Origin of the sequence: Pseudomonas fluorescens NCIMB 11764 (assembly GCF_000293885.2) — a bacterium.
Classification (GTDB): domain Bacteria; phylum Pseudomonadota; class Gammaproteobacteria; order Pseudomonadales; family Pseudomonadaceae; genus Aquipseudomonas; species Aquipseudomonas fluorescens_B.
In genome coordinates, this window is the sequence record NZ_CP010945.1 from 4987353 (window position 1) to 5102695 (window position 115343).

Annotated in this window: 102 protein-coding genes and 1 pseudogene (2 of these 103 cut by a window edge); 53 read left to right on the forward strand and 50 right to left on the reverse strand. The window is 60.1% G+C overall.

The window, feature by feature from the left end:
• The 3 genes from B723_RS22665 to tpx form a co-directional block, all read right to left on the reverse strand.
• Positions 1 to 722, reverse strand: the start of a protein-coding gene (locus B723_RS22665; protein WP_017338484.1) for an MdtB/MuxB family multidrug efflux RND transporter permease subunit. The gene continues 2383 nt to the left of window position 1, outside the view; only the first 722 of its 3105 coding nucleotides appear in the window; the start codon lies at positions 720 to 722; the stop codon falls past the left edge of the window.
• The gene (locus B723_RS22670; RefSeq protein ID WP_017338483.1) at positions 719 to 2035 is read right to left on the reverse strand and encodes an MdtA/MuxA family multidrug efflux RND transporter periplasmic adaptor subunit; all 1317 of its coding nucleotides are present in this window, start codon (positions 2033 to 2035) and stop codon (positions 719 to 721) included. The genes B723_RS22665 and B723_RS22670 overlap by 4 nt, the downstream gene beginning before the upstream one ends.
• 178 nt (positions 2036 to 2213) lie before the next feature.
• A complete protein-coding gene (gene tpx, locus B723_RS22675; protein WP_008030203.1) occupies positions 2214 to 2714 on the reverse strand; it encodes a thiol peroxidase in 501 nt (166 codons plus the stop codon).
• Positions 2715 to 3168: 454 nt separating this feature from the next.
• Between tpx and B723_RS22680 the strand changes: the two genes are divergently transcribed.
• Complete coding sequence (locus B723_RS22680) at positions 3169 to 3594, forward strand: YciI family protein (RefSeq protein ID WP_017338482.1); 426 nt, start codon at positions 3169 to 3171, stop codon at positions 3592 to 3594.
• A 71-nt stretch (positions 3595 to 3665) separates the two neighbouring features.
• Here the strand turns inward: B723_RS22680 and B723_RS22685 are convergent, their stop codons facing one another.
• Positions 3666 to 4631, reverse strand: a complete 966-nt coding sequence (locus B723_RS22685) for a hypothetical protein (RefSeq protein ID WP_144425264.1) — start codon at positions 4629 to 4631, stop codon at positions 3666 to 3668.
• A 314-nt stretch (positions 4632 to 4945) separates the two neighbouring features.
• Between B723_RS22685 and B723_RS22690 the strand changes: the two genes are divergently transcribed.
• Positions 4946 to 5737 carry a hypothetical protein gene (locus tag B723_RS22690; RefSeq protein ID WP_017338480.1) on the forward strand — a complete coding sequence of 264 codons (792 nt, stop codon included), beginning with the start codon at positions 4946 to 4948 and terminating at the stop codon, positions 5735 to 5737.
• Between the two features lie 390 nt (positions 5738 to 6127).
• Here the strand turns inward: B723_RS22690 and B723_RS22700 are convergent, their stop codons facing one another.
• The 4 genes from B723_RS22700 to B723_RS22715 all read right to left on the reverse strand — a co-directional run bounded on the left by B723_RS22700 (position 6128) and on the right by B723_RS22715 (position 10234).
• A complete protein-coding gene (locus B723_RS22700) occupies positions 6128 to 6799 on the reverse strand; it encodes a DUF3313 domain-containing protein (protein ID WP_017338478.1) in 672 nt (223 codons plus the stop codon).
• Positions 6800 to 6958: 159 nt separating this feature from the next.
• Positions 6959 to 7927, reverse strand: coding sequence for a hypothetical protein (locus B723_RS22705; RefSeq protein ID WP_017338477.1), 969 nt, complete (start codon positions 7925 to 7927; stop codon positions 6959 to 6961).
• 157 nt (positions 7928 to 8084) lie between these two features.
• A complete protein-coding gene (locus B723_RS22710; RefSeq protein ID WP_017338476.1) occupies positions 8085 to 8564 on the reverse strand; it encodes a DUF934 domain-containing protein in 480 nt (159 codons plus the stop codon).
• Positions 8561 to 10234 (reverse strand): nitrite/sulfite reductase, encoded by a 1674-nt coding sequence (locus B723_RS22715; RefSeq protein ID WP_017338475.1) that lies wholly within the window; start codon positions 10232 to 10234, stop codon positions 8561 to 8563. The genes B723_RS22710 and B723_RS22715 overlap by 4 nt, the downstream gene beginning before the upstream one ends.
• A 363-nt stretch (positions 10235 to 10597) precedes the next feature.
• Between B723_RS22715 and ccoN the strand changes: the two genes are divergently transcribed.
• On the forward strand, positions 10598 to 12025 hold the full coding sequence (gene ccoN, locus B723_RS22720) for a cytochrome-c oxidase, cbb3-type subunit I (RefSeq protein WP_017338474.1): 1428 nt from the start codon (positions 10598 to 10600) through the stop codon (positions 12023 to 12025).
• Positions 12026 to 12040: 15 nt separating this feature from the next.
• Positions 12041 to 12262, forward strand: coding sequence for a hypothetical protein (locus tag B723_RS22725; RefSeq protein WP_017338473.1), 222 nt, complete (start codon positions 12041 to 12043; stop codon positions 12260 to 12262).
• A gap of 137 nt (positions 12263 to 12399) precedes the next feature.
• On the opposite strand, the gene B723_RS22730 is transcribed toward B723_RS22725, so the two are convergent.
• The 4 genes from B723_RS22730 to B723_RS22745 form a co-directional block, all read right to left on the reverse strand.
• Positions 12400 to 12894 carry a hypothetical protein gene (locus tag B723_RS22730; protein ID WP_017338472.1) on the reverse strand — a complete coding sequence of 165 codons (495 nt, stop codon included), beginning with the start codon at positions 12892 to 12894 and terminating at the stop codon, positions 12400 to 12402.
• Between the two features lie 128 nt (positions 12895 to 13022).
• A complete protein-coding gene (locus B723_RS22735; RefSeq protein WP_017338471.1) occupies positions 13023 to 13544 on the reverse strand; it encodes a GNAT family N-acetyltransferase in 522 nt (173 codons plus the stop codon).
• A gap of 76 nt (positions 13545 to 13620) precedes the next feature.
• Entirely contained in the window at positions 13621 to 14601 is a 981-nt protein-coding gene (locus B723_RS22740) for a LysR family transcriptional regulator (RefSeq protein WP_017338470.1), read from the reverse strand.
• A gap of 75 nt (positions 14602 to 14676) precedes the next feature.
• Positions 14677 to 15117 (reverse strand): carboxymuconolactone decarboxylase family protein, encoded by a 441-nt coding sequence (locus B723_RS22745; RefSeq protein WP_017338469.1) that lies wholly within the window; start codon positions 15115 to 15117, stop codon positions 14677 to 14679.
• Between the two features lie 205 nt (positions 15118 to 15322).
• On the opposite strand from B723_RS22745, the gene B723_RS22750 reads away from it, so the two are divergent.
• From B723_RS22750 to B723_RS22765, 4 genes are all read left to right on the forward strand, one after another.
• Positions 15323 to 16756, forward strand: a complete 1434-nt coding sequence (locus B723_RS22750; protein WP_017338468.1) for a PLP-dependent aminotransferase family protein — start codon at positions 15323 to 15325, stop codon at positions 16754 to 16756.
• A gap of 123 nt (positions 16757 to 16879) precedes the next feature.
• Positions 16880 to 17173, forward strand: a complete 294-nt coding sequence (locus B723_RS22755; protein ID WP_017338467.1) for an antibiotic biosynthesis monooxygenase family protein — start codon at positions 16880 to 16882, stop codon at positions 17171 to 17173.
• A 191-nt stretch (positions 17174 to 17364) separates the two neighbouring features.
• Positions 17365 to 17775: a cupin domain-containing protein gene (locus B723_RS22760; protein WP_017338466.1), complete on the forward strand. Its 411-nt coding sequence runs from the start codon at positions 17365 to 17367 to the stop codon at positions 17773 to 17775.
• Positions 17776 to 18005: 230 nt separating this feature from the next.
• Positions 18006 to 18716 (forward strand): hypothetical protein, encoded by a 711-nt coding sequence (locus tag B723_RS22765; RefSeq protein WP_017338465.1) that lies wholly within the window; start codon positions 18006 to 18008, stop codon positions 18714 to 18716.
• Between the two features lie 163 nt (positions 18717 to 18879).
• On the opposite strand, the gene B723_RS22770 is transcribed toward B723_RS22765, so the two are convergent.
• Positions 18880 to 23781 carry an NAD-glutamate dehydrogenase gene (locus tag B723_RS22770; RefSeq protein ID WP_017338464.1) on the reverse strand — a complete coding sequence of 1634 codons (4902 nt, stop codon included), beginning with the start codon at positions 23779 to 23781 and terminating at the stop codon, positions 18880 to 18882.
• Positions 23782 to 24284: 503 nt separating this feature from the next.
• Here B723_RS22770 and B723_RS22775 point away from each other — a divergent pair.
• The 10 genes from B723_RS22775 to B723_RS22820 all read left to right on the forward strand — a co-directional run bounded on the left by B723_RS22775 (position 24285) and on the right by B723_RS22820 (position 37507).
• Positions 24285 to 24638: a hypothetical protein gene (locus tag B723_RS22775; RefSeq protein WP_017338463.1), complete on the forward strand. Its 354-nt coding sequence runs from the start codon at positions 24285 to 24287 to the stop codon at positions 24636 to 24638.
• A 285-nt stretch (positions 24639 to 24923) separates the two neighbouring features.
• Complete coding sequence (locus B723_RS22780; protein ID WP_008150800.1) at positions 24924 to 25883, forward strand: AAA family ATPase; 960 nt, start codon at positions 24924 to 24926, stop codon at positions 25881 to 25883.
• A 5-nt stretch (positions 25884 to 25888) separates the two neighbouring features.
• Positions 25889 to 26833: a DUF58 domain-containing protein gene (locus B723_RS22785; RefSeq protein ID WP_017338462.1), complete on the forward strand. Its 945-nt coding sequence runs from the start codon at positions 25889 to 25891 to the stop codon at positions 26831 to 26833.
• On the forward strand, positions 26830 to 27324 hold the full coding sequence (locus B723_RS22790) for a DUF4381 domain-containing protein (protein WP_017338461.1): 495 nt from the start codon (positions 26830 to 26832) through the stop codon (positions 27322 to 27324). Before B723_RS22785 ends, B723_RS22790 begins: the two co-directional genes overlap by 4 nt.
• Positions 27317 to 28396: a vWA domain-containing protein gene (locus tag B723_RS22795; protein ID WP_017338460.1), complete on the forward strand. Its 1080-nt coding sequence runs from the start codon at positions 27317 to 27319 to the stop codon at positions 28394 to 28396. The genes B723_RS22790 and B723_RS22795 overlap by 8 nt, the downstream gene beginning before the upstream one ends.
• Positions 28393 to 30129, forward strand: a complete 1737-nt coding sequence (locus B723_RS22800) for a tetratricopeptide repeat protein (protein WP_017338459.1) — start codon at positions 28393 to 28395, stop codon at positions 30127 to 30129. The genes B723_RS22795 and B723_RS22800 overlap by 4 nt, the downstream gene beginning before the upstream one ends.
• Positions 30126 to 31766: a BatD family protein gene (locus B723_RS22805; protein ID WP_017338458.1), complete on the forward strand. Its 1641-nt coding sequence runs from the start codon at positions 30126 to 30128 to the stop codon at positions 31764 to 31766. The genes B723_RS22800 and B723_RS22805 overlap by 4 nt, the downstream gene beginning before the upstream one ends.
• A gap of 265 nt (positions 31767 to 32031) precedes the next feature.
• Positions 32032 to 33276, forward strand: a complete 1245-nt coding sequence (locus tag B723_RS22810) for an exonuclease SbcCD subunit D C-terminal domain-containing protein (protein WP_017338457.1) — start codon at positions 32032 to 32034, stop codon at positions 33274 to 33276.
• Complete coding sequence (locus tag B723_RS22815; protein ID WP_017338456.1) at positions 33273 to 36914, forward strand: AAA family ATPase; 3642 nt, start codon at positions 33273 to 33275, stop codon at positions 36912 to 36914. The genes B723_RS22810 and B723_RS22815 overlap by 4 nt, the downstream gene beginning before the upstream one ends.
• Positions 36911 to 37507: a glutathione S-transferase gene (locus tag B723_RS22820; protein ID WP_017338455.1), complete on the forward strand. Its 597-nt coding sequence runs from the start codon at positions 36911 to 36913 to the stop codon at positions 37505 to 37507. The genes B723_RS22815 and B723_RS22820 overlap by 4 nt, the downstream gene beginning before the upstream one ends.
• Before the next feature lie 148 nt (positions 37508 to 37655).
• Here B723_RS22820 and B723_RS22825 read toward each other — a convergent pair whose 3' ends face one another.
• From B723_RS22825 to B723_RS22860, 9 genes are all read right to left on the reverse strand, one after another.
• The gene (locus B723_RS22825; protein ID WP_017338454.1) at positions 37656 to 37913 is read right to left on the reverse strand and encodes a hypothetical protein; all 258 of its coding nucleotides are present in this window, start codon (positions 37911 to 37913) and stop codon (positions 37656 to 37658) included.
• Positions 37910 to 38122 carry a hypothetical protein gene (locus B723_RS22830; protein ID WP_017338453.1) on the reverse strand — a complete coding sequence of 71 codons (213 nt, stop codon included), beginning with the start codon at positions 38120 to 38122 and terminating at the stop codon, positions 37910 to 37912. The genes B723_RS22825 and B723_RS22830 overlap by 4 nt, the downstream gene beginning before the upstream one ends.
• Positions 38123 to 38237: 115 nt before the next feature.
• A complete protein-coding gene (locus B723_RS33940) occupies positions 38238 to 38363 on the reverse strand; it encodes a hypothetical protein (protein WP_017338452.1) in 126 nt (41 codons plus the stop codon).
• A 211-nt stretch (positions 38364 to 38574) separates the two neighbouring features.
• Positions 38575 to 38754, reverse strand: a complete 180-nt coding sequence (locus tag B723_RS22835) for a hypothetical protein (protein WP_031318838.1) — start codon at positions 38752 to 38754, stop codon at positions 38575 to 38577.
• A 155-nt stretch (positions 38755 to 38909) separates the two neighbouring features.
• Complete coding sequence (locus tag B723_RS22840) at positions 38910 to 40079, reverse strand: lactonase family protein (RefSeq protein WP_017338450.1); 1170 nt, start codon at positions 40077 to 40079, stop codon at positions 38910 to 38912.
• Positions 40072 to 40368, reverse strand: coding sequence for a DUF5629 family protein (locus tag B723_RS22845; protein ID WP_031318834.1), 297 nt, complete (start codon positions 40366 to 40368; stop codon positions 40072 to 40074). The genes B723_RS22840 and B723_RS22845 overlap by 8 nt, the downstream gene beginning before the upstream one ends.
• A 137-nt stretch (positions 40369 to 40505) precedes the next feature.
• Entirely contained in the window at positions 40506 to 42086 is a 1581-nt protein-coding gene (locus tag B723_RS22850) for an aldehyde dehydrogenase (NADP(+)) (RefSeq protein ID WP_017338448.1), read from the reverse strand.
• Between the two features lie 10 nt (positions 42087 to 42096).
• Positions 42097 to 43089, reverse strand: coding sequence for an AraD1 family protein (gene araD1 / locus B723_RS22855; protein ID WP_017338447.1), 993 nt, complete (start codon positions 43087 to 43089; stop codon positions 42097 to 42099).
• A gap of 65 nt (positions 43090 to 43154) precedes the next feature.
• Positions 43155 to 44477, reverse strand: a complete 1323-nt coding sequence (locus B723_RS22860) for an MFS transporter (RefSeq protein ID WP_017338446.1) — start codon at positions 44475 to 44477, stop codon at positions 43155 to 43157.
• Between the two features lie 194 nt (positions 44478 to 44671).
• On the opposite strand from B723_RS22860, the gene B723_RS22865 reads away from it, so the two are divergent.
• From B723_RS22865 to B723_RS22875, 3 genes are all read left to right on the forward strand, one after another.
• On the forward strand, positions 44672 to 46408 hold the full coding sequence (locus B723_RS22865; protein ID WP_017338445.1) for an IlvD/Edd family dehydratase: 1737 nt from the start codon (positions 44672 to 44674) through the stop codon (positions 46406 to 46408).
• Between the two features lie 207 nt (positions 46409 to 46615).
• Complete coding sequence (locus B723_RS22870) at positions 46616 to 47335, forward strand: FadR/GntR family transcriptional regulator (RefSeq protein ID WP_017338444.1); 720 nt, start codon at positions 46616 to 46618, stop codon at positions 47333 to 47335.
• A 183-nt stretch (positions 47336 to 47518) separates the two neighbouring features.
• Complete coding sequence (locus B723_RS22875; protein ID WP_017338443.1) at positions 47519 to 52216, forward strand: dermonecrotic toxin domain-containing protein; 4698 nt, start codon at positions 47519 to 47521, stop codon at positions 52214 to 52216.
• A gap of 62 nt (positions 52217 to 52278) precedes the next feature.
• On the opposite strand, the gene B723_RS22880 is transcribed toward B723_RS22875, so the two are convergent.
• The 8 genes from B723_RS22880 to B723_RS22915 form a co-directional block, all read right to left on the reverse strand.
• Positions 52279 to 54663 (reverse strand): efflux RND transporter permease subunit, encoded by a 2385-nt coding sequence (locus B723_RS22880; protein WP_017338442.1) that lies wholly within the window; start codon positions 54661 to 54663, stop codon positions 52279 to 52281.
• A 28-nt stretch (positions 54664 to 54691) separates the two neighbouring features.
• A complete protein-coding gene (locus B723_RS22885) occupies positions 54692 to 55765 on the reverse strand; it encodes a WD40/YVTN/BNR-like repeat-containing protein (protein ID WP_031318832.1) in 1074 nt (357 codons plus the stop codon).
• Positions 55766 to 56885: 1120 nt separating this feature from the next.
• Positions 56886 to 59543: an aminopeptidase N gene (pepN, locus tag B723_RS22890; protein WP_017338280.1), complete on the reverse strand. Its 2658-nt coding sequence runs from the start codon at positions 59541 to 59543 to the stop codon at positions 56886 to 56888.
• A gap of 10 nt (positions 59544 to 59553) precedes the next feature.
• Positions 59554 to 60384 carry a DUF2797 domain-containing protein gene (locus B723_RS22895; RefSeq protein WP_017338279.1) on the reverse strand — a complete coding sequence of 277 codons (831 nt, stop codon included), beginning with the start codon at positions 60382 to 60384 and terminating at the stop codon, positions 59554 to 59556.
• On the reverse strand, positions 60381 to 60641 hold the full coding sequence (locus tag B723_RS22900) for a YeaC family protein (protein ID WP_017338278.1): 261 nt from the start codon (positions 60639 to 60641) through the stop codon (positions 60381 to 60383). The genes B723_RS22895 and B723_RS22900 overlap by 4 nt, the downstream gene beginning before the upstream one ends.
• Before the next feature lie 22 nt (positions 60642 to 60663).
• The gene (locus B723_RS22905; protein ID WP_017338277.1) at positions 60664 to 61545 is read right to left on the reverse strand and encodes a rhomboid family intramembrane serine protease; all 882 of its coding nucleotides are present in this window, start codon (positions 61543 to 61545) and stop codon (positions 60664 to 60666) included.
• Positions 61542 to 62516 carry a metallophosphoesterase gene (locus tag B723_RS22910; protein ID WP_193393031.1) on the reverse strand — a complete coding sequence of 325 codons (975 nt, stop codon included), beginning with the start codon at positions 62514 to 62516 and terminating at the stop codon, positions 61542 to 61544. Before B723_RS22910 ends, B723_RS22905 begins: the two co-directional genes overlap by 4 nt.
• Entirely contained in the window at positions 62513 to 63403 is an 891-nt protein-coding gene (locus tag B723_RS22915; RefSeq protein ID WP_007906781.1) for an NAD(+) kinase, read from the reverse strand. The genes B723_RS22910 and B723_RS22915 overlap by 4 nt, the downstream gene beginning before the upstream one ends.
• A 123-nt stretch (positions 63404 to 63526) precedes the next feature.
• On the opposite strand from B723_RS22915, the gene B723_RS22920 reads away from it, so the two are divergent.
• Positions 63527 to 64477 (forward strand): DUF1853 family protein, encoded by a 951-nt coding sequence (locus B723_RS22920; RefSeq protein WP_017338275.1) that lies wholly within the window; start codon positions 63527 to 63529, stop codon positions 64475 to 64477.
• Between the two features lie 59 nt (positions 64478 to 64536).
• Here the strand turns inward: B723_RS22920 and B723_RS22925 are convergent, their stop codons facing one another.
• The 3 genes from B723_RS22925 to B723_RS22935 all read right to left on the reverse strand — a co-directional run bounded on the left by B723_RS22925 (position 64537) and on the right by B723_RS22935 (position 66958).
• Positions 64537 to 65820 carry an arsenic transporter gene (locus tag B723_RS22925; protein ID WP_017338274.1) on the reverse strand — a complete coding sequence of 428 codons (1284 nt, stop codon included), beginning with the start codon at positions 65818 to 65820 and terminating at the stop codon, positions 64537 to 64539.
• Between the two features lie 28 nt (positions 65821 to 65848).
• Complete coding sequence (locus tag B723_RS22930; RefSeq protein WP_017338273.1) at positions 65849 to 66196, reverse strand: metalloregulator ArsR/SmtB family transcription factor; 348 nt, start codon at positions 66194 to 66196, stop codon at positions 65849 to 65851.
• A gap of 201 nt (positions 66197 to 66397) precedes the next feature.
• The gene (locus B723_RS22935; RefSeq protein WP_017338272.1) at positions 66398 to 66958 is read right to left on the reverse strand and encodes an NADPH-dependent FMN reductase; all 561 of its coding nucleotides are present in this window, start codon (positions 66956 to 66958) and stop codon (positions 66398 to 66400) included.
• A 174-nt stretch (positions 66959 to 67132) separates the two neighbouring features.
• Between B723_RS22935 and B723_RS22940 the strand changes: the two genes are divergently transcribed.
• Together B723_RS22940 and B723_RS22945 are read left to right on the forward strand one after the other, a co-directional pair.
• Positions 67133 to 67393: a hypothetical protein gene (locus tag B723_RS22940; RefSeq protein WP_017338271.1), complete on the forward strand. Its 261-nt coding sequence runs from the start codon at positions 67133 to 67135 to the stop codon at positions 67391 to 67393.
• Between the two features lie 88 nt (positions 67394 to 67481).
• Complete coding sequence (locus B723_RS22945; protein ID WP_017338270.1) at positions 67482 to 68375, forward strand: LysR family transcriptional regulator; 894 nt, start codon at positions 67482 to 67484, stop codon at positions 68373 to 68375.
• Here B723_RS22945 and B723_RS22950 read toward each other — a convergent pair.
• The 5 genes from B723_RS22950 to B723_RS22970 all read right to left on the reverse strand — a co-directional run bounded on the left by B723_RS22950 (position 68341) and on the right by B723_RS22970 (position 73502).
• Entirely contained in the window at positions 68341 to 68955 is a 615-nt protein-coding gene (locus B723_RS22950) for a GNAT family N-acetyltransferase (RefSeq protein ID WP_017338269.1), read from the reverse strand. The two genes, B723_RS22945 and B723_RS22950, sit on opposite strands and share 35 nt — an antisense overlap.
• A gap of 14 nt (positions 68956 to 68969) precedes the next feature.
• Positions 68970 to 71225 carry an Orn/Lys/Arg decarboxylase N-terminal domain-containing protein gene (locus B723_RS22955; protein WP_017338268.1) on the reverse strand — a complete coding sequence of 752 codons (2256 nt, stop codon included), beginning with the start codon at positions 71223 to 71225 and terminating at the stop codon, positions 68970 to 68972.
• A gap of 138 nt (positions 71226 to 71363) precedes the next feature.
• The gene (gene dnaQ / locus B723_RS22960) at positions 71364 to 72128 is read right to left on the reverse strand and encodes a DNA polymerase III subunit epsilon (RefSeq protein WP_017338267.1); all 765 of its coding nucleotides are present in this window, start codon (positions 72126 to 72128) and stop codon (positions 71364 to 71366) included.
• Between the two features lie 71 nt (positions 72129 to 72199).
• The gene (gene rnhA, locus B723_RS22965; RefSeq protein WP_003180633.1) at positions 72200 to 72652 is read right to left on the reverse strand and encodes a ribonuclease HI; all 453 of its coding nucleotides are present in this window, start codon (positions 72650 to 72652) and stop codon (positions 72200 to 72202) included.
• A gap of 91 nt (positions 72653 to 72743) precedes the next feature.
• A complete protein-coding gene (locus B723_RS22970) occupies positions 72744 to 73502 on the reverse strand; it encodes a methyltransferase domain-containing protein (protein WP_017338266.1) in 759 nt (252 codons plus the stop codon).
• 65 nt (positions 73503 to 73567) lie between these two features.
• Here B723_RS22970 and gloB point away from each other — a divergent pair, with 65 nt between their 5' ends.
• The 8 genes from gloB to fabI all read left to right on the forward strand — a co-directional run bounded on the left by gloB (position 73568) and on the right by fabI (position 84382).
• Positions 73568 to 74335: a hydroxyacylglutathione hydrolase gene (gloB, locus tag B723_RS22975; RefSeq protein WP_017338265.1), complete on the forward strand. Its 768-nt coding sequence runs from the start codon at positions 73568 to 73570 to the stop codon at positions 74333 to 74335.
• Between the two features lie 99 nt (positions 74336 to 74434).
• The gene (locus B723_RS22980; protein WP_017338264.1) at positions 74435 to 75877 is read left to right on the forward strand and encodes a transglycosylase SLT domain-containing protein; all 1443 of its coding nucleotides are present in this window, start codon (positions 74435 to 74437) and stop codon (positions 75875 to 75877) included.
• 332 nt (positions 75878 to 76209) lie between these two features.
• Positions 76210 to 78018, forward strand: a complete 1809-nt coding sequence (locus tag B723_RS22985) for an extracellular solute-binding protein (protein ID WP_416740849.1) — start codon at positions 76210 to 76212, stop codon at positions 78016 to 78018.
• Positions 78015 to 79856, forward strand: a complete 1842-nt coding sequence (locus B723_RS22990; protein ID WP_017338262.1) for an extracellular solute-binding protein — start codon at positions 78015 to 78017, stop codon at positions 79854 to 79856. Before B723_RS22985 ends, B723_RS22990 begins: the two co-directional genes overlap by 4 nt.
• A 3-nt stretch (positions 79857 to 79859) precedes the next feature.
• Positions 79860 to 80933, forward strand: a complete 1074-nt coding sequence (locus tag B723_RS22995) for a microcin C ABC transporter permease YejB (protein WP_017338261.1) — start codon at positions 79860 to 79862, stop codon at positions 80931 to 80933.
• A gap of 1 nt (position 80934) precedes the next feature.
• A complete protein-coding gene (locus tag B723_RS23000) occupies positions 80935 to 81954 on the forward strand; it encodes an ABC transporter permease (RefSeq protein ID WP_017338260.1) in 1020 nt (339 codons plus the stop codon).
• A gap of 1 nt (position 81955) precedes the next feature.
• Positions 81956 to 83566 carry an ABC transporter ATP-binding protein gene (locus B723_RS23005; protein ID WP_017338259.1) on the forward strand — a complete coding sequence of 537 codons (1611 nt, stop codon included), beginning with the start codon at positions 81956 to 81958 and terminating at the stop codon, positions 83564 to 83566.
• 21 nt (positions 83567 to 83587) lie between these two features.
• Positions 83588 to 84382, forward strand: a complete 795-nt coding sequence (gene fabI / locus B723_RS23010; protein WP_017338258.1) for an enoyl-ACP reductase FabI — start codon at positions 83588 to 83590, stop codon at positions 84380 to 84382.
• 67 nt (positions 84383 to 84449) lie between these two features.
• Here fabI and B723_RS23015 read toward each other — a convergent pair whose 3' ends face one another.
• Positions 84450 to 85337 carry a LysR substrate-binding domain-containing protein gene (locus tag B723_RS23015; RefSeq protein WP_017338257.1) on the reverse strand — a complete coding sequence of 296 codons (888 nt, stop codon included), beginning with the start codon at positions 85335 to 85337 and terminating at the stop codon, positions 84450 to 84452.
• A 114-nt stretch (positions 85338 to 85451) separates the two neighbouring features.
• Between B723_RS23015 and B723_RS23020 the strand changes: the two genes are divergently transcribed.
• Positions 85452 to 85877: a VOC family protein gene (locus B723_RS23020; protein ID WP_017338256.1), complete on the forward strand. Its 426-nt coding sequence runs from the start codon at positions 85452 to 85454 to the stop codon at positions 85875 to 85877.
• Between the two features lie 41 nt (positions 85878 to 85918).
• Here B723_RS23020 and B723_RS23025 read toward each other — a convergent pair whose 3' ends face one another.
• The 5 genes from B723_RS23025 to B723_RS23045 all read right to left on the reverse strand — a co-directional run bounded on the left by B723_RS23025 (position 85919) and on the right by B723_RS23045 (position 90932).
• Positions 85919 to 86500: a GGDEF domain-containing protein gene (locus tag B723_RS23025; RefSeq protein ID WP_017338255.1), complete on the reverse strand. Its 582-nt coding sequence runs from the start codon at positions 86498 to 86500 to the stop codon at positions 85919 to 85921.
• Positions 86501 to 86574: 74 nt separating this feature from the next.
• Positions 86575 to 87153: a hypothetical protein gene (locus B723_RS23030; RefSeq protein ID WP_017338254.1), complete on the reverse strand. Its 579-nt coding sequence runs from the start codon at positions 87151 to 87153 to the stop codon at positions 86575 to 86577.
• Between the two features lies 1 nt (position 87154).
• Positions 87155 to 89323, reverse strand: a complete 2169-nt coding sequence (locus B723_RS23035) for a xanthine dehydrogenase family protein molybdopterin-binding subunit (RefSeq protein ID WP_017338253.1) — start codon at positions 89321 to 89323, stop codon at positions 87155 to 87157.
• A gap of 10 nt (positions 89324 to 89333) precedes the next feature.
• Positions 89334 to 89789 (reverse strand): (2Fe-2S)-binding protein, encoded by a 456-nt coding sequence (locus B723_RS23040; RefSeq protein WP_010459764.1) that lies wholly within the window; start codon positions 89787 to 89789, stop codon positions 89334 to 89336.
• A 297-nt stretch (positions 89790 to 90086) separates the two neighbouring features.
• Positions 90087 to 90932, reverse strand: a complete 846-nt coding sequence (locus B723_RS23045) for an oxidoreductase (RefSeq protein ID WP_017338252.1) — start codon at positions 90930 to 90932, stop codon at positions 90087 to 90089.
• Positions 90933 to 91047: 115 nt separating this feature from the next.
• Between B723_RS23045 and B723_RS23050 the strand changes: the two genes are divergently transcribed.
• Positions 91048 to 91971, forward strand: coding sequence for a LysR family transcriptional regulator (locus B723_RS23050; RefSeq protein WP_017338251.1), 924 nt, complete (start codon positions 91048 to 91050; stop codon positions 91969 to 91971).
• A gap of 102 nt (positions 91972 to 92073) precedes the next feature.
• Here the strand turns inward: B723_RS23050 and B723_RS23055 are convergent, their stop codons facing one another.
• Entirely contained in the window at positions 92074 to 92322 is a 249-nt protein-coding gene (locus B723_RS23055) for a hypothetical protein (protein ID WP_017338250.1), read from the reverse strand.
• A 280-nt stretch (positions 92323 to 92602) separates the two neighbouring features.
• On the opposite strand from B723_RS23055, the gene B723_RS23060 reads away from it, so the two are divergent.
• The 4 genes from B723_RS23060 (at position 92603) to B723_RS23075 (ending at position 97640) form a co-directional block, all read left to right on the forward strand.
• Positions 92603 to 93127 (forward strand): sigma-70 family RNA polymerase sigma factor, encoded by a 525-nt coding sequence (locus tag B723_RS23060; RefSeq protein ID WP_017338249.1) that lies wholly within the window; start codon positions 92603 to 92605, stop codon positions 93125 to 93127.
• A gap of 4 nt (positions 93128 to 93131) precedes the next feature.
• The gene (locus B723_RS23065; protein WP_017338248.1) at positions 93132 to 94115 is read left to right on the forward strand and encodes a FecR domain-containing protein; all 984 of its coding nucleotides are present in this window, start codon (positions 93132 to 93134) and stop codon (positions 94113 to 94115) included.
• Between the two features lie 102 nt (positions 94116 to 94217).
• Positions 94218 to 96698 carry a TonB-dependent siderophore receptor gene (locus B723_RS23070; protein WP_017338247.1) on the forward strand — a complete coding sequence of 827 codons (2481 nt, stop codon included), beginning with the start codon at positions 94218 to 94220 and terminating at the stop codon, positions 96696 to 96698.
• Positions 96699 to 96806: 108 nt separating this feature from the next.
• Entirely contained in the window at positions 96807 to 97640 is an 834-nt protein-coding gene (locus tag B723_RS23075) for an AraC family transcriptional regulator (RefSeq protein WP_017338246.1), read from the forward strand.
• Between the two features lie 166 nt (positions 97641 to 97806).
• On the opposite strand, the gene B723_RS23080 is transcribed toward B723_RS23075, so the two are convergent.
• Together B723_RS23080 and B723_RS23085 are read right to left on the reverse strand one after the other, a co-directional pair.
• Positions 97807 to 98394: a LysE family translocator gene (locus B723_RS23080; protein ID WP_017338245.1), complete on the reverse strand. Its 588-nt coding sequence runs from the start codon at positions 98392 to 98394 to the stop codon at positions 97807 to 97809.
• An 85-nt stretch (positions 98395 to 98479) separates the two neighbouring features.
• On the reverse strand, positions 98480 to 99811 hold the full coding sequence (locus B723_RS23085; protein ID WP_017338244.1) for a PLP-dependent aminotransferase family protein: 1332 nt from the start codon (positions 99809 to 99811) through the stop codon (positions 98480 to 98482).
• A gap of 103 nt (positions 99812 to 99914) precedes the next feature.
• On the opposite strand from B723_RS23085, the gene B723_RS23090 reads away from it, so the two are divergent.
• From B723_RS23090 to B723_RS23100, 3 genes are all read left to right on the forward strand, one after another.
• Entirely contained in the window at positions 99915 to 100811 is an 897-nt protein-coding gene (locus B723_RS23090; protein ID WP_017338243.1) for a DMT family transporter, read from the forward strand.
• A gap of 382 nt (positions 100812 to 101193) precedes the next feature.
• Positions 101194 to 101553, forward strand: a complete 360-nt coding sequence (locus tag B723_RS23095) for a DUF6124 family protein (protein ID WP_017338242.1) — start codon at positions 101194 to 101196, stop codon at positions 101551 to 101553.
• Between the two features lie 234 nt (positions 101554 to 101787).
• A complete protein-coding gene (locus tag B723_RS23100) occupies positions 101788 to 102618 on the forward strand; it encodes a type 1 glutamine amidotransferase domain-containing protein (protein ID WP_017338241.1) in 831 nt (276 codons plus the stop codon).
• A gap of 153 nt (positions 102619 to 102771) precedes the next feature.
• Here B723_RS23100 and B723_RS23105 read toward each other — a convergent pair whose 3' ends face one another.
• The gene (locus B723_RS23105; protein WP_017338240.1) at positions 102772 to 103296 is read right to left on the reverse strand and encodes a DUF3833 domain-containing protein; all 525 of its coding nucleotides are present in this window, start codon (positions 103294 to 103296) and stop codon (positions 102772 to 102774) included.
• A 19-nt stretch (positions 103297 to 103315) separates the two neighbouring features.
• Positions 103316 to 103867, reverse strand: coding sequence for a chalcone isomerase family protein (locus tag B723_RS23110; protein WP_017338239.1), 552 nt, complete (start codon positions 103865 to 103867; stop codon positions 103316 to 103318).
• Between the two features lie 328 nt (positions 103868 to 104195).
• Between B723_RS23110 and B723_RS33780 the strand changes: the two are divergent.
• Positions 104196 to 104282 (forward strand): annotated as a pseudogene (locus B723_RS33780) (DUF393 domain-containing protein); the annotation flags it as partial.
• 150 nt (positions 104283 to 104432) lie between these two features.
• Here B723_RS33780 and B723_RS23115 read toward each other — a convergent pair.
• Complete coding sequence (locus tag B723_RS23115) at positions 104433 to 104987, reverse strand: GNAT family N-acetyltransferase (RefSeq protein WP_017338238.1); 555 nt, start codon at positions 104985 to 104987, stop codon at positions 104433 to 104435.
• A 599-nt stretch (positions 104988 to 105586) separates the two neighbouring features.
• Between B723_RS23115 and B723_RS23120 the strand changes: the two genes are divergently transcribed.
• The 11 genes from B723_RS23120 to B723_RS23170 form a co-directional block, all read left to right on the forward strand.
• A complete protein-coding gene (locus B723_RS23120; RefSeq protein WP_017339085.1) occupies positions 105587 to 106072 on the forward strand; it encodes a hypothetical protein in 486 nt (161 codons plus the stop codon).
• Positions 106073 to 106570: 498 nt separating this feature from the next.
• Positions 106571 to 107704 carry an aminotransferase class V-fold PLP-dependent enzyme gene (locus B723_RS23125; RefSeq protein ID WP_017338237.1) on the forward strand — a complete coding sequence of 378 codons (1134 nt, stop codon included), beginning with the start codon at positions 106571 to 106573 and terminating at the stop codon, positions 107702 to 107704.
• A gap of 242 nt (positions 107705 to 107946) precedes the next feature.
• Positions 107947 to 109029: a bifunctional transcriptional activator/DNA repair enzyme AdaA gene (locus B723_RS23130; protein ID WP_017338236.1), complete on the forward strand. Its 1083-nt coding sequence runs from the start codon at positions 107947 to 107949 to the stop codon at positions 109027 to 109029.
• An 84-nt stretch (positions 109030 to 109113) separates the two neighbouring features.
• Positions 109114 to 109731 (forward strand): DNA-3-methyladenine glycosylase family protein, encoded by a 618-nt coding sequence (locus B723_RS23135; RefSeq protein WP_017338235.1) that lies wholly within the window; start codon positions 109114 to 109116, stop codon positions 109729 to 109731.
• 88 nt (positions 109732 to 109819) lie between these two features.
• On the forward strand, positions 109820 to 110056 hold the full coding sequence (locus B723_RS23140) for a hypothetical protein (RefSeq protein WP_031318785.1): 237 nt from the start codon (positions 109820 to 109822) through the stop codon (positions 110054 to 110056).
• A gap of 233 nt (positions 110057 to 110289) precedes the next feature.
• Positions 110290 to 110895, forward strand: a complete 606-nt coding sequence (locus B723_RS23145; RefSeq protein WP_017338234.1) for an SCO family protein — start codon at positions 110290 to 110292, stop codon at positions 110893 to 110895.
• The gene (locus B723_RS23150) at positions 110895 to 111383 is read left to right on the forward strand and encodes a copper chaperone PCu(A)C (protein WP_017338233.1); all 489 of its coding nucleotides are present in this window, start codon (positions 110895 to 110897) and stop codon (positions 111381 to 111383) included. The genes B723_RS23145 and B723_RS23150 overlap by 1 nt, the downstream gene beginning before the upstream one ends.
• 236 nt (positions 111384 to 111619) lie before the next feature.
• The gene (locus B723_RS23155; protein WP_017338232.1) at positions 111620 to 112021 is read left to right on the forward strand and encodes a PaaI family thioesterase; all 402 of its coding nucleotides are present in this window, start codon (positions 111620 to 111622) and stop codon (positions 112019 to 112021) included.
• Between the two features lie 57 nt (positions 112022 to 112078).
• Entirely contained in the window at positions 112079 to 112567 is a 489-nt protein-coding gene (locus B723_RS23160) for a GFA family protein (protein ID WP_017338231.1), read from the forward strand.
• A 100-nt stretch (positions 112568 to 112667) separates the two neighbouring features.
• Positions 112668 to 114917 (forward strand): TonB-dependent siderophore receptor, encoded by a 2250-nt coding sequence (locus tag B723_RS23165; RefSeq protein ID WP_017338230.1) that lies wholly within the window; start codon positions 112668 to 112670, stop codon positions 114915 to 114917.
• Between the two features lie 302 nt (positions 114918 to 115219).
• Positions 115220 to 115343: the 5' portion of a MipA/OmpV family protein gene (locus B723_RS23170; protein WP_017338229.1), read on the forward strand. The gene runs 665 nt beyond the window's last position; only the first 124 of its 789 coding nucleotides appear in the window; its start codon is at positions 115220 to 115222; its stop codon lies off the right edge, out of view.

A 115343-nucleotide genomic window follows, 5' to 3' on the forward strand; every position in this document is an offset into this window, starting at 1 on the left:
TAATCCTTGGGCGAGGTCAGTTGATCGTTTGCATCGAGCATCGAGACCCGGGTCGGACCGTCGAAGTTGCCCTTGGGCTGGTTGACGTTGGAGGCACCGATCAAGGTGCGCACGTCCGACAGGTTCAAACCGTTGGCCGCCAGGGCTTCGGGGTTGACCTTGATCCGCACCGCCTGACGCTGACCGCCGGCAATGCTGACCATGCCGACGCCACTGATCTGGGCGATTTTCTGTGCCATGCGCGTATCGACCAGGTCATTGAGCTTGGGCAGCAACATGGTCTTGGACGTGATCGCCAGGGTCAGCACCGGGGTGTCCGCCGGGTTGACCTTGTTGTACACCGGCGGCGCGGGCAGGTCCTTGGGTAGCAGATTGGTGGCGGCGTTGATCGCGGCCTGCACCTGCTGCTCGGCGACGTCCATGTTGATGTCGAGGCTGAACCGCAGGGTCAGCACCGAGGCGCCACCGGAACTGGTCGAGGCCATCTGGGTCAGGCCGGGCATCTGCCCGAACTGACGCTCGAGCGGCGCGGTCACGGCGCTGGTCATGACGTCCGGGCTGGCGCCGGGATAAAGGGTCATGACGCGAATGGTCGGGTAATCGACCTGGGGCAAGGCCGACACCGGCAACAGCCGATAGGCAATGACGCCGGCCAGAATAATGGCCAGCATGCTCAGGGTCGTGGCGACCGGGCGAAGGATGAACAGCCGCGAGATGTTCATGCGCCGCCCTTTTTCGCCTTGTCGGTGGTCGCCGGATCAGTCGCGCTGGCCGCCGGTTTGCCCTGCAGGTGCCCGGTCGGAGAGGTCGGCACGTCCTTGGTGTCATTGACCACTTCTACTTCACTGCCTTCCTTCAGGCGGTCGGTGCCTTCGAGGACTACGCGATCGCCGGCGGTCAGGCCTTCGGTGACTACGGTGTTTTCACCGTCGCTGGCGCCGACTTTCAACTGACGGATCGTGACCTTCTTGTCGCCATCCATTGCATAGACGAACGTGCCATTGGTGCCAAACTGGATGGCTGCCGAAGGCGCGAGTACCACGTCTTTGAGCGTGTCGGCGAGCAGGTGGACGTTGACGAACTGATTGGGGAACAACGCTTGATCGCGGTTTTCGTAGCGAGCCTTGAATTTCAGGGTGCCGGTAGTGACGTCGATCTGGTTGTCGAGGCTCTGCAACACACCGGTGGCTTGCATTTTGGTGTCGCCACGGTCCCAGGCTTCGGCGGGCAGTTTGGCGCCACTGCGATAGCGGGCCAGCACCACGTCGAGGCTGTTTTCCGGCAAGGTGAAGGCAACGTTGATCGGTTGGGTCTGGGTGATGATCGCCAGCGCCGTGGTGTCATTGACGGCCACCAGGTTGCCGACGTCGAGCTGACGCAGGCCCACACGACCGGTAATCGGCGCGCGGATCCTGGTGAATTCGAGATTGAGCTTGGCGTCATTGACCGCCGCCTGATTGGTCTTGACCGTGCCCTGATACTGGCCGACCAGCGCTTCGGCGGTGTCCAGGGTTTGCTTGGCGATGCTGTCTTCACGGTACAGGCCGCGATAACGTTCGACATCGACTTGAGCGTTCTTCAGTTGCGCCTGGTTTTGCAGCAAGGTGCCTTCGGCCTGCAGCAAGGCGTTCTGGTAAGGACGCGGGTCGATTTCAGCCAGCAGATCGCCGGCCTTGACCATCTGCCCTTCTTCGAATGACACCTTGATCAGCTCGCCGCCCACCCGGCTGCGCACATTGATGGTGTTCAGCGCCGTCACGGTGCCCAGCGCCTTGTAGTACAGCGGGAAGTCGCCTTTGACCGCTGGCGCCACACGCACCGGAACCGGCCCCGTCGCGCCCCCGAAACCCGGACGCATGCCGCCCGAACGACCGGTATGCCCCGCCACGGCTTTTTGTCCTGCACCTTCTTTTGGCGCAGCACTGCCGGGCCAGAATTTCCAGCACAGGCCAGCGATGACCAACAGGACAAGCAGGCCGAACAGCCAGCGACGAGGACTACGGGAAGCGGAGGATTGCATTGAATGATCAACCATTGGGCGCGTGGGCTTCTTCTACGGGAGGCTGAACGATAAGCACTGTCGGGTATTTAGCAAAGCGCCTTTACCGGCAATTTACCTTCGGCTTACGTAACAGGAGATTTATCTAAGACACTGAAGCACAAATGAAAACGGCCTGGACAGGGCCAGGCCGTTAACAATTGTAATGAACTGCTTATTTCAGAACGGCAAGTGCGGCTTCGTAGTTTGGCTCTTCAGCGATTTCCTTGACCAGCTCGCTGTGCAGCACGTTGTCGTTCTCGTCCAGTACCACAACGGCACGGGCGGTCAGGCCTTTGAGTGGGCCGTCGGCAATGGCAACGCCGTAGTTCTCGATGAATTCGGCACCGCGCAGGGTCGACAGGTTCTGCACGTTTTCCAGGCCTTCGGCGCCGCAGAAACGGGCCTGGGCGAACGGCAGGTCAGCGGAGATGCACAGCACCACGGTGTTGGCGACATCGTTGGCCTGGGCGTTGAACTTGCGCACCGACGTGGCGCAGGTCGGGGTGTCGACGCTTGGGAAGATGTTCAGCACTTTGCGCTTGCCGGCGAAGCTCGCCAGGGTCACGTCGGACAGATTGCCGGCAACCAGGGAAAAGGCTGGCGCCTTGGAACCGGCTTGTGGCAGTTGGCCGTTGACTTGAACCGGGTTGCCTTTAAGAGTGACTTGAGCCATGAAAGGAGTCCTTCTGAACGTTGGTGTGGAGAATTTTGAAGAGGCCGAAGTTAACCACGAAACGGGCTGACGACCTATGGGCGGATACAAATTGTGAAGGGTCGTCGCAGAGACTGGATACAACCCTTGCAGAGAAAAAAGCCTGTGGGGATCCGGTAGGTGCGGTATTGCGGCGCACAAATCAGGAACGTGCAGAGGCTGATCACCTCGCCCCTAATGGCCTCAATTGCGCCGGGTACATATTTGCCGATGAGGAAGGCAGCCACTGCCCCCTGAGCATTTCGCCGATGGAACGCCGGTCGCCGACTTCTCGGGACATATTAATGACGGAATGAATGTCGAAAATTAATCGACCGAATCCCGTTAAAACGACGTTTTTTTTGAAACGTTGTCGATTTGGCAAATCACCAATCGACCATACAGTGAATCATTCAAATCCAGAGGACACACCACCATGCGATTCATGATCATTGTCAAAGCCAGCCCGGATTCCGAGGCTGGCGTGATGCCCAGTAAAGAACTGCTGACCGCGATGGGCAATTACAACGAGGAACTGGTCAAGGCCGGGATCATGTTGGCAGGCGAAGGTTTGCACCCGAGTAGCCAGGGCGCCCGCGTACGTTTTTCGGGCGACAGACGCACAGTGATTGACGGCCCGTTTGTCGAAACAAAAGAGCTGATCGCCGGTTACTGGCTGTGGCAGGTGAAGTCGAAGGACGAAGCAATCGAGTGGGTCAAACGCTGCCCCAACCCGATGCCGGGTACCGAAGCCGAAATCGAGATTCGCCAGGTGTTTGAGGCCGAGGATTTCGGTGCCGAATTCACGCCGGAGCTGCGGGAGCAGGAGGAGCGGCAGCGTGAGCAGATGAACAAGCGCTGAGTGCCTGTAACGGTTTTCGGGGTCCGGCGCTCCGAAAACCGTCAATCATCCTGCTATGGACAAACCAAGGTTCAAATTACAACGGTTTTTGCTGAATGAGGCTGGCCAAGCACATAGGTTTCCACTGAAACCGGCCCGTTCACTTCCCTCGCATCAAACTCCACGGAGCTGGCGCCCAGGTTGCTGGTGACGCCAGTCAAGAGCGCTCCACCTCGCCAACTCCACTGGATAGCCACGCCGGGTACACGTCGGAACGGCGGAACCTGGGAAAAAGTCGTCAGTGTTATTCGATTGCCAGCGGTCCCCTTGAGAATCGTCGTCAGATACAAAACAAGATCGTGATTTCCCAGTTCCAACGCTATTTCAAGACGGATTTCGGGGTCGTCCTCCAGATACACGATCATCGAAAACTTGCCATCCCGGGTGTTGCCACACACCAGATCCCAGGAAGCGCCTTGCGCTTCCAGGACTTTGGATTCGCCGGGCGATGGTTCGAGGGTCACGTCCAGTCCTGTGGGGGGTATTCCCCAAACCACGACCGCGTTGAGGTTGATGGATGGACTACCGGCCAGTGGCTGTATTTGGACGGGGTAACGGTTTCCTCGCACTGGATAAGCGCTTCCGGCCGGATCATATTCGGCTCCGTTGAACAAGACCTTCACCTCATCCCACAGGGTCAGTGACATAACCCGACACGGGAGTGGCCAGGGCTCGGTTACTTCCCTGCTCAAAAACACCAAGGTGACATGAGCACTGCTGCCTTCGCTCGGTGTGAGTGCCCAGTTAAACCGGCCACGAACCGGGTCCACCCAGTGTTTAAAAGCAGGCGACGCCACGATGTTCAGGCCTCCATCTTCAGCCAGGCCCAAACAGAGCTGCCTCGCGATGGACGGTGGAACTTCCACGCTCACGGTGTTTTCCTGGTCGCGGCGCAGGACGATAGCGCCATTCCATTGCACCTCCTTGCCATTGATGATCAGTCGGGCCTGTTTCCAGGGGCTTTCAACAGCGGATACGGATTTGAATGCAACAGTCATGGCCTTGGTCTCGATAATCGACGGTGGGTTGAAATCCGCCACTGCAACTATCAGTAAAAAGCACCTCGCGCGGAACTGTCATAAATGACAGATCGTTAAGGCTAATCCGAACTAAAAGAGATGCCTTTTATTCGGATTCACCCAAGGGTGAGCTGTGCACAGATACCCACCAATTAATCCTGTCGACTGGATAACCCGTCGGCAGCTGCTAACGTCCATCAGACATGTCCTACAGGCTTGATAGGAAAGAGATTACGCAGTAACGGCCGCCAAGTGCCGAGTAGACCAATGAGACACCAAGGAACCGGCGAATCATGTCGAAGCATCCAGGAGCGCGCACCTTTTTTTTGGCGATCTCTTTAACATCTGTGGTTTGTGTCCAGGCGGACGATTCCGACATGGTCAGCAAAAGCAACAATCCATTGAACCCCGAGCCGGGGATGAACCTGCTGGATTACTACACCCCGAAATACTACGACTCCAACATCCACACCAACGACCTGCTGGTGCGCGGTACGCTGCCGCTTGCGCCCAACGATTTCATTGGCGTCCCGCAATTGCTGCGCGCCACTGCGCCGATCAGCATTCGCCCTGATTCGGGTGGGAGTTACAGCATCGGTGAAGGTGATCTGAATCTGCTCGATATCTTCCTGCTCAAGACCGAGGGCGTGCAGCTGGGCATCGGTCCGCAGATCACTGCGCCGTATGCCGATAAGGACGAGTTCGGCACCGGCAAATGGCAAGCGGGACTGGCGGCCATTGCGATCGAGTCATCGCCCCGTGGCTTGCTCGGCGCGTTGGTGCAATACCAGAGTTCCTTCGCAGGCGACAACGACCGCCCGCATGTCGAATCAGCCACCTTGCAACCGTTTGTCATTCACAACCTGGAGAGAGGTTGGTACCTGCGCTCAACCGCGACCTGGACCTTCGACCTGAAGAATGACACCCATTACATCCCCCTTGGTCTGGGTGCCGGCAAGGTCTGGAAATCAAGGGACAATATCCTCAATGTATTCATCGAGCCGCAGTGGACCGTCGAACACAAGGGTGAAGGCTTGCCGCAATTCACGCTGTTCGCCGGCCTTAATGTCACTTTCGGTCAATAAGGATTTCGCCATGCACATTGCACTTCGCGCAGCCGGTTACAGCCTGATGTCCATGTTCGTCAGTTGTGGGGTTGGCGCCCGGGATTTCAGCGTCGCCCCATCAAGCTTCACCGCCATGGGGGAGGAATCTCGAGGTATTACCAGTGGGGCTTGCTGCCCCCGGACGGTGGATCAGGAGAGTGCAGAGCTCAGAACCGTCGCCAGGTGATACGTGGGGATAGTGGGAATCGGTTTTTTCCGGTGGTTTGTCGGAGAACGATTTTGCGACTGGACCACCGTCTCCGCGAGCAGGCTCGCTCCCACAATTGATCTCCAGTGAGCACAAATTATGTGTGCGACAGAGATCTACTGTAGGAGCGAACTCGCGAAAAGGCCCTTAGCCCCACCGCATCATTTGGATTTCAATTTCAGAAACGACTGATGCAAATCCGAAGCCCAGCCATCGATCACGATTTTCACGTCATCGGCCTTCATCACCTGAGCCTCGTTTTCCAGCGGTTTGCCAGTGCCCTTGCGCACCACCTGGGCCAGCACCTTATTGTTCCCGCCATCCAGGAACACCGCTTCAGTGGCCAGATCGGTCTGCTGATCACGAATCCCGCTCGCGGTGCTGACCGCCGCCGCGACGAGGGCAATCGGAATCACTTCATAAGGCTTCAGCCCTTCGGTCTTGCTGCTGACGGCGGTAATGGCCGCACGCACCACCATCACACCAGGGCCAGGGCCTGCCGCCAAAGGCAGGGATTTGCCAATCTCGCGTTTGAGCGCCTGATCGTAATAACTGGTAATCCCGTTCAAGGTGGTCTGAGGGATTTTCACGGTCGGCTGGGGCTTGGGATACATCTGGGTCGGTTCGACATACACGCTTTTGTATTTGTTGATGTCGAACTTCGGATCCACCCAGCGCATCACTACCGCCCCCGAGGGGGATTTGGCTTCCTTGAGCTGACTGTAATCTTTGAGGAACCCTGAATACTGGTCCGGCTCGACCTTGGAACTGGTGCAGCCCACCACGCCGATCGAGGCAATGCACAGTGTGCTCATCATTAACGCTAGCTTCATGCTGTAACTCCTGTAGGGCGGTGGACAACAGTTTGGGGAACAGGTGTTACAGGTATAGCCAATGCCGTACTTTTTGTTCTGATAAATATCAATATTCATTCGTTACTGCACCCTACGAGGCCGTGTCAGCGATAGCGCCGACACGGCCTCCCCTATCAATCACCAGGACGAACCACTCTTCGCCGCCAACTCCCGCCGATTGTTGGCCCGCATCGCCTTGATCAACGACACCGTGCCCACCAGCAAAATCGCGGCGCCGAACAGGAAGTCGATGTTGTACAGCTGAAAGTCATTCAACGGCCCCACCAACAGCACCCGGATCGCACCGATACTCACCAGCGTCGCCAGAAAATCGATACCCGGCTCGTCGCGATAGAACACGTGCATCAGCGGCAGGCAGATCACCAGCAACAACAGCAGCACGATCACCTTGAACGAGCCTTTGCGCTCGACGCTGAAGGCGCACTCATAGGCCGCGTAAGGTTTGTAATCCTCCTCGCGGACCAGTGAATTTTTCTCATTGATGTACTCGGCGCGGTTGTACTTCTGAATCGGCGTGAAGGTGTTGGACATCTCCATGTGGGTGGTGATGCGCTTGAATTTCAGGTCAATCCGTTCATTGCCCTTGAGGATGTACAGCACCGGCTTGTAGCCGTAGCGATAGCTATCGAACGGAAATGCTGCTGCCCTCCCCTGGACGCCGATGGGCCGGGTTTCAAGCTCGGCGTAGGCGCTCTTGTCGAGTGAGGAGAGATTGCGACTCAGGGGCTTGACCCTGACCTGCTCGAGGAAAATCGGCGTGACGCCGTAAGACCATTGCAGCGGTTCCAGGCGCAGGCGCAATTCGTTGCGGCCCAGGTCATAACGATCGAAGGTACGCTCGGACACGATGACCGCCCCCGAGAGCATGAATTCGCCGCGCACATTGCTGGTGATGCGCAGTGTCAGCCAATCCTTGCCCAGGGCCGCCACGTCGCTGGCCGGTGGCGTTCCGCACCAGGCAGCACTGTCGAATGACTCCCCGAGTTGCCCGTTGCGGTTTTCCTGAAACAGATAGACGTAACTGCCCCACAGGGCCGCCATCAGCACCAGTGCGATCAGCCCCAGAATTTTCTTGCCCGCGCTCAAACCAGACTCCTTTCTTCGCTGACTTCCTTGTGAGGCGCGGACTCTATCAAAACGGGATCACCGTCCAAAGCAAAAAGATCGCAGCCTTCGGCAACTCCTACACAGTGCTGTGTCCACCTGCAGGAGCTGCCGAAGGCTGCGATCTTTTGATCTTCTCTTATCGCCGTCGAAATAGCGGGCGCGGCTCAATCACCGAGCGCCCATACAGCACGCTCATGCCCGCCAACCCCTTGAGCGCATCTTCGGCGGACTTGTCTTCGCGTACGGCAAAGCTGTCAAAACCGCATTGACGCATGTGGCTGAGCTGATCACGCAACACATCGCCGATCGCGCGCAATTCGCCGGTCCAGCCCAGTCGGGTGCGCAGCAGGTACGCCTGACTGTAGGCGCGTCCGTCGCGGAAACTCGGGAAATCCAGGGCAATCAGCGGCAGTTGCGCAAACCATGGCTTGAGGCACTCCACCTCATCGTCCGGGCCCAACCAGACCCCGCGCTGTTGCGGATCTTCCAGCCAGCGGGACAGCGGCAGAATCAGCGGACCTGTGGGCCATCCCGCATCGGGGTCCCTGAGCAACGTCCACGGGTCGTCAGGGACAATCCGCGCCTTACCCACCTCCAGCCGCAGCAGATTGTTCATGCCGACACCTCCAGCAGCTTCGGATAAACCGCTTCCTTGAACGGCTCCAGACCGATGCGCTGCAAGGTGTCGACGAACAGTTCTTCGCTCTCGCGGTAACGCACGAAGGTGGCGATGATTCGTTCGATGACGTCGGGCACTTCGGCGGAGCTGAAGGACGGGCCGATGACTTTGCCCAACGCGCTGTTCTTGCCCTGGGCGCCGCCGAGGGTGATCTGGTACCACTCGCTGCCGTTCTTGTCGACGCCGAGAATGCCGATGTTGCCAATGTGGTGATGGCCGCAGGCGTTCATGCATCCGGAAATGTTGAGGCTGATGTCGCCCAGGTCATGCAGGTAGTCCAGGTCTTCGAAGCGCGCCTGGATGCCCTGCGCAATCGGGATCGACTTGGCGTTGGCCAGGGCGCAGAAGTCGCCGCCGGGACAGGCGATGATGTCAGTCAGCAATCCGACATTGGCGCTGCCGAGGCCATGCTCGCAAGCCAGGCGCCACAGAGCGAACAGGTCCGACTTCGGCACGTCGGGCAGGACGATGTTCTGCTCATGGGCGATGCGGATTTCGCCGAAACCGAACTGCTCGGACCACCCGGCAACGGCGTCCATTTGCTCGCCGGTGACGTCGCCCGGCGGTGCCGCGATGCCCGGCTTGGTCGACAGCACCACACTGGCGTAGCCCGGCACCTTGTGCGGTTGGACGTTGCGCGACACCCAGCGGGCGAAGGTCGGGTTCTCGGCCAGGCATGTGCCGAACTCCAGATCGGTGTTGGACAACGAACGGTAATCCGGTGGTACGAAGGCACTGGCGACACGCTCGTATTCAACGCCGGTCAACTGTGCCGGGCCATCCTTCAAGTGCTGCCACTCCTCCTCCACTTCCCTGGCAAAGGCTTCGATGCCCAGCGCCTTGACCAGAATCTTGATCCGCGCCTTGTACTTGTTGTCGCGCCGGCCGTGGCGGTTGTAAACCCGCAGCACCGCCTCGACGTAGGACAGCAAGTGCTGCCACGGCAAGCCTTCGCGAATCTGCAAACCAAGAATGGGCGTGCGCCCCAAACCACCGCCAACGATGACTCGCAGGAGCATTTGTCCGTCGGTGCCGGGGTAAAGATAGAGGCCGATGTCATGCATCATGATTGCCGCGCGGTCCTGCTCGGCCGAGCAGATGGCGATCTTGAACTTGCGCGGCAGGAACAGGAATTCCGGGTTGATGGTCGACCACTGGCGCAGGATTTCCGCCAGGGGGCGCGGGTCGATCAGTTCGTCGGCGGCCACCCCGGCGAAGGCTTCGGTGGTGATGTTGCGCACACAGTTGCCAGAGGTCTGGATGGCATGCATTTCCACCTCGGCCAGGCGCTCGAGAATCTCCGGTACCTGGGCCAGTTCGATCCAGTTGAACTGCATGTTCTGCCGCGTGGTGAAGTGGCCATAGCCGCGATCGTAATCCCGGGCGATGCTCGCCAGTGTGCGCATCTGCCGGGCGCTGAGCGTGCCGTAGGGAATGGCCACGCGCAGCATGTAGGCGTGTTTTTGCATGTACAGGCCGTTCTGCAAGCGCAGCGGCAGGAACTCCTCTTCGCTCAACTCGCCCGCCGTGAAGCGTTCGACCTGATCGCGAAACTGCGCAACCCGCTCGAAGACCAGCGCCCGGTCATAGTCGTCGTACTGATACATGTGGCTACCTCATCAGGATTGATCGGGCTCTGCGGCTCGTTCTCGATGAGGCGACTATGAGGGGCGCCGGGAAAACATTACAGATTCAGAAAGCGGCGAAAAAACCATATCAGCCTTCACATTACAGGGGTCGTTTCAGCATTTCCCCAACGATGTCCAATCGTACGAATCCCCGACCGGGTTTATTAAACTCCTGGATTCCATCCACCGATACTGTCCACTCTGCCAAGTGCAGGCTCTCGCAACTGATCCGTATAAATTACGCTTTCCTGAATCTGTTTTGTTTTCGATCAGGTTTCTACAGTTCACGGCATGCCAGTCCGGGTGGCCTGGCAAGACTTTGCAACCGTGGAAGCATTGACCATGAGCACAGCGACAATCGGACAGGCCTATAACTACAAGGTCGTCCGCCAATTCATCGTGGCGACCATTGTCTGGGGCGTCGTGGGGATGGCGATGGGGGTGTGGATCGCCTCGCAACTGGTGTGGCCCGAGATGAACCTCGACCTGCCGTGGACCACCTTCGGCCGCTTGCGTCCGCTGCACACCAGCCTGGTGATTTTCGGCTTTGCCGGCAGCGCGCAGTTCGCTGCCAGTTACTACGCGGTGCAGCGTACCTGCCAAGTGCGGCTGTACTCGGACACCCTCGCCGCGTTCACTTTCTGGGGCTGGCAATCGGTGATCGTGGTCATGCTGATCACCCTGCCGCTGGGCTATACCACCACCAAGGAATACGCCGAGATCGAGTTCTCCGGCGCGGTGTGGATGACCGTGGTCTGGGTGGCCTACGCCATCGTGTTTTTCACCACCGTGGTGCAACGCAAGACCCGACACATCTACGTCGGCAACTGGTTCTTTGGCGCGTTCATCGTGGTGATTGCCATGCTGCACGTGGTCAATCACCTGTCGATTCCCGTGGACTGGTTCAAGTCCTATCCGGTGTATTCCGGGGCGACCGATGCGATGGTGCAGTGGTGGTACGGGCACAACGCGGTGGGCTTCTTCCTGACCACCGGGTTCCTCGGAATGATGTATTACTTTGTGCCCAAGCAGGTCGGGCGGCCGGTGTATTCGTATCGTTTGTCCATCGTGCATTTCTGGGCGCTGATCACGCTGTACATCTGGGCCGGCCCGCACCATTTGCACTACACGGCGCTGCCCGACTGGGCGCAGTCGCTCGGCATGGCAATGTCATTGATCCTGCTGGCGCCGAGCTGGGGCGGGATGATCAACGGCATGATGACGCTGTCGGGCGCCTGGCATAAGTTGCGCAGCGACCCGATCCTGCGTTTCCTGGTGCTGTCGCTGGCCTTCTACGGCATGTCCACCTTCGAAGGGCCGATGATGGCGATCAAGACCGTCAACGCCCTCTCCCACTACACCGACTGGACGATCGGCCACGTGCACGCCGGCGCCCTCGGTTGGGTGGCGATGATCACCTTCGGTGCGGTCTACCACATGATTCCGAAAGTCTTCGGCCGCGAGCAGATGTACAGCACGCCGCTGATCAATCTGCATTTCTGGCTGGCGACCATTGGCACCGTGTTGTACATCGCGTCGATGTGGGTCAACGGCATTACCCAGGGGCTGATGTGGCGCGCGATCAACGACGACGGCACGCTGACCTACTCCTTCGTCGAAGCGTTGCAGGCCAGCCATCCAGGATTTGTGGTGCGTTTTGCCGGCGGCGTGTTCTTCCTCAGCGGCATGCTGCTGATGGCGTACAACGCCTGGCGCACCGTGCGGGTTTCTGACGCGGCGATGGCAGAACGTGAAGCGCAGATTGCCTGAGGCGAGGAGCTGGAAATGATCGAGATGATACTCAATGGTTTAGGCGTGGCGGGGCTTTGGCTGGCGGTCGAGTACTGCCTGAAGCAGCAGACGGCGCAGAGCCTGGAAGAGGCAAGCCTGATGCCGTTTGCCGATGACCCGGAGGTGGCACGGCGGGTGGAACTGGCGACGGGGAAAGTCGTGAAAGCGGTGGCGCCGGAAGAGCCGAAACCGGGATGGTTAAACCTCGAAATCTGAATCACCACCAGCCAATGTGGGAGCGGGTTTGTGTGGCGAGGGCGCTTGCTCCCGCTCGGCTGCGAAGCAGTCGCAAAGCATTTGGGGCCGCTTCGCGACCCAGCGGGAGCAAGCGCCCTTGCCACAGGGGATCGGGTTTAGCCGCGATCGCGTGGAATCAGGCTCTGCAACTGTTGCGCCAGGAAATTCGCATCGAAAGCAAAGGTGTCCGGGTCTTTCAAGCCATTGGTCTTGCGCCACTGCCAGTTGCTCGAAGGCGGCAGGCACACAAGAGAAATGCTGCCATAGCGCGCGGCGGTCAGGCCCATCACGGCCAGGGAAATCTGCCCGCCCGCGCCCATCACATCCGGTACGAACTCCACCGGTTTGCCGGCGATCACGATGCCGAGTTTCTCGGTCTTGAACGTTGACGTCTCGACCGGAACGCTGGGCCCCGAGGCCACGTAGGCCTCACGGCTCACTTCCAGCAGGTTGGGCGCCTGGACCGGTTCCAGCCATTGCTGGATCTGATCGAACAGCTCGCCAATGCGCGTCGCCCATACGGCTGACTGCGACTCGAACAGTTGTTTTTTGTGCGCTTCGCTGTCTGCGTAGTGGCGAAGCATCTCACCCAGTTGCTGTACATCGTCCATTACGGTGTTCCTTTGGTTGAAGCCGTGCTGCGGACTTTGAGCATGGCAGATGCCGGCGCCGGGCGTACAAGTCAATTGCACAGACGGTCACATCACAGGACACTCGCGGCTCGCATTGGCGCAGTCACTCAACCGTCCTTGGGCGTGCGACGCAGGCGCGCCATGCTCAAGGTGTCCACCAGCCTTCCGTCACGCACCGCGTAGTCACGAAACAGGCCTTCGGTTTCAAAGCCGAACTTGCGATACAAACCGATGGCCGCTTCGTTGTCGGCGTACACCGCAAGCTCGACCCGTTGCAGGTTCATCCAGTTGTCGGCGATGTCCAGCGCGGTGGCCAGCAGCTTCGAGCCAACGCCCTTGCTCTGCCACCCTGGCAAAACGCCCATGCCGAAGCTGCCGGCGTGACTGCGACGGATCCGCGAAAACTGCTCCAGGCCAATGCTGCCGATCACCAGGCCCTGATGCAGCGCCACCAGTTTGATTTCGCGTTCGTTGTCCGACGCCAGGCGTTTGCGCCAGAGCTCGGTGGATTGAAACGGCATTTGCAGCACTTGCCGGGTAACGGCCGGCTCGTTGTAAAGCGCGGTGATGCCTTCGATGTGGCTTTCGTTGAAGCGTTCGAGGGTGACGACAGCGTCAGTGACGGGCATGGGTGATTCATCCTTGAGACAGACATGGCCGCTCACTCTACAACGCATACTTCAAACATGGCGAGTACCCGATGTGTCAGCCTTCAAACCATTCCCGGCGCTCTTCGAAGGTGTTCTGGATCAGCTCGACGATCATCTGCACCTGCGCTTCGCCCTCGGACTGCGCATTCACCGCCATCCACACCGCACGCTGCATCGGCTGGACGAACAGCCCCGGCAACGCAATAAGACCGCGGTCAAAGCGGCTGATGTAGCCGGGCAGCAAACCGATGCAGGCACTGCAGCGAATCATCTCCAGCAGCAGCTCATAGGAATGCAACTGCACGACACCGGCCAGGCGCTGGTCCACCACGGCATTCCACGGGACGAAACTCTCGACCTGACGGTGAGACTGCCATTGCACCAACAGGAAATCCGCGAGGTCATCGAGGCTGTCCGGACGCGACGCCGTGCGTGAGTATCGCTTGGCGATATGCGGCAGGTAATCAAGCCGCGCCAGGCGCCGGGGCTCGCTAACCGCAAAGCTCGGGCCCGGCAGGGGCGATTCGGTGCCAGCCAGCCACACCACCACATCGGCGCTGACGGCTTGCAGTGCCAGTTCGCTGTCGAGGGTGATGATGTCCAGGCGTACGCTGGCGTTGCGGCGCAACAAGGCCACCAGGTCGCGACCAAGCATGTCGTGCAGGACCGATTCAGCCACTGCCAGGCGCACCAACGGTTGTTCGATCACCGGCAAATCGCGCTCATGAGCCAACGCAATCAACTGCGCCTGAAGCTGCAAACCTTCACGGCTGAGGGTGACGCCATTGTCGCAATGGCTGAACAGCGAACATTGCAGTTGCGTTTCGAGCAGTGCCAGTTGCTTGCGCAGCAAGGTGACCTTGATGTTGAGACTGCGGGCTGCCTGCATGAAACAGCCGCAGCGGGCACTGACCATGAACGCCCGGGCCAGTGGCGGATCGATCGCCATGGCTTGCGTGCGCCAGGACGGTGTGGTTGCTACCGGCGAACGGTATCCGGCGGGGATTTGGCGCCCTGTGGTTTCCATGAATGACATCGATGACTCCCTGTCGATATGTCCTTTGAAAACTTCATCCTGCGCAACGATGATGAACCTGGTGTGACATCCGCTTCATACGCTGGGTGTTTGGCGAAAACTCACCGCCAGGCGATTCCAGCTGTTGATGGTGGTGACGGCGATCGTCAGGTCGACCATCTCGCTTTCACTGAACTGCTCCCGGGCCAGAGCGTAGACGTCGTCGGGCACATGGCTTTGCGAGAGCAAGGTCACCGCCTCCGTCCAGGCCAGCGCCGCACGTTCCCGTGGGTTGAAGAAGCCACTGTCGCGCCAGACCACGATTGAATACAGGCGCCGGTCGGTCTCGCCGAGCCGTCGCGCATCCACCGAATGCATGTCGGTACAAAAGGCGCAGCCATTGAGCTGGGAGGCGCGGATCTTGATCAGGTGCAGCAGCGCCGGCTCGATGCTCAGGTTACTGGTCAGCGCCTCCATGGCAATCATCGCTTTCATCGCTTTGGGCGACGCGCTGTAGTAATCCAGACGGGAAGTCATGGCGTGCCTCGTGGATCGATTGATGCTTTTTACACTAGGCGCCGATGCGCAAGCGTTACAGATCCAATACAGCGAAATTCCGGTGGACCACCCGGCAACAGGCCAATCCTCGGTTTTTCACCCACGCAACTTCTGCGCAGCGGTGCTTGCGGGTAATCTGACGCGACGCACACGCGTCTCAACCGCCCCTAGGAGCCCCGCCGGTATGGAACTTCATGTTGTCATCAACGGCCGCAAGGACCTGGCAGGCCAGTTGTACAACCAACTGCGCAGCGCCATCGAATCCGGCCGTCTGACAGCCGGCACGCAGCTGCCGCCCAGCCGATTGCTGGCCGAGCAGCTGGGCATCTCGCGCAAGACCATTTCCGATACCTACGCGCAACTGACGTATGAAAACTTCCTCACCGGCGTGATCGGCAAAGGCACCTACGTCAATGCCCGGACCGCAAAAGCATTGCCCAAGCAAAGCCATTCGCAATTGGCGAGCGCCGAGGTCATCGAGTCGTGGCGCAACCTGCCCGTGTTTTTGCGCCATCCGACACTGGAAGGCTCGCTGCGCTATGACTTCATCGGAGGAGCCACCAGCAAGGGCCAGTTTCCACAGGACGATTGGCGGCGCTGCACCTCTCATGCCTTGCGCCAGATGACCGGTTCAAAGGGTTTCTACAGCCTGCCCGAAGGCCTGCCGGCGCTGCGTAACGCGATCGCCCGGCACATCGCCTTTTCCCGTGGCGTGAACTGTCAGGACGAAGACGTGGTGGTGTGCAACGGCGCGCAACAGGCGCTGGACCTGATCTCCCGCGTGATGACCCGCCCCGGCAGCATCGTCGCCATGGAAGACCCCGGCTACCCGCCCGCGCGCCTGCTGTTTGGTACCCACGGCGCCACGGTGATCGGCGTGCCGGTCGACGCCGAAGGCCTTCAGGTCGACAAGATCCCCTTCGGTACGCAGCTGATTTATGTCACGCCGTCACATCAGTTTCCGCTGGGCATGCCGATGAGCCAGGCGCGGCGAGTGGCATTGCTGGAGCGCGCCTACGAGCTCGGCGCGATCATCATCGAGGACGATTACGACAGCGAATTCCGCTATGAAGGGCGGCCCACCGACTCCCTGCAAAGCATGGACGAGCGCGGAATCGTCGCCTACGTCGGGACCTTTTCGAAAACCTTGCTGCCGGAGTTGCGCCTCGGTTACGCGATTTTGCCGCCAGCGATTCTTGAAGCGGTGATCCAGGCCAAGCAACTCACCGACCGGCATACCTCCACCCTGCCCCAGTGGGCGCTGGCCAAGTTCATCGCCGAAGGCTGCCTGCTCAAGCATATTCGCCGGTGCCATACGATCTACGCCGGGCGTCGCGAGCGAATCCTGACGCGTGTGGCAGGTGACCTGTCCCCTTGGTTCGAAGCCATCCAAAGCACCGCCGGGTTTCACATGGTGCTTATGTGCAAAGTGCCTATCGATATGCCGTTGGTGATCGAACTGGCGAAAAAGGTTGAAGTGGGACTGTATTCCATCGAGGACTTCTACTACCAACAAGCGCCACGGGCAGGGCTTCTCATGGGCTTTGGCGCCATTGAAACCCTCGACATCGACACCGCCCTGGACCGTCTGCGGGACATTTTGCAGCAAGTCGCCTGACAGATTGGTCTGGGTTTTTATCCGGCGATTGGCTATTGGCGGTCCCAAGGTGCGGGCCTATCCTGCATAAGCGTTATCCCTCAATGAGCAGGATTCGTCCGGCCTGATTCAGGAGTGTGAGCAATGTCCAACGAAGTGATCAACACCGTAAAGGTGCAGGCCGCCGCCGGCCGCTCGGATGAGCTGGGTAAGCAACTGCAAAAGATTGTCGAAACCCTGCGCGAACAACCGGGCTGCGATTCCTATATGGTCGACCGCTGCCCCGAGGACAGCAACCGCTGGAACGTCAGCGCCCGCTGGCAATCGGAAGCGGCCATGCAGATGCATTTCCACTGCCCTGAAGTACAAGGCTTTATCGGTCTGATCGACAGCCGACTGGCCAACGCCGTCGACTTCAACAGCTTTCCTATCGTCTAGAGAGTCAGGTCCCGGCTTACGGTCATTCCTGCAGGGCAATGGGTACCCCTGCAAGAGCAGCCGCAAGCCGGGATCTTCACGTATCAAAGCCCGCAATTGGTCCCCTGTCCTTCTCGCAAATTGGCTGTTTGATTGCCGTCACTGCCGGACTAACGTTGTGCCTGACAACTAACCACCGCAGGTGATGAATCATGAGAGTTTTGCGTTTACTTGCTGCCCCGCTTGCCGTCTTCGCCCTGACCGTATCTGCATCGGCATTCGCCCACGACCCTTCGGAAAAAGTCACGATCCTGCAGGACGAAGTCCTCAAGAACGTCCCGGGGAAAAAGGCGCTGATGATCGAAGTCGATTACAAGCCCGGCCAATCCTCCATCGCCCACAAACACGAAGGTACCGCCATGGCGTACGTGCTTTCGGGATCGATCGTTTCGCAGGTGAAAGGCGAGCAAGCGAAAACCTTCAAGGCCGGCGAGTATTGGTATGAACCGGCCGGGTCGGAGCATCTGGTCTCGAAAAATGCCAGCGCGACCAAGCCGGCCAAACTCCTGGTATTCATGGTGTTGTCCCCCGACGAGAAAGTGTTGATCCCCTTGGAAAACTGATAGCTGAGCGTACAGCCATAAATAAACAGGCCCGAATCTGACGTTCGGGCCTTTTTATTTCTCTACGCAATTAAACGAAACGATTTAAACCAAATAAAAACTATTGGCCACCTGATAAGTGCGGTTATTGGCTATTTCATTAAGTACCGACAGGTTTAGTCTGAAAACACCGCCGACTCGCTCGGCAACTTACACTTGACGACTCAAGTTGTTTCACTGGAGAAACACCCATGAAACTTGCACTTGTCAGTACCTTGACGATCACCGCTGTTTTAACCGGATGTTCAATTCCCACCGCGCCAACCGCCGTTTCTTCACTCGACGGTGTCTTCACCGACCCCGTCAGCCGCAGCAGCGCCACCCATGTCGCCAGCGGCAGTCATGTATCGCTGGGCATCGTTTACAGCCGCAACACTCAGACCAACCGTGCCTATCTTCAGGACTACCAGGCGAATGCCGGCACCGGTTTCGGCCAGAGTCTGCTGGTGCAACCGATTCATGATGCCTACGTTGCCACCTCCAGGCCCGACATGGCGGTGGATTGGGTCAAGGCATCCTTGCAACGTCAGTTCGGTTCGGTAACCGTGTACCCGGACATGCAAAGCCTCAAGGTCGCGAAACCGGACATGGTGGCGATTGTCGACACCCGCAGCCAATTGATCACCTCGCGCAGTTCCGACGTCGAGGCCGATGTGAGTGCGGTTTTTTATGATGCCAACTTTAATTACATCGGGACTGCGCAAGGCCACGATGCCAAAGCATTGAGCCCGGTGTGGGCGGACTATAAACGCAGCGAAGAGATCGTGGCGGATATTAATGAACAGCAAAATGTGCAAGTTCGGGCATTGCAGAAGTTTGACCAGTCGCTCAGCAATTTATTGACCGGGCCGACAGATAAAGTATCGATGATTGATAATAATTCAAGTCGTAAGTTGTATTAAGGCTAATGGCCCCGTCGCGAGCAGGTTCGCTCCCACAATTTGAAATGCATTCCAATGTGGGAGCGAACCTGCTCGCGATGGGGCCTTATCAAACACCACAAAACCCAAAGCAGAAAAAAAGCCCCGCATCTCTCAATGCGGGGCTTTTTCATTCAGCGACTGATCAGGCCGCGGGCTCCAGTTCTGCACTGACAGTGGCAGCAACAGGCACTACCGCCTGCCCGCTCAACGCCAGATCCAGCAGTTCACGGTTGGCCACCGCGTACATGGCGTAATCAGTGCCGCTCGCGGCACGGATTTCCACCAGCATGGCGCGCCAGCGATCGATCATGCCGACGTGCTCTTCCATCCACAGCGCCAGTCGAGTTTCCACGTCCTGAGTGCCGTCGCCCTGTTGCAGGACGGAGATGGTGATCGCACGTTGCTGCCAGTCGACGTCATCGCGGAACGCTTCACGGGCCAGGGCCTGCCAGTTGTTTTCAACCGGCAGAGCGCTGATCTGTTGCAGGTACCAGGTGATGTCCAGCGCGCTGCCCACGGCGAAGTAGGCCTTGGCCACGTCCGCAGGGTTTTGGCCGGTCACGTCGGAGGCCTCGATGATCGGCAGCAGGGTGTACAGGTGCGAAGTGCCAGCCACCATGCGTGCGAGCAACTCCGGCACGCCGGCTTCGACGTACGCCTCGTAGCGGGCCTGCCAGTTCTCGTGGATCTCGCCGCTCAGCAGTTCGTCGAGCTTGAGCCCCAACTCTTTCAGATGCGGACCGAAATGCGCGACGTCACGGGCAGCGTTCTGCTCGTTGCGACGGGCACGCAGGAACCAGCGCGTAGCGCGACGGCCCAGGCGCATCAGTTCGTCCATCAGCTCCAGTTGAACGTCAGCGGAAACCTGGTAGTCCAGGGCTTCGATCTGACGGAACCAGTGCGGGAGATGGAAAATGTCACGCACGATCACGTAGGCACCGGCCACGTTCGCCGGGCTCATGCCGGTCGACTCTTTGAGTCGTTGAACGAAGGTGATGCCCATGTGGTTGACCAGATCGTTGGCGATCTGGGTGCTGACGATCTCACGCTTCAGACGGTGACGGCGCATGGCTTCGGAGAACTTGCTCACCAGGCTCGGTGGGAAAGCGGTTTCCATGTCGCGCGTCAGGTAGTCGTCGTCCGGCACACGGGAGTCCAACAACTGCGCCTTGAGGTCGATCTTGCTGTAGGAGATCAGCACCGACAGCTCGGCACGGGTCAGGCCATGGCCTTCCGCAAGACGCTCGTTGATCGCTTCTTCCGACGGCAGGAACTCGATGGCGCGATCCAGCTTGCCGCGGCCTTCCAGATCGTTCATCAGACGCTTGTATTCGGCAATCCGTACGAACGCACGGCGTGCCGCCAGGGACAGGGCCTGAGTCTGCTTGTAGTTGTTGCCCAGCACCAGGTTGCCGACTTCGTCGGTCATGCTCGCCAGCAACTGGTTACGTTGCTTGTCGGTCATGTCACCGGCCTGAACCACTTCGTTCAGCAGGATCTTGATGTTCACTTCGTGGTCGGAGCAGTCCACGCCACCGGCGTTGTCGATGAAGTCGGTGTTGGAACCGCCGCCATTGAGGCCGAATTCGACACGACCCAGCTGGGTCATGCCGAGGTTGCCGCCCTCGCCCACGACTTTGCAGCGCAGCTCGTTACCGTTCACGCGCAGCGCATCGTTGGCCTTGTCGCCGACATCGGCGTGGCTTTCGGTGCTGGCTTTGACGTAGGTGCCGATACCGCCGTTCCACAACAGGTCTACCGGCGCCTTGAGCAAGGCGTTCAGCAGTTCGGTCGGAGTCAGCTTGTCCGCTTGAATGTCGAAGCGCTCTTTCATCTGCGGGGAAATCGCGATGCTTTTCGCGCTACGGGAGAAGATCCCGCCGCCTTCGGACATGATGCTGGTGTCGTAATCCGACCATGCCGAACGCGGCAGATCGAACAGACGCTGACGCTCGGCGAAGCTGTTCGCAGGCTCAGGGTTCGGGTCGATGAAGATGTGCAGGTGGTTGAACGCAGCGACCAGTTGCAGCTTGTCGGACATCAGCAAGCCGTTACCGAACACGTCACCGGCCATGTCGCCGACGCCCACTACGGTGATGCTGTCTTCCTGGACATTGATGCCGCGTTCGCGGAAGTGACGTTGTACGCCCACCCACGCGCCCTTGGCGGTGATGCCCATTTTCTTGTGGTCGTAACCGGCAGAACCACCGGACGCGAACGCATCACCCAGCCAGAAGCCGTAGTCGATGGCGATGCCGTTGGCGATGTCGGAGAAGGTTGCAGTGCCCTTGTCCGCAGCGACCACCAGGTACGGGTCATCGTCGTCATGACGCACGACGTTGGCCGGCGGAACCAGCGCGCCGTCCTTCAGGTTGTCGGTGATGTCCAACAGGCCCGAAATGAAGATGCGGTAGCAGGCGATGCCCTCGGCCGCGATCTCGTCACGGCTGCCGCCCAGCGGCAGGCGACGCGGCAGGAAGCCGCCCTTCGCGCCCACTGGCACGATGACCGAGTTCTTCACTTGCTGGGCTTTTACCAGGCCCAGGACTTCGGTACGGAAGTCTTCTTCACGGTCGGACCAGCGCAGGCCACCGCGAGCGACGTTGCCGAAGCGCAGGTGCACGCCTTCGACGCGCGGCGAGTAAACGAAGATTTCGAACTTCGGAACCGGCTTCGGCAGTTCTGGAATCTGGTGCGGGTTGAACTTGAAGCTGAAGTAGGACTTGTTGTGCCCGTTTGCATCGGTCTGGTAGAAGTTGGTCCGCAGGGTCGCCTTGATCAGGTCCAGGTAGCGACGCAGGATACGGTCTTCGTTCAACACCTGGACGTCGTCCAGCGCGCTAAGGATCGCGTGTTCCAGGCGTTGCTGCTTGTCTTCCAGATCATCGCTGGTGAGCTTGCGCGCCAGGTAGAAACGGGTCTTGAACAACCGGGTCAGTTCGCGAGCGATGTCGGTGTGGTTGTTCAGGGTACTGGCGATGTAACCCAGGTCGAAGCCCAGACGAATCTGCTTCATGTAGCGGGCGTAGGCACGCAGCAGCGCCACATCACGCCATGGCAGGCCGGCGGTCAGCACCAGACGGTTGAACGCATCGTTCTCGGCATCGCCGCGCACGATGTGGACGAAAGCGTCCTGCAGGGTGTCGTTGAGTTGCTGGATGTCCAGTTCCAGGCCTTCGGCGGCGGTGAACGCGAAGTCGTGAATCCAGAACTCGCGGCCATTGGTGTGACGCAGGCGATACGGGAACTCACCCAGCACGCGCAGGCCGAGGTTTTCCAGGATCGGCAGCACGTCGGACAGTGCCAGCGGGGTATCGGCGTGGTACAGCTTGCAATGCAGCTCGCGCTGGCCGGAGACCTGGCCCAGCGGCTGATAGAAGCTCATCACCAACGGATTTTTTTCGCTCAGGCTGAGCAGGTGCTGCATGTCGACCACGGCCGAATGCGCAGCGAAACGCTCGCGGTAACCGGCCGGGAAGCCTTTCGGGAAATCCGCCAGCACGTTGGTACCGTGTGCTTCGCCGAAGCTTTCCACGACCAGGCTGGCGTAGTCGTCCTGCCAGCTGCGGCAGGCTTGTACCACTTCTTTTTCCAGCAGGACCGGGTCGATGTCCAGACGGTTTTTCGGATCGACGCGCAGAATCAGTTGCACGCGGGCCAGCACGGACTCGGAGAAGAATGTCCAGAACTCACAGTCCGAGGCTTTCAGGCGATCCATCAGCACTTGCTGGATCTTCTGGCGCACTTCGGTGGAGTAGATGTCACGCGGCACGTAGGCCAGGCAGTAGCAGAAACGACCGTACGGGTCTTTGCGCAGGAACACGCGGATCTTGTTGCGTTCCTGGATCTGCACGATCGACATCACAGTGCTGAACAGCTCGTCGACCGGGGTCTGGAACAGGTCATCTCGGGGCAGCACTTCAACCACCTGCGCCAGTTCCTTGCCCAGGTGAGCCTTGGCCTGGAAGCCGGAGCGGCGTTCGATCTCTTCGACCTTGCGACGGATGTACGGGATGACCCGCACGCTCTCGCCATACACCGACGAGGTGTACAGGCCCATGAAACGGCATTCCTTGATGACCTTGCCGTCGGCGTCGATCTCGCGGATCGATACGTAATCCGGGTAAGCCGGACGGTGCACGCGGCTTGGGTGTGCAGCCTTGGCGAACGACAGCAGGGTCGGTTCGCGCAGGTAGTTCACGGCGTAGTCTTCGATGCGCAGGTCATCGTAGGTCAGGCCGGTGCGCAGCAGTTTGGTCAGGCCGAGGAAGGAATCCTGGTCGTAAACGATGTGGCCGCCGTCGGCTTCATCACGCACCACGAATTCTTCATAGCCCAGGAACGTGAAGTGGTTGCCCACCAGCCATTCCAGGAAGCTTTTGATTTCGGCTTTTTCTTCAGCGTCGACAGCGAACTGGCTGTTGTCCAGGCCGGTCAGGATTTCCTGGACCTTGGCTTTCATCGGCTCGAAATCGGCGACCGCGACGCGGACTTCACCGAGAACCTGCTCCAGCTCTTTGCTCAGGACGTTCAGTTCGGCCGTGTTCGCGCAACGGTCGATTTCCAGGTACATCAGGGATTCTTGCAGGATCCCTTCGCCCTGGGTGCCTTTCGGCAGGATTTCCAGCAATTCGCCCTTGCTGTCGCGACGCACGCTCAGCACTGTGGTTTGCAAGGTATGAATGCTGTAGCCGCGACGGTTCAGCTCGGTACGCACCGAGTCCACCAGGAATGGCAGGTCGTGGTGCAGCACTTCGACCGCGGTATGGGTCGACTGCCAGCCGTGGCGTTCGTAATCAGGGTTGTAGACGCGAACCTGTGGTTGCGCGTGATCGAAGCGCTCAAGCAGGCGCCACGCAGAAAGGGTACAGCCAGCGAGGTCGGACAGCCGACGCTGGGTCAACTCGTCCAGGGAAATGATGCCGAAGAATTGTTCAGCGAACAGCGCCACTTGTGGCAGTGCCTGTTCACTGATGTGCTGCGCCAGTGCCGCTTGCAGTTGGTGCTGGAAGTCGGCTTTGCTGGCTGCGGTGAAGAACGCCATCTGTGGTACTCCGCTTGGGCTTGTTATTGATGGAAGCGTCGCATGCAAAACCCCTTTCGGGGCGATCCGTCACCCTGTTCCTGATTCTCGGGCAGAGGAAACAGGGTGACAGGTGGGTGAAGCTGGACGAGACACTCAGGTCACATTCACCTTCCATGAATGGGCATCTGCAAAAACGACTGGCGAACCTCTAGCGCAATGTCTTTACAGGTGCTCATCCGTTGCGCAGCTTAACGAGTGCGGCAAGGCCCGTGCTTGCAGCGCTGCGACATATTCGGTCATCGGCACGCAGCTCAAGGCCTGCGCATCGAACAACACTAGCAGCCGTGTAGGAAATTGGGCGTTTTATGCCCGGATTTGCGGCACATTCGTGCCAGAAATGACCAGCACCGCCCCGAATGTTCACGACACATTCTCTGACACTCGACCGAGCAGAAATTCCCGAGGGCTGGCAGAATTGCCTTTTGTTGTGTTCACAACGCTCGCCGAGCCAGGATTTCCCCATGCAAATGACCACCTCCCTGTTGATCGTCAACCCGTGTGACGAGGAAGAAGACAACATGGCCATGCTCGCCTGCCACAGCGATCAGGGTGAGATGTTCCTGATGAGCCGCTATCCTGACGAGGACGAGCTGGAGATCACCCTTGATGGCGAGCCTTCGACGCTGGACGGCGTGAAAGTGACGCTCAGCCCTACCCGGTTACTGATCGAAATCGCGGCGGCGGATGCGGATGCATTGAATGGCGATGATTCGCTGGAGATCATTCACAGTACCGATGCGAGTGATCTGGCTGAGGTGGAAGAAACGTTGCAGAACATTCTCAAAGGTACTGGCACCTATATCAGCCAGCTCTGAATTTCAGTAGCTGTACCGGCCTCGTCGCGAGCAGGCTCGCTTCCACAATCGATCGCGTTTTTTCCGACAGAACCCGGTCACTGTGGCAGCGAGCCCGCTCGCGATGAGGCCCCAATCAACGACACCACTCCCCGACCCGCACAAATTTCCAACACTTTCACCCATCTATTCCCGCACTTTGCACAAAATGCCGTTAGTCGCCGCCCCCCGCGATGGATTAAAGTAACGCCCCCAGCCCTGGCGTTATTCGAACGTCTTCGGTCACCTTTCCAGGAACAGTCATCGATGGAACATCGTGAAGCGCTGCTCGCGCTGCGAACCTTTCTTTCAACGCAGATTCTCGGCCAGGAAAAACTCATCGAGCGCTTGCTCATCGCCTTGCTTGCCGACGGCCACATGCTGGTCGAGGGCGCGCCGGGCCTGGCCAAGACCAAAGCGATCAAAGAACTCGCCGAAGGCATCGAAGCCCAGTTCCATCGCATTCAGTTCACTCCCGACCTGTTGCCTGCCGACATCACCGGCACGGAAATCTATCGCCCGGAAACCGGCAGTTTCGTGTTCCAGCAAGGCCCGATCTTCCACAACCTGGTGTTGGCAGACGAAATCAACCGGGCCCCGGCCAAGGTTCAGTCGGCGCTGCTCGAAGCCATGGGCGAGCGGCAGGTCAGTGTCGGGCGCAGTACCTACGAGCTGTCGCCGCTGTTCCTGGTGATGGCCACGCAAAACCCGATCGAGCAGGAAGGCACCTATCCGCTGCCTGAAGCCCAGCTCGATCGCTTCCTGATGCATGTGAAAATCGGTTTCCCGGACGCGGCGGTCGAACGGCGCATCCTGCAACAAGCCCGTGGCGAAGCCTTGAACGGCGAGACCAAGCCCGAGCGCCGGGTCAGCCAGCAGGCTATTTTCGCCGCACGCAAGGAAATCCTCGGTCTGTACATGGCCGACGCCGTGGAGGAATACCTGGTTCAACTGGTCATGGCCACACGCACCCCGGCCAAGTTCGACCCGGAGATGGCCGAGTGGATCGCCTACGGCGCCAGCCCGCGTGGCTCGATTGCCCTCGACCGTTGTGCCCGGGCCCACGCCTGGCTGGCCGGTCGCGACTTCGTCAGCCCGGAAGACATTCAAGCCGTGCTGTTCGACGTGTTGCGCCACCGCATCATTCTTTCCTTTGAAGCCGAAGCCGCTGGCATCGACCAGGACCGGGTGGTCCAGCGGATTCTCGACGTTGTAGCCGTCGCTTGACCCCGATGAACGCCATCCTGCCGCCCGAGCCGGGCATCCGCGTCAGCCTCGCCGAGCTGATCGAGATGCGCCATCGTGTGCGTGAAGTGCAGTTGTTTTCCACGCCGAGCCAGCGTAGCCCGCTGATCGGCCTGCACCACTCCAAGCTGCGTGGCCGTGGCGTGGACTTCGACCAGGTGCGGGTCTATCAGGCCGGCGACGACGTACGCAGCATCGACTGGCGCGTCACCGCCCGCACACAGGAGCCGCACACCAAGCTGTTCCATGAAGAACGCGAGCGACCGATTTTCATTATGGTCGAGCAAAGCCGACGGCTGTTTTTCGGTTCAGGGCTGATGTTCAAATCGGTGCTCGCCGCCCAGGCCGCGAGCCTGATTGGCTGGGCTGCACTCGGCCACAACGATCGCGTCGGCGGGCTGGTGTTCGGCGATACCGAACACTACGAAATCAAGCCCCGGCGCAGCAAACAGAGCCTGCTGCAATTTCTCAACCGACTGGTGCGTGTCAATCAGTCGTTGCACACCGAAAGCGAACAGAACCGCGATGCCCTCAACCTGGCCCTGCGTCGTGCCCGGGAGGTGCTGCGCCCCGGCAGCCTGGTAATCGTGATCTGCGACGAGCGCGCGTTGACCGAGGGCTCCGAGCAGCAACTGAGCCTGCTGTCCCGCCATTGCGACCTGTTGCTGCTGCCGCTGTCCGATCCACTGGACCACGCCCTGCCCGCTGCCGGCCTTTTGCGGTTTGTCGAACGCGGCGCGCAGCTGGAACTCGACACGCTGAATTTCGACTTGCGCCAGACCTACCGCGCCCAGGCTGAAGCGCGCATCGCCCATTGGGAATTGCTCGCGCAAAAGCTTCGCGTATTGTTGATGCCCCTGAGCACCCAGAGCGAGATGGTCGAACAACTGCGCGAGTACCTGAACCCGCAGAAGCCGGGGAAACATCGATGAGCAGCCTCGATCAACTGCAACCGCTGATTTCCCCTCCTCCACCAGGCTTCTGGCCACCCGCGCCGGGCTGGTGGTTGTTGCTGTTGTTGCTGCCGCTGATCGGTTTCGGCCTGTGGAAGGCGCGGCGCTTCCTGCCCAACAAGCGCCCCATCGTGCGTGCCGAACAACCGCTGGACCCGGTACGCCTCGCCGCACTGGCGGAACTGGCGTTGATGCCCAAACCGTACGACGGCGCACCGGCCGGCGCCTGGCTGCAGCAGCTCAACGGCCTGCTCAAACGCCTGTGCCGTAACCATTACCCCTACAGCCAGAGCCACACCCTCAACGGGCGCAAATGGCTGGCATTCCTCGACAACCGTTGCCCGGCCGCCGGCCTGACGCGCTGGATGGTGTTGGTCGAAGGCGCCTACAAACCCGAATGCAAACTCGACGACAAGGCCATCGCCGGCCTGACGCAAGCCGTCGACACGTGGATTCGCAAACATGTTTGAGTTCGCCTGGCCTTGGATCTTCGCCCTGCTGCCGCTGCCCTGGTTAATGCGCATCGTGCTGCCGGTGGCCGACAGCGGCGAACCGGCGCTCAAAGTCAGTTTCCTCAGCGACCTCGAAGGCCTGGCCCGGCGTCGCGCTCGGGCCAATCTGCCGGCCTGGCGCCAGCAAGCGCCGTTCATGCTGCTGTGGCTGTTTTTGCTGATCGCCGCGGCGCGCCCGCAGTGGCTCGGCGAACCGTTACCCATTGCCGCCAGTGGCCGTGACCTGCTGGTGGCGGTGGACGTTTCCGGCTCCATGGACTTCCCCGACATGCAGTGGCGAGACGATGAAGTCAGCCGCCTGACGCTGGTGCAACATTTGCTCGGTGATTTTCTGGAGAGTCGCGAAGGCGACCGTGTCGGCCTGATCCTCTTCGGCAGCCGGGCGTATCTGCAGGCACCCCTGACGTTTGACCGGCGCACTGTGCGGGTCTGGCTCGACGAAGCGCGCATCGGTATCGCCGGAAAGAACACCGCCATCGGCGACGCTATCGGCCTCGCGCTCAAACGCCTGCGCATGCGTCCGGCGCAAAGCCGCGTGCTGATTCTGGTGACGGACGGCGCCAATAACGGCGGCGAAATCGACCCGCTGACGGCAGCGCGGCTGGCGGCCAATGAAGGCGTGAAAATCTACCCGATCGGCATCGGCGCCGATCCCGAGGACAGCGGCACCGCAGCATTCCTCGGGATCAACCCGAGCCTGGACCTCGACGAACCTGCGTTGAAGGCCATCGCCGCCGCCACGGGCGGCCAGTATTTCCGCGCTCGCGACGGCAAGGAGTTGCAAGCGATCAAGGAAACTCTCGATCAACTGGAGCCGGTGACTCAACAACCGACCCAGGCCCGTCCGGCGCAGACGTTGTATCAATGGCCGCTGGCGATAGCGCTGCTGTTGAGCATGCTGCTGGTCATCCGCGAACGCTGGCCGGACAACCCGTTGCAGCGTCTGTTTACCAGGGATCTGTTCTTGCAGACACCATTGCCTGACTGGCGCCAACGGCTCAAGCGCCTGCGCCTGCGGAGGCGCCGATGAGCGAACTGTGGCCTTACTGGTTCCGCCCTTGGTGGCTGCTGCTGTTGCCGCTGCTCGGCTGGTTGCTCTGGCAGCTCTGGCATCGGCAGAAGCGCGCCGGTCGCTGGCAGATGATTCTGCCACCCGCCTTTCATTCCGCGCTGCTCAGTGGCGGCAACGGACGCGAGAGCAAACTGCCGTGGGTCGCGCTCGGCGTAGCGTGGCTGTTAACGATACTGGCGCTGCTCGGACCGAGCTGGGAGCGTGTCGAGCAAACCAGTCAGAAACCGGCCGACCCGCTGGTGGTTATTCTGGAGCTGACCCCGGAAATGCTCGCCACCGACGTGACGCCTAACCGGCTGGAACAGGCCCGGCGCAAGCTGTTCGACCTGCTGCAGAATCGCAGCGACGCGCAGACCGCCATTGTTGTCTACGCAGGCAGCGCGCACACGCTGGTGCCGCTGTCGGATGACCTCTCCACCAGTCGTAATCTGCTGGATGCGCTCAAACCGTCGCTGATGCCCCTGGCCGGCCATCGCGCCGACCTTGCGGTGAACAAGGCCCTTGCGCTGTTGACTCAGAGTGCCTTGGGTGACGGCAGGATCCTGCTGGTCGGCTCGTCCTTGACCGACCTGGAACGCGAAGGGATTCAGCAGGCGCTGGACGGCAAGTCGACAGAATTCCTGATGCTCGGCATCGGCACCGCCGAAGGTGCGCCAATCACGCAGGAAGACGGCAGTTTCCTTAAGGACGATCAGGGCGCAATTCTGGTCCCGCGCCTGGACGAGTCGAGCCTGAAAGCGTTCGTCAACGGCCTCGACGGGCGTTATCGCCATGGGGGGCTGGACGACGCCGACCTGCGCGCCCTCGGCCTGCTCGACGGTCCACGTCATCTGCGCAACGATGGCCAGACCTTGCGCCTCGATACCTGGGCCGATCAGGGTTACTGGCTGCTGTTGCCGTTGCTGCTGTTGGCAGCCTGCGCCGGTCGTCGCGGCTGGTTGTTCTGCCTGCCGTTGCTGTTCCTGTTTCCGCAACCGAGCTACGCCTTCGACTTTGAGGACTTGTGGCTGCGCCCGGATCAACAGGGGCTGCACCTGCTCAAGAAGAAGCGCCCCGCCGAAGCCGCGCAACACTTCGAAGATCGACAATGGCAAGGCGTCGCGCTCTATGAGTCCGGCGACTACAGCGGCGCCGCCCAGCGGTTCGCCGAAGGCAATGACGCCCACGCCCACTACAATCGTGGCAACGCGCTGGCAAAGAGCGGAGAGCTGGAAGCCGCGCTGGATGCTTACGAACAGGCGCTGGAACGTCAACCAGACCTGCGCCCGGCGCAGACCAACAAGGCCTTGGTGGAAAATCTGCTCAAACAGAAAAACACACCGGCCCCCGTCGAGCCGGACAAAACCGAAGGCGACGAGACCGGAACCCCGCAGGAACCGCCGCCCGGCGCCGCCACCCAACCGTCGAACAGTGGCGAACCGAAGTCCGACGCCCAGACGGCTACACCCGATGCGGAACAGTCGGATACGACAGCCCCGCGCCCCGGCACCAATGAAGTGCCCGGCAGTGAGTTGGGCGACGAACAAAGCACCACCCCGCCATTGCGCCCGGCCGGCGATGCCATCGATGGCGAACAGCGTCAGGCGCTGGAGCAATGGCTGCGCAAGATTCCGGATGATCCGGGTGAATTGCTCAGACGCAAATTCTGGTACGAACAGCAACAACATCAGGATCAGGAAAAAACTCGATGACCCGCTTCACCGCTTTCTTGCTTGCCATGTTTCTCTGGACAGTTCAGGCCCAGGCTGCGGGGCTGGTCGCCAGTGTCGATCGCAGTCGTCTGAACTCCGGCGAGACGGTCGAGCTGACCCTGGAATCCAACGACGTGACGCAGTTCGGCAAGCCCGACCTGACGGCGCTGGAGCCGCTGTTCGACGTTCGCGGCACCCGCCAGGTCAACCAGTTGACCACCATTAACGGCGACAACCGCGCCACCACCCGCTGGATCATCACCCTGCTGCCGCGCCAGAACGGCAGCGTGGTGATTCCCACGTTGCAACTGGGCGACGCGCAAAGCCAGCCGATTACCCTGCAAGTGGTAGAAAGCGAAACCCAGGACAGCAAGAACAAGCTGGCGCCGGTGTTCATCGACGCCAGCCTCGATCAGAGCAGCGTGTACGTGCAGGCCCAGGCGATCCTGACCTTGCGCATCTACCATTCCGTTTCGCTGTACGACGACAGCAGCCTGACCCCGTTGCAGATTCCCGATGCGCGCATCGAGCAACTGGGTGAGTCGCGGACATACGAAAAAGACATCAACGGCCTGCGCCATGGCGTGATTGAACTGCGCTACGCGATCTACCCGCAACACAGCGGCCAGTTGATCATTCCGGCGCAGATTTTCAGCGCCACGCTGGTCGACGCCCAGCCGGCCCAGGACGCCGAATCCCAGGTGCCGAAGTCTGGCAAACTGATGCGCGTCAGCTCGGCCCAACTGCCGCTGACCGTCAAGGCAAAACCAGCCACCTATCCGGCTGACGTGCCTTGGTTACCGGCCCGCAGCCTGAGCTTGAGCGAGAGCTGGAACCCTGAGCCGGATCACGCGCAGGTGGGCGATTCGCTGACTCGCAGCCTGACCTTGAGGGCGGAAGGCCTGGCCAGTTCTCAACTGCCCCCGTTGCCGGTGACCGATGTCAATGGCTTGCGCCGTTATCCGGATCAGCCGGTGCTGGTCAACCAGAACAGCGAGCGCGGCCTGATCGGCAGCCGTGAGGACCGTGAGGCGCTGGTGCCTGTTCGCGACGGTGACGTCGAGTTGCCGGCGGTGGAGGTCGTCTGGTGGAACACGTTCGAGGATCACCTGGAGCACACCAGCCTGCCGGCCCGGACCCTGCAAGTAGCGAACAATCCGGGATTGATGGTCGATAGCCCGGCGGGCATGCCGACGGTCATTTCCGCTGCCGACAACGAAGCACTCTGGTGGTGGAAACTCAGCACCGTGATGCTGGCCTGCACCACTCTGCTGGGCTTTGGCCTCTGGTGGCGCGCCCGCTGGCAACCGGCGATCCTGCGCGCAGCCCAGGCCGGCCCGAGCCCGCGCACCGTGCTCGACGACCTCAAGCGCGCCTGCCAGGCCAACGACCCCCACGCCACCCGTCAGGCCCTCGACGCCTGGGCCCGGCAACAACCGGAAACCCTGGCCGACATGGCGGCGCGATTTGTGCCGTTATCGGACGCGCTGGATGGTTTGAACGGGGCGCTGTACAGCGAAACTGGCCAGCATTGGCAGGGAGAAGAGTTGTGGCGCGCGATCAAGGCGATCCCGATTGCCGAGCGGGTTCATGATCCGGTCGGCGACAGTGGCCTGCCGCCGCTTTATCCGAAATAAACACTGCCCTGAGATGAAGAGAGCTTTTGTGGCGAGGGAGCTTGCTCCCGCTCGACTGCGCAGCAGTCGTAAATCAAGGCGACTCGGTGTATCAGAAAGATTGAAGGGGTCTGCTTCGCAGCCCAGCGGGAGCAAGCTCCCTCGCCACAGGTTTCGGCTTGATCAGATCCATCGAGCGATCAAATGTGTTTACCCGTAAACTCTCCCCCTTTTCGCCGCTGTCATTTTCCTCGCGGCTATTACCTCATTCCCTACGGAGCTCGCCTTGCGTCTGTTTCACACCTCCGACTGGCACCTTGGGCAGAACCTGCACGGCCAGGACCGTGATTTCGAGCACGGTTGTTTCCTCGAGTGGCTGTTGCGCCAGTTGAAGCTGGACCAGCCCGATGTGCTGCTGATCGCCGGCGACATCTTCGACACGGTCAATCCACCGGTCAAAGCCCAGGAGCGCCTCTACGACTTCATCGTCAGCGCCCATGAACAACAACCGAAGCTGACCATCGTGATGATCGCCGGCAACCACGATTCAGGTTCGCGCATCGAACTGCCCGCACCGCTGATGCGTCGTTTGCGTACCCACGCTCTGGGTCGTGTGTTGTGGCTGGATGACGGGCAGCTCGACGCCGAGCGTTTGCTGCTGCCACTGCCGGACGCCAAGGGCAAAACTGTCGCCTGGTGCCTGGCGCTGCCGTTCCTGCGGCCTGCCGAAGTGACCGGCGCGCATCTGGGCGACAATTATCTGCGCGGGATCGGCCAGGTTCATGAATGGCTGATCGAAGCCGCCAACGCCAAGCGCAAGAAGGGCCAGGCGCTGATTGCCATCAGTCATGCGCACATGGCCGGCGGCTCGGTGTCGGAAGACTCCGAGCGCAGCCTGATCATCGGCAATGCTGAAGCGCTGCCTGCCAGCCTGTTCGGCCCGAGCATCAGCTACGTCGCCCTCGGTCATTTGCACAAGCCGCAGAAGGTCAACGGTGAAGAGCGCATTCGCTACAGCGGCTCGCCAATTCCATTGTCGTTCTCCGAAATCGGCTATCAGCATCAGATTCTCGATATCCAGCTCGACGGCGAAACCCTGGTCAGCGTGGAGCCGAAACTGATTCCCCGCGCCGTGAACCTGCAACGCGTCGGCCCCGCGCCCTTGGCCGATATCCTCCTGCAACTTGCCGACCTGCCGAACATCGATCTGCTGGCGGATATTCAGCGTCAGCCATGGCTGGAAGTCCGGGTTCGCCTGGATGAGCCGCAACCTGATTTGCGCCACCAGGTGGAATCGGCCCTGCAAGGCAAAGCCGTGCGCCTGGTGCGCATCGCCGCTGAGTACGCGGGCAACGGCAGTCGCGATGGCGTCGATGACGGCGCCCCCCTGATCGAACTGGACCAACTCACGCCTCAGGAACTGTTCAGCCGCGCCTGGCTGGACAACTACGGCAGCGAGGTCGACGAGCAAACGCTGCAAGACTTTGCCGAGTTGTTGCAGGACGTGCAGATGGAGAGCGAACAGCCATGAAAATTCTCGCGATCCGCCTGAAAAACCTCGCCTCGTTGGCCGGGCCGTTTGAAATCGACTTCACCGCCGAACCGCTGGCCAGCGCCGGTTTGTTCGCGATCACCGGGCCCACCGGCGCCGGCAAAAGCACCTTGCTCGATGCCTTGTGCCTGGCGCTGTTCGGCGCCGTGCCACGACTGAGCAACGCTCAAGTGTCGGCCAAGGCGCCAGACGCCGACGGCGAGATCAGCACCGGCGACCCTCGCACACTGCTGCGTCGCGGCACCGGTGAAGGCTATGCCGAAGTGGATTTCGTCGGCATCGATGGCCGCCGCTACCGCGCTCGCTGGGAAGCCAATCGCGCCCGGGAAAAGGCCGGCGGCAAGCTGCAAGCCAGCCGTCAAAGTTTGCGCGACATCGACCTGGATCAGCTGCTGGCCAGTCAGAAAGTCGAGTTCAAGGCCCAGCTCGAATCCGTCCTCGGTTTGAACTTCGAGCAGTTCACCCGCGCCGTGTTGCTGGCCCAGAGTGAGTTCAGTGCGTTCCTCAAGGCCAATGACAACGAGCGCAGCGAACTGCTGGAAAAACTCACCGACACTGCGCTGTATACGCGCCTGGGTCGCCGCGCGTTCGACAAGACCAAAGAGGCCCGCGAAACCCACAAGCTGTTGCTGGATCAAGCCACCGGCGTCACACCGCTGGCGCCCGAAGCCCGTGCGGAGCTGGATGAACGCTTCAATGAGGCGCAGCAGCAACTCAAAAACCAACAGGCGCAACTCAAGCAATTAGAGCTGCAACACACGTGGCTGAAAGAGCTGCGCCAGTTGCAGGACGAACAGCTCAGCGCCACCGAACAACTGACCAGCGCCCAACAGGATTGGGAAAGCCTGGCCGGCGAACGCTTGAAGCTGACGCGCCTGGAACACCTGGCGCCCCAACGGCACCAGTTCGCCCGTCAGACCGAACTCAGTGCCCGCCTCACGCCGCTGGCTGAGCAGATTCAGCAGCACACCCGGCAAGAACAGGAGTTGCAGGCGCGTCAGACGCAACTCGAACACAGTCTGGGCGCCGCGCAAACCGCGCTGGTCGAGGCGCAAAGCCAACACACATCAAGTGTGCCACTGCTGCGTCAGGCCTTTGAGGCGCAAAGCACCCTCGCCCGCCTGATCAAGGACACCGGCCTCAGTGCCGACCTCAAGCAGCAGGCAGAACTGGCCTGCTCTGAAGGCCAACAGACAATCCAAGGTTTGCTCGATCAGCAGAATCGGGTCGCCGAGCGTCTGCAACGGATTGCTGCCGAGCTTGAGCAAAGCACCCATCTTGCGCCGCTCAGCGACGCCTGGAACGCCTACCGCGACCGTCTTCAGCAGTTGATGCTGATCGGCAATCGCCTGAACAAGGGGCAGGCCGAACTGGCGTCACTGGAACTCAACGCCAGCCGTGCCGCCGAAGAATGGGCCACGCAAAAACAAAACCTGGAAGTGCTCTACAAAGAGGCCGGCGCCGAGCCGGAAGCGGTGGCCGAACAGATCCAGTTGCTGGGCAATCTGTTGCAAGACAATCGCAAGCAACTGCGCAGCTTTGAGGAACTGACGCGTCTGTGGGCCAGCCAGCAGGAGCTGGACAAGCGCATCGCGGAACTGCAGCAACGCCAAACCATTGCCCAGCAGGAACGTGACCGCCTGACCCAGGACGGGGTGAAAACCAAAAACGAATTGACCGTCGCCGAACAGACCCTGACGGTGACTCGCGAACTGCTGGAACGCCAGCGCCTGGCCCGCAGCGCCAGCGTGGAAGAACTGCGCGAGCAGTTGCAGGATGATCAGCCGTGCCCGGTTTGCGGCAGCCTGGACCATCCTTATCATCAGCCCGAGGCGCTATTGCAAAGCCTCGGTCGCCATGATGAAAGCGAACAGGCCAACGCACAGAAAGCGGTGGATTTGCTCAAGGAAAAACTCACCGACCTGCGCACCGAAGTCGGCGGTGTGATTGCGCAACAAAAGGAGTTGCTGCAGCAGCAGGAACAGCTCGTCGCACAGCAGCAGAACCTGGCCCCCAGCCTCGATGCGCACCCGCTGTCGGCGCAGTTGTTCTCTCAGGACAGCGCAAAACGCGATGCCTGGCTGAACCAGCAAAACAGCCAGTTGAACCAAAGCATCACCCAGGACGAACAGCGGCAAACCGCCCTGCTCACCCTGCAACAGGACGCCGCGCGCCTTCAACAGCAACTGCGCAGTGCTGAAACCGCGAGCCTGCAGGCAGCCCAGCATCTGGCCAATCAGCAACGCGAACTAAGCAATGATCGCCAGCGTCTGGACGAAGAACTGACCGCGTTCAGCACCCTGCTCCCGGCCGACACACTGGACGCCTTGCGCAATGAGCCTGCCGCTACCTTCATGCAGCTCGACCGGCAGATCGCCCAGCGCCTGGAACAACTCGATCAGCAACGCGACGAACTCAGCGAACAGCAACAACGCCAGCAGACGCTGGAGAAGGAACAGGATCGTCAACTGACCCGCGTCCAGCAGCTGGAAGCGGCCCAGCAACAATTCTCTGCCCTCGCCGAGCAGCAACAGGCCTGCCAGCAACAACTGACGCAATTGCTCGGCTCCCACAGCAGCGCCGAACAGTGGCAGCAGCAGCTGGATCAGGCTGTCGAACAGGCGCGCCATGCCGAAACGGCTGCGAATCAGGAACTGCAATCCGTACGCACACGGCTGGTGCAACTGGCGGCGGAACTGAAAGCGCAGCAAGACCGCCTGATCGCCCTGGAAGCCGAAGACCGCGAACTGAACACGAAGATCGCCGACTGGCGCGCCTTGCATCCGGAACTGGATGACGGCGGCCTGGAGCAGTTGCTGAGCGTCGACGACCAACAGGTCAGCGAACTGCGCCAACGGTTGCAGCACAACGAAAAAGCCATCGAACAAGCCAAGGTGTTGTTACAGGAGCGCGATAAACGCCTGACCCTTCACCAGGCGCAGCACAACGGCAATCTCGATGCCGAGCAACTGGCTACCGCCCTGAACGAACTGCAAGGCCAGTTTGCCGCCAGCGAGCACCGTTGCGCCGAACTGCGCGCTGAACAGGCCGAGGATCAGCGCCGACAAAACGCCAATCAGGCGTTGACCCAACAGATCGCCGACGCCTACACCGAGTACCAGCGTTGGGCGCGCCTGAATGCGCTGATCGGTTCCGCCAGCGGCGACACCTTCCGCAAGATCGCCCAGGCCTACAACCTCGACCTGCTGGTGCATCACGCCAACGTCCAGCTACGGCAACTGGTGCGGCGCTATCGCTTGAAGCGCGGCGGCAGCATGCTCGGGTTGCTGGTGATGGACACCGAGATGGGCGACGAACTGCGCTCGGTGCATTCGTTGTCCGGCGGCGAAACCTTCCTCGTCTCCCTGGCACTGGCATTGGGCCTGGCGTCGATGGCGTCGAGCACGCTGAAAATCGAATCGCTGTTCATCGACGAAGGCTTCGGCAGCCTTGACCCGGAATCCCTGCAACTGGCCATGGATGCCCTCGACGGTTTGCAGGCGCAGGGCCGCAAGGTCGCGGTGATTTCCCACGTTCAGGAAATGCACGAACGGATTCCGGTACAGATTCAGGTCCACCGCCAGGGCAACGGTCTGAGTACGCTGGAGGTGAAATGAATACGCTGTACTCCTTCCGCCGCTGCCCGTACGCGATGCGGGCGCGGATGGCCCTGCGTTACTCGGGGGTTGCGGTGAACATCGTCGAGGTCAGCCTGAAGGCCAAGCCTGCCGAGATGCTGGCGCTGTCGAGCAAAGGCACGGTGCCGGTGCTGAGTGTGGACGGTGGAGTGATCGATGAAAGCCTGTCGATCATGCGCTGGGCGCTGGCGCAGCACGATCCTCAGGATTGGTTGCTCACCGGGGATCCTGCGGCGCAAGCGCAGATCGCTGCGCTGATCGAAGAGAACGATCAGGCGTTCAAGGTGCATCTGAATCGCTACAAGTACGCCGAGCGTTACCCCGAGCAGCCGATGGAATTTTATCGCGCTGAGGGCGAGGTGTTCTTGCGCAAGCTGGATGAGTTGCTGGAGGGGCGCGACTATTTGTTGGCGAACCATCCGAGCCTGGCGGATGTGGCGCTGATGCCGTTCATTCGGCAATTCGCCCATGTGGATCGCGAGTGGTTCGGGCAGACGCCCTATCGGCGTTTGCAGGCGTGGTTGCAACGGTTTTTGGAGTCAGACCTGTTCAGCGCAATTATGGCCAAGTAGCCCCCCCTGTGGCGAGGGAGCTTGCTCCCGCTGGGCTGCGAAGCGGCCCTTCTATTCGTCAGCCACATCGAGCTTCTGGATTTACGACTGCTTTGCAGCCGAGCGGGAGCAAGCTCCCTCGCCACAATCGACCGCGTCGGTTCGCGATTCAAGCAAACACCTCACACATCTGCAGCACCGAGCAATCAATCTGGAACGGCCCGAAGAAATCGCCTGGGCGTTTCATCGGCGGATTACCGGCCAGCAGGCCCAGAGCCTTGGCGGTCTGGATGTTGTGAGCCATGTTGTGATTGGCTTCGATCGACCGCGCGACAGAGCCTGCGGAGGCTTGCCCGATTCCCAACAGGGATGAGCCATTGGTCATGAACGCCAGCAAGGCGATGATCCAGAGTCTGACCCCTTTCATGCCCCTGCCACTCCCGCCACGTCTGCGTGATCGACCACGGCGTTTTGCACACGGTGTTCGAACTGGATGGCGGGATAAGCGACCTGAATCGGTGCTTCGAATTCGTGCTGCGATTGCGCGGTAATGCTGACGACCGACACCAGCGCCACGTAAAGACCGATGGCCAGGTAGGCGCCGTATTTGGCTGAAGTGAGGATTGTGCTGGCCATGATGTTCTCCGTGGGCATGTTTCAGTGCCCACAGAATCGATCAAAAAAGCCGTGACAACCACTCAAGGTTATCCATAGTAAGCATCAGCTTCGTTGATCATTAAGCCAGTCTATTTCAGCCTTCAATAAAACTAATCATGCGCTCACGCGCTGCGTCGGGCTCGCCTGGGATGGGCGTTGCTGCCGATAAAATGGGGGTCGAATAGAGGAACAGAAGTGCCACGGCCAGACGCATCGCCATGCTGTCGATCCTTTTTATTAGAGAAGGAGTCAATAAGTCAGCGTCAAATTTAAACTCATGGCTATGTGATATCAAGCAATGCATTGATAGCAATATGATGCTGTCGTAAACGCGTTATGCAGGAGCGACATCACTCAGGCGTTCTCGAAGCTTTTCAGCTTGATCGGCGCAAGTGACTTCGCTCCTGCATAAAGGGTGCAGGGCCAGGCTTTCAGGCTTGGGTTTTGTGATCCAGCGCGGCGTAGAAGTTGGCGCTCTGTTGCAGGTATTTCTGGGTGTAGCTTTGGGTGTGGGATTTTTTGTCGCTGATTTCAACGTTGGCGCTGGCAGGCAGAGCAACGGTGGCAGAAATAGCGGAAGCGGCGATTACAGAGAAAAGATTGAAGTTCATGGCGGTATTCCTCGAAGTCAGTTGGCTTGCTTGCCCGGTGGGGCCGTGAAGCAAACTTAACCGTCGAGGCTGGCGCCTTGAAATCTTTTGTAGCATTAGCAGATATCAGCGTCATTAATAGAAGGAGGCAGGCCCCATCAACCGGGGCCTGCGGCCTATTGACGCACCACGAACTTGAGGTCGCTCGGGGCATCCATCGGCAGTTTCTGCACGGTTTTACCCAGCAGACCGCTCTTGGCATCGCGTTCGACCACGACAATCTGGTTGCTCTTCTGATTACCGATCAGCACGAAGCCGCCACTCGGGTCGAGGCTGAACTCGCGCGGGTGATCACCTTCCACCGAACGGCGTTGCAGCTCCTTGAGGTGGCCGGTGGCTGGGTCGATGGCAAACACCAGCAGCTGATTGGCCGTTCCGCGATTGCTGACATAGAGGAACTTGCCATCCCTTGAGGCATGCAACGCCGCGGCCGCCTTGTCCGACGTCGGTTGCCCGGCCGCCAAATCGACCATCTGCGTTTGCTCGAGCGTGCCGTTCCGGTAATCGAACACAGCGACCTGCGCACTCATTTCCATGGTCAGCCAGGCGTGCTTGCCGTCCGCGCTGAACAGCAAGTGCCGCGGCCCGCTGCCGGGCGGCAATTGAACCGACGCCGGTGTCGCCGGGGTCAACGGCAAGTCCGGGTTGCCCTTCGGATCGAAACGATAGACGAAGATCTTGTCCGCCCCCAAATCATTGGAGAACACAAACTTGCCATCTGGCGAGGACACCGTCGAATGCACATGTGCCGACATCTGCCGTTCGGGGTTGACCCGGCTGGACGGGTGACTGCTCATCTGAACGACGGTTTTGAGCTTGCCATCGGCGCCCACCGGCAACACCGCCAACGTGCCGCCCGGATCTTCAGCCACGGAGTAATTGCTGACGAACAAATGGCTGGCATCGCCGCTGAGGCTCGAATGGGTCGGCTCGTTGCCCAGGCTCTGCACCTGATTGATCAGGCTCAGTTCATGGGTCTTCGAATCGATCGCATAACTGCTGACGCGCCCGACCGGGTCTTTCTGGCCAGGGCCGTTTTCGTTGACCGCGAACAGATAGCGCTGATCGTTGGACAGGGTCAGCCAGGACGGGTTTTCACTCTTGACCACCTGCAGGGGCCTGGCGTCGATCTGCCCGGTGGCGCTGTCGAAATTCAGGCGGTAAATGCCCTGGCTCTGGCCGGCGGTGTACGACCCCACCAACAACTGATATTGATCGGCCGCTGCCGTCTGAACGCCCATGGCGCCGACGCTGCCAGCCATCAACAGTGGCCAGAGATTACGCATCCTCATTCACTTCATCCTCGTCATCATCACCGCGGAAAGCGGTCATGCACACCAACCGATGCTCTCCGGAATTGCCGGTGATGACCCAGCTCTGCAAGGCAGGATCAAAGATCGCAGCCTGGATCTGCGCCGGGGTGAACTCCCAACGTTTTGCGGCACGGCCGTCCATGCATTCGATGTGCAGGTTGTCGTCTTCATCGAGGGAGAATTCAAAGGCATGCAGCCCGTCGATTTCCACCATGTCGCAGTGTTCGAGGGTGCTGAGCAAGGTGTCGGTTGAGGCAGTCATGGCAGTCAATCTTTGAAGGGGAAAGACGCAATGATAGCTTAATGTGGGGTTGCCTGAGTCGGGCGCAGAATGCATGTACACCCCGAACAACTGTGGCAGCGAGCCTGCTCGCTCCCACAGTGATGGGTGTTTAGCCGTTAGAGGGCCTCACGCGAAGGCTGGCCATCCACCAACCGCTGAATGCGCAGCGGATTGCCATTCTTCAAAGCCTCCGGCAGCAAGCTGTCCGGGTAATTCTGGAAGCACACCGGCCGCAGGAAACGGTCAATCGCCAGCGTGCCCACCGACGTGCCACGCGCATCGGACGTCGCCGGGTACGGGCCGCCATGGACCATCGAATCACACACCTCGACGCCAGTCGGATAGCCGTTGAGCAGGATCCGTCCAACCTTCTGTTCCAGCAACGCCGTCAACTCACCGAACTGTATGAAATCGTCCAGCTCGCCAATGATCGTCGCCGTCAGTTGCCCGTGCAACCCGTTCAACGCGGCGCTGAGTTGCGCCTGATCCGCCACTTCGACAAACACCGTGGTCGGGCCGAAGACTTCCTCTTGCAGCACCTCGTCGCCATTGATCAGCAGGCTGACATCAGCCTTGAACAGTTGCGGCCGGGCCTGGTTGCCCTGTTGCGCCTGGCCGGCCAGATGCTCGATGCCCGGATGCGCGAGGAGTTTTTGCAGGCCTTTGCCATAGCTGCTCAACGTCCCGGCATTGAGCATGGTTTGCGCCGGCTGATCGTTGATCAACCCCGCCACCTGCTGCACGAATGCACTGAACTGCGGCGAGCGAATGCCAATTACCAGGCCAGGGTTGGTGCAGAACTGGCCACAGCCTTGAACCACCGAAGCCGTCAGGTCACGGGCGACGGTTTCAGCCCGGGCTTCCAGCGCCTGCGGCAACACGATCACCGGGTTGATGCTCGACATCTCGGCGAACACCGGGATCGGCTGCGCACGGGCTGCAGCCATGTCGCACAAGGCTCGACCACCCTTGAGCGAACCGGTAAAACCGACGGCCTGGATCGCCGGATGCTTGACCAGCGCTTCACCGACCCCGCCGCCGTAAATCATGTTGAATACACCGGCCGGCATGCCGGTTTTTTCGGCGGCGCGGATGATCGCATCCGCAACCTGCTCGGCCGTCGCCATGTGACCACTGTGGGCCTTGAACACCACCGGGCAACCGGCGGCCAGGGCTGAAGCGGTGTCGCCACCGGCAGTGGAAAAGGCCAGGGGGAAATTGCTCGCGCCAAACACGGCAACCGGGCCGAGGCCGATGCGGTACTGACGCAGGTCGGGGCGTGGCAACGGCTTGCGATCCGGCAATGCCCGATCGATCCGCGCACCATAGAAATCACCGCGACGCAGGACCTTGGCGAACAGGCGCATCTGGCCACTGGTGCGACCGCGTTCGCCTTGAATGCGCGCTGCGGGCAACGCGGTTTCGCGGCAAACCACGGCGACAAATTCATCGCCCAAGGCGTCGAGTTCGTCGGCAATGGCATCGAGAAATTGCGCACGGCGTTCGGCACTCAAGCTGCGAAACGCCGGGTAAGCGGCAGCGGCAGACGTGGCGGCGGCATCCACTTCTTCCGGCGTGGCCTGGAGGAAATCGTAAGGCAACGCTTCGCCAGTACTGGCGTCGATGCTCTGGAGTTTGACGGCGCCGGCGGCACTGCGCTGGCCGCCGATGTAGTTGTGACCAAGAATCCGGGTCATGCATGTCTCCTTAAAGAGTGCCGATGGTGCCGGGCTCGAACGCCGCTGCAACCGGTGCAATACCGTTGATCAACGGTGCGCCGAACTCGGCCTGACTGATTTCGAACACGTCACCCGGTCGGGTGCGGATACCGTCGGCAAAGGACAGGGTCGCGGTGCCGAAGAAGTGAATGTGCACGTCCCCCGGACGCAGGAACTGGCTGTATTTGAAATGGTGGTACTCGAGGTTTTCCAGGCTGTGGCACATGTTGGCCTCGCCGCTGAGAAACTCGTTCTGCCACAGCACTTCGCCGTTACGCAAAATGCGGCTGGTGCCCGCCAGATGTTCCGGCAGTTCACCGACCCGCAATTCCGGGCCATAACTGCAACTGCGCAATTTCGAGTGGGCCAGGTACAGGTAATTCTTGCGTTCCATGACGTGGTCGGAGAACTCGTTGCCCACTGCGAACCCGAGGCGATACGGCTTGCCATCGTGGCCGATGACGTAGAGGCCGCTGAGCTCGGGCTCTTCGCCGGCGTCTTCAGCGAAGGGTGGCAGCGGGAACGGATGGCCGGGGCGCACGACGATGCTGCCGTCACCTTTATAGAACCACTCTGGTTGTACGCCGGCCTGCCCCGTTGCCGGTTTGCCACCCTCCACGCCCCATTTGAAAATGCGCATGGTGTCGGTCATCGCCGCTTCGTCGCCGGCCTGCTGATGCATCTTGTCCCGCGCCGAGGCGCTGCCCAAATGGGTCAGGCCGGTGCCGCTGACAAGCATGTGCGCAGGGTCCGGATGGTCCAGCGGTGGCAGGATGCGCAGTTCGGCCAGCAGTTGTGCGTAGTCATGGCTGATGCCCAGGCCCAGGGTTCGTACCTGCTGCTCAAGATTGACGCCGGCCTCGATCGCCGCCAGTGCCACATCGCGCACCGTGCGCGCGTCTTGTACTTCACGGACCCGATCGTCCTCGACCACGCCGACGCGGCGCTCGCCGTTAATCAATTCGAATTGAACCAGACGCATGAGACTTCTCCTATTGTTCAGAACACCACGGCCCTATGGCAGCGGCGGTGATTGTTTCTTTCTTGTCAGGTGCGGGTGGCACCACGTGCGCTGGCAGCAAACTGGTCGGCCGGCAGCACATGCTTACGCTCCAGCAACCGATAAACCACGCCGGTCAACACCAACCCGAACACCATCACCCCCGAAAGGAAGTACAACCCCGACGCCAGGTTCCCGGTGTATTCCTTCAGCGCACCAATCACGAACGGGCCGATGTAGCCGCCGAGGTTGCCCACCGAGTTGATCAACGCAATCCCCGCGGCCGCGCTGGCGCCGGCAAAGAACCGGCCCGGCAAGGTCCAGAACACCGCCGTGCAGGAGAACAGAGCGAACGCCACCAGGCACAACGCCGCCAGTTGCAGCACCGGCACCGTCAGCCAGGCGCTGAGGAACAGGCCGATGGCACCCAGCACATAGAGCACCGCCAGGTGGCCGTAGCGATCATTCAAGCGATCGGAACTGCGCGGAATGATCAGCAAGCCGATGATCCCGAAAATGTACGGCACCGATGACACGAAACCGGTGACCAGGTCGGTGCCGCCGAACTGTTTGATCAGCGTCGGCAGCCACAGGCCGAGCCCATAAATGCTCAGGGTCACCGGCAGATAAAACAACGCCAGCAGCAACACGCGTTTGTCCTTGAGTGCATGCAACGGATTGCCATGTCGGGTCTGGCCGTATTCTTCCAGGTCTTTTTTCAGCTCGCCGGCCAGCCAGTCTTTCTCGGGCTGATCCATCCACTTCACCTGTTGCGGACCATCCGGCAGCCAACGCAGCACCGGCCAGGTCAGCAGGATCGCCGGGGTGCCGATGACGATGAACAGCCACTGCCAGCCATGCAGGCCAAGAATGCCGTCCATACCCAGCAGGCCGCCGGACACCGGGCCGGTGATCAGCATGGCGATCGGTTGGGACAGGATGAACAAGCCGAGGATCTTGCCTCTATGGCGAACCGGGAACCATTGGGTGATGTAGTACAGAACGCCCGGGAAGAACCCGGCTTCGGCGGCGCCCAGCAGAAAGCGCATCACATAAAAGCTGTGCGGTCCCTGGACGAACGCCATGCCGATGGTGATGGCACCCCAGGTGACCATGATCCGCGCAAACCAGCGCCGTGCGCCAAAGCGCTCGAGCATCAGGTTGCTGGGGATTTCCAGCAGGAAGTAACCAATGAAAAACAACCCGGCCCCGAGGCCGTAAGCCGCGTCGCCGATACCGATGTCGGCGCCCATGTGCAGCTTGGCGAAGCCTACGGCGGAGCGATCCACATAGGCGATCAGGTACAGCAGGATCAGGAAGGGAATCAGTTTCAGCGTGATGCGACGTATAAGCCGCAGTTCCTGGCTCATGAGATCGGTCTCCGATTGTTGTTGTTATAGAACCTCGGGGGACACCTCTCGCGGAAAACCGCCAGGGCCATCCCTCCGTTGAGCCCGACTATATAGTAATACTATTTAAGCAAGCAACACTTCCAAAGCGGCGAAATTGCGCTTATGTTACACCTCAGCTCGAACAATATAGTCATACAATAAGAGAATCGATCATGTCTGATAAGAAACCCACCCTGCGCTCCGCCCAATGGTTTGGCACGGCCGACAAGAACGGCTTCATGTACCGCAGCTGGATGAAGAATCAGGGCATCGCCGACCACCAGTTCCACGGCAAGCCGATCATCGGCATCTGCAACACCTGGTCGGAACTGACCCCGTGCAACGCGCATTTCCGCCAGATTGCGGAACACGTCAAACGCGGCGTGATCGAGGCCGGTGGTTTCCCGGTGGAATTCCCGGTGTTCTCCAACGGTGAATCGAACCTGCGCCCGACCGCCATGCTCACCCGCAACCTGGCGAGCATGGACGTTGAAGAAGCCATTCGCGGCAACCCGATCGATGGCGTGGTGCTGCTGACCGGCTGCGACAAAACCACCCCGGCCTTGTTGATGGGCGCAGCCAGTTGCGACGTGCCAGCAATCGTGGTCACCGGCGGGCCGATGCTCAACGGCAAACACAAGGGCCAGGACATTGGCTCGGGCACCGTGGTCTGGCAGCTCAGCGAACAGGTCAAGGCCGGCACCATCACCATCGATGACTTCCTCGCCGCCGAGGGTGGCATGTCCCGCTCCGCGGGCACCTGCAACACCATGGGCACCGCGTCGACCATGGCCTGCATGGCTGAAGCGCTCGGCACTTCCCTGCCCCACAACGCGGCGATACCGGCGGTGGATGCGCGCCGTTATGTACTGGCGCACATGTCCGGCATGCGTGCAGTGGAGATGGTTCGCGAAGACTTGCGGCTGTCGAAAATCCTCACCAAGGAAGCCTTCGAAAACGCCATTCGTGTGAACGCGGCCATTGGCGGTTCGACCAACGCGGTGATCCATTTGAAAGCCATCGCCGGGCGCATCGGCGTCGAACTGGACCTGGACGACTGGACCCGCATCGGTCGCGGCATGCCGACCATCGTCGACCTGCAACCGTCCGGGCGTTTCCTGATGGAAGAGTTCTACTACGCCGGCGGTTTGCCTGCGGTGCTGCGTCGCCTCGGCGAAGCCAACCTGATCCCCAATCCAAATGCCTTGACCGTCAACGGCAAGACCCTCGGCGAAAACACCAAGGACGCGCCGATCTACGGCCAGGACGAAGTGATCCGCACCCTCGACAACCCGATCCGCGCCGACGGCGGTATCTGCGTATTGCGCGGTAACCTTGCGCCGCTCGGTGCCGTACTCAAACCGTCCGCCGCCAGTGCCGAATTGATGCAGCACCGCGGGCGCGCGGTGGTGTTCGAAAACTTCGACATGTACAAGGCGCGGATCAACGACCCCGAGCTGGACGTCGATGCCAACTCGATTCTGGTGATGAAGAACTGCGGACCGAAGGGTTATCCGGGCATGGCCGAAGTCGGCAACATGGGCTTGCCGGCCAAACTGTTGGCGCAAGGCGTGACCGACATGGTGCGCATTTCCGATGCGCGCATGAGCGGCACGGCGTATGGCACGGTCGTTTTGCATGTGGCACCGGAAGCGGCGGCCGGCGGGCCTTTGGCGACAGTGAAGGAAGGCGACTGGATCGAGCTGGACTGCGCCAATGGCCGGCTGCACCTGGACATTCCGGATGCGGAACTGGCGGCGCGCATGGCCGATCTGCAACCGCCGCAAAACCTGATCGTCGGCGGGTATCGCCAGCTGTACATCGACCATGTGCTGCAGGCGGATCAGGGGTGTGACTTTGACTTCCTGGTCGGTTGCCGTGGTTCCGAGGTGCCACGCCACTCGCACTAACCCCCTGAGAACTCTGCAACCGCAACAGAACCTGTGGCGAGGGAGCTTGCTCCCGTTGGGCCGCGAAGCGGCCCCAATACTCACACCTGCGTTTTCTCAGACAGGCTCCCTCGCCACAAGGCATTCGCAGATTTCGAATCTGATGAATGCCCGCCACGCCTGCTATCATGCGCGGCACCTCCATCGCACAGGATCGCGCCGTTCCCCATGGATTACCGCAAACCCTCCGACCGCAAAAGCATGCACTCGCGCATCGTCCAGGAACTGGGCATGCAGATTGTCTCGGGACGCTTCAAGCCGGACGACAAGTTGCCCGCCGAAGCCCTGTTGTGCGAGGAATACGCGGTCAGCCGGCCGGTGCTGCGCGAAGCCACTCGCGTGTTGGTCGCCAAAGGCCTGGTGTATTCCCGTCCGCGAGTGGGCACAGTGGTCAAGCAGCGCAAGGAATGGCACATGCTCGACCCGGACGTGCTGCACTGGCTGATGCAAAGCAGCCCGCAGAATCAGTTCTTCGATTTGCTGACCAGTGTGCGCAGCATCATCGAACCGGCAGCGGCGGCCCTCGCCGCGCAGTTCGCCACCGACGCGGACATCGCCTCCATCGGTGAAGCCTACCAACGCATGGAAGCCGCGCCGACGCCTGAAGCCCTGTTGCAACCGGACCTGGACTTCCACAGCCGCATCGCCGATGCCACCCACAACGACCTGTTGGCGAACCTGTGCAACATGCTGTCGGTGGCGATCGCCGAAGCATTGAAGCACTCCAACCAGCGTCCGAATCTGCATGAGCTTGCACTGCCACGGCACAAGGCGATTCTCACGGCCATCGAGAACCGCGATGCGCTGGGTGCACGGCACGCGACGCTGGTGCAATTGGATGATGCGCGCAGTGCGCTGAATGTGGTGTTGGGCGCCGATTCGTCATAAAAACGCGATCCCCTTGCAGAGTTCCAGATACAAAAAGCCGCAACCCTGGTTGCGGCTTTTCTGTTTCTGGCCTGAACGCATGCTTTATGCCGATCGAATCGATCAATGTGCGGTAACCCGCTACCGCACATCCCTTTCGATTCGGTTTTACGTTGAGCAACCACTCATGCAAAGGATTGCATCATGCCCACACCTGCATCACCGCCCGCCACCGCAAGCAACACCGACATCATCGCGCGTGCGGTCCGCACCCGATTCAACACCCGGCCGACATTACGCTCGCAAACCGCCCGCATGCTCAAGGACGGTATTCTGGGAAAATACCCGCAACTGGCATTCGATCCTGACCGAACCAGGATTGCCCAACCGATCCCGGGTGGGGCCTGGCGGCTCACACCGCTTATTGACGTGGTGCTTGAGTTTCTGGCCAGCGGTACATTCCCCGATTTCAGCGAGCAATTCGGTCGCAGCTGCTTTTTGACCAACCGTGCCCCTGCACGACTCGCCGTCAACAACACGACATCGCGGCTGCCTGACCTGCAAGTGATCGCGGAAGTCATTCGCGAGTTACCCGACATTCTCTACATCGGCGCTCAGGAATCGTTGACCGACTGCTGGAACGAAAAAGACCAGACCGGCGTCAGCCGCTGGCAATGGCTGGGGGATCTGCTCGCCGGCGTGCTGAAAACCTCCGCGACGCGTCTTGCGACGAATAATGCGTCGCAGGCCGAAATCCTCATGGAGTTGGCCCGCCAACCCGACAAACGTCAACGCCTTCAGCGACCCTGGGCCAAAGGTGCTATTGAAGCCTGCACGCTTCAAGTCACGTTGAGCAGAGGCGACGTGACTATCACGCTGCAGACCCCGGATATCCTGGTGATCTGCGGCGATACCCATTTGTTGTGCAGCGTGACCGGCGATATCGAGTCCTTCCCGACCCGGCAAGCCTTTGGCACGGCATGGAGCGCGCGGCTTCAGCAGGACTTCATGGCTGACGCCATCACGTGGAAGCGTTTTGCACCGGACGGCAACCTCTTTGATACCCAGGCGGCCCTGCTGCTGAACCGGCAACTGCAAGACCTGGAGTCGCTCAAACTGCCTGCACGCCGAAGCCTGGCTGACCTTGAAAAGCAGTTTGACGCGATCACCGATGTCGCCGCACGGTTTATCACCAGCGAGAACCACCCGACAAACCTTCAGCCCTTGCAAGCGACGATTCCCGAATGGTTGCGGGGCGCGGGCGACACAGGTCGTATGGCGTGGCGCAAACACACGTTATCAATGGCCAGCACCCAACAACAGACGCAGGGACGCTCGTTGCGCGACGGCGTCGTTGACCTTCGCACGTTCGCCAGAAATGCACTGCACGCGCAAATGCTCAAGGACCAGCCCCTCGCACCCGGCTACAAGTCCGATGAGCTGGAACTGACCTTTCATGTGCCCGTCGGCGACTTGGGCAGCGGCTACCTCGAACCCGTGCAAATGTCGCTGACCGATCTGGCAATCAACAATCTCGCCGGCAAACCCAGAGGCCGGATGACCATCCGCCACACCGGGAACCAACTGATTCAAGACTGGACCACCGAGGCCTATTTACTGGATCTGGTGAGTCGGGTCGATGTCGGAAAACACTACCCCGAGTACCTCGAAGCGCAACTGCTTGGGCAGAACCCCGAAGCCAGGGAGCGCCTGCGACTTTTCGGCCTGGAACTGAGCCTGCATTTGCCGCTGCGTGCCCTGGAACACTCGATCAAGGGTGAGCACGGCTTCAGCCTCCTGGGTTATCGATATGTGGAAGCGTTGTTCCAACCGCTGGCTGCCGAGCGGATGGTTGAGGAGCAGTCGATTGTCATCAGGCCTTTGGCATTTCAACGCAGGACCGGCGCCACCTGCGATGTCGCCAGCAACATGTTCATCATCGAGCCGAAAGACTTGAAGGCGGACGGCCCGCATATTCTTTTCCGACCGCTTTACCCCGACTCCCTGCACCAATACCCCAGCCGTCAGGACCTGCTCAGTGCCATTGCGCAAACCGGCCCGTTGCAAACCAGTGTGCTTACCTGGCTGCCGGATCGCGCACGGCCGGTCTACGACAACAACGGATTCACCGAACCCCACATTGTCCACTTCCATAATGGCGACGAGTTTTCACCTCCGGAAAAACCGGAACCGGCGATTCTCGCAGGCGACGAAGCAGTCGGTGACTGGTTCACCGCACTGGAAGAAGTGCGATTGCTGACCAGTCTGTTCGTCAGCAACGCACGTGCACTGATTGATCTGGCGGACCGGCAATCGGTGTCGAATGCCGAGAGTCGTTGGGCAATCATCCTCGAGGGAGGCTGGCTGGTATTCAACAACGTGATTCTGCCGTTGTTGCGCGGCCCCGCCATGGTCGTGGGCTGGATGCTGCAAATCGCCCACAGCCTGATCAATGATCTCCCGGCGCTTGACAGTGATGACCCGAAGGCGCGGAACCAGGCATGGATCGATGTGCTGTTGAACATTGGTCTGCTGGTGCTGCATGTGGCCCGAGAGCAAGGCGCCCCGGCACTATACGACAGCGCGGCGACGGATTTTCCGGGCCCCCTCGCCTCCCTGCGCCGGCCTTCACAGACATTCACATGGCCCACCGAATCGACCATCATCGAGGACACCCCGGGTCTGCCTTCCGAGCCGCCGGGCAGTGGCAATACCTTGCTCGACTTCAACCTGTCGAGCGCTCGCGATTCGGCATCGGCCCGGTTGTTCGACACGTTACGAGAGGTCCAGGTGCCATGGCCGACACCTCTGCCTGTGCCTATCACAACTGGCGCCTTCAAAGGCTTGTACCGGATCGGCAACACATGGCACGCCACCGTCGCCGGCCTGTTGTTTCGCGTCAGTATCGTGCCCGGCTTCGGCGAGGCGTATCTGATACACCCCGAGCACCCGGATCATCCGGGAGTCAAGCTCAAGACCGATGGCAATGGCCACTGGACCCTGGATCAAGGGTTGAAACTGCTCGGCGGCGGGCGCAATGCGCGAATCAACGCCCAGCGTGAAATGACGCAACAACGCATCAGTCTGCTGGAACTGAATCGCCAGGAGTTCGTGGACCAACAAGCCCGGGTGCAGAAGCGTGTCGACATTGCCGAGAACTTGATGCAGCTGAAAAAAAACGACCCTGCCAGCACCGAGCTCGATCGCGCAACGTATAGGCAACGCTTCGTTGATGAACTGGACAAACAGACCGAAAGCTACGCCACGCTGTTGGCCGAGATCAGGGAATTGAACGAACTGACCAAATCCGATCCCGACCCTTTGCAATTGTGCAGCCTGTCTGAAAACCTCATCAACAACGCTCGCAAACGGGTCGTCATTACTGACTGGGAGCGCGAAGCTGTAGATCGCCAGTACGCAGACCTGAGAGGGGGTGTCAGGCATTTGCATGAAGCGATCACCCGTGAGGGTGACGTGATACTGGATCGCTACTTTGAGTTCATGCGCAAAACCGCCGAAATCAACGAAACCATGATCAAGCTTCTTGAACAGGTAGACAGTCGGCTGCTGGAACTCAAGCAGATCCCTCGCCTGGGCATGGAGTACTGGAAGCGGCTGACCGGCAACAGGCCCGAAGATGAAATGACGGCACTGCGAATCAAGAGCTACCAATTGAGCGTCTTACGCCTGCTCAGTCTCAAGGCCCTCGGAAGTAATACCATGAGTGTGCTCGAACGTACCCTCAGCCCCCTGCTGCTGTTGTCTCGCTCCCATGCCGAACTGCAAACGGAGCACACCTACATCAACAGTGACCGGATCGCCGTACTGGACAACCTGGTCGATCAGTACAACAAGGCCCAGGATGGTCTTGAGACGATTGGCATTTTCAGTACCGATGAACTGCAAACACACCCGTTCAATCGGCTGCGCGAGCTCATTGATCAACTACGCGTGGATGCCGAGCGACGTCTGGCGGAAGCGCTTCAACTGCAGCCGCAATCGGAGGAGCCGTCCACTTCTGCATCCGGGCCCAGGCCGCCGGTGAAGCGTCCTTATTCATGGGCCAGCCGCAAGCGGGTTATCAATACCGCCAAGGGCGCGTTTATCGGCGATCTTCGCCAACGAGTCGCCAACCAGGGAGGAGACATTGTCGACATCAATGACCCTTTCGAGGAAAAGCCATTGGCCTCGTTTCATGAACACGAGCCCAATGTCTGGGTGGAAGTTGTCGATGCCAGGCCCCCGACACCCAAGGCGCCACGCCCCTATCAGCAGCTCAAGGGTGACGCGCGCAAAGCCTTGGCCGATACCGATAAACACGTGCAAAAGATCGAGGGTTACGCCCAACGCGCCAGTTCTCCCAAGGAAATCGAAGAACAACTGCAGCGCGAAGCACAAAAACTGATCGGGTACGCCGATAGCCTGGAACAGCACGAAAGTCCTCCGGCCAACCAGGCTCCCGACGTTTCGCTGATCGACGGCCTCCGGGAAAAGGCGCGCAACCTCGACACCATGGCGAGCGAGCTTCGCACTCGCATGACCCTCGCCCGGCCGCCCAGTAGCGAGGGTGTGGAGTTTCTGCTGCGCAACAATGCGATGGTTGCGCGAATCATCGGCCAACGGGTTCAGCTGAAAACCGGACGCAAGGATTTCATGCAGGAGTACGTCTTGTTGAATAAAGAAAATCAACCCTGGTGGTACGCGCACTTCCACTATGCCAACGCAGAGGATGCCAAGGCTGACTACACCCAGGCGCACCTGAAAACCAGGGAGCAACGTTTCGAAACCTACGAATCGGCCATGGCCAAGGCAAAAGATCCGAAGCAACAAATCGCTATTCATCATGGGATCATCAGCAAGGAACTGGCCAGCCGCGATTTCTTGCCGCTGCAACCGCGCTGAGTTTTTCAATCGCCCATAAAAAAGCCGCAACCGGGGTTGCGGCTTCTTGTTTTCGCCTGAGGTCAGTGAGCGAACAACGAGTTGCCCTTCTGCCCTGCCAGTTTCTCCGGCTTGATCAGAAACCGTGCCAGTGCCGGCAGCAGCCACAACGCGCCGAACATGTTCCAGAGCAGCATGAAGGTCAGCATCAAGCCCATGTCGGCCTGGAACTTGATGGCCGAGAAAATCCAGGTGCAGACGCCGATCGCCAGGCACAGGCCGGTGAACAATACGGCTTTACCGGTGGACTTCAGCGTTTGGTAGTACGCCTCCTGCAACGGCAGTCCGGCACGCAGGAAGCTTTCCAGACGGCTGTAGATGTAAATGCCGTAGTCCACGCCAATCCCCACACCCAATGCCACCACCGGCAAGGTCGCGACTTTCACCCCGATGCCCATGAAGGCCATCAGGGCGTTGCCGAGTACCGAGGTCAGGACCAGCGGCAACACGATGCACAGGGTCGCCGCCCAGGACCGGAAGGTGATCATGCACATGGTCGCGACGCAGATGTAGACGAGGATCAGGATGGTCAGCTCGGATTCCTTGATCACTTCGTTGGTGGCCGCCTCGATACCGGCGTTACCCGCCGCGAGGATGAATTCCAGGCCTTCCTTGTTGTTCTCCTTGGCGAAGTCCTGAACGGCATGGACCGCACGATCCAGCGTTGCAGCCTTGTGATCGTTGAGGAACACCAGCACCGGCGCCAGGGAGCAACTGTTGTTGTACAAACCATCAGCCCGGGCGATGGAGTTGTTCAGCACGTCCGGGTTGCGCGACAGGGTTTCCCACTTCAGGTTGCCCTCGTTCATGCCCTTGATCATCTGCTTGGACACGGTCACCAGCGAGATCGCCGACTGCACGCCCTCGGTGTTCTGCATCTTCCACATCAGCTCGTCGATCGGCGCCATGGCTTCGTAGCGCGAGCAACCTTCGGACTTGGTCTTGACCATCACTACCAACACATCGGAACTGGTGGAGTAGTTGCTGATGATGAAGTTGTTGTCCTTGTTATAGCGCGAATCCGGACGCAGCTCTGGGGCACCTTGATCGAGGTCGCCGATTTTCAGGTTCTGGCTGTACCAGAGGCCGCCACCGAAGGCCAACAGGGCCAGGACAATCGACACCGGGGCGACTTTCGGGCTGGCAAAGTTCGACAGCAGGCGCCAGAACGGGTGTTCGCGGTGCGCGTCTTTCTTGCTGCGCTCGACAGCGCGCTTGCTGATGCCGGCGTAGGAAATCGCCACCGGAAGCAGGATCAGGTTGGTAAACACAATCACCGCCACGCCAATCGATGCGCCGATGGCCAGCTCGCGAATCACTCCGATGTCGATGATCAGCAGCGTAATGAAGCCCACCGCATCCGCAAGGATCGCGATCATCCCCGGCAGGAACAATTGGCGGAAGGTGCGCCGCGCCGCAGTCAACGCGTTGTCGGCTTCACTGGACTGCAACGCGATACCGTTGATCTTCTGTACGCCGTGGGAAATACCGATGGCGAAGATCAGGAACGGCACCAGCATCGAGTACGGATCCAGCCCGAAGCCGAAGAAGTGCATCAGGCCGAGCTGCCAGACCACCGCCACCAGCGTCGTGGTCAACACCGCCACGGTGCTGCGCATGCAGTTGGTGAACCAGTACAAGAGAATCAGGGTGATGACGAAGGCGACACCGAAGAACATCACCACCATCACCAGACCATCAATCAGATCGCCGACTTTCTTGGCGAAGCCGACGATGTGGATCTGCACGTTGGGGTTCTGTTTCTCGAACTTGTCGCGGATCTTCTCTTCCAGCTCATGGGAGAACTTGCGGTAGTCCAGGGCCAGTAACTTGCCCTGGTCCTGCGGATCCGGGTAGGACTCCAGCAGCGGGATATCGACGATGCTCGACTTAAAATCGTTGGCCACCAGACGCCCGACCTGCCCGGACTTGAGCACGTTGTTGCGCAGCAGATCGAGGCTTTCCTGGGAGCCGTTGTAGCTCTGCGGAATCACCTCACCACCGGCGAAGCCCTCCTCCGTCACCTCGGTCCAGCGTACGCTCGGACTCCACAGCGACTTGAGACCCGAACGATCGACGCCGGAGATATAGAAAACCTCGTCGTTGATCTGGCGCAGGGTCTCCATGTACTCCTTGGAGAAGATGTCGCCGTCGGTGGCTTCCACCGAGATCCGCACGGTATTGCCCAGGTTCGCCAGATCGTTGCGATGCTCCATCATCTTTTGAATGAACGGATGCTCGAGCGGAATCATTTTTTCGAAACTGGTGGACGGCCGGATCAGCGTCGCCTGCCAGAACAGGAAAATGCTCACCAGCAGGCAGATCACGATCACTGCCGGGCGGTTGTTGAAAATCAGGCGTTCAAGAAACGTCGCCTTGTCTTGGTGATGGCTGCTCAAGGATGTCATAGACCCGCCTTCTCATTATTTGCCCGGCTCATTTGGACGACCCGTTTTTTCCATTCTCGGCGCTGGCGCCGGTTGGCGAGGTGACGCGAACGCCGCCCTGTCCCGCCAGGATCAGATTGCCGTTGCCCGCTGCAGTCACCGCCGCGACGGATATGCGATCCGGGCGGTTGAACACGCTGAAGGTTTCGCCGTTATCTTCGCTGCGGATCACGCTGCCACCATTGCCGACGATCACGATGGAGCCGTCATCGAGCAAGGTTGCGCCGGACAGGCCGAACTCCAGTGCACCGCGGGCGGCTTTCAGCTCGACCGGTTCCCAGGTGCTGCCGAAGTCGGTGGAGCGGAACAGGTTGCCGCGCAGACCATAGGCCAGCAGCGTGTTGGCCTGAGCGGTGCCGATCACGCCGAAGAGCGAGCCTTCGTATGGGCCTTCAAGCTTTTCCCAGGTCTGGCCCCAGTCGGCGGAGCGGAACATGCTGCCCTGCTCACCGACGATGAACAGCCCGGCATCCTTGACTGCGGCAATGCCATTGAGGTGGTACTGGTCTTCGTTATCGAGGCGATCACTGGCGTCTTCCCAGTTCTTGCCGCCGTCGGTGGTGGCCAGCAGCGCGCCGTAAGCGCCCACGGCGAAGCCGATGCTGGCGTCCTGGAACCAGACGTCGAGCAGCGGCGATTCGCGTTTCATATCTTCAAACTGCTTGGTCCATGTGACGCCGCCGTCCTCGCTGGCGAGAATCTGTGCGTCATGGCCGACGGCCCAGCCGTGCTTGTCGTCGACAAAATAAACCGAAGTCAGCAGTTGCCGGGTCGGCACCTTGGCCTGGGTCCAGGTCGCGCCCTGGTCATCGGAATACAGGATGTGCCCGCGATCGCCGACCGCTACCAGGCGCTTGCCGGCGTGCACGACATCGAGCATCAGGCTTTTGCTGGCCTTGGCGGATTCAACGGAATAGACAACGTCAGATGCTGGCGCCGCGGCGGCCAGCACAGGTGCCGACAACATGGCACAGCCCAACAGCGAGAGCGCTGTAGCCAGCAACGCGAATTTGCGCAGTGCCGGCGGGCGGCAGGTACCCACACCCATGACAGGCTCACTCATAGACCTTCCCCCATTATTATTGTTAGGTCGCTCAACCTTTCAGGGCGCCGTTAGGGGTGCTCATCGGGATTGAATGGTTAGGAGCATAGTCCTGAAACCCGCAATCCAGAGCCCCTTCGGAAGCTGGCTTATCCTATCGGTGTTTGGAAAGGTCTGACAATCGACGCCACGTTATGTTTTGTTAACCTGGATGGGATGGGTTTGTTCTGAATGGTGGGGTATCAGGTTGGGTGATTGGGTTGGTGGTTGGTGGTTGGTGGTTGGTGTACATATCCGTTGCTGCGGTAACGGCGGCTATTGGTTCCGCTCTTACAGCGGGTCACTTGGAGAAGCGCCAAGTAACCAAACGCTTTTGCCCCTTTCGTTCGGTGCCTCGCCAAGGCTCGGCATGCCCTCCTTCCGGTCCTGCTCCGTGGGCCCGCCGCCATCGGCCATCCATGGCCGGGGGCGGCTAACCCGGCATCCATGCCGGGTTGCCCACTGCGCAGAACCTCCACTCGGCCTAACGAGGGGGCGACCACCGCCACAGCACCGCGAGGCGGCCTACCGGCCGGCCTGTCATTTGAAGCGTACGCATTTCCCTGTGGGAGCTGGCTTGCCAGCAATGGTCGTTAACGATGACGCGTGCGGTCTGAATGAACGTGGTGGGTTTACACAGCTAGCTCCCACAGGGGATCGCGGTAGCTTTTGCTTTTCACCACTCATCAGGCCGAGCGTTAGCTCGCCTGCAGCTCTTGATCTTGATCCACCCGCCCCTTCGGGAGGCTGAGTGGAGGTGTTCATCCGGGGAGTGGCGCGCAGCGCCGTTCGACGCAGTCGAACACGCTGCATGTAGGTCGTCGCGAAGCAGACCGGAGGGCAGTGTCCCCGGATGAATACCGGAGCGAAGGAACGCCGAGCCTCAGCGAGGGGCCGGACGCTCGGGGCGAGCCTTTTTTTGCTTACTTTTTTTTGGCGTTTGAAAAAAAAGTGAGTCGCCGTAAGGGCGAAACCCTAAGCGGCCGTTACCGCAGGAATGGATATGTACACCATAAAAAAACTCGTCGCCTGATACCCCGTCATCGCAGTTCAAGCCAGCTCCCACAAGGTCCAGGGTGAACCCTGTGGGAACGAACCAGACTCAAGCCAGGCTTTTGCTGACCACTTCAAACACATCGCTGGACAGCTGACCCGAAGCGCGAATCCGCTCCAGCTCGCCTTTCATCAATGCCTGACGAGCGTCGTCGTATTTGCGCCAGCGCGTCAGCGGCGCCAGTTGGCGCGAAGCAATCTGCGGGTTGAAGCCGTTCAGTTCGATCACCAGATCCGCGAGGAAGCGATAACCCGACCCGTCCGCCGCATGAAAGTTGATCAGGTTCTGCCCCGCAAACGCACCAACCAAGGCTCGCACCTTGTTCGGGTTCTTGAGGTTGAACGCCGGATGCTCCATCAACGCCTTGACCCGCTCCAGCCCACCCGGCAAGGTGCTGCCCGCCTGAACGCTGAACCACTGGTCCATGACCAACGGGTTGTCCTTGAAGTGCTCGGCAAAACTCGCCAGCGCCCGCGCCTTGTCTTCTTCGAACGATGAGTTGACCAGCACGGCCAACGCTGTGAGGCGCTCGGTCATATTGTCGCTGGTCTCGAACTGCTCAAGCGTCGCCGCCAGGACTTCAGGCTTACCGCTCAACATCAGGTAAGACAGCGCAATATTCTGCAAGGCGCGACGAGCAAAGTGCTCGGCCTCGGCCACGTACGGGGTTTGTTTCGACAGATCACGGTTGGCCTGGTAACGCAGCCACAGCGCTTCGAACAAGCCGTCCGCCAATTGCTTGCGGGCAAACTCACGGGCGATGTGGATAGCATCGACGTCAGCCACTTCGCTGATCTCGGTCAGATACGCTTCACCCGGCAACGACAGCATTTCGGCAACCATCGCCTGATCCAGCGTTTCGTCCGACAGCACGGTGCGCAACGCACAAACCAGACGCTGATCCATGACCAGCGTCTCGCCCTTCTGTTGCTGAGCGATCAGTTCCTGCAGCACGTGAACCGAGAGTTGCTGACCGGCATCCCAGCGATTGAAGCCGTCGCTGTCATGCTGCATCAGGAACATCAGCTGATCACGGTTGTACGGGAAGCTCAGTTTCACCGGCGCCGAGAAGCCGCGCAGCAACGAAGGCAAAGGCTGTTCAGCGATGTCGAAGAACGTGAAGGTCTGCTCGGCTTCGGTCACCGATATAACCCGCGAAGTACCCTGTGCGCTGGCTTCGCCGGAAAGACGCAAGGCAATGGCCGCGCCTTTGGAGTCCAGCAGGCCCAACTCGACAGGAATCACGAACGGCAGTTTTTCAACCTTGTCCGGGGTTGGCGGGCAGCTCTGGCGGAAGGTCAGGCTGTAGGTCTTCGCGGCGGCGTCGTAGGACTCGCTCACTGCCAGACGCGGCGTGCCGGCCTGGCTGTACCAGCGTTTGAACTGGGTCAGGTCGACACCGTTGGCATCTTCCATGGCCTTGATGAAGTCGTCGCAGGTCACGGCCTGGCCGTCATGGCGCTCGAAGTACAGGTCGCTGCCTTTGCGGAACCCTTCGGCGCCGAGCAAGGTGTGGATCATGCCGACCACTTCCGAGCCCTTTTCATACACGGTCAGGGTGTAGAAGTTGGAGATCTCGATGAAGCTGTCCGGGCGAACGGCGTGAGCCATGGGACCGGCGTCTTCGGCGAACTGGTGGGTGCGCAGGTAAGCCACGTCCTGAATGCGTTTCACGGTTGCCGAGTTCATGTCGGCGGAGAAACCCGAATCACGGAACACCGTGAAGCCTTCCTTCAGCGACAACTGGAACCAGTCGCGGCAGGTCACGCGGTTGCCCGACCAGTTGTGGAAGTACTCGTGGGCCACGATCGCTTCCACGCGCTGGTGTGCGGCGTCGGTCGCCGTTTCGGCGCGAGCCAGCACGGCGCTGGAGTTGAAGATGTTGAGCCCCTTGTTCTCCATGGCGCCCATGTTGAAGTCGTTGACGGCAACGATCATGAAGATGTCCAGGTCGTACTCGCGACCGTAGACCTCTTCGTCCCAGCGCATGGACTTCTTCAGGCTGTTCATCGCGTGCTGGCACTTGTCGATGTTTTCTGGCTCGACATAGATACGCAGCGCCACGGAGCGCTCGGTCATGGTGGTGAAGGTGTCTTCGACGCACCACAAATCACCGGCCACCAGCGCAAACAGGTAGGCCGGTTTCATGAACGGGTCTTCCCACGTGGCCCAATGACGGCCGTCTTCGCCCGGACCGCTGGCAATCGGGTTGCCGTTGGACAGCAGCACCGGATAGCTGTGCTGCTCGGCGACCACCGTGGTGGTGAACTTGCTCATCACGTCCGGGCGGTCGAGGTAATAGGTGATCTTGCGAAAACCTTCGGCCTCGCACTGAGTGCAGAACATCGTGCCGGACTTGTACAGGCCTTCCAGCGCGGTGTTGGTTTCCGGGTGGATCCTGACGCTGGTGTCGACGGTGAACGTGGTGCTGGTCGGCTGCAGGGTCAGGTGATTCTCGGTCAGTTGGTAATCGGCATCACTCAACTCGCGATCGGCCAGGGTCACCGACAACAACTCGAGTTGCTGACCATCGAGTACCAGGGGCGGTAGGCCCGGACCCCGCTCAGGATTGCGGCGCATCACCAGTTGCGCATGGACCAGGCTGTGGTCCTCGAACAACTCGAAGGTCAGGTGCGTTTCGTCGATCAGGTACTCGGGCGCCTGATAGTCTTTCAAATAGATCATCTTCGGTTGTTCGGTGCGCATGCTGGAGTCCTTACTGATGCACGGCGAGCTGATAAGCCGTGTACTTACGAATATTGATCACGCCGGTGTCGAAAATCAGGTACTGGCCCTTGATCCCCAGCAGCGTGCCTTCGGCAATCGGGTTTTTGTCCAGGTTGAAACTGACGATTTTGGCCGGGTATTGCTCAACCGGGTAGCGGATTTCGAGCGGCTCTATGTCGGCAATAGTCTGGATTGCCTGTAGGCCGAATCGTTCCTGTAAACCTTGCAAACCTTCGGCGCAGCTATCAAACAGCTGATCGCGAACCTCGGCCAGATCCACCGAAATCGCCTCGCCCTTGAGTAAAGCACGCCAGTTGGTCTTGTCCGCCACCTGACTGCGAAACAGGTCTTCGACAAAGCCCGACTGCTGGCGGGTCGAAACACGCATGATCGGCAACGCCTGACGGGCGCCCTGATCGATCCAGCGGGTCGGCAGCTGGGTGGCTCGGGTAATCCCGACTTTGATCCCGGACGAGTTCGACAGATACACGATGTGATCGGTCATGCAGAACTTCTCGCCCCACTCCGGTTCACGGCAGGTGCCGGCGTCGTAGTGGCAACGCTCCGGGCTCATGATGCAGAGGTCGCACTGCGCCAGTTTGGTCATGCACGGGTAGCAGTAACCCTGGCTGAAACTGGTTTTGGTCTTGCGCCCGCAATGGGAACAGAAGATCGCCCCCAGGTATTCCAGGCGAACCGTGCTGCCGATCAACGGATTGACCGGCACCTCGACCTCGCCCAGACGAAACGCGTACTGCACGTCGGACCCGTCCAGGCGAGCCGACATTTTACTGACTGCACCGCGGCCAATCTCGATCAATGGATGGCATCCGACTTGAACAGGATATTCGGTACGGTAATCGACTTGGAGCTGCACTCCTGCGGGCCCATGTAGCCAGTGCGCTCTTCTTCCGGCAGGTTCTGGATTTCCCAGGCGATCATCGCTTGCAGCGACAGTTCACGTTGCTCGGCGGTGAGTTTGCCACCGTCCGACCATTTACCGATTTCCACCGCCAGTTTCAGGCTCTGGTAGATATCCGGGGTGATGTTTTTGATCATTTCGTTAAAAGAGGACATCAAGGTCTCCGCGCTCTTTGATTCACATACGATTCTGGACGGCCAGTTTACGGCGGTTGTACAAACCGCCCAACAAACCGGTAAGGCATCCGACGAGCAACCCGCCGACGTGGGCGGCGTTGGCAATTTCACCGAAGCCGATCATCGAGACCAGCCCGGACAGGCACAGCAGCAGCCATATCAGCATCATGACCAGTACGCCGCGCGGCAGGCGATAAGCCCGGTTCGGCGACAGAATCTGGAAGATCCAGCAATGCCCGAGCAGGCCGTACAGCACACCGGACAACCCGCCAAACAAGGTGGGGCCGCTGAAAACGAACTGGGCGTAATTGGACACGAGGGCAAACAGCAAGGTCAGGCCGATCAGGTTGATGCCGCCCTGGCGCGACTCGATGCGCCGTCCCAGCTCCCAATACCACATGCCGTTCATGGCCAGGTGCAGGAAACCGAAGTGGATCAGCATCGGCGTCACCAGACGCCACCACTGCCCCGCCGCCAGGCTGTCAGCCAGTGGCACAAAATGGATGTACTCGCCGACCACCCGGAAATCGAGGAAGGTCAGCCAGCGCAGGGTGTCGAGGTTTTCGCCCAGCAGCGTCACCGCGCCGACGATCAGGCTCAGCAACAGCACCAGTGCAGTTGCTTTGGCGTGACGCAATTGCTCGGTGAAACCGGGGCGCTTTGTGGTTTTCGTCACCGGAATGTCGAGTTGGTGATCGGGATCACCCGCCGGGAAACGCTCGTACAACGCACGAACGTCTTCACTGATACTGGCGGGCACCCACAGCACCTGCTCGCCCTGCTCTTCGCTGACCCTATGCGGCACCTGCATGCGTTGCAGCAGTATGACGAACCCGCTCAGATCCACCGCCAGCGGCAGGCGCAATACCGGAACGGCGCTCATCGCAAGGCCTCGGGGCGTTCGACATCGACCCAGACAAACTTGTGCGGATCGAGCCGGGTTTCCCCGTCCAGACGATAGGCAACCAGTTTGCCGTAGAGCACCGCGCTGTAATCCAGGCAGGCCAGGTTCGGGCGGATCGGCGCCGGTTTACCGCTGCGCCAGTAGTGGCCGACGAACAACAGGGGCTCGTCAATGCCATAGCGCAACAAGGTGTCTTTTTCGGTGGAGGACAGCGGCGTTCGGGCCACGGGTTCCGGCAAGGCGTCCGGCTGGAACACGATGTCGCCGTAGGTTTGCGGGTCGTCTTCCCAGAACTTGGTGCGGAAGAACGAGCGCGTCAGGCCATCGCCGCTGGTCATGGTCAAACCGTGAGGCAGGCGCATGTCGGTGCCGCGCAGCAGGCGGTCGAACACGGTGCAGGCAAAGCTGCCCGGCACGGCCGACGCCTGGAGGAAATGTTCATCGACGCAACCATCGGCAAACAGCGCGCGCAACGGTTCGATCAGGCCCGAATCCCAGCAGGCGTGTACCACGCGGAAGCGCCCGGCATCCAGAAACAGGGGTAATTCGTAGAACCATTGCTGGAAGTCATGCCAGTCGCCGGGGTGATCTTCAAACTGGGTCAGGGTTTCGCCCAGCAGGCGCGCATGACGCGGGGTGTGCTCACGAACGAACTGCTTGCCGCTGCCCGGAGGTGCCGGCGTGCTCCAGCCCAGTGCGTTGAATTCGTGGTTGCCCATGATGCACAACGCCTGCCCAGCCTCGACCATATCGTGGACGATGTGCAGCGCCTCGCGAATCCGCGGGCCACGGTCGATGATGTCACCAACGAACACCGCCATGCGCGACGCATGCCGCCAGACACCACCTTGTTTGTGATAACCGAGCCGGTCGAGCAAGTGCTCAAGGGTCAGAGCGCATCCGTGCACGTCACCGATCAGGTCGTAACTTCGTGCGGGATCGAGCATCAGTCGCCTCCACCCCCCAACTTGCTGCCCCAGCCGAGCTTGGTCCGGCAGACTTCGTAGTAGTTGTGGTCGAGCGGGTGAATCAGCCGCAGCTTCTGCGCTTTCTTGCTGATGGTGATGGTGTCACCCGGCGCGCAGGTGAAGTGGTTCTGCCCGTCACAGGAGACTTGCGGGTAGATCTGCATATCCTTGGACACGACGATTTTCAGCTCACTGTTGCCATCGACCACAATTGGCCTGCCTGACAAGGTATGGGGGTACATCGGCACAATCACAATAGCGTCGAGCTTGGGATGCATGATCGGGCCACCCGCCGACAGTGCGTAAGCGGTCGAACCGGTCGGCGTGGCGACGATCAGGCCGTCGGCCTTCTGGCTGCAGACGAACTGTCCATCAATGTACAGCTCGAACTCGATCATCCGCGTCGATTTGCCGGGGTGCAGCACCACATCGTTCAGTGCATCGCCCTGCCCGATGGCCTCGGCGTGACGCCGGACCTCAGCCTGCAGCAGGAAGCGGTTTTCCACCAGATAGTGGCCGTCGAGCACTTCGGCGACTTTGACTTCGAGTTCGTCCGGGCGGATATCGGTGAGGAAACCCAGGCTGCCCCGGTTGATGCCGAGCACCGGAATATTGTGCCGGGCCAGTGCGCGCGCAGCGCCGAGCAGGCTACCGTCACCACCGACCACAATCACCATGTCACAGACTTCACCGAGCATCTTGCGCGACGAGGTTTGCAGGCCATGACCCGGCAGCACTTCGGCGATAGTGTCTTCGAGGATCACGTGCAGGTGACGATCGAGCAGAAACCGTTTCAGTCGGCGGACGGTATCCAGCACCTGCGAACTGCCCAGGCGACCGATGATGCCGATATTACGAAATTGCTCCATGGGGCTCCTATTGGGACGCGGGGGCCTGCGACGGCGAAAAACACGATTATGGGCGAAAGCGCGGGATAGACAAAATCCTTTCAGCCACAAGGGTGTACTCATGTTTAGGGCTATGCTCGCAAGATGATCCTATTTCCCGATTTGCTGCAGTTACCCCACCAGTTGCGCCACCCGGAAGTGCGTGACCTGGCGTGGGTCATCCTTGCGCCGCCGATGCTGGAGGTTACGCCGTGGCCGCAACGCCATCCGCTGGCCGGTAGTGACTGGGTGCAGGCGCCGGAGCGGCTGGAGCATTGGCTGCGGCAACTGGATCGCGACAGTTATGACTTGCTGCACTGGCTGGCCCAGGCCCGGACCCGGCGCCTGGGTCTGTACTATGAACGGCTGTGGCAATACGCCGTGCGGCATGCGCCGGGCATCGATCTGATTGCCGCCAATATGCCGATCCGCCGCGAGGGGCATACGCTGGGCGAGCTGGACATGCTGCTGCGTGATCGCGACGGCGTGCATCACCTGGAACTGGCAATCAAGCTTTACCTGGGCCCGCAAGACGGCGACGGGCACGACACGGCACATTGGCTGGGCCCGGGTTGCCACGATCGGCTGGACCGTAAACTGGCTCACTTGAGTCAGCATCAGTTGCCCATTTCCGCCCGGCCGGAGAGCCGTGAAGTGCTGGCGGCGCTGGACATTCAGCAGTTCAGTGCGCATTTGTGGCTGGGCGGGTATTTGTTGTATCCGTGGCCGGGGCAGTCCCAACCACCGGACGGCGCACATCCGCAACATTTACGCGGAAGCTGGCTGCATCAAAAGGACTGGAAGGATTTTGTCGCACAGCGTCCGCTCGGGCGCTGGCAACCCCTGCCCCGCCATGCCTGGCTGGCGCCGGCGCATTATCCGGTGGAGCAGACCTGGAACACGGAACAACTGGAGGCGTGGCTCAGCGAGCTGGAGCCGCTGGCGCCGGCGCAGTTGCTGGTGCGTTTGATCGAGAATGCCGAGGGCGATTGGGAAGAGGCAGAGCGGTTGTTTCTGGTGGCGGATCTTTGGCCGAATGTGCCGGGCAATGGTTGAGATTCATGGTGAATGGACGGGCCTCATCGCGGGCAAGCCCGCGACAGGGCCAACCCGGTTTAAACGGACAACCGCACGGCCAGCGCCGCCAACGTCAGCAGCAACACCGGCACCGTCAACACAATCCCGACCCTGAAGTAATACCCCCATCCGATCCGGATACTCTTGCGCTCCAGCACATGCAGCCACAACAACGTCGCCAGGCTGCCGATCGGCGTAATCTTCGGCCCAAGGTCACTGCCGATGACGTTGGCGTAGATCATCGCTTCCTTCACCACACCTGTTGCCTGGCTGGCATCAATCGACAGCAAACCAATCAGCACCGTCGGCAGATTGTTCATCATCGACGACAGGAGCGCGGTCAGCACACCGGTGCCCATCGCTGCGCCCCAAACGCCATAATCGGCAAAACCGTTCAGCCAGCCCGCGAGATACCCGGTGAGTCCGGCGTTGCGCAGCCCGTAGACCACCAGATACATGCCCAGCGAGAAAATCACGATCTGCCACGGTGCTTCTTTCATCACCTTGCGCGTGGAAATCTTGTGACCCCGGGCCGCAATGGCCAGCAGCAACGCCGCGCACACCGCCGAAATGGCACTGATGGGAATGCCCAGCGGTTCCAGCGCAAAACAGCCAAGCAACAGGATCACCAAGACCGCCCAACCCGCTAAAAAAGTCGCTTTGTCGTGGATGGCGCTGGCCGGATGCGCCAGTTGCTGCGGATCGTAATCCTTGGGAATGTCGCGTCGAAAGAACCACATCAGCACCGCCAGCGTCGCCGCGACGCTGACCAGATTGACCGGGATCATCACCGCCGCGTAGCGATTGAAACTGATGTGAAAAAAGTCGGCGGAAACGATGTTCACCAGGTTCGACACCACCAATGGCAAGCTTGCGGTGTCGGCGATGAACCCGGCGCCCATCACGAACGCCAGCGTCGATGCGGGTGAAAAACGCAACGCCAGTAACATGGAAATCACGATGGGCGTGAGGATCAGCGCCGCACCGTCATTGGCAAACAGCGCTGACACCAGCGCGCCGAGCAGCACCATGTAGGCAAACAGCTTGCGCCCACTGCCATGACCCCAGCGCGCGACATGCAACGCCGCCCAGGCAAAGAACCCTGCCTCGTCCAGCAACAGGCTGATGATGATCAGCGCGACAAAGGTGCCGGTGGCGTTCCAGATGATCTGCCACACCAGCGGGATATCGCTCAGGTGCACCACCCCGAAAATCAGCGCCAGCACCGCACCGAGTACCGCACTCCAGCCGACGCCGAGGCCTTTGGGTTGCCAGATCACCAGGGTAATGGTCAGCAGGAAAATCAACGACGCTATAAGCATGTAAAGCAGCCTTCAAAAGAAATCGGGGTTAGCAGCAGCGCACCGGGCGATCAGCCATGGCCTGCAAACGGGCGACATCAGCAGCGAGCCATTCGCCGTGATCCGCCAATGCGCCTTGCAACAGTGTGATAACCCACGGCGATAGTTGCGGGTGCAGGCGATAAAACACCCATTGCCCCTGACGACGATCCGACAGCAGCCCGTTGCTGCGCAATTGCGCCAGATGACGCGAGATCTTCGGTTGGCTGAGGTCCAGCCCGGCAGTCAACTCACACACGCACAACTCGCCTTCGCAGGCAATCAGCATGGCGATACGACTGCGCGTGTCATCGGCCAGAGCCTTGAAAACATCGACGGGACCACGGGAATAGGACATGTGGGAACACGCCTCCAGACAAACGAGGCGTGAATATATGGAATTTCGAATATTCGGTAAAGCGACGTTTCCGGCTACCGCATGTGGCGAGGGCTAGCTGTGATCTCTCGCCACTGGCAGCAGGCGTTGCCAACAACCCTGTAGGAGCGAGCGGTACGGCGACCCGACTTGTCTCGCTCCTACAGGGTTGCCGGGCATTTATCAGACCTTCTTGTGCTGTTCGACCCACTTCCCATAGGCATCGATGAATTTTTGCAAGAACGGCTTGAGCGACTCGGACAACTTACCCGTCTCGTCGAACGCTGTGCCGGCACCGCCGATGTACGCTTCCGGTTGCTGCATGCACGGCACATCGAGAAACACCATGGACTGGCGCAGGTGATGGTTGGCGCCAAACCCACCGACCGCCCCCGGTGAAACGCTGATCACCGCCCCAGGCTTGCCACCCCAGGCGCTCTTGCCATAGGGCCGCGAACCGACGTCGATCGCATTCTTCAAGGGCGCCGGCACCGAACGGTTGTATTCCGGCGTGACGAACAGCAACGCGTCGGATGAACTCACTTGTTGCCGGAAAGTGCTGTAGGCTGCCGGCGGTGAAGCACCATCGATGTCTTCGTTGTACAGCGGCAGGTCGCCAATTTCGACGATGTTCAGTTTGAGATTTGCAGGAGCCAGATCGGCCAGGGCCAACGCGACCTTGCGATTGATCGATTCCTTTCTCAAGCTGCCGACCAGAACGGCGATCGTATAGACGTTGCTCATGGAAGATTCTCGACTGTCCGATGGAAGAGCTTGTAGTTATAGATGACGATTCACTCAGCGGACGACTGAAAATGCCGTCCCTGACTATTTTTTTCCTGTAGGAAAACTTACCTCGCCCAACCACGGTCTACAGAACCGCAAATTGAGTGATTTATCTCCAGAGGTTCTAAGCAGATGGCAGCAGTACTCGTCGGTCAGTTCCATGCAAGAGACGCAGAAGGCCGTGTCTATTCCGTGCATGAGTTCCAGGAATCCACCCCGTCGGCAGACGGTCTCGCCGGCTCCGTGCCTGTGACCACTTATAAGCTGGCCATTGGCGATCGCGTAAGAAAACTCGATGACAACCAGTTTTTGCTGGTGCAATCGGATGTCACCATCGTGCGTGAACCCGACACCTATGTCGACAAACTGCCGGAAACCAACGTAGCCTCATAACCTCGCGTTATGAGCAGAAGTCTTGTGCGCGGACTTGGGTTAGGATTCAGCCACTGACTCCCTCACCTGCTGAACATGGACTTCACGCATGCGTTTACGTCATATCGAAGTGATACAGGCGCTTCTGCAGACCGGTCACCTGGGCACCGCCGCCGAATGGTTGCAGTTGCCAGTGGCCGAGGTCGAAAGCATTCTGCGTGACGCTGAGAGTCAGCTGGGTTTCATGTTGTTTTCCAGCGTGCGTGGACGCTTGCAAGCCACGCGCGAGGCGCGGGAGTTACAGGTCGAAATCGCCCACGTCTACGAGGCGCTCGAACCGGTCCAGCGTCTGGCCAGCAGCCTCAAGCAGTATCAGGCCCCACCCCTTCGCATCATTTGCACGCCGCCTCTGGCTCAACAGTTGCTGCCCCAGAGCATCGCGGCCCTGCGCCGGCGTCTGCCCGACGTGCCTTGCAGCCTGTTGAGCCAACCCACCCGCGACATCGTCCGAAGCCTGCTGCTGCGCGAAAGCGATCTGGGCCTGAGCCTGCACGACCCCGATCACGCGGATATTCATTGTCAGGTCATTGCCCAGGGCAAACTGCAGCTGTTGGCCCCCCACGGCTGGCTGCAACCGAAGCAGAAGTACATTTCGCTGCAGGATCTGGCGGGCCAGTCGATGGTCGGCCTGGAAGGTCATGATCCGCTGAGCCCGGTGCTCGACAACAAACTGCACGGGCTACGCCCTGCCCCCGTCGTCCACACCCGGGTTCAGACACACCAGATGATGCGCAGCATGGTCGAGGCCGGTGAGGGTCTGGCGATTGTCGATCCGTTCACCGCACTCGGGGCGAAATCCGCGGGCCTGGACGCCTGCCCGCTGGCGCCCGCCGTACCGATCAGCGTCTACGCCCTGACCTTGAAGAACGGCGAGCCTTCACCGGCCGCTCAGGCCTTGCTGGATATCGTCACGGAACAAGCCGTGGCGATGTTGGCGAGCTGATCGGGTTTTCCAGCGGATTATCGAACAATCGATACCAGAACAACGCGATCTCGGCGGTGTTGGGGTCGATGCCGCGATAGCGCAGATGATCGATACCACCAATCACATACCCGCAGCGTTCATAGAGCCGGCAAGCCCCCAGGTTGTTGTTCTGGGTTTCGAGCATGATGCCCGGCAGTTTCTTTTTGCGACTCCAGAACTGCGCCACATCCAGCAACGCCTTGGCCACGCCATGGCGCCGCGCCGGCGCATGCACCGCCAGCTCGTCGATGTGGGCAAAGCCGTTCCAGTTGGTGCTGACCACCAGGTGACCCACGGGCTCATCATCGAGATACGCCATGAAAATCGCACTGTCGGCGGCATCGCGGAAACTGCTGAATTCCTCGGGATCTATGCCATAGCACTTGCGGTAAGGGGTGATCGGTGTCACCGGCCACTGCTCCACCGGCTTGCCGATTTCGGCTGCGCCATAGGCCGCGACTTCAAAGCTGAAATCACTGCCCCAGATATAAGCGGCGAAACCATCGTCGGCAACGCGCACTGACAGCCCTGGGTATTTCGGATTCATGACCGGTTGCATACTGGGAAAGGTCCTCACTCCTTGATGCAATCGACGGTGTAATGCCGCCCATTGCCCTCGTCTTCGTGTTGCAAGCCGTGCACATCGGCGACAAACCCCGGGAAACTACTGTCGAACGTGCGGGCAAACGCCAGGTAATCGATGATCGAGCGGGTTGATTCGGTGAAACGTTCACCGGGCATGATCAACGGGATCCCCGGCGGGTACGGCACCAGCATGACGGCGGCGATGCGGCCGTCCAGCGCATCGATCGACACGGCCTCCACCTCGCCTCGCACCAGTTGATCATAGGCGTCGGCCGGTTTCAGGGCGATTTCCGGTAGCACCGTGTACATGCGCTTGAGATGTTTGGCGGTGGCATTGCTGCGGTAGCAGGCGTGCAATTGATCGCATAGATCGCGCAATCCCATGCCCTTATAGCGCGCACCGTCCTGCTGCGCCACGCACGGCAGGCAGGTCGAAAGGCTGACGTTGCCGTCATAGCTGCGCTTGAACTCCAGCAACTCGGTCAACAGCGTGCTCCATTTGCCCTTGGTGATGCCCATGGAAAACAGCACCAGGAACGAATACAAACCGGTCTTCTCGACGACCAGCCCGCGCTCCCAGAGAAACTTGCTGACCACCGCCGCCGGAATCCCCCGCTCGCTTAACGCGCCGCCCGCCGTCAGGCCAGGCATCACCAGCGTGACTTTGATCGGATCGAGCAGCACATAGTCGTCGGTCACGCCGCCAAATCCGTGCCAGTCGGCATCTGGTTGCAACAGCCAGTCTTCAGTGACCACACGTTCGATGCCTTCCACGGACGGCGGCTGCCAAATGGAAAACCACCAGTCATCGGCAGCAATGTGTTGCCGCAGGTTCGCCAGTGCCCGGCGAAAACTCAAGGCTTCGTCGAACATTTCCTGTAACAGGGAACGACCGGCCGGGCCTTCCATCATGGCCGATGCCACGTCCAGCGAAGCAATGATGCTGTACTGCGGCGACGTGGAGATGTGCATCATGAACGCTTCGTTGAAGCGGTCGCGGTCCAGTTGCCGGGCGCCGCCATCCTGAACATGAATCATCGACGCCTGACTGAACGCCGCCAACAGTTTGTGCGTGGAATGGGTGGTGAACACCAGCGGGCTGTCTTCGCTGCGGGAAGTGCCCATGCCGTAACGCCCGGCGAAGAACTCGTGAAACGCCGCGTAGGCATACCAGGCCTCATCGAAATGCAGCACTTCGACGCTGTTGCCCAGGCTTTGCTTGATCAGTTCGGCGTTGTAACACAGGCCGTCGTAGGTGGAATTGGTCACCACCGCCAGTTTGACTTTGGGTGCGCGGCCCTTGGTCAGCGGGCTGGCGTCGATCTTGGCCTGGATCGACTCGCGGCTGAATTCGCTCAGCGGAATCGGGCCGATGATCCCCAGTTCGTTGCGCTCCGGGCACAGGTACAGCGGAATCGCGCCGGTCATGATGATCGAGTGCAGCACCGACTTGTGGCAATTGCGGTCCACCAGCACCAGGTCATCGCGGGCAACCATGGAATGCCAGACGATCTTGTTGGCGGTCGAGGTGCCATTGATCACGAAAAAAGTGTGATCGGCGCCGAAGTTGCGCGCCGCTCGCGCTTCCGCCTCGGCGAGCGGGCCGGTGTGATCGAGCAGCGAACCCAGTTCGGGCACCGACACCGACAAATCCGAACGCAGGGTGTTTTCCCCGAAAAACTGGTGGAACGCCTGCCCCACCGGGCTCTTGTGATACGCCACGCCACCACCATGGCCGGGCGTATGCCAGGAATAATTGGAGTCGGCGGTGTGTTGCACCAACGCCTTGAAGAATGGTGGCAACAGGCCGTCCAGGTATTTGCGTGCGGCTCGCGCGACCTGCCGCGCCAGAAACGGCACGGTGTCTTCGAACAGATAAAGAATGCCGCGCAATTGATTGAGCTCGTCCATCGCATCGGCCGGGGCGTTTTCCAGCGTCACTTGCTCGCCCAGCGCGAAGATCGGCAAGTCCGGCGCACGCACCCGCGCCAGGCTGATCAGTTCGGCCATGTTCTGTAGCAGATGAGAGTTGGCGCTGGGATCTTCAGCGGCAATCAACATGCACGAGAGACCGTGATGGGTCGACGCGACCAGCCGCCCCTCGGCGTAATCCACCGCCGAGACAATGCTGAAGCCTTCCTGCTCCAGCTCCCGGGCGATGCCACGCACGCGATCACCGGCGACGGTGTCGGACTTGATGTCGCGATGGACGATCAGGACCGGGAATTTCAGATCTTTGTACATGGGGCTCAGTGTCCTGAGGCGGCAGGCCCTGGCCTGCCAATACCCTCAGGGTAGAGGGTCGAGGCGGATGTGGCGAGTGCAATGCCCCGAAATGGGTCATCGTGGGCGGCAGGCTTTATCAAGATCTATTGGAAGGGCCTACGCCTGAGCTTCAGCTTCAGCCTCAGCCAGTTGCACCCACAGCGCCGGAGCGCCGGCAGATTTGGCAATGGCTTCCATCCGCGCCACGTGCCGGGCCAGGTCGTCTTCGCTGGCGCGAATGATCCGGGTCCGCTGACGGTCAGCCGGCAAGCGGCGGATTTCGGTGGCGGAGTTGTCCGCGCCTTCGCCGGAACCATTGCCATCGGACGCGTTGCCGGCCAGCGACAGGCTGGTCTGACCGCCGGTCATGGTCAGGTAGACGTCGGCGAGAATCTCGGAGTCGAGCAAGGCGCCGTGAAGTTCACGGCCGGAGTTGTCGACGCCATAACGTTTGCACAAGGCGTCGAGGCTGTTGCGCTGCCCCGGGTGACGTTCCCGGGCCATCATCAGGGTGTCGAGGATCGAGCAGTGTTGCGTGATGTCAGCACGATCGTGCTGACCCATGAGGGCGAATTCGTTGTTGATGAAACCAACGTCGAACGCGGCGTTATGGATGATCAGCTGCGCACCCTTGATGAATTCGAAAAACTCATCGGCCACTTCAGTGAAGCGTGGCTTGCCCACCAGGAATTCGTTGGTAATGCCGTGGACGCCAATGGCGCCTTCGTCACTTTCGCGGTCCGGTTGCAGGTAAACGTGGAAATGCCGGCCCGTCAGGCGCCGACCGATCAACTCGACACAACCGATTTCGATAATCCGGTGGCCGTCGGTCACCGGCATGCCGGTGGTTTCGGTATCGAGTACAACGGATCTGGTGGCCATCAGTGCTCAGCTCTCAACGGGTCAATCGTGCAAAAGCGGCGATGTTAACACGCTCGCCGGTTGAGCTCGAATCAAGCCTGCTTGTACCCACGCACTTCATCCACGCCACGATTGGCGAGTTGGTCGGCCCGTTCGTTGCCGTGATGCCCGATGTGCCCGCGCACCCATTTCCAGGTGACGTTGTGACGGTTGACCTGCTCATCCAGCAGCTTCCACAGGTCAGCGTTTTTCACCGGTTCTTTCGCCGCCGTTTTCCAGCCGCGTTTCTTCCAGTTGGCCATCCACTCGTTGATGCCTTTCATTACGTACTGGGAGTCGGTCACCAGCAGCACATCGCAGGAACGCTTGAGTTCCTCCAGCCCGCGGATCGCGCCCATCAGTTCCATGCGGTTGTTGGTGGTATTGGCTTCGCCGCCCCAGAGTTCTTTTTCAACGCCCTTGCACACCAGCAATGCGCCCCAGCCGCCAGGGCCAGGGTTGCCTTTGCAGGCGCCGTCGGTGAAGAGTTCTACGCTATCGCTCATGCCAATCTATCCAGAAAATGCGGTGGCTCGCCGATCAGCGATCGACGATGCCCGAGGCCGGGGCAAACCCGGCCGGGAATAAAAACTGGGGTTACGGTTCGATATTGCGTCGGTTGACCTTGGCCATCGGCAGGGGGATCAGCTTGCCCATCGGTTCGCGACGTTCCTGACGAAGCGGCCGTAGGCCCACCACAATCTTGCGCGCCACCAATAAATAGAAGCCGCCGCCAGACAATTGCCAATCACCGGCCTTGCGCTCCCAGCCGGCCAGACGGGCTTGCCAGGCGGGGGACGCCAGCGGCGGACGATAGCACCCGAAGCGGCGTTTCTCCAGCGCGAAGCCCAGCAGGTTCAACCAGTCGCCGACCCGTGACGGTGAAATGCAACGGGCCTTGCGCAAGGCGTCATGGGCGAACACGTGACGCAACCCCCACGTGCTCCAGGGGTTGATCCCGACAATCAGCAAATGCCCGCCCGGGCGAACGCTGCTCGCCGCTTCACGCAGCAAACCGTGGGGTGAGAGGCAAAAATCCAGGCCATGCTGCAGCACCACCACATCGGCGGCATGCTCGCTCAACGGCCAGGCTTGTTCTTCACAGACGATTTCAACACCCGGCAACGGCGCGCCCAGCCGCACATTGCGCTGGACCTGCGGGGCGGACGGCGGTGTTTCGGCCGAAGGACCATAATGCACCAGATAGCCACCAAAGAAGCGCCCCAGCTCGTCTTCAAGCATGCGGCGTTCTTCGTCCAGCAGAAATTGTCCGAGGGGGCCGGACAGCCATTCACGGGCCGCGCTGATCAAGGCCAGCCAGTCAGGATCAGCCTGAGCGAACGCTTTATCGGTCATTGCATTCTCCAACGCGCCAGGAAGTTCTAAGATGCGCCATTGTTTTCCGCTTGGCGAATCCGACGATGATACAGATCACAGCCCTGCCCGCCTTCACCGATAACTACATCTGGTTGTTACAAGATACCGACACCCGGCGCTGCGCCGTGGTCGATCCGGGCGATGCCGCGCCCGTGCTGGACTGGCTTGCGGCCAATCCGGGCTGGGTGCTGAGTGACATTCTGATCACTCACCATCATCACGACCATGTCGGCGGCGTCGAGCAGCTGAAAAAAGCGACAGACGCGAAGGTCTACGGCCCGGCCAGCGAAACCATCCCGGCGCGGGACGTCGCGCTCAAGGACAACGATCGTATCAACGTGCTGGGTTGGGACTTCGATGTGATCACCGTTCCCGGTCATACCCTGGGGCACATCGCCTTCTACCATGAGGGAACACTGTTTTGCGGTGACACCCTGTTCGCCGCCGGTTGCGGGCGCCTGTTCGAAGGCACGCCCGAGCAGATGCATGCGTCGCTGACGCGCCTCGCTTCGTTCCCAGAGGATACGCGGGTCTATTGCACCCATGAATACACCTTGAGCAATCTGCGCTTTGCCGCAGCGGTCGAGCCTGGCAACCCGCACACCGCCGAACGCCTGGCCAACGTCACCGCACAACGGGAAGCCGGAATCATCACACTGCCCTCTACGCTGGGCCTTGAAAAGCTGACAAACCCGTTTTTGCGCACTGGCGAAACATCCGTTAAAGAAAAAGTGGACGAACGGAACGGCGCTCATAACCGGGCTCCCAGTGCGGTTTTTGCGGCTCTGCGCGCTTGGAAAGATACGTTCTAAACAGCGTTGCCGTTGGTAGCAAAAATCTGAATGGTTGACCGCAGGGGGTGCGCTTTCTAGAATCCCCCGACATTTTTGCCCGGAACTTACTTCCAGCCAATGTCGTCATCTATTCGTAAAGCCATCAATTCAGACGCATTGACCCGCTTGGCTCAAGCCATAGCGGTGGCTGTGTCCGCCACATTGGCGGGCTGTTCCAGCCATGTGCCACAGACCGACGCGACCCACACCCCGAATATCGCCGCTCGAGCCAAACAGAAGCCCATCTGGCTCAGCGAAAAGCCGACCCCGCAAATCCCACAGGACGTCTGGGAGCGCATGCGCCAGGGCTTCCAGTTGCAGGAAGGCCTGGGCGTCAACCCGCGCATCGAGCAACAGCGCCTGTGGTTCGCCAGCAACCCCTCTTTCCTCGAAAACGCCGGCGAACGCGGCAGCCTCTACATTCACTACATCGTCGAACGGCTTGAAGAACGCAACATGCCGCTGGAACTGGCGCTGCTGCCAGTGATTGAAAGCGCCTACAACCCGATGGCCTATTCCCGGGCCAATGCAGTTGGCTTGTGGCAATTCATTCCTTCCACCGGACGTTATTTCAACCTGCGTCAAACCCGTTTCTATGATGGCCGTCGCGACATCACCGCTTCGACCACCGCCGCCATGGATTACCTGACCCGCCTGCACGACATGTTCAACGGCGACTGGCTGCTGGCCCTGGCAGCCTACAACGCCGGTGAAGGCACGGTCAGCCGGGCCATCGAGCGTAACGAAAAGCTCGGCCTGCCGACCGATTACTGGAACCTGCCGCTGCCGGCCGAAACCCAGGCCTATGTGCCGAAGCTGCTGGCCTTGTCGCAAGTGGTGCTGGCCCCGGAAGCCTACGGCGTGAACCTGAACCCGATCGCCAATGAACCGTACTTCCAGGTCGTCGAAATCAACCAGCGCATGGACCTGTCCAAGGTCGCCGCGGTGGCCAATATCGATGAAGACGAACTGTTCCAGCTCAACCCGGCCTTCAAGCAACGCACCACCATCGACGGTCCTCAGCATTTGCTGGTGCCGACGTCCAAGGCGCAGCTGCTGACCGCCAGCCTGTCGACCATGCGTCCCGAAGAATTGATCAGCAAGACGCCGCTCAAGCCGGTATTTGAAGGCGCAGACGACACCCAGCTCGCCAGCCTCAAACGCGCCTACCGGGTTAAACGGGGCGACAACCTTGGCACCATCGCCAAGGCCAACAAGGTCGAGGTCAAGGACCTGCAACGCTGGAACAAGCTGACCGGCAAGGACCTCAAGGTCGGCCAGACGCTGGTGATGCAGGACAAAACCAAGCGCAGCAACGGGCGCATCAACACCGTCGTGGCCGCCAATGCCAAGACGAAGACCAAGAAGCCGCAAACCCAATACAAGGTCCAGCAGGGTGATTCGCTCTACATGGTGGCCAAGCGTTTCAACGTTGAAATGCAACACCTCAAGCGCTGGAATCCGCGTGTCGGCCAAGCGCTGAAGCCGGGGCAGATGCTGACAGTTGCTTCGCCACACTAAAAAAGAGCCCCTGACTTCAGGGGCTTTTTTGTAGCCACTTGCGGGACTTTGTGGCGAGGGAGCTTGCTACCGCTCGGCTGCGAAGCAGTCGTAAACCGAAATACGCGGAGTGCCAGAAATCACCGGGCTCCAGTTTTTGGGGTTGCTTCGCAACCCAACGGGAGCAAGCTCCCTCGCCACAGGTTCTGCGATCGGTCAGACCTTCACCTCACAATTAACCACCCATTAAATCCCCGTCTTTTTCCTGTCCATACAAGCTGTTACTGTACGGCCCACAAAGCCCAAGCCGCCTGGATCGGATCTCTGACTTGAAGCGTCCCCTCCTCCTTCTCCTGATCAGCCTGGCCTTGAGCTCTTCCGCAAGCGCGACGATCAGCGAAAGCCATGGTTATGCGCAGTTCGGCACGCTCAAGTACCCGGCCAGATTTACCCACTTCGACTGGGTCAACCCGCAAGCGCCCAAGGGCGGTACGTTGCGGGTGATGGCGTTTGGCACCTTCGATACGCTCAACCCCTACACATTCAAGGGCACGAGCCCGGTCTCCACTGCAAATTTCCTGCAATACGGCATCAACGAGCTGAATGAACCCCTGATGGTCGGCACTGGCCAATACGCACCGTCCGGCGACGAGCCGACGTCCAGTTATGGCCTGATCGCCCAATCGGTGGAATACAGCGAAGACCGCAGTTGGGTGGTGTTCAACCTGCGCCCCGAAGCACGGTTTCACGATGGCACGCCGATCACCGCGTACGACGTCGCGTTCTCCTATCGGCTGCTGCTCAAAGAAGGCCATCCGCAATACCGCACCAATCTTCAGGAAGTGTTGCGGGTCGACGTGCTCAACCCGCAGCGCATTCGTTTTGTTTTCAAGCGTGCCGGGAATCCGCTGTTGATCCTGCGCCTGGGCGAGTTGCCGGTGCTGCCGCAGCATTACTGGAAAGGTCGCGACTTCAAGGCCACCACCTTCGAGCCGCCGCTGGGCAGCGGTCCTTATCGCATCACCTCGGTCACGCCCGGACGCCAGATTGTGTTTGAACGGGTCAAGGATTACTGGGGCAAAGACCTGCCGGTCAATCGCGGCAAGTACAACGTCGACCGCATGGAAGTCGAGTTCTACCGCGACAGCGACGTCGCGTTCGAAGCCTTCAAGGCCGGCGAGTTCGATATCTATATCGAGCATCAGGCGAAGAACTGGGAAAACGGTTACAACTTCCCGGCCGTGCGACGGGGCGATGTCATCAAGGCGCAGATCCCCCATCAGATCCCGACCCAGAGCCAGGGCCTGTTCATGAACAGCCGGCGACCGGCGTTTTCCGACGCCAGGGTCCGTGAAGCGCTGGGGCTGATGTTCGACTTCGAGTGGACCAACCGCACGCTGTTCAGCGGGGCCTACAAGCGCGCCATGAGTTATTACCCCAACAGCGAGTTCTCGGCCACCGGACTTCCGGTCGGTCATGAATGGTTGATGCTCAAACCGTACCGCGAGCAATTGCCCGCCAAGCTGCTCACCGAGCCGTTCAGCCTGCCGCAGACCCAAGGGCGCGGCATTCCACGGGAAACCATGCGCAAGGCCCTGAGCCTGCTCGCCGAAGCCGGCTGGAAGCTGGACGGCCAACACCTGCAGAACGCGGCCAAACAACCACTGCGCCTGGAAATCCTGCTGGTCAACCCGAACCTGGAACGCATCCTCCAGCCTTATGTCGAGAACCTCGCCAGCATCGGCATCGACGCCCGTCTGCGCACGGTAGACCGCGCCCAGTACAAGCAGCGCCTCGATCAGTTCGATTTCGACATGATCCTGATGACCCTCAACCAGACCCTCAGCCCTGGACTTGAGCAATGGCAGTATTTCCATTCCAGCCAGGTCGGGGTCAAGGGCAGCAAAAACTACGCGGGCATCGCCAATCCGGTGGTCGATCATTTACTTGAACAATTGCTCGCCGCCCAGACCCGCGATGAACAGGTTGCCGCCGGCAAAGCCCTGGACCGCGTGCTGTTGTGGCAGCACTACATCATTCCCAACTGGTACCTCAATTATCACCGCCTGGCCTACCGCAACCGGTTCGCCTTTGTCACCACGCCGCCCTACACCCTGGGCCTGAGCGCGTGGTGGCTGAAGTCTTCGGAGAAAGATCGATGAACCCCATACGTGCCCTGCTCTTGCAGGCCAGCGGCCTGTTGTTCGCCGGGCTGGCCTGTGCCGCCCCGCAACACGCCCTGACCCTGTACAACGAGCCGCCGAAATACCCGGCCGACTTCAAACATTTCGACTACGTGAACCCGGATGCGCCCAAGGGCGGAATTTTTCGTCAGGCCGGATTCGGTGGCTTCGACAGCCTTAACCCGTTTATCAGCAAAGGCGTGCCGGCCGACGATATCAGCCTCATCTACGACACCCTCGCCAAACAAGGCCTGGACGAGCCATTCACCGAATACGGACTGGTCGCCGGCAAGATCGAAAAGGCCCCGGACAACAGCTGGGTGCGTTTTTACCTGCGCCCCGAAGCGCGCTTCCACGATGGTCATCCGATCCGTGCCGACGATGTGGTGTTCAGCTTCCAGACCCTGATCAAGGATGGCGCGCCGCTGTACCGCGGTTACTACAGCGATGTCGAAGAAGCCGTCGCCGAAGACCCGCTCACCGTCCTGTTCAAGTTCAAGCACAACAACAACCGCGAACTGCCGCTGATCCTCGGCCAGTTGCCGGTGTTGCCGAAACACTGGTGGGCGACCCGGGACTTCAACAAGGGCAACCTGGAAATGCCATTGGGCAGCGGTCCGTACAAGGTCAGCGAAGTGAAGGCCGGGCGTTCGATTCGCTACGAGCGGGTCAAGGATTACTGGGGCAAGGACCTGCCGGCCAACCGTGGTTTCTACAACTTCGACGTGATGACCACCGATTACTACCGCGACAACACCGTGGCCCTGGAAGCACTCAAGGCCGGTCAGTTCGATTTCTGGCTGGAAATGAGCGCAAAGAACTGGGCCAACGCCTACAACATCCCGGCGGTCGCCGAAGGTCGGCTGAACAAGGAACAGATCCCCAACGGCAACCCGACCGGCATGCAGGGTTTTGTGTTCAACCTTCGCCGCCCGGTGTTCCAGGACGTGCGCGTGCGCCAGGCGCTGACGTTGCTGCTGGACTTCGAATGGACCAACAAGCAGCTGTTCAACGGTGCCTATGTGCGCACCCGCAGTTACTTCGAAAACTCGGAAATGGCAGCCACGGGCTTACCGGATGCCGATCAGTTGGCCATTCTCGACCCGTTCCGCGGCAAGATCCCCGAGCAAGTGTTCACCGAGGCGTTCCAGAACCCGGTGACCGATGCCAGCGGCATGATCCGCACACAGCAACGCAAGGCTTACCAGTTGCTGCAAGAAGCAGGCTGGCGGATCGTCGACGACAAAATGGTCGACGCCAATGGCAAGCCGGTGACCATCGAATTCCTGCTGGCGCAGACCGAGTTCGAGCGAGTGCTGCTGCCGTTCAAGCGCAACCTCAGCGATCTGGGTATCGACCTGGTGATCCGCCGGGTCGACGTCTCGCAGTACATCAACCGCGTGCGCTCACGGGACTTCGACATGATCGTCGGCAGCTTCCCGCAGTCCAATTCGCCGGGTAACGAACAGCGTGAATTCTGGATGTCCGCCGCCGCCGACAAACCCGGCAGCCGTAACTCCATGGGTTTGAAAGACCCGGTGGTGGACCAACTGGTGGAGCAACTGATCAACGCCGATTCGCGCAAAAGCCTGGTGGCCCACGCCCGCGCACTGGACCGCGTGCTGCAATGGGGCTATTACGTGATCCCCAACTGGCACATCAAGACCTGGCGTGTAGCTTACTGGAACCACATCGGTCATCCGAAAATCTCACCCAAGTATGACATCGGCACGGCCACCTGGTGGATCAAGCCCAACGTGGCACCGGCGATAGAAGTCGAAACCAAACTGCAAGCCGACCCTGCGGGCACGGAGTAATAGATGCTGGCGTATATTTTTCGGCGACTGCTGCTGATCATCCCGACCTTGTTCGGCATCCTGCTGATCAACTTCGTGATCATCCAGGCCGCCCCCGGTGGGCCGGTGGAACAGATGATAGCCAAGCTCGAAGGCTTCGAAGGCGCCACCAGCCGCATTGCCGGCGGCGGTGCCGAAGTGTCGGTGGCCGGCTCGGCCTATCGTGGCGCGCAAGGCCTGGACCCCGCACTGGTGAAAGAAATCGAGCACATGTACGGCTTCGACAAATCGGCGCCGGAACGTTTGTGGATCATGGTCAAGAACTACGCCACCCTGGATTTCGGCGACAGTTTCTTCCGCGACGCCAAGGTCATCGACCTGATCAAGGAAAAAATGCCCGTATCGATTTCCCTCGGGCTGTGGAGCACGCTGATCATGTACCTGGTGTCGATCCCGCTGGGGATCGCCAAGGCGACGCGACATGGCAGCCACTTCGATGTCTGGACCAGTTCGGCGATCATCGTCGGCTACGCGATCCCGGCGTTCCTGTTTGCCATCCTGTTGATCGTTGTGTTCGCCGGCGGCAGCTATTTCGACTGGTTCCCGTTACGGGGACTGACCTCGAACAACTTCGATGAACTGAGCATGGGCGGCAAGGTGCTCGATTACTTCTGGCACCTGGCGTTGCCGGTCACCGCGCTGGTGATCGGCAACTTCGCGACCATGACCCTGTTGACCAAAAACAGCTTCCTCGACGAAATCAACAAGCAGTATGTGGTGACGGCAAAAGCCAAGGGCCTGACCAATCACCGCGTGCTCTACGGCCATGTTTTCCGTAACGCCATGCTGCTGGTGATCGCCGGTTTCCCGTCGGCCTTCATCGGGATCTTCTTCACCGGCTCCTTGCTGGTCGAGGTGATTTTCTCCCTCGACGGGCTGGGGCTGATGAGTTTCGAAGCCGCGATCAACCGCGATTACCCGGTGGTCTTCGGCACGCTGTTCATCTTCACGCTGCTCGGGCTGGTGGTGAAGCTGATCGGTGACCTGACCTACACCTTTGTCGATCCGCGCATCGATTTCGAAAGCCGGGAGCATTGAGATGAACCTGTCCCCTCTCAATCGTCGGCGTTTCGAACTGTTCAAGGCCAACAAGCGTGGCTGGTGGTCGCTGTGGCTGTTTCTCGTGCTGTTCGGCCTGAGCCTCGGTGCCGAGCTGATCGCCAACGACAAACCGCTGGTGGTGCATTACGACAACAGCTGGTATTTCCCGGCGATCAAGCGTTACCCGGAAACCGCGTTTGGCGGCGAGTTCCCGCTGGAAGCCAACTACAAAAGCCCCTACATCCGCGAATTGCTCAAGGCCAAGGACGCCTGGGTCCTGTGGGCACCGATTCCCTACAGTTACCAAAGCATCAATTACGACCTGAAAGTCCCGGCCCCGGCGCCGCCGTCGGCCGACAACCTGCTGGGCACGGACGACCAGGGGCGCGATGTGTTGGCGCGAGTGATTTACGGGTTCCGGATTTCGGTGCTGTTTGCCCTGACGCTGACCATTCTCAGCTCGATCATCGGCGTGATCGCAGGTGCCTTGCAGGGTTTCTATGGCGGTTGGGTGGATTTGGCCGGGCAACGTTTCCTAGAGATCTGGTCCGGGTTGCCGGTGCTGTATCTGCTGATCATTCTCGCCAGTTTCGTCCAGCCGAATTTCTGGTGGCTACTGGGGATCATGCTGCTGTTCTCGTGGATGAGCCTGGTGGACGTGGTGCGTGCCGAGTTCCTGCGCGGGCGTAACCTTGAGTACGTGCGCGCCGCCCGGGCGCTGGGCATGCAGAATGGTGCGATCATGTTCCGCCACATCTTGCCTAACGCGATGGTTTCGACCATGACCTTCATGCCGTTCATCCTCACCGGCGCCATTGGTACCCTGACCGCCCTCGACTTTTTGGGCTTCGGCTTGCCGCCGGGCGCGCCGTCCCTGGGTGAACTGGTGGCACAGGGCAAATCCAACCTGCAAGCGCCGTGGCTCGGCATGAGCGCGTTTGCGGTGCTGGCGTTGATGTTGAGTCTGCTGGTGTTCATCGGCGAGTCCGCTCGCGATGCCTTCGACCCGAGGAAGTGAAATGAATCAGGACAATCTGATCGAAGTGCGCGACCTGTCCGTCGAATTCGTCGTCGGCGATCGCTGTCAGCGTGTGGTCGAAGGCGTCAGTTTCGACATCAAGCGCGGCGAAACCCTGGCGCTGGTGGGTGAAAGCGGTTCCGGCAAATCGGTGACCGCGCACTCGATCCTGCGCTTGCTGCCCTACCCGCTCGCCCGGCATCCGTCCGGCACCATCGAGTATTCGGGGCAAGACCTGCTGAGCCTGAAAGAGAAAACCATCCGCCATATCCGTGGCAACCGGATTGCGATGATCTTTCAGGAGCCGATGACTTCGCTCAATCCATTGCACTCGATCGAAAAGCAGATCAACGAAGTCCTGGGCATCCACAAGGGTCTGATCGGCAAAGTCGCGACCAAACGCACGCTGGAGTTGCTGGAGATGGTCGGCATTCCGGAACCCGAGAAGCGCCTGAAAGCCCTGCCCCACGAATTGTCCGGTGGCCAGCGTCAGCGGGTAATGATCGCCATGGCCCTGGCCAACGAGCCGGAACTGCTGATCGCGGATGAACCGACCACCGCGCTGGACGTGACCGTTCAGCTGAAAATCCTCGAATTGCTCAAGGAATTGCAGGCCCGCCTGGGCATGGCGTTGCTACTGATCAGTCACGATTTGAACCTTGTGCGAAGAATTGCGCATCGCGTATGTGTCATGCAGCGCGGTTGCATCGTCGAACAGGCATCGTGCGAAGAGTTGTTCCGCGCGCCGCAGCATCCGTACACTCGGGAACTGCTGGCAGCGGAGCCCAGCGGGACGCCGGCGACCAATGTCATCGGGCCGCCCTTGCTGCAGGTCGAGGACCTGAAGGTCTGGTTCCCGATCAAGAAAGGCTTGCTGAAAAAGACCGTCGACCACATCAAAGCGGTGGACGGGATCAATTTCAGCCTGCCTCAGGGCCAGACCCTGGGGATTGTGGGAGAAAGTGGTTCGGGCAAGTCGACCCTCGGGTTGGCGATTTTGCGGCTGATCGGCAGCAAAGGTGCGATCCGGTTTGAAGGCAAGCAGCTAGACTGCCTGACGCAGCAACAGGTTCGACCGCTGCGGCGGGAGATGCAGGTGGTGTTCCAGGACCCGTTCGGCAGCCTGAGCCCGCGGATGTGCGTGAGCCAGATCGTCGGCGAAGGCCTGCGGATTCACAAGATGGGCACCGAGGCGGAACAGGAACAAGCGATCATTGCGGCACTCAAGGAGGTAGGTCTGGATCCGGAAACCCGGCACCGCTACCCCCACGAATTTTCCGGCGGGCAGCGGCAGAGAATCGCCATTGCCCGGGCATTAGTGCTAAAACCGGCGCTGATATTGCTGGACGAACCGACATCGGCCCTCGACCGGACAGTGCAGCGCCAAGTGGTGGAGCTTTTGCGTTCACTGCAAACCAAGTACAACCTGACGTATCTGTTTATCAGCCATGACCTGGCTGTCGTCAAAGCGCTGAGCCACCAGCTGATGGTGGTCAAGCATGGCCAAGTGGTCGAACAGGGAGACGCGCAAAGTATCTTTGCCGCCCCCCAACATCCGTATACACAGCAGTTGCTGGAAGCCGCTTTCCTGGCACCAGCCACTGCGCAATAACCTGAAAGAGAGGAGCAACACATGGGTTTTCTCGCCGGTAAGCGCGTACTGATCGTCGGTGTCGCCAGCAAGCTGTCCATCGCATCCGGCATCGCTGCCGCCATGCATCGCGAGGGCGCTGAGCTTGCCTTCACTTATCAGAACGACAAACTCAAGGGTCGTGTCGAAGAGTTCGCACAAAGCTGGGGTTCCAACCCTGACCTGTGCTTCCCGTGCGACGTGGCCAGCGATGAAGAAATCGCCAAGGTCTTCGAAGCACTGAGCAAGAAGTGGGACGGCCTGGACTGCATCGTGCACTCCGTCGGCTTCGCCCCGGGCGATCAACTGGACGGCGACTTCACCGAAGCCACCACCCGTGAAGGTTTCCGCATCGCTCACGACATCAGCGCCTACAGCTTCGTGGCCCTGGCCAAAGCGGGTCGCGAAATGATGAAAGGCCGCAATGGCAGCCTGCTGACCCTGTCGTACCTGGGCGCCGAGCGCACCATGCCGAACTACAACGTGATGGGCATGGCCAAGGCTTCGCTGGAAGCTGGCGTGCGTTACCTGGCCGGCTCCCTGGGCCCGGACGGCACCCGCGTCAACTGCGTATCGGCCGGCCCGATCCGCACCCTCGCCGCTTCCGGCATCAAGAACTTCCGCAAGATGCTGGCCGCCAACGAAGCGCAAACCCCGCTGCGTCGCAACGTCACCATCGACGAAGTCGGCAACGCCGGCGCCTTCCTCTGCTCGGACCTGGCGTCCGGCATCAGCGGCGAAATCATGTACGTGGACGGTGGTTTCAACACCACGGCCATGGGCAGCATCGAAGAGTAATCTTCAGCTCGGCCATTAAAAAACCCGCCTCCCGAGGCGGGTTTTTTTGTGCCTGCGATTTCAGGGTTCATGCAAGCCCGCTTGTATGTTCAGACTTGAAGGGGTCCAGACACTTCGCGAACAGCTGCTGGATCGGTTGCATGCGCTGGCTGTAACGCTGCAACAGGACGATCTCGCGGTAGAAGGTCAGCTCGCCCAACCGGATAATCCTGACCTTCGCGCCATACTCCAGCCACAACCCGGCTTCGGGAAGCAGGGACACGCCCAATCCGCATTCAACCATTTTGACGATGGCTTCCAGTTCATCCAGTTCCAGGGCCACTTGCACGTCCATCTGCTGCTCACGCAGAAACCGCGTCACCAGGCGGCCACCGAATGAATTGCGGTCGTAACGCACATGGGGATGGCTCGCGAGGATCTGCAACGGGTCGTCACCCTCAAGCGCCGGCGGCACGATCAGCACAAACGGTTCCGTGCGGAGAACCTGGGCCGACAACTCCTTGGGTAAGTCAAACGGCGGTTTGATCAGAATGGCCAGATCCACTTCGCCGGTGTCGACCTGGCTCAACAGGTTCAGAGACACGCCGGGTACCAGTTTCGGCTCAAGCAACGGTGCTTGCTGGCGCAGGCGCAACAACGCCTGGGGCAGCAACCCGGTCTGGGCCGTGGCCACGGCGCCGATCTTCAACTCGCCGCGATACTCGCTGACATCGTCGCTGACCGCCATCCGGCTGAAGGTTTCCAGCATTTCCCTGGCCATCGGCAATGCCCGTTGCCCCGCCGCATTGAGAATCGCCTGCCGCCCGGTGCGGTCAAACAACCGAATGCCCAGCGCCTGCTCAAGGTTGCGCATCTGTGCGCTGACGGCCGACTGCGTCAGGCCGATGTGCATGCCGGCCGCAGCAAACGTTCCATAACGCGTCACGGCGATAAAGGTCTTCAGTTCACGCAGCATGGCAGTCTCGATTGATCGAAATTATTTGAGCTCGACGCAAAAACTATCGTCTTTCAATCGAAAAGCACAGCGCTAAACTGCCCTTCAACCACCGCCAATCTACGAGGCACCGCGATGCAACTCTCCCCTTTTCACCTGGCCATCCCCGTCTATGACCTTGCGGCCGCCCGGACTTTTTACCGTGACGTCTTCGGCCTGGAGGAAGGCCGCTCCAGCGACCATTGGGTCGACTTCAACTTCTTCGGCCACCAGCTGGTGATTCACCTGGCGCCGAAAAACGCCTCTCAGGAAGCGGCGCACACCAACGCTGTGGACGGGCACGATGTGCCGGTGCCGCATTTTGGCGTGGTGTTGGGGATGGACGAATGGGAGGGTCTTGCCGAACGGTTGAAAGCGCGTGAAACCCGATTTTTGATTGAACCGGGGATTCGGTTTCAGGGGCTGGTGGGCGAGCAGGCGACAATGTTTCTGTTTGATCCCTGTGGCAATGCGCTGGAGTTCAAGGCGTTCAAGGATATCGGGCAATTGTTTGCCAAGTGAAACAAGGGTGATTTTGAGGGCCTCATCGCTGAATTGCCGGCCTACCGGTGCAACACCCTCTCAGCCTCAACCAGCATTTCATCAATCGAGGGGTGAAGACAGGCGTCATATTCAACCTGCCCAATGCTGAAACGAATGTCATAGCCGCGACGCATCGTGGCATTGCGTTCGTCGAGGATTTCTTCGAGCCGCGCCTTGATCGCGGTCAGCTCCACAGCGCTGGAACCCGTCAGCAACGCAACAAACTCATCATCGCCCAGCCGACCGATCACGTCGCTTTCGCGAAAGGCGATACGCAGTACGTCAGCGAAGGTTTTCAGCGCATCGTCACCCTCGGCACGACCGTACAGATAGTTGATGCGTTTGAAGTTATCGAGGTCGAAAAACAGCAAGGTGGCCGGAATCTCAAGGCGCTGACAGGTTTCCAGCCCCAATTGGGCCAGTGAAGTGAAGCCATGGCGATTAGAGAGCAGCGTCAGCTCATCCATGCTCGCCATGGTCACGCCTATCACTTCCTGCTCGGCCTGACGTGCCCTGTGACGCAGTACTTCGCGTGCCTGTTGCGGCGAAAGCGAAGGATCAGCGCTAGCGCCATGTTTGACCGGTTTGCCTGGGATCAGCATGACTTGCTCCAGTGGCGGATATGTACTTTAGAGTCGTCCCAACCCGCTTTGACTCCCGGGTACCAGACCGCCGGTCAACCATCGACCACCGGACAAGGCCCGCCAGCCTCGGCCCAGCGCTTGAATTGAGTCACGAAAATGTCGTGCGGCACCGGCACCGGCGCCCTTCCCTCACCCGGATTCCAGCCCCACAACACCAGTTTGTCGTCGCTGACATGCTTGATCAGTGCCGCGAAATCCCGATCACCGTTGCTGCCGCGATCCTTGATCATCGCGCACAACTTGTCGGCCGGCAGCCCGATCCAGGCCATTTTGTGCGCCGCGGGCGGCAGGCTCCAGTGCGGCGCACCCGGCGGTGCGTTCGGGCCGTAACTGGCGGGCGGGTTGCTGTCGGCGTGGCAGGTGGCGCAGGGCAAACCCGCCGCGCCCTTGCCGTCCATGCCCCGGACCACGTTCATCGCATGGGGAATGCCGGCGTCGAACTGCAACGGCGAATCACCGGGGATATGGCAGTTCTGGCAACGCGGGCTCTGGAAGACTTTTTGCACCGTATCGAAAGCCTTCACGGCTTCCTTGTCGTCAGCAAACAGGTCCGAGGCATAGACCGCAAGGCCCACCAGTACCACCGCGCCAAGCACAAGATGTCGTTTCATTTCACACCCCCGACAGTTGCAAGGGCAATTCGCGCAACCGTTGCCCGGTCAGGGCGAACACGGCGTTGGCCACCGCCGGCGCCGTCGGCGGTACACCCGCCTCGCCGATGCCACCGGGTTTGTCGGTGCTGGGCACGATGTGCACTTCAACCACTGGCATTTCATTGAGCCGCAACACCTGATAGTCGTGATAATTGGACTGTTGCACCTCGCCGTTCTTGAAGGTCAGCTTGCTGTGCAAGGTAAATCCCAGGCCGAAGGTGATGGCCGATTCCATTTGCGCCGCGATGCTCAGCGGGTTGACCGCAATCCCGCAGTCCACCGCACACACCACCCGGTGCACGCGGATCGCCAGATTGTCCTGGGACACCTCGGCGACCTGTGCGACGTAGCTGCCGAAAGACTCATGCACCGCAACACCCAATGCATGACCGTCCGGCAGAGGCGCTGTCCAGTTGGCTTTCTCGACCGCCAGATTCAATACCCCCAGATGCCGCGGATGCGCCTTGAGCAAGGTTCGTCGGTACTCCACCGGATCCTTGCCAGCCGCCTCGGCCAGCTCGTCGATCAGCGACTCCATCACGAAACCGGTGTGGGTGTGCCCGACCGAACGCAGCCACAACACGGTGATGCCGGTTTTCGGCGAATGCAGGTCTACCTGGTGATTGGCCATCCCGGCAAGGTAAGGACTGTCGGCAACGCCTTCGACCGACGTCTTGTCGATGCCGTCCTTGACCATGGTCGCCTCCAGCATGGTCCCGGCCATGATCGACTGCCCGACCATCACGTGCTTCCACGCCATCGGCATGCCGCCGGCATCCAGCCCGATGCGTGCCTGGTGCAGGAATGCCGAGCGGTAGTAGCCGCCGCGAATGTCGTCTTCGCGGGACCACACGGTTTTCACCGGTCCGCCGGCTGCCTTCGCGACCTCCACGGCCTCCGCGACAAAGTCTGACGTCGGGTTGGCCCGACGGCCGAAACCGCCGCCCAGAAACTCGGTATGAATCTCGACCTGTTCCGGTTTGAGCCCGGTGATTTTGCCGGCGATCATCTGATCCAGCGTCTGAAACTGCGTGCCGGTCCAGATCTCGCACTTGTCCTGGGTGATTTTGACCGTGCAGTTGAGCGGCTCCATCGGCGCATGAGCCAGGTACGGCACGCTGTACTCGACGTCGATGGCTTTTGCCGCTTTGGATAACGCGCCCTCGGCATCCCCCGCCTTGCTCGCCGGAGCCCCCGGCGTGGCCGCCAGTTTGCGGAAGCTCTCCAGCAGGTTCTGACTGTCGAGCCCGGCGTTCGGCCCCAAGTCCCAATCGACCTTGAGTGCATCACGCCCCAGCTTCGCCGCCCAATAATGGTCGGCAATCACCGCGACGCCACTCGGCACTTGCACCACTTTATGCACGCCCGGTATCGCCAGCGCTTCGGCGCCCTCAAAGGATTTGACGTGGCCACCCAATACCGGCGGACGCGCGACCATGGCGGTCATCAGACCATCGAACTGCACGTCCATGCCGAATTTGGTACGGCCGGTGATTTTCTCGGGTGTGTCGAGACGCTTGGTGGGTTTGCCGATGACCTTCCAGTCCTTGGCCTCCTTGAAGGCTATCGACGCGGGGGCCGGCACCGGCAACTGGCCCGCGTCATCGGCCAGTTCGCCGTACGTGGCGCGCTGGTCGCCCGCAATGACCACGCCCGACTCGGTACGAATGCTCGACGGCGCGACATTGAAGCGCTTGGCCGCGGCCTCGACCAGCATCAACCGCGCCGCCGCGCCGGCCTGACGATAGCGGTCGAACTCCATCCAGGTCGAAGTTGAACCGCCGGTGATCTGCATCCCGCCAAACCCGGCCAGGCCATAATCGGCGGCCGATGCGGGAGAGTGCTCGACGCGGATTTTCGACCAGTCGGCGTCGAGTTCTTCGGCGATCAGCATGGTCAGGCCGGTCCAGATGCCCTGGCCCATTTCCGAGTGGCCGAGCAGCACCGTGACGCTGTTGTCGTTACCGATGCGTAAAAATGCATTGGGCGCGAAGACGTTGCCCTGATTCTCGGCGCCCATGGCAAAACGGTGCGCGCCAGGGATGACGAACGCGACCACCAGTCCACCGCCCAACAACGCGCTGCCCTTGAGGAAGCCCCGACGCGATAACGGATTGATGCTGTTCATGGCTAGTCCCTCAACCGATCTCGGCGGCGCGTTTGACCGCGGCACGAATCCTTGGGTAAGTGCCGCAACGGCAGATGTTGCCGGAGAGCGCCTGGTCGATATCGCTGTCGGTGGGTTTGGGGATCTTCGCCAGCAACGCCGCCGCCGACATGATCTGCCCGGACTGGCAATAACCGCACTGGACCACGTCGAGTTCGGCCCAGGCTTGTTGCACCGGGTGCGAACCATCAGTGGAAAGGCCTTCGATGGTGAGTATTTTTTGCCCGTGGGCCACGGCCGTGGCGGGCGTGATGCAGGAACGCAGTGGCGCGCCGTCGACGTGCACGGTACAGGCGCCGCACTGGGCCATGCCGCAACCGAATTTGGTGCCGGTCAGGTGCGCGACGTCACGCAGGACCCAGAGCAACGGCATGTCCGCGGGGACGTCCAGCTCCTGATCCTTGCCATTGATGTTCAAGGTCAGCATGGTGATTTCCTCAGACTCACGGTGACGCCATTATTGTGATCGGTCGGCGTGATCCTTTCATCTAAGCGCAAAATGCCGGGCGAGACCGGTTCATCGACCACCGGTCACACAAAAGCCGCCTGAAATCGGCGGCCCTTGTACCAACCCTGTGGCGAGGGAGCTTGCTCCCGCTCGGCGGCGAAGCCGTCGCAAAACCTGCATGTCGGGTAGGCCTGGAGGAACACTCGGGGTCGCTTCGCAACCCAGCGGGAGCAAGCTCCCTCGCCACAAAAAGCGCCTCAGCTACCAAAGTGCTGATCAGTAATCGGTAGACACCGACACCTCACGCCAAACCTGCAACTCATCGGCAACAAAGCTGTTTTTCGCTTCAATCGCTGCGACGCAGTCACTGCCCAGCGGCAAGCGCAGCGGCGCATGTTGCGCTTCCACCAGGGTGATCATGACCTGGGCGAGTTTGTCCGGATCACCTGGCTGGTTCAGGGTCACGGCCTTGGCGATCTTGCGCACTTCGCCTGCGGTGCTGTCGTAGTCGGCAATCGAGGACGGCGACTCGACCAGCGAATTGCCTTCGAGGAATTCGGTGCGGAAGTACCCGGGCTCGACAACGGTCACCTTGACGCCCAGCGGTGCCAGCTCAGCGTGCAAGGCCTCGCTCAAGCCTTCGACGGCAAACTTGGTCGAGCAGTAGACGCCAAAGCCCGGCCCCGATCTGTAGCCACCCACCGACGACAGGTTGATCACGTGCCCGCTGCGAGCGGCGCGCATGTGTGGCAGGACGGCGCGGGTCACGTTCAGCAGACCGAAAACGTTGGTTTCGTACACACGCCGTACTTCATCGGCGCTGGCTTCTTCCACCGCGCCGAGCAAACCGAAACCGGCGTTGTTGACCAGCACGTCGATGCGCCCGAAGTGGTCAATGGCCGCCTGGGCGACCGCAACGCCTTGTGCTTCGTCGGTCACATCCAGGCTGGCGGCGAGCAAACCGGGTTGTTCGCCAAAGCGCTGCGTGATGCTGCTGGCGTCACGTGCGGTGGCAACCACGGCGTCACCGTTGGCCAGCGCGGCGGCAGCGATTTTTGCGCCGATGCCACGGGAAGCGCCAGTGATGAGCCAGATACGTTTGAAGGAGTGGGAAGTGGTCATGAGCGTGTTTCCTTGTGTGCAGTGGGGGTAGGCACAAGGTACGCAGGAAGATTGCTCGGAAAAATGCCCTCGTGTTACAAGCACTATGAAACGCTCTTTCATAATGGCACCCACAATGAACCACGATCCGTTCGATGGCTTGACCGAGTTTCTGGCGGTGGCCGAGCACAAGAGCTTCACCCTGGCCGCCACCCGCCTGGCGGTAACACCCACGGCTGTCAGCCATGCGATCAAATTGCTCGAGCGCCGCACCGGCGTGTTGCTGTTCCAACGCACCACGCGCCGGGTGGCGTTGACCGAGGCTGGCGCCAGTCTGTTTGCCCGCTTGCGCCCTGCGGCCAGCGAGATCGACGAAGCGCTGGCAGTGCTCAGCGGGTTTCGTGATCAGCCGATGGGCACGCTGCGTATCACGGCTCCACGGTTGTCCGGGGCGTTGTTGATGGAGCCGTTGATCCCGCTGTTTCGCGAGGCGTATCCGCAAGTGACCCTCGACATTTCCCTCGACGACGCCACGGTGGACCTTATGGCCGGCGGCTTCGATGCCGGGATTCGGCTGGGTGAGTCCATCGAAAAAGACATGATCGCGGTGCGCCTCACCCCCGATCTGCAATGGTCGGTGGTAGGCGCTCCGGACTATTTCGCCAAGGCGGGTACACCGGCGAGTCCTGAAGACCTGACCCGCCATCAATGCATCGGTTTTCGCTTCTCGACCTCGGGCAGTGCGCACCGCTGGGAGTTTCGCCGCGAGGGGCGCGACTTTACGGTGGGCGTCGAGGGTGGCGTAATCGTCAATGACCGACGGCTGCTGGTGGCGGCGGCTCGCAGCGGTTCGGGCCTGGCCTACGCCTGCGATCTGGAGATCGCCGACGAGTTGGCGGACGGTCGACTGGAACGGGTGCTGGAGCCGTTCGTGCCGCTCAGTTCGGCGCTATACCTGTACTTTCCCAGCCGCACCCAGACTCAGCCGAAGCTGCGCGCCTTTATCGATCTGGCAACACGCTGGATCGCCGAACAGGGAGGGCTTGAACCCTCGGCTTAGGCGGCCACCAGGTCGCGACCCAGCCCTCATGCCAGCAATGGCATTTGCAGCGCAATCAAGGAAAGCCAAGGTTGAAAACCGGTGCAGCGGCGAGCTGGCGCATCAAGCCACCACCCTGACCTGACGAGTGCCCAACCGATGCTGGGCCAACAGGCGCATGACGTAGCCGATCTTGATCAGGGTCGGGCCGATGATGGTCATGGCATGCATCGAAACCAGTAGCGCAATCGGCAAATGCCCGGCGTAAAGATAGGCGCCGTAGATCCCCGCCAGCAGCAGCGCCAGGCCCGCGCCCAGGACTTTGCTCGACAGATGCAGGACGTTCCGAGGATTGCTGAAGTAAGCGAACATTTTCGTACTCCTGAATCAAACCAGTTGTACGTTTGTTGTTTCAGGTTTCGTGCCAGGTTTTTTATGTTTAAAAATCAATGATATAAGACCTTTGAAGTCAAATTGACCCAATCAGAAAATAGTCAATGTGACTCCAGTTGATGTCATAGTGACTGCATGCAGACTGCCCCACCACAAAAGCGAACCAATATCATTTGCGCGCAACCCGTCCTTTTGCTTTAATCGCGACCAATTCTTATTCGCACCGAAGGCGCCCGTCGCCCATGGACACGTGCTCACGATGATGGTCGCCGACTCTTCCAGCATTCAGAACCTCTACGTCACTCATCACCGCTGGTTGCATGAGTTGCTGCGCCGTCGCTTGAGCAACGCGTTCGATGCCGCCGACCTGGCCCATGACACCTTCATCCGGGTGCTCAAGCGCCCGCAGGTGTTCGACTGCGAAACCCGCGAACGTTCCTACCTGGCCACCATCGCCCGGGGCTTGTGCATCGATCACTGGCGCCGTCGGCAACTCGAACAGGCGTGGCTGGAGACGCTGGCCTCGCGCCCACAAGCCGTTCAACCGTCGCCGGAGCAACGGGCGATCATCGTCGAAACCCTGTACGAAGTGGACGCCATGCTGATGCGCCTGCCCACGCGGGTGCGCGACGCGTTCATCCTCGCCCAGTTGCACGGCCTGCCCTACCGCGCCATCGCCGAAGAAATCGGCGTGTGCGAGCGCATGGTGAAAAAGTACCTGGCGCAAGCGCTGATGCATTGCGCGATGCTCGAAGCCGAGCTTGACGGCCTGTTGATCGAGTAAGCGCATGCCCTCTGCCGCCTCCAACTCCATCAGCCATGCCAGCCTCGAACAGGCGGCGCAATGGTATGTGCAACTCAACGACCAGCAGGTCGGCGAACACGAGCGTCAGCGCTGGCAAGCCTGGCTGGCGCAAAGTGGCGACCATCAGGCGGCCTGGCGATATGTCGAGCGTGTCGGCCAGCGCTTCGCCGCGTTGCAGGACGATCAGCCGCAGGCTGCCGGCCTGGTGCTGCGCAACACCGCGCGCTCGCCGATCACGCGTCGGCAAACGGTCAAGAGCCTGCTCATCCTCGCCTCGGGCGGGCTGTTGGGCTGGAACGCCTGGCGCGACACTTCGCTGCCGGATGCCTTGGGACGCTGGACGGCCGACCTTTCAACCGGCACCGGCGAAACCCGCGAAAGCCTGCTCAGCGACGGCAGCCGGGTCTGGCTCAACGCCTTGAGCGCCTTGAATGTGCGTTTCGACACCACGCAACGCCTGCTGCTGTTGAGTGCCGGGGAAGTGTTGATCGACACCGCCAAGGACAGCCGCCGACCGTTTCTGGTGCAAACCGCCCAGGGCCGGATGCGCGCACTCGGCACGCGTTTCAGTGTGCGTCAGGAAGAACAACAGACATTGCTCAACGTCTACGAAGGCGCGGTCGAAGTCCGAACCACTCAGGGCCAGGTGCACGTGGTTGAGGCCGGACGCCAATTGGCGTTCACGCAAAGCCACCTCCCGCCCTCCTCCGAGGCTGCGGCCGGGCGCGAAGCCTGGCGTCGCGGCGTGTTGCTGGCGGATAACCTGCCGCTGGGCCAGTTGATCGAAGAGTTGAGCCGCTACCGTCATGGGCATCTGGCCTGCGACCCTGCCATCGCCGGGTTGCCGGTCATGGGTTCGTTCCCGCTCAAGGACACCGATCAGGCCCTGCACCTGCTGGAAGCAGCCTTACCGATACGCGTGGAGAAAACCCTGGCGTGGTGGGTCAGCGTCGGTCCGAAGGTGTGAGCCAGAAACTTTTGGCGCCGCAGTTCCCTTTTGCGTTTCTCGTTCGGTTAACCCTGTGAAGCCTTTCAATTGCCGTTCGATTTGATTCCAGGGAACACCCCTTTGCGCGACGCCTTCATTCGCACTCGCTTAGCCTTGCGACCGTTGGCCCTGGCCCTTCCGGTCGCGTTGCTCAGCCTTGTTTCGACGCACACTCAGGCCGAAACATCCGCCGCCAGTGAACAGTCAGGCAGCCACAAGCGTTACTACACAATCGCTGCCGGTTCGCTGGTGAGCGTACTGAACAGCTTCGCTGAACAAGCGGGGATTTTCCTCGCCGGTCATAACGATCTGGCCAGTGACAAGCGCAGTCCGGGCCTTGATGGCGAGTTCACCGAGCAGCAGGGTTTGCAGCAATTGCTACAGGGCAGCGGCTTGCAGGCTCAGCCTCAGGGCGACCGCGGTTATGTGCTCAAAGCAGCCCCAGAGGGTTCGCTGGAACTGGACGCCACCAACATTTCCGGCCAGGCACTGGGCGCCATTACCGAAGACACCCATTCCTACACCACCGGATCGGCCTCTTCGGCCACCGGCCTGCCACTGTCCTTGCGGGAAACGCCGCAGTCGGTGACGGTCATTACCCGTCAGCAACTGGACGATCAGGGCTCCACCAGCATCGCCGATGCCTTGCGTCGCGTGCCCGGCATCAGCGTGCAGAACTACGACAGCGAACGCTGGGAGTTTTCCAGCCGTGGCCTGCCGATCACCAACTTCCAGTACGACGGCGTCAACACCGACTACGACGGCGTCTACGATTACGGCACCACCAGCACCGACATGGCGACCTTCGACCGCGTCGAAATCATCAAGGGTGCCACCGGCCTGATGACCGGCTCGGGCGATCCCTCGGCCACCGTCAACCTGATCCGCAAGCGTCCCACCCAAGCGTTCAAGGCCTCGATCACCGGCGCCGTCGGTTCCTGGGACAACATTCGCAGTACCGGTGACATTGCTGGCCCGCTGACCGAGAGCGGCAACGTGCGCGGGCGATTCGTCGGTGTGTATCAAGATCGCAGCGCCTACCTGGACAACTACCGCAACACCCGCGATATCACCTACGGCATCCTCGAGGCAGACTTGACGCCGAGCACCCTCGTGACCTTCGGTATCGACCAGCAGAACACCCGCTCCCGTGGCGCCAGCTGGACCGGTTTCCCGATGTACAACAGCGACGGTTCGCGCACGCGTTTTTCCCGCTCGTTCAACCCCGCCACCGACTGGAGTCGTCGCGACTTCACCAACCAGACGATCTTCGCCTCGGTGGAGCAGCAACTGGCCAACGACTGGACGCTCAAAGTCAGCTACGACCGCAAGCACCGCCAGCACGACACCTTCCTCGCCTCGGCCAGCGGCGGCCATCCGGACCCGGTCAGCGGCAACGGCATGTTCATGTACATGGGCCAGTTCAAGGGCGATCAGGTACAGGACAACCTCGACGTCAACTTCACCGGCCCGTTCCGCCTGTTCGGTCGCGAGCAAGAGCTGATCGCCGGCTTCATGTCGATGAACACCCGCCAGGACATCCCGGTACACGGCTCGATCTACCCGCCCGTCGACGGCAGCATCTACGACTGGCGCGGCGAGTTCCCGAAACCGGACATTGCCAAGGTGGGCGACAACGACATTGTCCAGCGCCAGACCGGCGCTTACCTCGCCACGCGACTCAAGCCCAGCGACGATCTGGCGGTCATCCTCGGCACCCGCGTAAGCCAGTTCAAGGCCAACGATGACCTGGACTACAGCGACCCGAACTCCCCGGGCCTGCACGACCGTTACCACCAGACCGGCGTGGTCACACCGTACGCCGGACTGGTCTACGACCTCGATGACACGTACTCGGTGTACACCAGCTATACCAGCATCTATCAGCCGCAGATGAGCAAGGATGCCCAGCGCAAAATACTCGACCCGGTGCAAGGCGACAGCTACGAAGCGGGGATCAAGGCCGAATACGTTGGCGGCCGCTTGAACGCCAGTTTTGCCGTGTTCCGTATCGAGCAGGACAACCTGGCCGAGTACGTCAGTGGCGTCGATAGCGAGTCGGTGTACCGTGCAGTGCAAGGGGCGACCACCAAAGGCTTTGAGGTCGAACTGGCGGGCGAAGTGATGGATGGCTGGAACCTGTCAGCCGGCTACAGCTACAACCACACCCGCGATGCCAAGGGCGATTACGTCTACGGCTCGATCCTGCAAACCACCGCGCCGCAGCAGGTCGTTCGGGTGTTCAACACGTATCGCCTGTCGGGCGCACTGGAAAAACTCACCGTCGGGGGCGGTGTGAACTGGCAGAGCGAATTCTTCGGCAATGTGTTCCAGCCCAACCCCGACGACACGGTCAACTTCGGCCAGTCCTCGACGCTCACCCAGCACAGCTACGCCCTGGTGGACGTCATGGCGCGCTACCGCTTCAACGATCACTTGAGCACGACGCTGAATGTGAAGAACCTGTTCGACAAGACCTACTACACCGGGCTCGGCAACTTCGGCACCGGGTTCTATGGCGAACCGCGCAGCCTGCAACTGACCACCCGCTGGGATTTCTGACCGGGCCGCGAGGGTGCAGATGAAAAAACTCGACATCACGGCGCTGCAACGAGCCTTTGACGGCAAGAGCTAATACACTCAGACGCTGACCTGCCAAGGACACTGACGATGAAGCCCACCGCTGCCAAAGACGCTGACAAGGCCCCGCGCTTCTGGCGCGACGACGCCCTGCCCTTCATCGAAGCCCGCTCCATCGCCGACGGCCGTGAGGTCTGCTACACCCGGCATGCTCACGAGCACTTTTCCATCGGTGCGATTACCGCCGGGCGCAGCACCTATGTCCATGAACAATCGGAGTGTGAGGTCAGCGCCGGCACGGTGGTGCTGATGAATCCCGGCGATGTCCACGCCTGCAACCCGATCGACGACCAGCCGTGGTCGTATCTGATGTTGTATGTCGATACGCCTTGGCTTACCGACTTGCAGCATCAGCTGGGGTTCAGCAGCGACCTGGCGTTTCGGCGGTTTTCCACCACCCATACGGGTGACGCCAGCCTGTTTACCGGCCTGAAGGCGTTGTATGAGGTGTTGGTCGACACGGAGCAAGATGTGCTGAGCAAACACAGCGCCGCGGTCGAGTTTTTTACCGACGTGCAGCAACAGCTCAACCCCGGCGATCAACCGCTGCGCGAACCCAATTTTAAACTGGAGCGGGCGGCGGATTACATCCGCGACCACTGCACGCAACTGCTCAAGCTCGAAGACATTTGCGAAGCCGCGCAACTGTCGCCGTCGTACCTGATCCGCGCCTTCAAACAGCATTACGGCATGACGCCCCACGCTTTTCTCGTCAACCGGCGCATTCAGTTCGCCCAGGACCGACTGCGCAGCGGCCATCTGGTCGCCGACGTCGCGCTGGAAGCGGGGTTCGCCGATCAGGCGCATTTTCAGCGGGCGTTCAAACAGCACCTGGCGGCGACGCCGGGGCAGTATCGCGGCTGACCGTGCGAAAACTCGCGTGCCTCTGTGGCGAGGGAGCTTGCTCCCGCTCGGCGGCGAAGCCGTCGTAATATCGGCCTGCAAGGTCGTTCAGCAATAATGGGAATGGGGCTGCTTCGCAGCCCAGCGGGAGCAAGCTCCCTCGCCACAAGAGCTGGTTAGCGCGCCCTTAAGGCCACAACAGATAAACCGCACTCATCGCCAGCAACGCCGCCATGCTCCGATTGAACAACCGCATCCCCGCCGGGTTATTCAAGTAACCGCGCAAAAAAGTCCCGGCGTACGCCCAGCAGCCGACCGACAAGTAGCAGATCACCAGATACACCGCCGCAAACTGCCAGACCAATCGTGCCTCGCCGTCGGCAACAAACGCCCCCATGCCCGCAACGCAGGCCAGCCACGCTTTCGGGTTGAGCCATTGCATCACCGCGCCGTACAGCATCGACGGCGCCCGCGCCGAATCCTTGGCATCGAGTTGACCGTTATCCGCCGCCAGTTTCCATGCCATGAATAACAGAAACGCCACCCCGGCCAGCTGCACCACCCGCGTCAGCGCCGGCCACAGCTGCAACACCTCATGCAACCCCAGCCCCATCAGCACCAGCAGCAACACAAAACCCAGCGTCGCCCCCGCCACGTGCCGCTGGCTGGCGCGAAAACCGAACTGCGCGCCGGAACTCAACGCCACAATGTTCACCGGCCCCGGCGTGATCGACGCCACCAGCGCAAACGCCGCCATCGAAATAATCAGACTCATTGCGTACCTTCTTCAATTCAGTTGAACCAGGCCTCAAGGTAAAGAGCAGCCCGGCGCCCGTATTGAAGAAAACTGCCCACCCGCGTCACGCATACGCGCCGACCACCCGCTTCACTTTGATCAACGCCTGTCGCAGCGAATCCATGTCCACCGACCCCAGCGCCAGCCGGATCGCATGCGGCACATGGACCGAGGTCGCAAACGGCTCGGCGGTGGAGACGGCGACTTGCTCGTGCATCAATTCCACCGCGATCTGGTCCGCTCTGGCGTCCTCCGCCAACGGTAGCCACAGAAAGTACGAAAATGGATGAGTCATGCAGCGCAGCCCTTTGAGCAGCTCGGCGGCCATGGCTTGCCGGGCCTGGGCGTCCGCGCGCTTTTGCGCTTCCAGTTGGCTCACGGTCCCATCGTCAATCCAGGCGCAGGCAATCGCGGTCATCACGCCGGGGGTGTTCCAGGTCGTGGCCCGGATTGCACGCTCCAGAGCAGGCACCTTCTCGACCGGCGCAGCGATGAAGCCGACGCGCAGCCCCGTGGCGACATTCTTGGAGAACCCGGAAACGTAGACGGTCCGTTCCGGCGCCAAGTCGGCTAACGGTGCCGGGGCGTCTTCGACCAGAAAGGCGTAGGCGGCGTCTTCGATGATCAACAGGTCATGCTGACGCGCAATCGACACGAACTGCGTGCGCCATTGCATATCCATCACCCAGCCCAGCGGATTGTGCAGAGTCGGCATGGTGTAGACAGCCCGCACCGAGCGGCGCCGGCAAAGCGCTTGCAACGCCTCCAGATCAGGCCCGGTTTCCGTGGCCGGAATGGGCACGATTTCCAGGTGCAGCGATTCGGCCAGCACCTTGAAACCGGTGTAGGTCAACGCATCCGCGGCGATCACATCACCGGGTTTGAGCAACGCCATCATCGTCACCGCCAATCCGTGTTGAGCACCGCTGACGATCAACACCTGTTCCGCCTGGACGCTCAATCCACGTGAGCCCAGATGGTTCGCAATCGATGCCCGCTCATGCAGGCGCCCGGCATGGGGCTGATAGCGCAGATGGGATTCGAGGTCGCCGGATAACGCGAGCTGGCGCAGGGCCGTGCGCAACAGATCCGCCTGACCGGGCAATGACGGGTAGTTGAAGTTGAGGTCGGCCATGCCCACGGCCACCACGTGCTGGCTGACACCCTGACCGGGCGGGAGCGACGTCTCCCTGACGAACGTGCCTCGTCCCGTTTCGCCGCTGACCAGGCCCATCGCCTCAAGCTCCGCGTACACGCGGCTGGCCGTGACGAGCGCCAATCCATGCTCAGCGGCGAGATGCCGATGGGTGGGCAGGCGCGTACCGGGCGGCAAATGTCCTGAACGGATGTCCGCGGCAAAGGTGTCGACCAACGACTTGTAGCGCAAGCGAGGCATAGTGGGGATGTATCCATGACAATTTTTTGATTGTCTCAATAGTCGACCATACGATGGGTTCAAGGCAACCCGCCGCATTAACCCTCTGTCGAGTGTGACCTCAATGGAACGCGTATCGAATCTGAACACCCAGCCTCGGGAAAACTTCACCAGTGGCTGGCTCAACGGGCTGATCGGCGTGGTGATCTTCAGCGGCTCGCTGCCCGCCACGCGGGTCGCGGTGCTGGAGTTCGATCCGGTGTTCCTGACTGTTGCCCGGGCCACCATCGCCGGCGTGCTTGCGCTGTGCCTGCTGTGGCTGTTCAAGGAAAAACGTCCGGCGCGCAGCCAGTTGCTGCCGCTGGTCATCGTGGCCATGGGCGTGGTGGTCGGGTTTCCACTGCTGACGGCGCTGGCCCTGCAATACGTGACCTCGGCGCACTCGATCGTCTTCGTGGGGTTGCTGCCGCTCGCGACCGCCGTGTTTGGCGTGGTGCGCGGTGGCGAGCGGCCTCGCCCGGTGTTCTGGTTTTTCTCGGTGCTGGGCAGTGTGCTGGTGGTGGGATTTGCCGTGTCCCAAGGCCTGACCGCCTCGCCGGAAGGCGACCTTCTGATGCTGGCGGCGATCCTGGCCTGCGGCCTCGGTTATGCCGAAGGGGCGAAGCTGTCCCGGACACTCGGTGGCTGGCAGGTGATTTCCTGGGCGCTGGTGTTGTCACTGCCGGTGATGGCGTTGTTGACCTTGTGGCTCAAGCCCGTTTCGTTCTCGGGGATCAGTGCGCCGGCGTGGTTCAGCCTGGGTTATGTGTCGCTGTTCAGCATGTTGATCGGTTTTGTGTTCTGGTATCGCGGGCTGGCGCAGGGCGGGATTGCGGCCGTGGGGCAACTGCAACTGCTGCAGCCATTTTTTGGCTTGGCGCTGGCGGCGACGTTGCTGCACGAGCACGTCAGCATTGGCATGCTGGCGGTCACGGTGGCGGTGATTCTCTGTGTGGCAGGCGCGAAGAAGTTTGCGAAGTAACCGGTCTGTTTTCGTTCGAATCTGGCTGTTTAACCGGCTTGTTTAAGTGCGATCAGATTTACTTCCTGAAAGCTACATGACCTTGCGCCGTTGCCTACGGGTACGCCAGAATCCGCCGGCTTGTGCACCTTGGACCTGGGATTTATCGTTTTCCGGTCGCTGAAAAGAACAGCGATCGGGTTTGGTAGCCCGGGTTATACAAGGTGTATTGCATCACCATTCGGGGCGTTTTTTGTCTCGACTTTATGGTGGTCATGCACAGGGCGCCTTCGGGCGCGCCGGTTTCCTTGTGCCCGGTCTACCAACCTGCGTATGGCCACCACCTTCGTTTGGTAGCGAAGGTGATGGCTCCTGGTTTGTTGCTGCACAAGGAGTTGTACCTATGTTCAAAGTAACGCCCAACCCGCCAGACACCGATCCGGTTTCCCCGTACGAACCCGATTCAAAAAAACTCAACGACGCCGCCGAACGAGCCCTCGACTTTCATTTCCCGTCGGCTGCCGACCTCAAAGGCACCCCGCGCACCATCACAAAGATGTTCACCGTCAACCCTGAACTCGATACCGAAACCCTGCTGGCCCATGCGTGTGAGTCGCTGGCCTCGGCCAACGTCATGACCATGGACCTGGCGGACCACATGGACGGGCCGAGTCGCAACACCCTGTTGGGCATTGCACAAGTCATCATGCTCGGCGAGCTGGCGGTCAACCGGGCGCTGGATCAACTCGACCCGATCGAATAGCCACGGCCTCCCATGAATGTACGGTGCCTGCGGCTCAAGCCGCACGGCACCTGTGGCAAAGCATCAAACACCCGACCAGCCACATCGACTCGATGTTGCGCAGGGTCTTTCGCTCAAGAAAAACGCTCACCATTAATTACTTAATGTAATAAGTGAAATTCAATTCAGGGGCTCTATCCCTTTCAGCTCTAGTAATAAGATGGCCCCATCAAACCATCCCTACTGGAGAATCGCGTGAAAAAAACCATCATTGCCGCCCTGTTAGCCACTGCCGCTAACTATGCCAACGCCGGCACGGTATTGGTTGTACTGTCGGATCAGGCTCAACTGGACCTGAAAGACGGCAAAGTCATGCAAACAGGTTTTTTCCTGAACGAATTGATGCAGCCGGTGCAGACCTTCATCGAGGCGGGTCAAACCGTCGTATTTGCCACCCCTAGCGGCAAGGCGCCCACCGCGGACCAGAAATCCAATGATGTGAGCTTCTGGGGCGGCGATGAAAAGGCCCGCCAGGAAAGTCTCGCGCTGCTGGCCACGCTGAAGCTGACCTCCAAGAGCGACTCGCCGGCAATCAGCTTCGCGCAGGTTCAGAAAATCGGCTACGACAAGTTCGATGCCGTATTCGTGCCTGGCGGCCATATCCCGATGCAGGACCTGCTGAAAGACAAGCAACTGGGCCAACTGCTGACCAACTTCCATGAAAAAGGCAAGATCACCGGCTTCACCTGCCATGGCACCATCGCCATGTTGTCGGCGATCCCGGACGCGCACGGTTTTGTCTCCGCGCTGGAATCGGGCAAACAGCCGGCAGCGCCAGCCAATTGGATTTACAAGGGCTACAAAGTCACCGCCTTCACCGACGCGGAAGAGGAACAGGCCAAAGGTTTCCTCGGCGGCGGCCATATGAAACTGTTCCCGCAGGATGGCCTGACAGCAGCCGGCGCTAACTTCTCCGAAGCCAAGCCATGGAGCGAGAACGTGATCGAAGACCGCGAAGTCATTTCCGGCCAGAACCCACAGTCGGCCAAGGCAGTCGCCGTGGCCATGCTGGCGAAACTGAAGTAATCCCAAGCGGCTGTTCCGGGCAAGCCGGGCCGTAGGTGCTGGGGGCCGATCTGCTTTGGCTCCAGCACCACCGTCTATCCCGACACGCTGCAAGCTTATGTGTCGGGAGACGACGCCCGCCAACTTCGCGAGCGGAATCGACCCGGTGTTGAATCAAGGTTGCTTGCGAAAGAACAAGGTGATCTGGCCCACCTCCACCCCGAACTTGGTCATGAACGAGCGATTGATCATCGTGTTCTTGTCCATAAGGTACATCCAGTCGTCTAACTGAACCTGATACACCTTGCCATCCACCGGTAGGCTCAGCACATATTTCCAGCGCAGTGTATTGCCTGCCACCTCACCAAGCGCCTCGCCCACCACGTCGCCAGCGGTTCCGCGCCATTGACTGGAGCCAACCGGGGTTAACGTCCACACTCGTTTTTGCTTGGTACCGTCGCTGTACGTAAATGATTCGTCGAGTATCAGCCTGTCACCTTCTGAGTGGCCGATGATCTCCACGTGGAAACGCTTGGCGACTACGCCGGAACGCTTTTGAAACATACCCCAGGCTTCAACCCGACCCTCGAAAAATTCTCGCAACTCAAGCGTGGGCGTCTCCTGGCTGTAGGTTTGCACATCCACCCGGCTGCAACTTGCAAGGCCAATGCAAAGCAGCAGTAACCCTATCTTCAACATGTGCATTTCCTCAACGGTCTCAGGGTTTAGCGGCACCCAGCAATTGGGCGCGCAGCTCCGGGTTGCGGGTTCGGGGGTCAAGCCATATCGCAAAAAAGGCTTTGGCGAACGCAACATCTCTCACGACATGCCGAAGGTTCTCACCGACGTAAAAACGTGCGCCCTCTCCGGGCATATAAACGCCGGTGATGCGGTCACCGGCACGCACATCGACAAACGCCTGAAACATCTCCGACTCCCAACGAGCCATCAGCTCTGAATTCTGAGTGTTGGGCGACAGCCGACGGATTTCCTTGATGCTGGCCTCAACCAGATCATCGCGACTAATAGCGCGACTGTAGGTCAGCTCCAGCGCAAAAGGCACATCCGCAGCCGGCGTTTCACCGGCAATGAGGCGTGAACTCCAGAACTGCGCGCTGTAAATGGAAAACCCGAATACGCGCATCTCCCCGTAACCCAGCCGACGAGCATTGGGAATAGCCTCGCGCCAATCAGCCAATAGCTCAGCGCTCTGGAGCATCAGAACAAAACAGATAGCGTGGCGGATTAAGCGAACCGTCTGACTAGCCATGCAAAGCCCTCGATATGACTCAATAGGCGCCTTTAAAAGTTATACCAAATACTGATTTTGTACAGCTAATGTCTCAAACTCGACTGTGCCGACAAAAAACGGACACCACAGCCCCGGTCAAATGATTCGATTTCCACGCATTCGAACGCCATCTGCGCCGAAAAAATGAGGCGAGTGCGAGGCACACTTTGACGAAAAGATTTCACCAATGTGTGGTGCCAAGGGTTGGCTTCGGCACGCGTTGATGTGCCGGCAGCGTCGTCTGGTGATCTGGAGGTCAGCAATATGTGCTGAAGTTGCCATCGTCAGTTGGCTTTTCAGGCCTATTTTGCACAAAACATATACAAACTTATCCGACTCGTACAATAAAAAGCAGTGGCCACTCACGCTTTACTTTGACGGTGAATGTCCGCTCTGAGCTCAAGAAATAAACTTCCTACGGCGGCATGCCATAGACGCCCGGCGGTGATTTGTTGACCTCTGCAATGGGCCGTTTTTGGCCATTGGCAATCGGCTGAAATCGACCCGATAGCAGCCTGTCACTCGGACCGGAACAAATTTCGGGTCAAGTTTCAGCGCGCGCGCCGAGCCACTCGCTACGTGTGATCTCCCAGACTTCGACCTGCATGGGCCCCGAGACAAAATGCCCGTTCCGCGTCCCGATCATCCGCATGCCTTCATGTTGGGATACCTTGCGCGAAGCGTGGTTGGCGACAGCCTTGGGCACCTGCATGACCGGACGTAATAATGTCGCGAACCAGTACGCGTTGACGACCTCGCAAGCTTCGCGCATATAGCCGTTGCCTTGCCACAGAGGCGCGAGCCAGAACCCCCTATGGTTACCTGGCTGGTCATACAGGCTGATGCTCCCGATGCTGCGCTCAGGTTGCGCGCGCGTGCGAATCATCCAGTGCCACTCTTGCCCTCTAGCCATGGCGGGAAGAGCGACATCGCGAACGTAAACCAGCGCACCATCCTGCGGGTACGGCCATGGCACACGGCTGTCAAGGTAGCGGACCACTTCCCATTGGGGAAACAGCTCTTGTATCGCGGCTGCATCAGTCATTTGCAGTGGCGTGAGGATAAGACGGCTGGTGTATAGCTTTGGGGGGCAATCCATAGCATAAGTCCTTGGTAAGAGTCGTCGCAGGTTTTGCCAATACTTTCCTAAAGCAATCGCGCCTTTGTCGAGTGTCTACACTTGGCCGATTCTGTTGAAAAAGTCGGTTCTTCCAGACTGCCCGCGTACTGACTGCTGAAAATCCCTTTTTTGCGCGCAGCTACGCGAAATCTGAGCCCGGAATCCTCTGCTCAAGGTAAAGATTTCAATCTCAAGCGCGTAATTCTCTGCCTTGGAAACCAGGGCCGACTTTTTCAACAAATCGGCCGAATTCTGCCCGTCGCGAGAGGCAGAAAACGACCGATTCTGTTGAAAAAGTCGGTTCTTCCAAGCGGCCTGGATACTGACCGCTGAAAACACCTTTTTTGCGCGCTGCTACGCGAAATCTGAACCCGGAATCCACTGCTCAATGTAAAGATTTCAATCTCAAGCGCGTACTTTTCTACCGTGGAAACCATGGCCGACTTTTTCAACAGAATCGACCCAAAGCTGCCGGTCAGATCCCGTGGATGTCGGACAAATAGCCCAAACGCCTACGCATTCCCAGGCTGATACTTGAGAGGGTAAACTGAGCACCTTTCCATCTGTGTGGTACCGATATGGACATCAATCTACTGACCGAATCCATGCTTGGCCACTGGCGTGCTCCCTCGGGTGTCTGGCAATGCGAATTCCAGTTCGGCAGCCGATTGATTTACGTCCAGCACCACAATGACGAGCCACCTTACGCCAGGCTCGCCGCTGCGCAACGCGCGGTCAAGGCTACGTGGGATGATTTGCCCCAGGCACTGACGTTTGCCGAACAGCACTGTAAAACACAGATGCCCGAACTGATGCGGTTGTACGAAACCCACATGCCGTGGGAATCTCCGTTGTTCGTGTACTCGATCCACTTCGATCTCGACAAACCTTACCCTAGCTATACCATTTCCAAGAACCCTGACTTCGATTGGGATCGCATCCTTATCGACGAAGATGAACTGTGCCAGGAACACAGTGTTTGCATGGAGCAATATGAGCCAAAGGATAACTTTTGGGTTTACGTCAGGCGCGTGGGGTTTCAGCAATTCGAGCTTGGGGATTAGCTTGGCAATCAACTATGTATACCCCCCCAGCCCCTGAATCACCGCTGATTAAGTAGACACTGGAGAGCGTCCGCTTCTGGCCGATTCTGTTGAAAAAGTCGGTTCTTCCAAGCGGCCTGGATACTGACCGCTGAAAACACCTTTTTTGCGCGCTGCTACGCGAAATCTGAACCCGGAATCCTCTGCTCAAAGTAAAGAATTCAATCTCAAGCGCGTACTTTTCTGCCGTGGAAACCATGGCCGACTTTTTCAACAGAATCGGCCGATTGCTGCCCTTCGTAACAAGTCGTCATCGACCGAACGTAAGGAGGAAGGAACCTATCAGCCCCACCCTCCCACAACTCAGCAGCCACCTGCGAGCATCGTTACGTCCAGCAGTCGGTCTGATCAATGCCAGCCGCTCAACCGAAGTCGCCATTCAACCCCAAGCAATCTTGTCATTTGCCAAGGCTTAGGGCAGGGTCGATATCACTGAGATCTCTGCCAAGGAGTCACCCCATGTCAAAGCTCTATCCCAGTATCGATCCCGAAGGGCTGGTCGAGTACTCGGTGGTCTACACCGACCGCTCGCTCAACCACATGTCGCAGTCATTTCAAGGCGTGATGAAGAACATTTCCAAGACCCTGAAACAGGTCTACAACGCCCAGGCGGTTGCGGTGGTCCCGGGCAGCGGCACATTCGGCATGGAAGCGGTGGCGCGACAGTTTGCCACCGACCAGCAATGCCTGGTGATACGCAACGGCTGGTTCAGTTATCGCTGGAGCCAGATCCTTGAGATGGGCCACATCCCGGCGGCCACCACGGTGCTGAAAGCCCGACCGGTCGACACGGGTCGCCAGGCAGCCTACGCCCCACCCCCTCTGGACGAAGTGCTGGCAGCCATTCAGGCGCAGAAGCCGCAGATTGTCTTCGCCCCCCACGTTGAAACCTCATCAGGCATTATCCTGCCCGACGAGTACCTGCGGGCCGTCGGCGACGCCGTGCATGCGGTGGGTGGCCTGTTCGTGCTGGACTGCATCGCCTCAGGCACGCTTTGGGTTGATATGCACAATTGCGCAGTCGACCTGCTGATCAGCGCACCGCAGAAAGGCTGGAGCGCCTCCCCTTGCTGCGCCCTGGTGATGTTCAGTTCCCTGGCCCTCGAGCGCATCGAACAGACGCAGAGCAGCAGCTTCGCCTGCGACCTGAAAAAGTGGCTGCAGATCATGCAGGCCTACGAACAGGGCGGACATGCCTACCATGCGACCATGCCCAGCGATGCCCTGGCGCGATTTAACGAAGTGATGAAAGAGACGCAAGCCTACGGTTTCGACAAGGTCCGCGGCGAACAACAGGCTCTGGGTGATCGGGTGCGCGCAATGTTGACCGGCAAAGGCATCAAGAGCGTGGCGGCAGCCGGCTTTCAGGCCCCTGGCGTAGTGGTGAGCTACACCGATGATGCCGACATCAAGAGCGGTAAGAAATTTGCCAATCACGGCCTGCAGATCGCCGCCGGAGTGCCGTTGCAATGCGACGAGCCGGCCGACTTCCAGACCTTCCGCATCGGTCTGTTCGGACTCGAAAAGCTGCACAATATCGAGCGCACGGTCAGTACCCTCGAGCAGGCGCTGGACGAGGTGATGGCTAACTAAGCCCTCCTTTTGCCCGCAGCACATGCCGAACGTGTGAATGCCAGGAAGGTATCCTGCCTGGGAGCGAGCTTGCTCGCGATGAATTCAGGAGCGCCGCGTGTAGCCAGAAAACACGCATTATCCTTAAGACCATCGCGAGCAAGCTCGCTCCTGCAGGGGGGTTAACCTGTGATGACAAGCATCAAAAATTTCCTGTCGATTTTCCGGTGGAGGCCTGAGGCCTCGCGCCCTATGCTCACCCCATGAACCTACAAAACGCGATGCTTCCGCCCCACGCCGAGATGGTTCGCGCCATGCTCGAACGAGACACCACCTACGAGGGGGTGTTTTTTACTGCGGTCAAAACCACCGGCATCTTCTGCCGCCCCAGCTGCACGGCGCGCAAACCGAAACCGGAGAACGTCGAGTTCTTCGCCCATGCCGATGACTGCCTGTCCGCCGGCTATCGCGCCTGCCTGCGTTGCAAACCGCTGGACGCGGCCGCCATTGCTCCGGACTGGGTGCAGAAGCTGCTCCAGTCGGTGGACGCCGATCCCGAGCTGCGCTGGAGCGATGCCCAGTTGCAGGCCGAGGGCATCGAGCCGCTGAAGCTGCGGCGCTGGTTCAAACAACATTTCGGCATGACCTTTCACGCCTGGCTGCGCACCCGCCGCCTGGGCATGGCGCTGGGCGGGATCAGGCAGGGCGATTCCATCGACAGCGCGGCGTTCGATTCCGGTTACGAATCCCTGAGCGGCTTTCGCGACGCCTTTCAAAAATCCTTCCACATCCCCCCCGGTCGTGCGGCCAATAGCGAGCCTTTGCTGTTCACGCGCCTGACCACGCCGCTGGGGCCGATGATCGCCATGGCCGAACGGCGCGGGCTGGTGTTGCTGGAGTTTCTCGACCGACCGGCGCTGACCCGGGAAGTCGAAGCCCTGCAGAACCGTCATGGTTATGCCGTGGCGCCGGGACACAATGCACACTTGCAGCAGATCGAAACAGAGCTGGCCCAGTATTTCGCCGGCAAACTGACCGAATTCAAGGTGCCGCTGCACTTGCCTGGCTCCGAGTTCTCCCGGCAGGTCTGGGCCGAACTGGCGAAAATCCCCTACGGCCAGACCAGCACCTACGGCACCATCGCTGCGCTGTTGGGCAAGCCCGGTGCCAGCCGCGCCGTGGGTTTGGCCAACGGGCACAACCGGATTTCGATTGTCTTGCCCTGCCACCGGGTGATCGGTGCGGACGGCTCATTGACGGGCTATGGTGGAGGACAACCGCGCAAGGCGTTTCTGCTCAGGCTGGAAAACGCGGCGGTGCAGGTCACACGACAACTTGCGTTCTGACGCTTCGGTGTTTTTCATGAAGAAGGACATTCGATGAACACGCTCGAACAGCCATTCCGCAGTGCTTAAACCTGGGGTGAACGCTTGACCGATCCTTACTTGCCAGCGACGGCGTTTCTCAGGGCCATTGATGATGACTGGGCGCGTCACATCGCGGCCATCGGACCCTGTCTGCACCAGCCGCATGCGGCGCGCGATCCGTATGAGTCGCTGGTGCGGGCGATTGCCTATCAACAACTGCACGCCAAAGCCGGGGATGCGATTGTCGGTCGGTTGCTGGCGCTGTTTCCTTCGACGGCGTTTCCGCGCCCTGATCAGATTCTGGCGACCGGTTTTGATCAGCTGCGCGGGTGCGGCTTTTCGGCGAGCAAGATTGCGACGATTCAGGGCATCGCTCAAGCGGCGCTGGACGGTGTGGTACCCGATTATGCAACGGCGTTGGCGATGGATGATGAGGCGTTGATCGAGCGGTTGATCACGTTGCGCGGGGTTGGCCGCTGGACGGTTGAGATGCTGCTGATCTACAGCCTGGAGCGGCCGGATATTTTGCCGGCCGATGACTTCGGGGTGCGTGAGGGGTATCGGCGGTTGAAAGGTCTGGAAGTGCAGCCGACGCGTAAACAGATGGTAGAGATCGGGTTGGGGTGGAGTCCTTATCGGACGGTGGCGGCGTGGTATTTGTGGCGGGTGACCAACAAGTAGACCGCGTTATCGTTCATCGCTAGCAGGCTAGCGATCGCGTCAGCCCATTCACCACACATTAACAGCCACCGGCACTGCGCTTGGGGCAATGGCCGAAGGATTTGAATCAGCCATCCAGGGCCTCACTGCCGTTCCACCGCAACTCAAGCTGGAGGCACTGGCTCAGTTCGACACTGATGTGTTTTCCTCGGTCGACCTGACCACACGGTTCAAGCTCGACGATGACAGTACCCAGAGCCTTGAACTGCATGCCGACGCAAACCAGCGCCAGGTACGCATGAGCGGCGCGGCGCGGCGGACGATTTCGACGTGTCCGTGGACCTGAAAAACGCCGCCATCCTCGGCGACAGCCATCAGAAATTGGTTGGCAGCCCGATGGAGATCAAGGGCTGACCCGAAAACCGATGCCGGCTGGGGAATTCGCTGCGTCAGTTTGTCGCAAGTTATGAATAATCCTTTGACGCGTATAATCGCTCCCCTCCGCTAAACCGGCATGCATCAAAGACGCCCTGTCCGAGGTTGATTATCCGTTCGGGCGCATCTAAAGGTCTGTAGAACATGAGCGTTTCGTTGACCCGCCGCCAGGTGGTTGCAGGTATGGGCTTGTTCAGCCTTGGCCTCCTCGCTGGCTGTGACAATAGCGTCAGCCTGTCGTACAAGTACGGCAAGGACCTGAGCGACAAGATCCTCGGACGGACATTCAAGCTGAAAGACTCAGAAGGCAACCTCACGACGCTCTCGAGCTTTCGTGGTTTGATGCCGATGATTTTCTTCGGCTTCACCCAGTGCCCGGCGGTATGCCCCACCGCCCTGGCTCGCGCAGTGCAGATCAAGAAGCTGATGGGAAAAGACGGGGATATTCTCCAGGTCGTCTTCATCACGCTGGACCCGGAGCGGGATACGCCAGCGGTGTTGGATGCCTACGTCAAAACGTTTGATCCCTCCTTTGTCGCGCTCCACGGGACACTCGAGGAAACGGCGGAAACGGCCAAGGAGTTCGGGGTGTTCTATGAGAAAATCCCGAGCGGCTCCACCTATACGCTCTCCCATACAGCGACCAGCTATGTGTATGACACAAGGGGCAGGTTGCGCGTCGGGCTTTCCCCTTCCCTTTCTGCACAAGAGTGTACGGAAGACTTGCTAACCGTTATGGAAGTCTGCTGATGAATTCGAATGCTATTAAAACCGCCATCAATGTGCGCGTTAAAACGGCTGTCCTGGGGCTTTTTCTGCTGGGAACGGCGCTTCAGGTTTCAGCCCAGACTCAAGTGGAAGACGCCTGGGTACGTGCCACCGTTGCCGGGCAACAAGCAACCGGCGCGTTCATGACGGTCACCGCGAGCAGCGACAGCAAACTGCTAAGCGTGCAAACACCGGTCGCTAAAGTTGTGCAGATTCACGAGTCGACGATGAAAAACGACGTGATGAGCATGCACCCCGTGGAGTTCGTTGCCTTGCCCGCAGGGACAGCGGTCACCCTGAATCCTCATGGCTATCACGTGATGCTGATCGACCTGGTCGGCCAGGTCAAAGAAGGCGACACAGTGCCGCTGACCTTGACTGTCGAAAACGCCAATGGCGAGAAGGAGTCGATCAAGGTTGAGGCTCAAGCGCGAGCGCTGAATATGCCGGACCACAGCAAAATGCATTGATCGCTGGAAGTCACCGGACATCGGTGGCGTTCAGTGGGACCGCGTTATCGTTCTTCGCTAGCAGGCTAGCCCCCACAGCTGTCTCATGAACACTGGAGATCCACTGTGGGAGCTAGCCTGCTAGCGATGAGGCCTGAATATTCACCATAAATCCACCGGCCCATCACCCTCCTTTATCCACCATGACATCCCCCAAAACCCGGCGCATGTTGATGCCTCAACCGGAGGGATTCGCCATGCTTGATGCACTCAAAAAGATCAATTCAACGTCCGCCTTCAACCGCTGGGCCGGTTTCGACGTCACTCGCGCCGAGCCCGGCGAGGTGGAACTGACCATGGCTTTTCGCGAGACTGACATGGCGCAATACGCTGGCTTCCTGCATGCCGGCCTGATCGGCGCGCTGCTCGATACCGCCTGTGGGTTTGCGGCCGGAACGGTCGCTGGCAATGTCCTGGCGGCGCATTTTTCGGTGAATTGCCTGGCGCCCGCCATCGGTGAAGTGTTCATTGCGCGCGGCCAGGTGGTGAAGGCCGGGAAGAAACAGGTGTTTGCCCGCGCCGAACTGTTCGCACAAACCGGAGATCAGTTGAAGCTGGTGGCAACCGGCGATGCGATCCTGGTGCCGATCCAGCAGTGAACCACCGGTTTTCGGGACGGTCAGGGAAGTAACAGCCAATCTTTTGGAGGTTATTCCATGCAACTCGAAGGCTCGTGCCATTGCGGCGCCGTGTCGTTCAGTCTGAACAGCGCCCACCCCTACCCTTATCAACGTTGCTACTGCTCGATCTGCCGCAAGACCCAGGGCGGCGGCGGTTACTCGGTCAACATCGCCGGTGATGCCGCCAGCCTCAAGGTGCGCGGTCGCAAATCCATTGCGATCTATCACGCGCGACTCAAGGACGAAGGCGACAAACGCGCCCACCGCAGCACGGCAGAGCGGCATTTCTGCTCGGTGTGTGGCTCGGGATTGTGGCTGTTCAGCCCTGAATGGCCGGAGCTGATCCACCCGTTCGCCTCGGCCATCGACACCGCGCTACCCGTGCCACCCGAATACACGCACGTGATGCTTGGCTCGAAAGCGCCGTGGGTGGAGGTTGCGCCGCATCACGGTGATCGGCAGTGCGAAACCTGGCCCGAGGAATCCATCGCGCAGTGGCATGAGCGCCTGGATGTGGTCCGCTAGCTCATTTTTTTTGCACACGGCAGTTCCCCTTTGCGTTTTTCGTTCGGTTAACCCTCAGAAGCCTTTCACTTACCGAACGATTCGATACAAAGGGATTTCCATGTCGCACCCACTTGCCGCCCGTTTTCGTTTTGCCCTGTGCCCCCTGGCACTGGCCCTGCCAGCCGCTCTGCTGAGCCTTTCCTGCAACGCCCGCGCCGCCGAAACGGTGGAAAGCAAACCGGCGCCCAAAGACGACGGCGCGCTGCAACTGGGTGCGACGAGTATTTCTGCCGTAGGCTTGGGCGCGACCACCGAGGACACCCATTCCTACACCACGGGCTCAACGTCCTCGGCCACCGGCCTGGCCTTGTCGCCCCGTGAAACGCCGCAATCGGTCACCGTGGTCACCCGTCAGCAAATGGACGATCGCGGCGTGCAGAGTGTCAGCGACGCGTTGCGCAATGCCCCCGGCGTGTCGACGCAAAAATACGACAGTGACCGTACCGAGTTTTCCGCCCGCGGTTTTGCCATCACCAACTTCCAGTACGACGGGGTCAACCAGCCGTACGACGGTGTCTACGGTGAGAACCCGAACAACAGCGATGACGCGGCCAGCCTCGACCGCATCGAAATCGTCAAGGGTTCGACCGGCCTGATGACCGGTTCGGGCGACCCGTCCGCCACCGTCAACCTGATTCGCAAGAAGCCGACCAAGGAATTCAAGGCCTCGATCAGCGGCACCGTCGGTTCGTGGGACAGCTACCGCACCACCGGCGATATTTCCGGTCCGCTGAACGATACCGGCAGTGTGCGCGGCCGCTTCGTCGGTTCGTACCAGGACAAGCATTCCTACATCGATCACTACAGCCAGAAGAAAGACCTGTTTTACGGCATCCTCGAAGCGGACCTGTCGGACGACACCCTGCTGACCTTCGGCATCGACAAGTCCAGCGCCACCCCACGCGGCACCTCCTGGACCGGTAATACGGTGTACTTCGCCGACGGCGGCCGCACCGACTTCTCGCGCAGCTTCAACCCGGGCGCCGACTGGAGCCGTCGTGATTTCGACACGGTCACCTACTTCACGTCGCTGGAGCAGGCCCTGGCCAATGACTGGAAACTCAAGGTCAATCTCAACCAGAAAACCACCGATCACGATACGCGCCTGGCCTCGGCCAGCGGCGGCGCACCGGACCGCGCCACCGGTGAAGGCATGTTCCTTTACTGGGGCCGCTGGGAAGGTCATCGCGTGCAAAACACGGCGGACGTGAACGTGTCCGGGCCCTTCACCCTGGGCGGTCGCGAGCACGAACTGGTGGCCGGTTTCATGACGTCCCATGCCCGCCAGACCGGCGCGACGTTCGACAGCGTTATCCCCGGTGCCGGAAATGTCCCTGGCAGCATTTATGACTGGAACGGCGACCTGCCGGAACAGGATTTCCCGAAAAACGGCAAGTACGAGCGCACCACCAGTCAGAACGGTGCTTACCTGGCCACGCGCCTGCGCCCGACCGACGATCTGTCGATCATCCTCGGCAGCCGCGTGAGCACCTTCAAGTACAACGAGGATTACAGCTACTACCCGGGCGCCGGCCAGACCGACACCCAGACCAGCTACAAGGAACACGGCGTCGTCACCCCTTACGCCGGTGTGATCTATGACCTGGATGACACGTATTCGGTCTACGCCAGCTACACCAACATCTATCAGCCGCAGACCTACAAGGACGTCGCCGGTTCGACCCTGAAGCCGGTTGAAGGCAACAGCTACGAGACCGGTCTGAAAGCGGCGTACCTCGAAGGCAAACTGAACGCCAGCCTGGCCTTCTTCCGCATCGAGCAGGAGAACGTCGCCCAATACGTCACCACTGACACCACCGGGCAGGACGTTTACGAAGCCATCCCCGGCGCCACCACCAAAGGCGTGGAGCTGGAACTGGCGGGCGAACTGTCCGATGGCTGGAACCTGTCGGCCGGCTATACCTATGCCCGTACCCGCGACAAGGACGAGCAACGGATCTACGGTTTCCCGCTGGCCACCACCAAACCGGAACACGTCGTGCGTACGTTCACCACCTACCGCTTGCCTGGCGCACTGGACAAGGTCACCGTCGGTGGCGGCGTCAGCTGGCAGAGCGCGTTCTACGGCCAGAGCTTCAGCCCGACCGAGGGCAGCACCTCGCTCAAACAAGGCGGCTATACCCTCGTCGACCTGATGACCCGTTATCAGTACAACGAGCACCTGAGCTTCACCGCCAACGCCAACAACGTCTTCGACAAGAAGTACCTGACGGGCCTGGGCAACTTCGGTACGACGTTCTACGGCGAGCCGCGCAACCTGATGCTGACCACCAAGTGGGATTTCTAAGCTGAGGTCACTCTGAACTGTGGTGCGACACTGAGGCCAGGCACCGCCCCTGCGGCTAAACACTGACCCTGTGGCGAGGGAGCTTGCTCCCGCTGGACTGCGCAGCAGGCCCATTTTTTGGCGCCGCTCCGCGCCCCAACGAGAGCAAGCTCCCTCGCCACAACAAGCTCCCTGGCCACAGGTTTCTCGCTGTACGGTCAACTCCGTTCACAGTCTTTGACAGTTTCCCGACAAAGCTGTCAAAGATTGCCCGCCGGCACCCGCCTAGCATGGGCGCATCCAATCTCCCCTCGGGTGCTCCCATGTTTCGTTCGCTGTCGCTGTCGCTCACTTCATTCTGTCTGCTCCTGCTCTCCCATTCCGTGCATGCCGAAGACTGGCGCTACAGCCTGCGGGCCGGCGCTGCCAGTGTGCCGCGTTACAGCG

Excerpts from the sequence above, each read along its gene's own strand:
- B723_RS22710 (WP_017338476.1), bottom strand. The coding sequence starts at position 8,564 with ATGAACAATCTGCTGCGGCTGGAGGTGGGTAAGGCGCGGATTGTCCCT.
- gloB (WP_017338265.1), top strand. The coding sequence starts at position 73,568 with ATGATACAGATCACAGCCCTGCCCGCCTTCACCGATAACTACATCTGG.
- B723_RS23080 (WP_017338245.1), bottom strand. The coding sequence starts at position 98,394 with ATGAGTCTGATTATTTCGATGGCGGCGTTTGCGCTGGTGGCGTCGATC.
- B723_RS22945 (WP_017338270.1), top strand. The coding sequence starts at position 67,482 with ATGCGTTTACGTCATATCGAAGTGATACAGGCGCTTCTGCAGACCGGT.
- B723_RS22795 (WP_017338460.1), top strand. The coding sequence starts at position 27,317 with ATGTTTGAGTTCGCCTGGCCTTGGATCTTCGCCCTGCTGCCGCTGCCC.
- B723_RS23165 (WP_017338230.1), top strand. The coding sequence starts at position 112,668 with ATGTCGCACCCACTTGCCGCCCGTTTTCGTTTTGCCCTGTGCCCCCTG.
- B723_RS23030 (WP_017338254.1), bottom strand. The coding sequence starts at position 87,153 with ATGAAACGACATCTTGTGCTTGGCGCGGTGGTACTGGTGGGCCTTGCG.
- B723_RS22995 (WP_017338261.1), top strand. The coding sequence starts at position 79,860 with ATGCTGGCGTATATTTTTCGGCGACTGCTGCTGATCATCCCGACCTTG.
- B723_RS22690 (WP_017338480.1), top strand. The coding sequence starts at position 4,946 with ATGTCGAAGCATCCAGGAGCGCGCACCTTTTTTTTGGCGATCTCTTTA.
- B723_RS22670 (WP_017338483.1), bottom strand. The coding sequence starts at position 2,035 with ATGGTTGATCATTCAATGCAATCCTCCGCTTCCCGTAGTCCTCGTCGC.
- B723_RS22815 (WP_017338456.1), top strand. The coding sequence starts at position 33,273 with ATGAAAATTCTCGCGATCCGCCTGAAAAACCTCGCCTCGTTGGCCGGG.
- B723_RS23020 (WP_017338256.1), top strand. The coding sequence starts at position 85,452 with ATGCAACTCTCCCCTTTTCACCTGGCCATCCCCGTCTATGACCTTGCG.
- B723_RS23000 (WP_017338260.1), top strand. The coding sequence starts at position 80,935 with ATGAACCTGTCCCCTCTCAATCGTCGGCGTTTCGAACTGTTCAAGGCC.
- B723_RS22880 (WP_017338442.1), bottom strand. The coding sequence starts at position 54,663 with ATGACATCCTTGAGCAGCCATCACCAAGACAAGGCGACGTTTCTTGAA.
- B723_RS22790 (WP_017338461.1), top strand. The coding sequence starts at position 26,830 with ATGAGCAGCCTCGATCAACTGCAACCGCTGATTTCCCCTCCTCCACCA.
- B723_RS22970 (WP_017338266.1), bottom strand. The coding sequence starts at position 73,502 with ATGACCGATAAAGCGTTCGCTCAGGCTGATCCTGACTGGCTGGCCTTG.
- B723_RS22950 (WP_017338269.1), bottom strand. The coding sequence starts at position 68,955 with ATGCAACCGGTCATGAATCCGAAATACCCAGGGCTGTCAGTGCGCGTT.
- B723_RS22715 (WP_017338475.1), bottom strand. The coding sequence starts at position 10,234 with ATGTATCAGTACGACGACTATGACCGGGCGCTGGTCTTCGAGCGGGTT.
- B723_RS23085 (WP_017338244.1), bottom strand. The coding sequence starts at position 99,811 with ATGCCTCGCTTGCGCTACAAGTCGTTGGTCGACACCTTTGCCGCGGAC.
- B723_RS22940 (WP_017338271.1), top strand. The coding sequence starts at position 67,133 with ATGGCAGCAGTACTCGTCGGTCAGTTCCATGCAAGAGACGCAGAAGGC.
- B723_RS22775 (WP_017338463.1), top strand. The coding sequence starts at position 24,285 with ATGCAAATGACCACCTCCCTGTTGATCGTCAACCCGTGTGACGAGGAA.
- B723_RS22820 (WP_017338455.1), top strand. The coding sequence starts at position 36,911 with ATGAATACGCTGTACTCCTTCCGCCGCTGCCCGTACGCGATGCGGGCG.
- B723_RS23075 (WP_017338246.1), top strand. The coding sequence starts at position 96,807 with ATGAAGCCCACCGCTGCCAAAGACGCTGACAAGGCCCCGCGCTTCTGG.
- B723_RS22685 (WP_144425264.1), bottom strand. The coding sequence starts at position 4,631 with ATGACTGTTGCATTCAAATCCGTATCCGCTGTTGAAAGCCCCTGGAAA.
- B723_RS22865 (WP_017338445.1), top strand. The coding sequence starts at position 44,672 with ATGTCTGATAAGAAACCCACCCTGCGCTCCGCCCAATGGTTTGGCACG.
- B723_RS22780 (WP_008150800.1), top strand. The coding sequence starts at position 24,924 with ATGGAACATCGTGAAGCGCTGCTCGCGCTGCGAACCTTTCTTTCAACG.
- B723_RS22700 (WP_017338478.1), bottom strand. The coding sequence starts at position 6,799 with ATGAAGCTAGCGTTAATGATGAGCACACTGTGCATTGCCTCGATCGGC.
- B723_RS22920 (WP_017338275.1), top strand. The coding sequence starts at position 63,527 with ATGATCCTATTTCCCGATTTGCTGCAGTTACCCCACCAGTTGCGCCAC.
- B723_RS23120 (WP_017339085.1), top strand. The coding sequence starts at position 105,587 with ATGGACATCAATCTACTGACCGAATCCATGCTTGGCCACTGGCGTGCT.
- B723_RS23005 (WP_017338259.1), top strand. The coding sequence starts at position 81,956 with ATGAATCAGGACAATCTGATCGAAGTGCGCGACCTGTCCGTCGAATTC.
- B723_RS22755 (WP_017338467.1), top strand. The coding sequence starts at position 16,880 with ATGTCCAACGAAGTGATCAACACCGTAAAGGTGCAGGCCGCCGCCGGC.
- B723_RS22870 (WP_017338444.1), top strand. The coding sequence starts at position 46,616 with ATGGATTACCGCAAACCCTCCGACCGCAAAAGCATGCACTCGCGCATC.
- B723_RS22680 (WP_017338482.1), top strand. The coding sequence starts at position 3,169 with ATGCGATTCATGATCATTGTCAAAGCCAGCCCGGATTCCGAGGCTGGC.
- B723_RS23065 (WP_017338248.1), top strand. The coding sequence starts at position 93,132 with ATGCCCTCTGCCGCCTCCAACTCCATCAGCCATGCCAGCCTCGAACAG.
- B723_RS22760 (WP_017338466.1), top strand. The coding sequence starts at position 17,365 with ATGAGAGTTTTGCGTTTACTTGCTGCCCCGCTTGCCGTCTTCGCCCTG.
- B723_RS22875 (WP_017338443.1), top strand. The coding sequence starts at position 47,519 with ATGCCCACACCTGCATCACCGCCCGCCACCGCAAGCAACACCGACATC.
- B723_RS22905 (WP_017338277.1), bottom strand. The coding sequence starts at position 61,545 with ATGAGCGCCGTTCCGGTATTGCGCCTGCCGCTGGCGGTGGATCTGAGC.
- B723_RS23160 (WP_017338231.1), top strand. The coding sequence starts at position 112,079 with ATGCAACTCGAAGGCTCGTGCCATTGCGGCGCCGTGTCGTTCAGTCTG.
- B723_RS22805 (WP_017338458.1), top strand. The coding sequence starts at position 30,126 with ATGACCCGCTTCACCGCTTTCTTGCTTGCCATGTTTCTCTGGACAGTT.
- B723_RS23105 (WP_017338240.1), bottom strand. The coding sequence starts at position 103,296 with ATGTTGAAGATAGGGTTACTGCTGCTTTGCATTGGCCTTGCAAGTTGC.
- B723_RS22730 (WP_017338472.1), bottom strand. The coding sequence starts at position 12,894 with ATGGACGATGTACAGCAACTGGGTGAGATGCTTCGCCACTACGCAGAC.
- B723_RS23035 (WP_017338253.1), bottom strand. The coding sequence starts at position 89,323 with ATGAACAGCATCAATCCGTTATCGCGTCGGGGCTTCCTCAAGGGCAGC.
- B723_RS23040 (WP_010459764.1), bottom strand. The coding sequence starts at position 89,789 with ATGCTGACCTTGAACATCAATGGCAAGGATCAGGAGCTGGACGTCCCC.
- B723_RS22825 (WP_017338454.1), bottom strand. The coding sequence starts at position 37,913 with ATGAAAGGGGTCAGACTCTGGATCATCGCCTTGCTGGCGTTCATGACC.
- B723_RS22750 (WP_017338468.1), top strand. The coding sequence starts at position 15,323 with ATGGAACTTCATGTTGTCATCAACGGCCGCAAGGACCTGGCAGGCCAG.
- ccoN (WP_017338474.1), top strand. The coding sequence starts at position 10,598 with ATGAGCACAGCGACAATCGGACAGGCCTATAACTACAAGGTCGTCCGC.
- B723_RS22840 (WP_017338450.1), bottom strand. The coding sequence starts at position 40,079 with ATGCGTAATCTCTGGCCACTGTTGATGGCTGGCAGCGTCGGCGCCATG.
- araD1 (WP_017338447.1), bottom strand. The coding sequence starts at position 43,089 with ATGCGTCTGGTTCAATTCGAATTGATTAACGGCGAGCGCCGCGTCGGC.
- fabI (WP_017338258.1), top strand. The coding sequence starts at position 83,588 with ATGGGTTTTCTCGCCGGTAAGCGCGTACTGATCGTCGGTGTCGCCAGC.
- B723_RS23140 (WP_031318785.1), top strand. The coding sequence starts at position 109,820 with ATGGCCGAAGGATTTGAATCAGCCATCCAGGGCCTCACTGCCGTTCCA.
- B723_RS23045 (WP_017338252.1), bottom strand. The coding sequence starts at position 90,932 with ATGACCACTTCCCACTCCTTCAAACGTATCTGGCTCATCACTGGCGCT.
- B723_RS23025 (WP_017338255.1), bottom strand. The coding sequence starts at position 86,500 with ATGCTGATCCCAGGCAAACCGGTCAAACATGGCGCTAGCGCTGATCCT.
- B723_RS22955 (WP_017338268.1), bottom strand. The coding sequence starts at position 71,225 with ATGTACAAAGATCTGAAATTCCCGGTCCTGATCGTCCATCGCGACATC.
- B723_RS22935 (WP_017338272.1), bottom strand. The coding sequence starts at position 66,958 with ATGAGCAACGTCTATACGATCGCCGTTCTGGTCGGCAGCTTGAGAAAG.
- B723_RS23110 (WP_017338239.1), bottom strand. The coding sequence starts at position 103,867 with ATGGCTAGTCAGACGGTTCGCTTAATCCGCCACGCTATCTGTTTTGTT.
- B723_RS23090 (WP_017338243.1), top strand. The coding sequence starts at position 99,915 with ATGGAACGCGTATCGAATCTGAACACCCAGCCTCGGGAAAACTTCACC.
- B723_RS22830 (WP_017338453.1), bottom strand. The coding sequence starts at position 38,122 with ATGGCCAGCACAATCCTCACTTCAGCCAAATACGGCGCCTACCTGGCC.
- B723_RS22925 (WP_017338274.1), bottom strand. The coding sequence starts at position 65,820 with ATGCTTATAGCGTCGTTGATTTTCCTGCTGACCATTACCCTGGTGATC.
- B723_RS22990 (WP_017338262.1), top strand. The coding sequence starts at position 78,015 with ATGAACCCCATACGTGCCCTGCTCTTGCAGGCCAGCGGCCTGTTGTTC.
- B723_RS22745 (WP_017338469.1), bottom strand. The coding sequence starts at position 15,117 with ATGACTTCCCGTCTGGATTACTACAGCGCGTCGCCCAAAGCGATGAAA.
- B723_RS23095 (WP_017338242.1), top strand. The coding sequence starts at position 101,194 with ATGTTCAAAGTAACGCCCAACCCGCCAGACACCGATCCGGTTTCCCCG.
- B723_RS23130 (WP_017338236.1), top strand. The coding sequence starts at position 107,947 with ATGAACCTACAAAACGCGATGCTTCCGCCCCACGCCGAGATGGTTCGC.
- B723_RS22740 (WP_017338470.1), bottom strand. The coding sequence starts at position 14,601 with ATGTCATTCATGGAAACCACAGGGCGCCAAATCCCCGCCGGATACCGT.
- rnhA (WP_003180633.1), bottom strand. The coding sequence starts at position 72,652 with ATGAGCGATAGCGTAGAACTCTTCACCGACGGCGCCTGCAAAGGCAAC.
- B723_RS22770 (WP_017338464.1), bottom strand. The coding sequence starts at position 23,781 with ATGGCGTTCTTCACCGCAGCCAGCAAAGCCGACTTCCAGCACCAACTG.
- B723_RS22900 (WP_017338278.1), bottom strand. The coding sequence starts at position 60,641 with ATGTCCTCTTTTAACGAAATGATCAAAAACATCACCCCGGATATCTAC.
- B723_RS22915 (WP_007906781.1), bottom strand. The coding sequence starts at position 63,403 with ATGGAGCAATTTCGTAATATCGGCATCATCGGTCGCCTGGGCAGTTCG.
- B723_RS22930 (WP_017338273.1), bottom strand. The coding sequence starts at position 66,196 with ATGTCCTATTCCCGTGGTCCCGTCGATGTTTTCAAGGCTCTGGCCGAT.
- pepN (WP_017338280.1), bottom strand. The coding sequence starts at position 59,543 with ATGCGCACCGAACAACCGAAGATGATCTATTTGAAAGACTATCAGGCG.
- B723_RS23060 (WP_017338249.1), top strand. The coding sequence starts at position 92,603 with ATGATGGTCGCCGACTCTTCCAGCATTCAGAACCTCTACGTCACTCAT.
- B723_RS23050 (WP_017338251.1), top strand. The coding sequence starts at position 91,048 with ATGAACCACGATCCGTTCGATGGCTTGACCGAGTTTCTGGCGGTGGCC.
- B723_RS23155 (WP_017338232.1), top strand. The coding sequence starts at position 111,620 with ATGCTTGATGCACTCAAAAAGATCAATTCAACGTCCGCCTTCAACCGC.
- B723_RS22885 (WP_031318832.1), bottom strand. The coding sequence starts at position 55,765 with ATGAGTGAGCCTGTCATGGGTGTGGGTACCTGCCGCCCGCCGGCACTG.
- B723_RS22980 (WP_017338264.1), top strand. The coding sequence starts at position 74,435 with ATGTCGTCATCTATTCGTAAAGCCATCAATTCAGACGCATTGACCCGC.
- B723_RS33940 (WP_017338452.1), bottom strand. The coding sequence starts at position 38,363 with ATGGCGATGCGTCTGGCCGTGGCACTTCTGTTCCTCTATTCGACCCCC.
- B723_RS22845 (WP_031318834.1), bottom strand. The coding sequence starts at position 40,368 with ATGACTGCCTCAACCGACACCTTGCTCAGCACCCTCGAACACTGCGAC.
- B723_RS23115 (WP_017338238.1), bottom strand. The coding sequence starts at position 104,987 with ATGGATTGCCCCCCAAAGCTATACACCAGCCGTCTTATCCTCACGCCA.
- B723_RS23055 (WP_017338250.1), bottom strand. The coding sequence starts at position 92,322 with ATGTTCGCTTACTTCAGCAATCCTCGGAACGTCCTGCATCTGTCGAGC.
- B723_RS22835 (WP_031318838.1), bottom strand. The coding sequence starts at position 38,754 with ATGAACTTCAATCTTTTCTCTGTAATCGCCGCTTCCGCTATTTCTGCC.
- B723_RS22850 (WP_017338448.1), bottom strand. The coding sequence starts at position 42,086 with ATGACCCGGATTCTTGGTCACAACTACATCGGCGGCCAGCGCAGTGCC.
- B723_RS22860 (WP_017338446.1), bottom strand. The coding sequence starts at position 44,477 with ATGAGCCAGGAACTGCGGCTTATACGTCGCATCACGCTGAAACTGATT.
- B723_RS23015 (WP_017338257.1), bottom strand. The coding sequence starts at position 85,337 with ATGCTGCGTGAACTGAAGACCTTTATCGCCGTGACGCGTTATGGAACG.
- tpx (WP_008030203.1), bottom strand. The coding sequence starts at position 2,714 with ATGGCTCAAGTCACTCTTAAAGGCAACCCGGTTCAAGTCAACGGCCAA.
- B723_RS23125 (WP_017338237.1), top strand. The coding sequence starts at position 106,571 with ATGTCAAAGCTCTATCCCAGTATCGATCCCGAAGGGCTGGTCGAGTAC.
- B723_RS22785 (WP_017338462.1), top strand. The coding sequence starts at position 25,889 with ATGAACGCCATCCTGCCGCCCGAGCCGGGCATCCGCGTCAGCCTCGCC.
- B723_RS23145 (WP_017338234.1), top strand. The coding sequence starts at position 110,290 with ATGAGCGTTTCGTTGACCCGCCGCCAGGTGGTTGCAGGTATGGGCTTG.
- B723_RS22735 (WP_017338471.1), bottom strand. The coding sequence starts at position 13,544 with ATGCCCGTCACTGACGCTGTCGTCACCCTCGAACGCTTCAACGAAAGC.
- dnaQ (WP_017338267.1), bottom strand. The coding sequence starts at position 72,128 with ATGGCCACCAGATCCGTTGTACTCGATACCGAAACCACCGGCATGCCG.
- B723_RS23150 (WP_017338233.1), top strand. The coding sequence starts at position 110,895 with ATGAATTCGAATGCTATTAAAACCGCCATCAATGTGCGCGTTAAAACG.
- B723_RS22800 (WP_017338459.1), top strand. The coding sequence starts at position 28,393 with ATGAGCGAACTGTGGCCTTACTGGTTCCGCCCTTGGTGGCTGCTGCTG.
- B723_RS22725 (WP_017338473.1), top strand. The coding sequence starts at position 12,041 with ATGATCGAGATGATACTCAATGGTTTAGGCGTGGCGGGGCTTTGGCTG.
- B723_RS22765 (WP_017338465.1), top strand. The coding sequence starts at position 18,006 with ATGAAACTTGCACTTGTCAGTACCTTGACGATCACCGCTGTTTTAACC.